Source organism: Streptomyces sp. PA03-5A, from assembly GCF_033792725.1.
In the GTDB taxonomy this organism is placed as follows: domain Bacteria; phylum Actinomycetota; class Actinomycetes; order Streptomycetales; family Streptomycetaceae; genus Actinacidiphila.
On sequence record NZ_JARAVL010000038.1, the window covers coordinates 1 to 96,919 of the forward strand.

72 protein-coding genes, 1 tRNA gene, 1 rRNA gene, 1 other RNA gene and 1 pseudogene are annotated in these 96,919 nt (G+C 73.3%); 31 read left to right on the forward strand and 45 right to left on the reverse strand.

The window, feature by feature from the left end:
- Window positions 1-586 (reverse strand): DUF2510 domain-containing protein (locus tag PV410_RS35300; RefSeq protein ID WP_500330045.1); only part of this gene is annotated, 586 nt, incomplete at its 3' end.
- A gap of 459 nt (window positions 587-1,045) precedes the next feature.
- On the opposite strand from PV410_RS35300, the gene PV410_RS35305 reads away from it, so the two are divergent.
- The gene (locus PV410_RS35305; RefSeq protein WP_500330046.1) at window positions 1,046-1,531 is read left to right on the forward strand and encodes an SsgA family sporulation/cell division regulator; all 486 of its coding nucleotides are present in this window, start codon (window positions 1,046-1,048) and stop codon (window positions 1,529-1,531) included.
- A 30-nt stretch (window positions 1,532-1,561) separates the two neighbouring features.
- Here the strand turns inward: PV410_RS35305 and PV410_RS35310 are convergent, their stop codons facing one another.
- On the reverse strand, window positions 1,562-2,929 hold the full coding sequence (locus PV410_RS35310; RefSeq protein ID WP_500330047.1) for an FAD-binding oxidoreductase: 1,368 nt from the start codon (window positions 2,927-2,929) through the stop codon (window positions 1,562-1,564).
- A gap of 118 nt (window positions 2,930-3,047) precedes the next feature.
- On the opposite strand from PV410_RS35310, the gene PV410_RS35315 reads away from it, so the two are divergent.
- Window positions 3,048-3,437: a hypothetical protein gene (locus PV410_RS35315; protein ID WP_500330048.1), complete on the forward strand. Its 390-nt coding sequence runs from the start codon at window positions 3,048-3,050 to the stop codon at window positions 3,435-3,437.
- Between the two features lie 71 nt (window positions 3,438-3,508).
- On the opposite strand, the gene hppD is transcribed toward PV410_RS35315, so the two are convergent.
- On the reverse strand, window positions 3,509-4,654 hold the full coding sequence (hppD, locus tag PV410_RS35320) for a 4-hydroxyphenylpyruvate dioxygenase (protein ID WP_500330049.1): 1,146 nt from the start codon (window positions 4,652-4,654) through the stop codon (window positions 3,509-3,511).
- A 133-nt stretch (window positions 4,655-4,787) separates the two neighbouring features.
- On the opposite strand from hppD, the gene PV410_RS35325 reads away from it, so the two are divergent.
- The 7 genes from PV410_RS35325 (at window position 4,788) to PV410_RS35355 (ending at window position 11,071) form a co-directional block, all read left to right on the forward strand.
- Window positions 4,788-5,264: an Lrp/AsnC family transcriptional regulator gene (locus tag PV410_RS35325; protein ID WP_499512096.1), complete on the forward strand. Its 477-nt coding sequence runs from the start codon at window positions 4,788-4,790 to the stop codon at window positions 5,262-5,264.
- Window positions 5,265-5,290: 26 nt separating this feature from the next.
- Window positions 5,291-5,938, forward strand: coding sequence for an ABC transporter permease (locus tag PV410_RS35330; protein ID WP_499512097.1), 648 nt, complete (start codon window positions 5,291-5,293; stop codon window positions 5,936-5,938).
- Window positions 5,931-7,172, forward strand: a complete 1,242-nt coding sequence (locus PV410_RS35335) for a betaine/proline/choline family ABC transporter ATP-binding protein (protein ID WP_500330052.1) — start codon at window positions 5,931-5,933, stop codon at window positions 7,170-7,172. The genes PV410_RS35330 and PV410_RS35335 overlap by 8 nt, the downstream gene beginning before the upstream one ends.
- Window positions 7,169-8,080 carry an ABC transporter permease gene (locus tag PV410_RS35340; protein WP_500330053.1) on the forward strand — a complete coding sequence of 304 codons (912 nt, stop codon included), beginning with the start codon at window positions 7,169-7,171 and terminating at the stop codon, window positions 8,078-8,080. The genes PV410_RS35335 and PV410_RS35340 overlap by 4 nt, the downstream gene beginning before the upstream one ends.
- A complete protein-coding gene (locus tag PV410_RS35345) occupies window positions 8,080-9,051 on the forward strand; it encodes a glycine betaine ABC transporter substrate-binding protein (protein ID WP_500330055.1) in 972 nt (323 codons plus the stop codon). The genes PV410_RS35340 and PV410_RS35345 overlap by 1 nt, the downstream gene beginning before the upstream one ends.
- Before the next feature lie 79 nt (window positions 9,052-9,130).
- Complete coding sequence (locus tag PV410_RS35350) at window positions 9,131-9,757, forward strand: ArsR/SmtB family transcription factor (protein ID WP_500330057.1); 627 nt, start codon at window positions 9,131-9,133, stop codon at window positions 9,755-9,757.
- A gap of 24 nt (window positions 9,758-9,781) precedes the next feature.
- Complete coding sequence (locus PV410_RS35355) at window positions 9,782-11,071, forward strand: MFS transporter (protein WP_500330059.1); 1,290 nt, start codon at window positions 9,782-9,784, stop codon at window positions 11,069-11,071.
- A 7-nt stretch (window positions 11,072-11,078) separates the two neighbouring features.
- Here PV410_RS35355 and PV410_RS35360 read toward each other — a convergent pair whose 3' ends face one another.
- The 6 genes from PV410_RS35360 to PV410_RS35385 form a co-directional block, all read right to left on the reverse strand.
- On the reverse strand, window positions 11,079-11,867 hold the full coding sequence (locus PV410_RS35360; protein WP_500330061.1) for a S16 family serine protease: 789 nt from the start codon (window positions 11,865-11,867) through the stop codon (window positions 11,079-11,081).
- A gap of 59 nt (window positions 11,868-11,926) precedes the next feature.
- Entirely contained in the window at window positions 11,927-12,592 is a 666-nt protein-coding gene (locus tag PV410_RS35365) for an IclR family transcriptional regulator (RefSeq protein WP_500330063.1), read from the reverse strand.
- A gap of 328 nt (window positions 12,593-12,920) precedes the next feature.
- A complete protein-coding gene (locus PV410_RS35370; RefSeq protein ID WP_500330064.1) occupies window positions 12,921-14,729 on the reverse strand; it encodes a DEAD/DEAH box helicase in 1,809 nt (602 codons plus the stop codon).
- 533 nt (window positions 14,730-15,262) lie between these two features.
- A complete protein-coding gene (locus PV410_RS35375) occupies window positions 15,263-15,649 on the reverse strand; it encodes a type II toxin-antitoxin system death-on-curing family toxin (RefSeq protein ID WP_500330066.1) in 387 nt (128 codons plus the stop codon).
- Window position 15,650: 1 nt separating this feature from the next.
- Window positions 15,651-15,851: a hypothetical protein gene (locus PV410_RS35380; RefSeq protein ID WP_500330068.1), complete on the reverse strand. Its 201-nt coding sequence runs from the start codon at window positions 15,849-15,851 to the stop codon at window positions 15,651-15,653.
- 31 nt (window positions 15,852-15,882) lie between these two features.
- Window positions 15,883-17,250 carry an MFS transporter gene (locus tag PV410_RS35385; protein ID WP_500330136.1) on the reverse strand — a complete coding sequence of 456 codons (1,368 nt, stop codon included), beginning with the start codon at window positions 17,248-17,250 and terminating at the stop codon, window positions 15,883-15,885.
- Window positions 17,251-17,395: 145 nt separating this feature from the next.
- Here PV410_RS35385 and PV410_RS35390 point away from each other — a divergent pair, with 145 nt between their 5' ends.
- Both PV410_RS35390 and PV410_RS35395 read left to right on the forward strand, forming a co-directional pair.
- The gene (locus PV410_RS35390) at window positions 17,396-18,256 is read left to right on the forward strand and encodes an alpha/beta fold hydrolase (protein WP_500330070.1); all 861 of its coding nucleotides are present in this window, start codon (window positions 17,396-17,398) and stop codon (window positions 18,254-18,256) included.
- A gap of 91 nt (window positions 18,257-18,347) precedes the next feature.
- Window positions 18,348-18,419 (forward strand) — tRNA-Cys (locus PV410_RS35395).
- Window positions 18,420-18,540: 121 nt separating this feature from the next.
- On the opposite strand, the gene PV410_RS35400 is transcribed toward PV410_RS35395, so the two are convergent.
- The 8 genes from PV410_RS35400 to PV410_RS35435 all read right to left on the reverse strand — a co-directional run bounded on the left by PV410_RS35400 (window position 18,541) and on the right by PV410_RS35435 (window position 28,036).
- Window positions 18,541-19,122, reverse strand: a complete 582-nt coding sequence (locus tag PV410_RS35400; protein ID WP_500330072.1) for a dihydrofolate reductase family protein — start codon at window positions 19,120-19,122, stop codon at window positions 18,541-18,543.
- 212 nt (window positions 19,123-19,334) lie between these two features.
- Window positions 19,335-21,671 carry a xanthine dehydrogenase family protein molybdopterin-binding subunit gene (locus PV410_RS35405; RefSeq protein ID WP_500330074.1) on the reverse strand — a complete coding sequence of 779 codons (2,337 nt, stop codon included), beginning with the start codon at window positions 21,669-21,671 and terminating at the stop codon, window positions 19,335-19,337.
- Window positions 21,672-21,732: 61 nt separating this feature from the next.
- A complete protein-coding gene (locus PV410_RS35410; RefSeq protein ID WP_500330076.1) occupies window positions 21,733-23,061 on the reverse strand; it encodes a (2Fe-2S)-binding protein in 1,329 nt (442 codons plus the stop codon).
- On the reverse strand, window positions 23,058-23,951 hold the full coding sequence (locus tag PV410_RS35415; RefSeq protein ID WP_499512111.1) for an FAD binding domain-containing protein: 894 nt from the start codon (window positions 23,949-23,951) through the stop codon (window positions 23,058-23,060). The genes PV410_RS35410 and PV410_RS35415 overlap by 4 nt, the downstream gene beginning before the upstream one ends.
- Window positions 23,952-24,212: 261 nt before the next feature.
- Window positions 24,213-25,844, reverse strand: a complete 1,632-nt coding sequence (locus tag PV410_RS35420) for a beta-N-acetylhexosaminidase (RefSeq protein WP_500330078.1) — start codon at window positions 25,842-25,844, stop codon at window positions 24,213-24,215.
- A gap of 83 nt (window positions 25,845-25,927) precedes the next feature.
- Window positions 25,928-27,091 carry a hypothetical protein gene (locus tag PV410_RS35425; RefSeq protein WP_500330080.1) on the reverse strand — a complete coding sequence of 388 codons (1,164 nt, stop codon included), beginning with the start codon at window positions 27,089-27,091 and terminating at the stop codon, window positions 25,928-25,930.
- Between the two features lie 67 nt (window positions 27,092-27,158).
- On the reverse strand, window positions 27,159-27,446 hold the full coding sequence (locus PV410_RS35430; RefSeq protein WP_499512114.1) for a DUF3039 domain-containing protein: 288 nt from the start codon (window positions 27,444-27,446) through the stop codon (window positions 27,159-27,161).
- 11 nt (window positions 27,447-27,457) lie between these two features.
- The gene (locus PV410_RS35435; protein WP_499512115.1) at window positions 27,458-28,036 is read right to left on the reverse strand and encodes a YqgE/AlgH family protein; all 579 of its coding nucleotides are present in this window, start codon (window positions 28,034-28,036) and stop codon (window positions 27,458-27,460) included.
- A gap of 252 nt (window positions 28,037-28,288) precedes the next feature.
- Here PV410_RS35435 and murA point away from each other — a divergent pair, with 252 nt between their 5' ends.
- The gene (gene murA / locus PV410_RS35440; RefSeq protein ID WP_499512116.1) at window positions 28,289-29,623 is read left to right on the forward strand and encodes a UDP-N-acetylglucosamine 1-carboxyvinyltransferase; all 1,335 of its coding nucleotides are present in this window, start codon (window positions 28,289-28,291) and stop codon (window positions 29,621-29,623) included.
- 88 nt (window positions 29,624-29,711) lie between these two features.
- On the opposite strand, the gene PV410_RS35445 is transcribed toward murA, so the two are convergent.
- The 6 genes from PV410_RS35445 to PV410_RS35470 form a co-directional block, all read right to left on the reverse strand.
- On the reverse strand, window positions 29,712-29,993 hold the full coding sequence (locus tag PV410_RS35445) for an HU family DNA-binding protein (RefSeq protein ID WP_018564081.1): 282 nt from the start codon (window positions 29,991-29,993) through the stop codon (window positions 29,712-29,714).
- A gap of 198 nt (window positions 29,994-30,191) precedes the next feature.
- The gene (locus PV410_RS35450; RefSeq protein WP_500330082.1) at window positions 30,192-31,613 is read right to left on the reverse strand and encodes an NAD-dependent malic enzyme; all 1,422 of its coding nucleotides are present in this window, start codon (window positions 31,611-31,613) and stop codon (window positions 30,192-30,194) included.
- A gap of 354 nt (window positions 31,614-31,967) precedes the next feature.
- Complete coding sequence (locus tag PV410_RS35455) at window positions 31,968-34,241, reverse strand: UvrD-helicase domain-containing protein (protein ID WP_500330083.1); 2,274 nt, start codon at window positions 34,239-34,241, stop codon at window positions 31,968-31,970.
- Window positions 34,242-34,707: 466 nt separating this feature from the next.
- Complete coding sequence (locus tag PV410_RS35460; protein ID WP_500330085.1) at window positions 34,708-35,853, reverse strand: uroporphyrinogen-III synthase; 1,146 nt, start codon at window positions 35,851-35,853, stop codon at window positions 34,708-34,710.
- 153 nt (window positions 35,854-36,006) lie between these two features.
- Window positions 36,007-37,398 carry a nitrate/nitrite transporter gene (locus tag PV410_RS35465; protein WP_500330086.1) on the reverse strand — a complete coding sequence of 464 codons (1,392 nt, stop codon included), beginning with the start codon at window positions 37,396-37,398 and terminating at the stop codon, window positions 36,007-36,009.
- A gap of 103 nt (window positions 37,399-37,501) precedes the next feature.
- Window positions 37,502-38,491 carry a LysR family transcriptional regulator gene (locus tag PV410_RS35470; protein WP_500330088.1) on the reverse strand — a complete coding sequence of 330 codons (990 nt, stop codon included), beginning with the start codon at window positions 38,489-38,491 and terminating at the stop codon, window positions 37,502-37,504.
- Window positions 38,492-38,589: 98 nt separating this feature from the next.
- Between PV410_RS35470 and PV410_RS35475 the strand changes: the two genes are divergently transcribed.
- On the forward strand, window positions 38,590-39,798 hold the full coding sequence (locus PV410_RS35475) for an MFS transporter (RefSeq protein ID WP_500330089.1): 1,209 nt from the start codon (window positions 38,590-38,592) through the stop codon (window positions 39,796-39,798).
- A gap of 166 nt (window positions 39,799-39,964) precedes the next feature.
- On the opposite strand, the gene ssrA is transcribed toward PV410_RS35475, so the two are convergent.
- The 5 genes from ssrA to ftsE all read right to left on the reverse strand — a co-directional run bounded on the left by ssrA (window position 39,965) and on the right by ftsE (window position 43,873).
- Window positions 39,965-40,351: a transfer-messenger RNA gene (gene ssrA / locus PV410_RS35480) on the reverse strand.
- Window positions 40,352-40,452: 101 nt separating this feature from the next.
- On the reverse strand, window positions 40,453-40,935 hold the full coding sequence (smpB, locus tag PV410_RS35485) for an SsrA-binding protein SmpB (protein WP_499512123.1): 483 nt from the start codon (window positions 40,933-40,935) through the stop codon (window positions 40,453-40,455).
- Window positions 40,936-40,990: 55 nt separating this feature from the next.
- A complete protein-coding gene (locus tag PV410_RS35490) occupies window positions 40,991-42,154 on the reverse strand; it encodes a S41 family peptidase (RefSeq protein WP_500330091.1) in 1,164 nt (387 codons plus the stop codon).
- A 67-nt stretch (window positions 42,155-42,221) separates the two neighbouring features.
- Entirely contained in the window at window positions 42,222-43,139 is a 918-nt protein-coding gene (ftsX, locus tag PV410_RS35495) for a permease-like cell division protein FtsX (protein ID WP_499512125.1), read from the reverse strand.
- Window positions 43,140-43,183: 44 nt separating this feature from the next.
- The gene (ftsE, locus tag PV410_RS35500) at window positions 43,184-43,873 is read right to left on the reverse strand and encodes a cell division ATP-binding protein FtsE (RefSeq protein ID WP_018564091.1); all 690 of its coding nucleotides are present in this window, start codon (window positions 43,871-43,873) and stop codon (window positions 43,184-43,186) included.
- A 275-nt stretch (window positions 43,874-44,148) separates the two neighbouring features.
- Between ftsE and PV410_RS35505 the strand changes: the two genes are divergently transcribed.
- On the forward strand, window positions 44,149-44,340 hold the full coding sequence (locus PV410_RS35505; protein ID WP_326575680.1) for a hypothetical protein: 192 nt from the start codon (window positions 44,149-44,151) through the stop codon (window positions 44,338-44,340).
- A gap of 392 nt (window positions 44,341-44,732) precedes the next feature.
- On the opposite strand, the gene prfB is transcribed toward PV410_RS35505, so the two are convergent.
- From prfB to PV410_RS35525, 4 genes and pseudogenes are all read right to left on the reverse strand, one after another.
- Entirely contained in the window at window positions 44,733-45,851 is a 1,119-nt protein-coding gene (gene prfB, locus PV410_RS35510; RefSeq protein ID WP_500330092.1) for a peptide chain release factor 2, read from the reverse strand.
- A gap of 85 nt (window positions 45,852-45,936) precedes the next feature.
- Window positions 45,937-46,764, reverse strand: a complete 828-nt coding sequence (locus PV410_RS35515) for a DUF8189 domain-containing protein (protein ID WP_500330138.1) — start codon at window positions 46,762-46,764, stop codon at window positions 45,937-45,939.
- A gap of 84 nt (window positions 46,765-46,848) precedes the next feature.
- A pseudogene (locus tag PV410_RS35520) lies at window positions 46,849-48,084 on the reverse strand (serine/threonine-protein kinase); the annotation flags it as partial.
- A 288-nt stretch (window positions 48,085-48,372) separates the two neighbouring features.
- Window positions 48,373-50,160, reverse strand: coding sequence for a serine/threonine-protein kinase (locus PV410_RS35525; RefSeq protein ID WP_500330093.1), 1,788 nt, complete (start codon window positions 50,158-50,160; stop codon window positions 48,373-48,375).
- Window positions 50,161-50,527: 367 nt separating this feature from the next.
- Between PV410_RS35525 and PV410_RS35530 the strand changes: the two genes are divergently transcribed.
- From PV410_RS35530 to PV410_RS35550, 5 genes are all read left to right on the forward strand, one after another.
- Window positions 50,528-53,614: an FtsK/SpoIIIE domain-containing protein gene (locus PV410_RS35530; protein WP_500330094.1), complete on the forward strand. Its 3,087-nt coding sequence runs from the start codon at window positions 50,528-50,530 to the stop codon at window positions 53,612-53,614.
- Window positions 53,615-53,833: 219 nt separating this feature from the next.
- Window positions 53,834-55,219: an ABC transporter substrate-binding protein gene (locus PV410_RS35535; protein ID WP_500330095.1), complete on the forward strand. Its 1,386-nt coding sequence runs from the start codon at window positions 53,834-53,836 to the stop codon at window positions 55,217-55,219.
- An 81-nt stretch (window positions 55,220-55,300) separates the two neighbouring features.
- On the forward strand, window positions 55,301-56,578 hold the full coding sequence (locus PV410_RS35540; RefSeq protein WP_500330096.1) for a carbohydrate ABC transporter permease: 1,278 nt from the start codon (window positions 55,301-55,303) through the stop codon (window positions 56,576-56,578).
- A complete protein-coding gene (locus PV410_RS35545) occupies window positions 56,575-57,495 on the forward strand; it encodes a carbohydrate ABC transporter permease (protein ID WP_500330098.1) in 921 nt (306 codons plus the stop codon). Before PV410_RS35540 ends, PV410_RS35545 begins: the two co-directional genes overlap by 4 nt.
- Window positions 57,496-57,617: 122 nt before the next feature.
- Complete coding sequence (locus PV410_RS35550; RefSeq protein ID WP_500330100.1) at window positions 57,618-59,831, forward strand: bifunctional glycosyltransferase/CDP-glycerol:glycerophosphate glycerophosphotransferase; 2,214 nt, start codon at window positions 57,618-57,620, stop codon at window positions 59,829-59,831.
- Window positions 59,832-59,835: 4 nt separating this feature from the next.
- Here PV410_RS35550 and PV410_RS35555 read toward each other — a convergent pair whose 3' ends face one another.
- Complete coding sequence (locus tag PV410_RS35555) at window positions 59,836-61,932, reverse strand: bifunctional glycosyltransferase/CDP-glycerol:glycerophosphate glycerophosphotransferase (protein ID WP_500330102.1); 2,097 nt, start codon at window positions 61,930-61,932, stop codon at window positions 59,836-59,838.
- Window positions 61,933-62,068: 136 nt separating this feature from the next.
- Between PV410_RS35555 and PV410_RS35560 the strand changes: the two genes are divergently transcribed.
- The 3 genes from PV410_RS35560 to PV410_RS35570 all read left to right on the forward strand — a co-directional run bounded on the left by PV410_RS35560 (window position 62,069) and on the right by PV410_RS35570 (window position 69,683).
- The gene (locus PV410_RS35560; RefSeq protein WP_500330104.1) at window positions 62,069-65,752 is read left to right on the forward strand and encodes a bifunctional glycosyltransferase/CDP-glycerol:glycerophosphate glycerophosphotransferase; all 3,684 of its coding nucleotides are present in this window, start codon (window positions 62,069-62,071) and stop codon (window positions 65,750-65,752) included.
- Between the two features lie 24 nt (window positions 65,753-65,776).
- A complete protein-coding gene (locus tag PV410_RS35565) occupies window positions 65,777-68,059 on the forward strand; it encodes a bifunctional glycosyltransferase/CDP-glycerol:glycerophosphate glycerophosphotransferase (protein ID WP_500330106.1) in 2,283 nt (760 codons plus the stop codon).
- A gap of 100 nt (window positions 68,060-68,159) precedes the next feature.
- Window positions 68,160-69,683, forward strand: coding sequence for a hypothetical protein (locus PV410_RS35570; RefSeq protein ID WP_500330108.1), 1,524 nt, complete (start codon window positions 68,160-68,162; stop codon window positions 69,681-69,683).
- Window positions 69,684-69,756: 73 nt separating this feature from the next.
- Here PV410_RS35570 and PV410_RS35575 read toward each other — a convergent pair whose 3' ends face one another.
- Window positions 69,757-74,685: an NAD-glutamate dehydrogenase gene (locus PV410_RS35575; protein ID WP_500330110.1), complete on the reverse strand. Its 4,929-nt coding sequence runs from the start codon at window positions 74,683-74,685 to the stop codon at window positions 69,757-69,759.
- A 327-nt stretch (window positions 74,686-75,012) separates the two neighbouring features.
- Here PV410_RS35575 and PV410_RS35580 point away from each other — a divergent pair, with 327 nt between their 5' ends.
- Entirely contained in the window at window positions 75,013-75,579 is a 567-nt protein-coding gene (locus tag PV410_RS35580) for a DJ-1/PfpI family protein (RefSeq protein ID WP_499512138.1), read from the forward strand.
- Window positions 75,580-75,672: 93 nt separating this feature from the next.
- On the opposite strand, the gene PV410_RS35585 is transcribed toward PV410_RS35580, so the two are convergent.
- Both PV410_RS35585 and PV410_RS35590 read right to left on the reverse strand, forming a co-directional pair.
- Window positions 75,673-76,326, reverse strand: a complete 654-nt coding sequence (locus PV410_RS35585) for an HAD family hydrolase (protein WP_499512139.1) — start codon at window positions 76,324-76,326, stop codon at window positions 75,673-75,675.
- An 81-nt stretch (window positions 76,327-76,407) separates the two neighbouring features.
- Window positions 76,408-76,914 carry a DUF6912 family protein gene (locus PV410_RS35590; protein ID WP_499512140.1) on the reverse strand — a complete coding sequence of 169 codons (507 nt, stop codon included), beginning with the start codon at window positions 76,912-76,914 and terminating at the stop codon, window positions 76,408-76,410.
- Window positions 76,915-77,070: 156 nt separating this feature from the next.
- Here PV410_RS35590 and PV410_RS35595 point away from each other — a divergent pair, with 156 nt between their 5' ends.
- The gene (locus PV410_RS35595; RefSeq protein ID WP_500330113.1) at window positions 77,071-77,484 is read left to right on the forward strand and encodes an Rv3235 family protein; all 414 of its coding nucleotides are present in this window, start codon (window positions 77,071-77,073) and stop codon (window positions 77,482-77,484) included.
- Between the two features lie 65 nt (window positions 77,485-77,549).
- Here the strand turns inward: PV410_RS35595 and secA are convergent, their stop codons facing one another.
- Window positions 77,550-80,342, reverse strand: coding sequence for a preprotein translocase subunit SecA (gene secA / locus PV410_RS35600; RefSeq protein ID WP_500330115.1), 2,793 nt, complete (start codon window positions 80,340-80,342; stop codon window positions 77,550-77,552).
- A gap of 207 nt (window positions 80,343-80,549) precedes the next feature.
- Between secA and PV410_RS35605 the strand changes: the two genes are divergently transcribed.
- Window positions 80,550-81,140, forward strand: a complete 591-nt coding sequence (locus tag PV410_RS35605) for a GNAT family N-acetyltransferase (RefSeq protein ID WP_500330116.1) — start codon at window positions 80,550-80,552, stop codon at window positions 81,138-81,140.
- A 91-nt stretch (window positions 81,141-81,231) separates the two neighbouring features.
- Window positions 81,232-82,395 (forward strand): winged helix-turn-helix domain-containing protein, encoded by a 1,164-nt coding sequence (locus PV410_RS35610; protein WP_500330118.1) that lies wholly within the window; start codon window positions 81,232-81,234, stop codon window positions 82,393-82,395.
- Between the two features lie 10 nt (window positions 82,396-82,405).
- Here the strand turns inward: PV410_RS35610 and PV410_RS35615 are convergent, their stop codons facing one another.
- From PV410_RS35615 to mtnA, 7 genes are all read right to left on the reverse strand, one after another.
- The gene (locus PV410_RS35615) at window positions 82,406-83,158 is read right to left on the reverse strand and encodes a response regulator (protein ID WP_500330119.1); all 753 of its coding nucleotides are present in this window, start codon (window positions 83,156-83,158) and stop codon (window positions 82,406-82,408) included.
- Between the two features lie 172 nt (window positions 83,159-83,330).
- Complete coding sequence (hpf, locus tag PV410_RS35620) at window positions 83,331-84,014, reverse strand: ribosome hibernation-promoting factor, HPF/YfiA family (protein WP_500330120.1); 684 nt, start codon at window positions 84,012-84,014, stop codon at window positions 83,331-83,333.
- 467 nt (window positions 84,015-84,481) lie between these two features.
- Window positions 84,482-85,294 carry a ComF family protein gene (locus PV410_RS35625; RefSeq protein ID WP_500330121.1) on the reverse strand — a complete coding sequence of 271 codons (813 nt, stop codon included), beginning with the start codon at window positions 85,292-85,294 and terminating at the stop codon, window positions 84,482-84,484.
- A 201-nt stretch (window positions 85,295-85,495) separates the two neighbouring features.
- The gene (locus PV410_RS35630) at window positions 85,496-87,322 is read right to left on the reverse strand and encodes an LpqB family beta-propeller domain-containing protein (RefSeq protein ID WP_500330123.1); all 1,827 of its coding nucleotides are present in this window, start codon (window positions 87,320-87,322) and stop codon (window positions 85,496-85,498) included.
- Window positions 87,322-89,268: an MtrAB system histidine kinase MtrB gene (gene mtrB / locus PV410_RS35635; protein ID WP_500330140.1), complete on the reverse strand. Its 1,947-nt coding sequence runs from the start codon at window positions 89,266-89,268 to the stop codon at window positions 87,322-87,324. Before mtrB ends, PV410_RS35630 begins: the two co-directional genes overlap by 1 nt.
- 28 nt (window positions 89,269-89,296) lie before the next feature.
- On the reverse strand, window positions 89,297-89,986 hold the full coding sequence (gene mtrA / locus PV410_RS35640; protein ID WP_078620260.1) for a two-component system response regulator MtrA: 690 nt from the start codon (window positions 89,984-89,986) through the stop codon (window positions 89,297-89,299).
- Window positions 89,983-91,119, reverse strand: coding sequence for an S-methyl-5-thioribose-1-phosphate isomerase (gene mtnA / locus PV410_RS35645; protein WP_500330124.1), 1,137 nt, complete (start codon window positions 91,117-91,119; stop codon window positions 89,983-89,985). Before mtnA ends, mtrA begins: the two co-directional genes overlap by 4 nt.
- Before the next feature lie 143 nt (window positions 91,120-91,262).
- Between mtnA and PV410_RS35650 the strand changes: the two genes are divergently transcribed.
- From PV410_RS35650 to PV410_RS35670, 5 genes are read left to right on the forward strand one after another with little or no spacing between them, the layout of a single operon-like run.
- Entirely contained in the window at window positions 91,263-92,516 is a 1,254-nt protein-coding gene (locus PV410_RS35650) for a proline-rich domain-containing protein (RefSeq protein WP_500330126.1), read from the forward strand.
- Window positions 92,516-93,178, forward strand: coding sequence for a DUF4129 domain-containing protein (locus tag PV410_RS35655; protein ID WP_500330128.1), 663 nt, complete (start codon window positions 92,516-92,518; stop codon window positions 93,176-93,178). The genes PV410_RS35650 and PV410_RS35655 overlap by 1 nt, the downstream gene beginning before the upstream one ends.
- Window positions 93,175-94,401: a DUF4350 domain-containing protein gene (locus tag PV410_RS35660; protein WP_500330130.1), complete on the forward strand. Its 1,227-nt coding sequence runs from the start codon at window positions 93,175-93,177 to the stop codon at window positions 94,399-94,401. Before PV410_RS35655 ends, PV410_RS35660 begins: the two co-directional genes overlap by 4 nt.
- Window positions 94,398-95,366, forward strand: coding sequence for an AAA family ATPase (locus PV410_RS35665; protein ID WP_500330132.1), 969 nt, complete (start codon window positions 94,398-94,400; stop codon window positions 95,364-95,366). Before PV410_RS35660 ends, PV410_RS35665 begins: the two co-directional genes overlap by 4 nt.
- Window positions 95,367-95,384: 18 nt before the next feature.
- Window positions 95,385-96,695 carry a DUF58 domain-containing protein gene (locus PV410_RS35670; protein WP_500330134.1) on the forward strand — a complete coding sequence of 437 codons (1,311 nt, stop codon included), beginning with the start codon at window positions 95,385-95,387 and terminating at the stop codon, window positions 96,693-96,695.
- 137 nt (window positions 96,696-96,832) lie between these two features.
- Here PV410_RS35670 and rrf read toward each other — a convergent pair.
- Window positions 96,833-96,919 (reverse strand): 5S ribosomal RNA (gene rrf, locus PV410_RS35675); the annotation flags it as partial.

Here is a 96,919-nt window from a genome sequence, read left to right on the forward strand (position 1 = left end):
GGGCCGGGGCGGGGGCGGCAGCCGGGGCGGGGGCGGCGGTCCGCAGGGGGGCCGGCGAAGGGGCCTGGACCCGGTCGGGTGCGGCGGGCTGCTCCGCACGCTCGGGGGTGCCCCACGACACGCGGGGCGCGGGGGCCTGACGGGCCGGGTCGGCGACCCACGCCCGCTCCGGGGCGGGATCCGGACGGGGCTCCTGCCGCGGCTGCTCCGCGGGGCGCGACTGCGGCTGCGGCTGCGGCTGTGCCTGCAGCCCGGTGAAGGTGCCGGTGCCGGGTCCGCGTTCGGCCCTCGGCGCCAGCGGGTCCTCGTCCAGGAACATCGGCCCGGACTCCTCCAGCGCGGGGGTCCACGGCGTCGCCGCCGGGGTCTGCGGCACCGGGGGCGCGGGCGGCGGTGCCAGCACGGGGCCGGCCGCTGCCACGGCGGCACCGGACGGCGGCGCGAGGTCCTCCCCGGGCTGCGGGGCGGGGCGGCTCGTACCGGGCACCCAGGAGGACCCGTTCCAGTACCGGATGTAGCCCGGGATGGACGGGTCCGGGTAGTACCCGGGACCGGGCAGACTCCCGCCGCTGCTACCGGAGGTCATCCGAGACAACTCCCCTCACGACCGACACGCTCGGACCAGCCCGCCGTCCCCGGCGTGCAAGGGACGACACTAACGAAGAACGCGGCGGGCGGACGAAAGAAACGATCCTTGGGCGAGGATCGGTATTCCGGGGCAAATCCCGTCGACCGACCCGATACGCTTCCGAACTGACACCGCCTCGGACGGACGGGGACGTGCGCGCCGCGGAGCCGTGGGCGCGGCGGGGGCGGGAACGGGAGGGCCGTCGTACGGCCGGACGCACCCAGGGCGGGGCGGACGGCGACGTTCCGTGTGTACCGCATCCATCTCACGCGTGCCGGGCGTTCGGGAAAAGTCTTCCCGATCGCCCGGACCCGCGTAATGGTGAATGCCGTATGCGCTCTCTCCCGGTGCGGGCCCCGCGCAGCACCCGCCGCGCAGCACCGCCAGGGGCCTTCGCGCCGAGGAAAGGACGACGAGATGCACACCGTGGTCGAACGGGAACTGGAGATGCACCTGGTGCTGTCGCCCGAGCGCAGCATCGCCGTCCCGGCCAAGCTGTCCTACCGGGCGGAGGATCCCTTCGCCGTGCACATCACCTTCCACATCGGCTCCGACTGCCCCGTCAACTGGACCTTCGCCCGGGAGCTGCTGGTCGAGGGGGTGTTCCGGCCGAGCGGGCACGGTGACGTACGGATCTGGCCGACCAAGACGGACGGGCGGAGCGTGATCTGCATGGCCCTCAGCTCGCCGGACGGCACCGCCCTGCTGGAGGCGTCCTCGCACCCGGTGGCGGCGTGGCTGGAGCGCACGCTGCGGGCGGTGCCGCCGGGGACGGAGCTGGACCACCTGGCCATGGACGAGCGGCTGGACGAGCTGCTGGCCCCGGCCGCCGGGGAGGGCGCGCGCGACGAGCGCCGCACGCCCGACCCCTGGCACGGCGCCGACGAGCCGCCGGACGCGTAGGGCGGCGGCCCGCGGGCCGGAGCCGTGGGCTCAGAACACCTTGCCGGGGTTGAGGATGCCGAGCGGGTCGAACACGGCCTTGACGCCGCGCTGCATCTCCACGCCGACCGGGCCGAGTTCGCGGGCCAGCCACTCCTTCTTCAGGACGCCGACGCCGTGCTCCCCGGTGATCGTGCCGCCGAGCTCCAGGCCAAGCGCCATGATCTCGTCGAAGGACTCGCGGGCCCGGCCGGACTCCTCGGGATCGGCGGCGTCGAAGCACACCACGGGGTGGGTGTTGCCGTCCCCGGCGTGCGCGCACACGCCGATCGTCAGGTCGTGCTTGCGGGCGATCGCCGCGACCCCGTCGAGCATCGCGGCGAGCCTGCCGCGCGGCACGCACACGTCGTCGATCATCGTGGCCGTGGAGACCCGCTCCAGTGCGGGCAGTGCCATCCGCCGTGCCTGCAGCAGCATTTCGGACTCCGCCGCGTCCTCGGCGGGCACCACCTGCGTCGCCCCGGCGGCCGTGCACAGCGCCCCCACCGCGGCCAGGTCGGCGGCCGGGTCGGGGGTGTCGAAGGCGGCGAGCAGCAGTGCCTCGGTCGACTCGGGCAGCCCCATGCTGGTCATGTCGTTGACCGCGCGCACGGTCGTGCCGTCCATCAGCTCCAGCAGCGAGGGCACGTGGCCGCCGGTCATGATGTCGCAGACCGCCGCGCAGGCCGCCTCGGCCGAGCCGAACTCCGCCACCAGCGCCAACTGGGCGGGCGGCGCGGGCTTGAGTGCCAGCACGGCCCGCACGACGACGCCGAGGCTGCCCTCGGAGCCGACGAACAGCCGGGTCAGGTCGTAGCCGGCGACGCCCTTGGCGGTGCGCCGGCCGGTGCGCAACAGCCGTCCGTCGGCCAGGACGACCTCCAGGCCGAGCACGTACTCGGCGGTGACCCCGTACTTCACGCAGCACAGGCCGCCGGAGCCGGTGCCGATGTTGCCGCCGATGGTGCACTGCTCCCAGCTGGAGGGGTCCGGCGGGTAGTACAGGCCCCGCTCGGCGACGGCGCGGGAGAGGGCGGCGTTGACGACGCCCGGCTCGACGACGGCGACCCGGTCGACGGGGTCGATCTCCAGGATGCGGTCCATCCTGGTCAGGGAGAGCACGATGCAGCCGTCGGAGGCGTTGGCGGCGCCCGACAGGCCGGTGCGGGCCCCCTGCGGCACGACGGGCACCCGCAGCGCCGTGGCGGTCCGCATGACGTGCTGGACCTGCTCCACGGTGCGCGGCAGGACGACCACCGCGGGCGCCCCGGCCGGGCAGAAGCTGGCCATGTCGTTGGCGTACGAGGCGGTGACGTCGGGATCGGCGAGGATGGCCTCGTCGGGGAGTCCGGCACGCAGCCGGTCGATGAGATCGCCCATGCGTCCAGCTTCGCACCGCGCCGCCGCCCGGGGAAGATCACGTCACCGCGCGGTTCACGGCTTCCTGAGTATCCGTACGGATGGTGGCGCGGGCGGGGGCGCGGCGAGGATGGCCGCCGTGACGGATACGACGGACCCCGGGGGCACGGCGCAGGCGCGGCGACGCCACGGGCGGAGGATCGTGGTGCGCTGCGTGTGGGCGGTCGTGCTGCTCGCCCCGCCGGTGGTGCTGTGGGTCATGGGCGCGGCGGACGCGGCGCAGCACAAGAGCCCCACAGACTGGGTGGGCAACCACCGCGCCAAGGTCGCGCTGGAGAACGCCGCCCTGCTCATCGCGGGCCTGCCGGCCGCCGGGGTGGTGATCGGTGCCCTCGCCGGGGCGCTGCGGCGGCCGCCGCGCACGGGGCTGTGGGCGGCGACGGGGGCGGTGCTGGGGGCGCTGGCGTTGTGGGCGTTCGGCGCGTACGCGTTTCTGACGGCCTTGCGCCACCTCACGATCGTCTTCTGACGGAGACCGGCGCCGGCCGCGCCCTCCCCCGCGGGGGCACGGTCCGGCGCCGGAGTCGGCGGCGGTGGCGATCAGAGGTTGCCGCGGCGCTCCTGCTCGCGCTCGATCGCTTCGAAGAGCGCCTTGAAGTTGCCCTTGCCGAAGCCCATCGAACCGTGCCGCTCGATCATTTCGAAGAAGACGGTCGGGCGATCCTGGACAGGCTTGGTGAAGATCTGCAGCAGGTAGCCGTCTTCGTCCCGGTCTGCCAGGATCTTCAACTCCCGCAGGGTGTCGATCGGGACACGGGTGTCGCCGACCCACTCGCCGAGGGTGTCGTAGTAGGAGTCGGGCGTGTCGAGGAACTCGACACCCGCGGCGCGCATGGCGCGGACCGAGGCGACGATGTCGTTCGTGGCGAGGGCGATGTGCTGGACGCCCGGGCCGCCGTAGAACTCCAGGTACTCGTCGATCTGGGACTTCTTCTTGGCGATCGCGGGCTCGTTGATGGGGAACTTGACCTTCAGCGTGCCGTCCGCGACGACCTTGGACATCAGGGCCGAGTACTCGGTGGCGATGTCGTCACCGACGAACTCCTTCATGTTGGTGAAGCCCATGACGCGGTTGTAGAAGGTCACCCAGTCGTTCATCTTGCCGAGCTCGACGTTGCCGACGCAGTGGTCGATCGCCTGGAAGAACCGCTTGGCCGGCGGCTCCACGATCGGCTCGGCGGCGACGTAGCCGGGCAGGTACGGGCCCTTGTAGGCGCCGCGCTCGACCAGGGTGTGGCGGGTCTGGCCGTAGGTGGCGATGGCGGCCAGCACCACGGTGCCGTACTCGTCGCCGACCTCGTGGGGCTCCTCCAGGCCGGTGGCGCCGTGGGCGAGGGCGTAGTCGTAGGCGGCGCGGACGTCCGGCACCTCCAGGGCCAGGTCCACGACGCCGTCGCCGTGGGCTGCGACGTGCTCCTCCAGGAAGCGGCCGTGGTCGGTGGCGGCCCTGACGACGGAGGTGAAGACGAAGCGGGCGCTGCCGGACTCCAGGACGTAGGACGCGGTCTCGCGGCTGCCGTTCTCCGGTCCGGAGTAGGCCACGCGCTTCATGCCGAACGCGGTCGAGTAGTAGTGGGCGGCCTGCTTGGCGTTGCCCACCGCGAAGACGACCGCGTCCATTCCCTTGACCGGGAACGGGTCCGCGTCGCCGGGGGTGGGGGAAGTGTGATCCAGGGTCTCAGTCATGGCAGCAGCCTCGCCCGGCACCTCAAGGTGCGCAATAGTTTGCAGAACGACTGGGCAACCTGTACAGCGGTCGGCGGAAATCAGGCGGCATTCTGTGCACGGTGACCACCGTCACAGGAGGGACTGGGGTGTCATGGGGATCGACCGGCTGGACGGACGGCTGATCAAGCTGCTCGCCGAGGAACCGCGGATCGGCGTGCTGGAGGCCTCGCGGCGCCTGGGAGTGGCGCGCGGGACCGTGCAGGCACGGCTGGACCGCCTTCAGGCCAATGGGGTGATCCGCGGCTTCGGACCGCAGGTCGACCCGGCCGCGCTGGGCTACCCGGTGACGGCCTTCGCCACGCTGGAGATCAAGCAGGGGCAAGGCCCGGACGTGCGGGCGCATTTGGCCGGCGTCCCGGAGGTCCTGGAGCTGCACACCACGACCGGGCAGGGGGACATGCTGTGCCGGCTGGTGGCCCGCTCGAACGCCGATCTCCAACGTGTGATCGACCGGGTTGTGGGCTTTGATGGCATCGTGCGGGCCTCCACGGCGATCGTCATGGAGAACCCGGTCCCGTTGCGGATCATCCCGCTGGTCGAGCAGGCGGCACAGGACGCGGACACGTAGCCGAGGGACGGCAGGGGTGATGCCCGGTGAGCTTCTGGGAGTACCTCGCCAGCCGTCACGAGCAGCTGCTGATCGACGCGTACCAGCAGGCCAGCCTGGTCTTCCAGTGCATGGTGCTGGCGACCGCGATCGGGGTGGCGATCGGGGTCCTGTCCTACCGGCGCGACTGGGCCGCGGCCCTGGCCGTCACCTCCACCGCGACGATCCTCACCATCCCCTCCCTGGCCCTGATCGGCCTGCTGATCCCCTGGCTGGGGCTCGGCGTCCCCCCGACGGTGACGGCCCTGACGCTGTACGGGCTGCTGCCGGTGGTCCGCAACGCGATCGTGGGGCTGCGCGGGGTCGACCCTGCGCTGGTCGACGCGGCCCGCGGCATCGGGATGTCGCGGACGGCCGCCCTGGCGCGGGTCGAGCTGCCGCTGGCGTGGCCGCCGATCCTGACCGGCATCAGGGTGGCGACGCAGATGCTGATGGGCATCGCGGCGATCGCGGCGTACGCCTCCGGGCCGGGGCTCGGCAACGAGATCTTCCGCGGGATCGCCTCCCTGGGCGGCGCCAACGCCCTCAACCAGGTGCTGGCCGGGACGGTCGGCATCGTCGTCCTGGCGCTGCTCTTCGACGCCTGCTACGTGCTGCTCGGGCGGCTCACCGTCCCCCGGGGGATCCGTGGCTGAGGCGTCGGGCGCGACCATCGAGCTGGAGCAGCTGACCAAGCGGTACCCGGGCAGCGCGGAACCGGCCGTGGACGGCGTGAGCATGGAGATCGGGGCCGGCGAGACGGTGATCTTCGTCGGTCCCTCCGGGTGCGGGAAGTCCACCACCCTGAAGATGATCAACCGGCTGATCGAGCCGACTTCGGGCCGCATCCGCATCGGCGGCGAGGACGTCACCGACATGGACCCGGTGAAGCTGCGCCGCAAGATCGGCTACGCGATCCAGTCCTCCGGGCTGTTCCCGCACATGACGGTGGCCGAGAACATCGGGCTCGTCCCCCGGATGGTGGGCTGGTCCAGGGCGCGGGTCCGGGACCGCGTCGAGGAGATGCTGGACCTGGTCGGGCTGGACCCGAGGGAGTTCCGGGGCCGCTACCCGCGCCAGTTGTCGGGCGGTCAGCAGCAGCGCGTCGGGGTGGCGCGGGCGCTGGCGGCCGATCCCCCGGTGCTGCTGATGGACGAGCCCTTCGGCGCCGTCGACCCGATCACCCGTGACCACCTCCAGGACGAACTGATCAGGCTGCAGCACGAACTGCACAAGACGATCGTCTTCGTCACCCATGACTTCGACGAGGCGATCAAGCTCGGGGACCGCATCGCGGTGCTGCGGGAACGCTCGCACATCGCCCAGTTCGACACCCCCGAGGCGATCCTGACCAATCCGGCCGACGACTTCGTCTCCGGGTTCGTGGGCGCCGGGGCCGCCCTGAAGCGGCTCAACCTGACCCGGGTGCGGGACGTGGGCGTCGCCGACTTCCCGACGGTGCGCCTGGACGACCCCCTCCAGTCGATCTTCGACCGGCTGCGGGAGGTGACCACGACCAACGAACTGCTGCTGCTGGACCGCAGGGGCCGCCCCTACAAGTGGCTGCGGCGCGGCGACCTGATGCGCGCCAAGGGCTCGCTCGCCCGCGCCGGGACGCTGGTGGGCGACACGGTGACCCGGGACGCGACCCTGCGCGACGCCCTGGAGGCGGTGCTCACCGACAGCAGCGGACGGGTCGCGGTGACCGGCCGGCGCGGCGAGTTCACCGGGGTGGTGGACATGGAGACGCTGCTCAACTCCGTGCACCAGCTGCTGGAGGAGGACCGGCTGGCGGCCCTGGAGCACCGTCACGAACTGGAGGAGCTGCGCGCCCCGCAGACCCGGGCCGAGCAGGAGGGCGCCGACCACGAACCGGGGGCGCGGGCATGAGCCCCACCACCGGCGCACCGCCGGGCGGGACGGACGGGACAGGAGGACCCGGCGGGCCGGGCGGGCCCGCGACGGCTCCCGGGGCCGGGCAGGGCCCGGCCGGTCCGGAGGAACCCGCGGGCGGCGAGGGCCCCGGCGACCGGCCCCGCGGGCCCGCGGCCGGACCGCCGGCCCGGCGGCTGACCTGGCGGAGACTGCTGGTCACCCCGGTCGTGCTCGCCCTCGTCCTGCTCGCCACCTACCTGTGGATCACCGGCATCACCCTCGACTCCATCGCCGAGAACGCCCTCGTCGGCGACACCGTCAGGGTGCGGCTGTGGCAGCACGTCAAACTGACCGCGATCTCCACCTTCTGGGTGCTGGTCATCGCCGTCCCGCTCGGCATCGCACTGACCCGGCGGCGGCTGCGCCCCGCCGCGCCGGTGGTCACGGCGATCGCCAACATCGGGCAGGCGACGCCCGCCATCGGGATGCTGGCGCTGCTGGTCATCTGGCTGGGCATCGGGCCGCGCACGGCGCTGATCGGCATGGTGGTCTACGCGGTGCTGCCGGTGCTGTCCAACACCATGGCGGGGCTGCGGGCCATCGACCCCACCCTGATCGAGGCCTCGCGCGGCATCGGGATGTCGGCGGCCGGGACCCTGTCCCGGATCGAACTGCCGCTGGCGGTACCGCTGATCCTGGCCGGCGTGCGCACCGCGCTCGTGCTCAACGTGGGCACCGCCACGCTCGCCACCTTCGTCGGCGGAGGCGGGCTCGGCGACATCATCACCACCGGGATCGTCACCCAGCGCATGCCGGTGCTGGTGCTGGGTTCGGTGCTCACCGTGGTGCTGGCCCTGCTGGTGGACTGGCTGGCGTCGCTGGCCGAGCAGGTGCTGCGGCCGCACGGTCTGGACACGGGCTGATGCGCCGCCGGGCCCTGGCCGCGGGCCTCCTGGTGCTGCTCACCTGCGCCCCGGGCTGCGGGCTCAAGAGCGGCAGCCCGCTCGTCGACGACGTGCGCCCCGGCTCCCTGGGACAGGGGCTCCCGCTCAAGGGCGCCTCGCTGACGGTGACGTCCAAGAGCTTCAGCGAGCAGATCATCCTGGGCTCGATGATCGGCCTGGTCTTCAAGGCGGCCGGCGCCGAGGTGCTGGACCGCACCAACATCCAGGGCTCCATCGGGGCGCGGGAAGCGGTCAAGTCCGGTGCCGCGGACGCCATGTACGAGTACACGGGCACCGCCTGGATCACCTACCTCGGCCACGACGAGCCCATCGCCGACCCCATGGAGCAGTGGCGGGCCGTCCGCGACGCCGACCTGCGCAACGGCATCACCTGGCTGCGGCCGTCCACCCTGGACAACACCTACGCCCTCGCCATCAGCCGGGACAAGAACCGCCCGTACGGGCTGCGGACCCTGTCCGACGTGGCAGCCCTGTCGCGGAGGGACCCCAAGGCCGTCACCCTCTGCGTGGAGAACGAGTTCGCCTCGCGGGACGACGGCCTGCCCGGCATGGAGAAGGCGTACGGCATGGACCTGCCCTCCGCCAACATCCGCAAGATGGACACCGGGATCATCTACACCCAGATCGCCAAGCCCGGTTCCTGCCTGCTCGGCGAGGTCTACACGACCGACGGCCGGATCGCCTCCCTGGACCTGCAGGTCATGGAGGACGACAAACGCTTCTTCCCGAACTACGACGCCGCACCCGTCGTCAACAGCGAGGCCCTTGAGCGCTGGCCGGCCATCCGCTCCCTGCTCGACCCGCTGTCGGAGAAGCTGACCACCGACGTCGGCCGGGAGCTCAACGCGAAGGTGGACGTGGAGGGCGAGGACCCGCACGAGGTCGCCAAGGAGTGGCTTATGAAGGAGGGCTTCATCAGGGCGGGGTGAGCGGGCGGGGTGAGCGCGTCGGGCGAGGCGTGCAAAGAAAGCGTTGCAAAGGAGCCTTTGCAACCTCTACGGTGGGACCGTGCCAGACGACCCCACCGCCGACGCGACCGACCCCGGCGTCATCAGCCTCGACCCGCGCACCCTGCGCGGCCTCGCGCACCCGCTGCGCATCCGGCTGCTCGCCGCGCTGCGCGAGCACGGCCCCGCCACCGCCTCCGGCCTGGCGGCCCGGCTCGGCGAGTCCAGCGGCGCCACCAGCTACCACCTGCGGCAACTGGCGGCGTACGGCTTCGTCGAGGAGGAACCGGACCGCGGCACCGCACGCGAGCGCTGGTGGAGGGCCGCGCACCGCGGCACGCACTTCGACGCCGGGGGCTTCCTCGGCCACGCCGACCCCGAAGTGCGCGCCGCCATCGGGCTGTTCGGGCGCGAGGTCGCCGCGCACCACGCCGCGGAGCTGGAGACCTGGCTCGCCACCGTCGGCGACTGGCCCGCGGAGTGGCGCCGCAGCTTCGACCTCAGCGACTTCGCCCTGCGGCTCACCCCGGCCGGGGCCCGCGCCCTGCGCGACGAACTCCACGCCGTGCTGGAGCGCTACCGCACCTCGGAAGGCGGGCACCGCTCGGACCACGAGGACGCAGGGGACACCGAGGACGCCGTGCCCGTCCGCGTCCACCTGCATACCTTTCCGCGCACCGCGGACTGACCGCACCGACCACGGGGGACACACATGGAGACCGGAACCGGCATATCCGACGGCACCGAGCGGGCCACCGGGCCCGTGCCCGCACCCGATCCTCGGCCGCTGCGGCTGGTCCTGGCCGCCAACGTCGTGTCGATCAGCGGCAATTCGCTCACCGTGCTCGCCGTCCCCTGGTTCGTGCTGCAGACCACCGGCAGCGCCGCCCGCGCGGGCCTGGCGGCCTTCTGCGCGACCCTGCCGGTCGTGGTCTCCGCGCTCGTCGGCGGGCCGGTCATCGACCGCTTCGGACGGCGCAGGTCCTCGGTCCTGTCGGACGCGGTGTGCGCGGTGGCCGTCGTGGCGATACCGCTGCTCCACTTCGCGGGCGTGCTGCGCTTCTGGCAGCTGTGCGCGCTGATGGCCGTCAGCGGGCTCTTCCACGGCCCCGGCGAGACCGCGCGCGAGGTCCTGCTGCCCGTGCTGGCCGAGCGGGCCGGGACGCCACTGGGGCGCGCCGCGGGCTACTTCGACGGCGCCTCACGCGGCGCCCGGATGCTCGGCGCCTCGGCCGGCGGTGTGCTCATCGCCGTCCTGGGCGCGGAGGCGGTGCTGCTGCTGGACGCGGCGACCTTCGCCGTCTCCGCGCTGCTGATCGCCTTCGGCGTCCGCGGGCTGCCGGGCGCCGAACCCGCCAAGGACACGGCACCGGTCTCCCTGCGCACGTACCGGGCCGAACTGCGCGAGGGCTACGCCTTCCTGATCCGCACCCGCCTGCTGCTGGCCATCACCTTGATGGTCATGGTCACCAACGGCCTCGACGCGGGCTGGAGTTCGGTGCTGCTGCCCGTGCACGCCGACCGGGAGCTCGGCGGCTCCGTCCAACTCGGCCTGCTGTCGGGGCTCTTCGGGGCCGGCGCGCTCGCCGGGGCGCTGCTGTACGGCGCGGTGGGCCACCGCCTGCCGCGATGGCCGGTCTACACGGTGTGCTTCCTGCTGTGCGGCGCGCCCCGGTTCCTGGTCGCCGCGTGGGTGCCCGGATGGGGTGCCCTGGCGGTGACCATGGTGGCCGGCGGCATCGCGGCGGGGGCGCTCAACCCGATCCTGGCGACGGTGACCTTCGAGAACATCCCGGACGAGCTGCGCACCCGCGCCCTGGGCACCCTGGGCGCCGGGGTGCTGCTCACCACCCCCGTGGGCGGCCTCGCCGCGGGCTACCTGGTGGACGGCATCGGCCTGGCCGGCGCGCTGCTGCTGACCGGCGGGGCGTACTTCCTCGCGACGCTGTGCCCGCTGGTCTTCCCCTCCTGGCGCCACATGGACGCCCGGCGGGGCACCTGACCTCGCACTAGCAGCTGGGCACCTTGCCGCCGCTGTCGAGGGCGTCCAGGGCGTCGATAGCGCCGTCCAGGGTGGTGACGGGCACCAGACGCAGCCCCTTGGGCAGTTCGGCCCTGGCGTCGGCGCACTCGGCCTTCGGGACGAGGAAAACGGTCGCGCCGTCACGCCGGGCGGCCTGCTCCTTGAGCGGGACGCCGCCGACCGGACCCACCTTGCCGCCGGCGGTGATCGTCCCCGTACCGGCGATCCTGCGGCCGCCGGTGAGGTCGCCGCCGCGGCCGTTGCCCTCGATCTTGTCGATGATGCCCAGGCTGAACATCAGGCCCGCACTGGGCCCGCCGACGTCCGCGAGGTGGAGGGTGACCTTGACGTCCGAGGGGGACAGCCGCAGCTGCCGCAGGGCCGCGGCGGTGGCGTCCTGCTGGGACTCGGTCATCTCCGCCTGGTTGTGCCGCTCGATCTCCTTGACGGTGCCGCCGGTCGGGTAGACCGCGTCGCGCGGCATCACGGCCTGGTCCGTGGCGAACCAGGCCTTGAGGACGTCACCGAAGCGGACGGCCGCGTCCGGGTTCGTCGCCGCGATGGTCGTCATCCGCAGCTGCCCCGAGGTGTCGCGGGTCCCGGTCCCGGAGATCGTGATCACCGGCTTGCCCTGGTCGTCGCCGAGGACGTCGGCCGTCAGCCCCGGCACGACGATCGAGATCGGCAGCGGCGCGAACAGGGCCACCGCCAGCAGCGCGGCCACGAGCGCGGCGCAGACGGCGAGGATCCGGTTCCGGGCGGAGACGAAAGGCATGGGGTGAATGTAGTTCACGGCGGCGGCCCGGCGTGCCGGGGCCCGGGGCGCCGGGGCCGCTAGCGCAAGGCGTCGGCGACCTCCAGCGCCGCCTCGACGACCCGGGGACCCACCCGTTCGGGTATCGCGTCGGCGAGCATCACCACGCCCACGCTGCCCTCGATGCCCGGCACGCCCACCAGCGGGGCCGCCGCACCGCTCGCCCCGGCCTCCAGCTCGCCGTGCGTCAGCACGTACCCGGGGCCCTCGGAACACCGTGAATCAGGCTCGTACGGCTGCACGCTGCGCCCGGCGAGGATCGCCCGGCCCGCGGCGCCGCGGTCGAGGGAGTGCCGGAAACCGGTGCGGTAGGCGACGTGGTAGTCGGTCCAGCTCGGCTCGACGACCGCCACGGCCAGCGCCTCGGTACCGTCGACCAGGGTGAGGTGGGCGGTGGCGCCGATGTCCTCGGCGAGGGAGCGCAGGGCGGGGAGCGCGGCCTCGCGCAGCAGCGGGTGCACCTGGTGCGCCAGCCGCAGCACGCCGAGCCCGACCCGGGCGCGGCCGCCGAGGTCGCGGCGGACCAGGGAGTGCTGCTCCAGCGTGGCCAGGAGGCGGTAGACCACCGTACGGTTGACGCCCAGCTTCACCGCCAGCTCCGTGACGGTCAGTCCGTGATCGGTGTCAGCCAACAGCTTCAGGACCCGCAGGCCCCGATCGAGCGTCTGAGAGGTCTCCGCGGTCACGACGCCCCCTTCTCGTGTGAGTGGCGGCTCATCTCTCACGGCGGGAGCACTGCCGGTCCCGCGGCAGAGCGCGGAGAGGCCACCGGTCTGGCGGTACCGGCTGGCGCCCCGAGGCTGCTCTGCCACGGCGCGTTGCGTGACCGGAACGGTAGCGATGCGTACCGCTCAGCGGAAGACTTCGTCCACAATCCGGTCACGTGACCGGGGTAGCGGGGGCGCACGACGTAAATCTTCCGCGGAATCACCTCTCGCACCGCAAGATTCACAGCATCACTGACGTACCATCAGCACCCGGCGCGGGCACCGCGGATGAGCGGACGGCCGCCGCTCAGCGCATCCGCGTCGCCCACTCCTGGACCTTCTTGATGCGTTCGTTGAGCTGCCCCGCCGTCGCCTCCGCGCTCGGCGGTCCGCCGCACACCCGGCGCAGCTCGTTGTGGATGACACCGTGCGGCTTGCCGCTCTGGTGGTTGTACGCGGCGACCATCGTGTTCAGCCGCTTCCGCAGCTCCAGCAGCTCCTTGTGCGTGACGATCGGCCGCCGCTCGGCGGGCAGTTCCAGCAGGTCCGCCTCACTGTCCGGCTTCTTCCGGCTGTGCGCGATCTGCCGGGCCTGCCGCTTCTGCAGCAGCAACTCCACCTGGTCCGGCTCGAGGAGGCCCGGAATGCCCAGGTAGTCCTGCTCCTCCTCGCTGCCCGGGTGCGCCTGCATGCCGAACTCGGCGCCGTCGTACAGCACCCGGTCGAAGACGGCGTCGGACTCCAGCGCCTCGAAGGGCAGCATGTCCTGCTCGCCGGTGTCCTCGTCCTGCTGCTTCTCCGCCTCCGCCAGCTCCTTCTCGGACTCCGCGTACGGGTCCTCCTCGCCCTCCTTCTTCGGCTTGTCGAGGGCGTGGTCGCGCTCCACCTCCATCTCGCCCGCGAAGCCCAGCAGCATGGGGATGGTCGGCAGGAAGACCGAGGCCGTCTCACCGCGGCGGCGGGACCGCACGAAACGGCCCACCGCCTGTGCGAAGAACAGCGGCGTGGAGATGGTCGTCGCGTAGACCCCGACGGCCAGCCGCGGGACGTCCACGCCCTCCGACACCATGCGGACCGCGACCATCCAGCGGTCCTGGCTCGCGCTGAACTCCTCGATCCGCGAGGACGCCCCGGCGTCGTCGGAGAGCACCAGGGTCGCCTTGTGCCCGGTGATCTCCCGGATCAGCTTGGCGTACGCGCGGGCCGAGTCCTGGTCGGTGGCGATCACCAGCGCGCCGGCGTCCGGGATGGACTTGCGGACCTCCGTCAGCCGCTGGTCGGCGGCGCGCAGCACGTTCGGGATCCACTCACCGGTCGGCGCCAGCGCGGTCCGCCAGGCCTGGCCGATCGCGTCCCTGGTCATCGGCTCGCCGAGCCGTGCGGAGATCTCGTCGCCGGCCTTCGTGCGCCAGCGCATGTTGCCGCTGTAGGAGAGGAAGATCACAGGACGCACGACGTGGTCGGCGAGCGCGTTGCCATAGCCGTAGGTGTAGTCGGCGGAGGACCGGCGGATGCCGTCGTTGCCCTCCTCGTACGTCACGAACGGGATCGGGTTCGTGTCCGACCGGAACGGCGTCCCGGTCAGCGCCAGCCGCCTGGCCGCCGGCTCGAACGCCTCCAGGCACGCCTCGCCCCAGGACCGGCTGTCGCCCGCGTGGTGGATCTCGTCGAGGATCACCAGCGTCTTGCGCTGCTCACAGCGGTTGCGGTGCAGCATCGGGCGCACGCCGACGCCCGCGTAGGTCACCGCGACCCCGTGGTACTCCTTGCCGACCGGCCCCGCGCTGTACTCCGGGTCGAGCTTGATGCCTATCCGGGCCGCCGCCTCCGCCCACTGCTTCTTCAGGTGCTCGGTGGGGGCGACGACGGTGATCTGCTGCACGAGGTGGTTGTGGAGCAGGTACGAGGCCAGGGTGAGCGCGAACGTCGTCTTGCCTGCGCCGGGCGTCGCGACGGCCAGGAAGTCACGCGGCTGCGTCGCCACGTAACGGTCCAGGGCACCTTGCTGCCAGGCGCGCAGCTTGCCGGCCGTGCCCCAGGGGGCGCGGCCGGGGAAGGCGGGCGACAGGTGGTGCGAGTGCGAGCTGCTTGCGCTGTGCGGGGCGGTGGTAGTCACGGTCTCCGGTGACGGGTCGGGTACGACAACCGTCACAGCCTACTGGCGCGCGGCGGGGGGTCGTGGTTGCGGCCCGTTGTCGTGTGCGGCGCCGCGGTGGTTGCGGTTGCGGTTTCTCCCCCGCCCTCCCTCCCGATTGCCCGGCGCGGTCAGTGCGGGCCTGCGCACCGTGTGCCTGGGTCGGGGCCGCGCCGGCGCACTCCCCCAGCCTTCGGCCGGGGGGACCCCCACCTCAGCGCTCGCGGCGCTGGTCCACGTCATTCGGCGCCGGGTTACCCGCTCGTCTCCCCCAGCCTTCGGCCGGGGGGACCCCCATGGGCGCACCCGCCACACCCCCTCCCGCTGTGTGGGCGCATGACGCCCGGTGGAGGGTCAGTAAGGCACCTGCGGCAACCCCGGACCGCTCTTCTGAACCCCGTCCGGCCATTAGTCGCCTAGACGACCGGAGGGGGTGTGGCGGGGTGCCCCGGGCGGGGGATGCCTGCCGCAGGCGCAAACAACCCGCACACAACAACGGGCCGCGAGGGACCGCGTCAGGGGGCGGCCAGGCGGGCCAGGGCGCGCCCGATCGCCGCGGGGGCGGAAAGATCCCCCGCCGCGACCGAGACGACCAGGGCGTACGCCACGTCCTGGTCGGCCGACCGCAGGTCGACCCCGTTCAGGCCCAGGAACACCGCCGCCGCCAGCCACGCCGTCCGCTTGTTCCCGTCGACCAGGGGATGGTTCGCCGCGATCGCGTGCAGCAGCGCACCCGCCCGCTCGTACACGTCCCCGTACGCCTCGACGCCGAACATCCGCGCCCGCGGCCGGTGCACAGCCGACGCGAGCAGCCCGGGCTCGCGCACCGCGGGCGGTTGGCCGCCGCAGGCGAGGCGGGCGAGGCCGGTGACCTCGGCGAGTGTGAGGTGGCGCACGGTCATGTCACTCCCCCAGCCTGCGCAGCAGGTCCGCGTGGGCGGCGGCGTACGCCTCCCCCGCGGCGAGGACGCGCGCGGCCTCGGCCGCCTCGTACGCCCGCACCGCCGTGCGCACGAACTCCGCGACGGGCACGCCGTGCGCGTCGGCGAGGTCGCCCAGGGACTCCCACTCGGCGTCGGTGAAGACGAGGGTCAGCTCTTTCACACCGGGACGGTAACCCCCCGGCGCGCCCGTCTCACCCGGTTTTCGGGCGGAGGCGGGCCGCGACGGCGACGCCCGCGAGGGCGAGGACGGACATGGGGAGGAGGACGGCCGTGAAGGCGCCCGCCGCGCCGCCGAGGGCGGCGAAGACGGTGCCCGCGGCGGCGACCAGGACGACGCTGGAGAGCGCGTCGGAGACCTGGAGGGCGGCGGAGTTGGCGCCGGCCTCGGAGGGGGCCGAGAGCTTGAAGAGGATGACGCTCAGGGACGAGATGACCAGGCCCGCGCCGAGGCCGCCCACGCCCCACGCGGCGGCGGCGCTCCAGGCGGGGGCGGCGTCCAGGAGCGGCAGGGCGGCGCCGGCGATCGCCGCGGCCATGAGGAACATGCCGAGGACGACGAGGCGTTCGCGGTGGGGTTCGAGGCGGGGACGGCCCTGGATCCAGGAGCCGATGCCCCAGGTGACGCCGCCGCCGGCCAGGGAGAGCCCGGCGAGGGTCGGGGACATGTGCCGCTGCGTGACGAGCATGAGCGGGACGAAGCTCTCGGCGCCGAGGAACGTGCCGGACGCCACACCGCGCAGCAGCACCACGGACGGCAGTCCGCGGGCCGCGCGGAAGGTGCCGCGGGGCAGCAGCCGCAGCGCGGCCGGGACGACGAGCGCGGCGCCCGCCACGGCGAAGACCAGCGACAGCGGCCTCAGGTCCTGCCCGGCGTACTGGAGCAGCCCGGCGCCGGCGGAGACGGCGAGCGCGAGGCGCAGCCGGCGGCCGTCGGGGGCCGCGCGGTCGTCCGGGGGCCGCTGGAGGGAGGCGCGGCGCAGCGCGGGCAGGCCGGTGAGGAGCGGGAGCACGACGAGCAGGGGGATGGCGAGGAAGACCCAGCGCCAGCCGAACTGCTCGGTGACCGTGCCGGCCACGAGCGGGCCGACGATGGAGGGCAGCACCCAGGACGCGGCGAAGGCCGCCATCACCGCGGGCCGCAGGCGTTCGGGGTAGGCGAGGCCGACGACGACGTACAGGGCGACGATGACGAGCCCGCCGCCGATGCCCTGCACGGCCCGGCCCAGCACGAACGGCCACATGGACTGGGCGGTGCCGGAGACGACCAGGCCGGCCGCGAAGGCGCCGATGCCGGTGACGAGCGGCGCCAGCGGCCCGGTGCGGTCGCACCACTGGCCGCTGACGACCATCGCGAAGAGCGAGGTGGTGAAGTAGCCGGAGAAGGCGAAGGCGTACAGCGGCAGCCCGTCCAGCTCGCGGGCGGCGATGGGCATGGCGGTGCCGACGGCGGTGGCCTCGAAAGCGATGAGCAGGACGACGGAGACCATCGCGAGGGTCAGCGCGCGGTAGCGGCTGCCCAGGACGGTGTCGGCTCCGGTGTCCGGCCCCGCGAGGGGCATGCCTGCATGGCCGGATACCGGCTCGGTGTCTGCGGTGGTCACCACGACAGGGTAAGGGGTCAACCGGCTCGTTGCCCCTGGCACCCGGGTCGGCCTTTCGGCCTAGGGCCGGGAGAAGCGGGCCCGGGCCGGGAAGGCGTAGGCCATGCCGCACTACACCTCGTACGACGGAACCGAGCTCGCCTACCAGGACCGGGGCGAGGGGCCCGTACTGCTCGCGCTCGCCGGCGGGCCGGGGCGGGACGCCGCCTACCTGGGCGACCTCGGCGGCCTGGACCGGGGCCGGCGCCTGGTGGTCCCGGACAGCCGGGGCACCGGCGCCAGCCCGCCGGCCGGCGACCCGCTCGCCTACTCCTTCCCTCGGCTCGCCCAGGACCTGGAGGCGCTCCGCGCGCACCTGGGCCTGGAGCGCTTCGCGCTGCTCGCGCACGACGCGGCCGCCGCGACCGCGCAGGTGTACGCCGCCGCCTACCCGGAGCGGCTGACGCACCTCGTGCTGGTCACCCCGGGCTCCCGGCTGCAGGGCGAGCTGCCCGACGACGCCCGCGAGATCTTCGAGAGCCGCGTGCGCGAGTCCTGGTGGCCGGAGGCGGTCGCCGCCCTCGCCGAGCTGGAGACCGCCGACGACCTCGACCGGGTCCGTACGCTGCTGCTGCAGGTCGCGCCGATGGCGTACGGCCACTGGGACGAGCCCCAGCGCGTCCACGCCGCCGCCGAGGGCGGCCAGTTGCACCCGGTCCCCCGCGCCGGGTTCTGGCAGGGCGTCGACGAACCGGCCCGGCTCGCCGTCCTGGCCCGGCTGCGCGAGGTGACCTGCCCGGTGCTGGTCCTCACCGGCGACCGTGACGCCATCACCGGGATGCGCGCGGGCGAGGTCGTCGCGGCCTGCTTCCCGCACGCCCGCCTGCGTCCGCTGCACGCCGTCGGGCACTTCCCGTGGGTGGACGAACCCGGGCTGTTCCGCCCGGTGGTGGAGGAGTTCCTCGCGTCGCCCGGCGGTTCGTGAACGGCGTGTGGCAGTCCTGTTGCAGGCCCCCGGGAAGCGTTGACCCCCTCCCGGGGGCCGCGTCTATGGTCGAGTCACGTCGACGACGCAAGGCCGTGTGCCCGAGTGGTTCAGGGGCTCGACTGCAAATCGAGTTACGTGGGTTCGATTCCCGCCACGGCCTCTACTTTTCCGACCAGGCAAAACGATAGGGCGGCGCCTCGATGGAGGCGCCGCCCTATGGCCGTCCGGAGGGGCTGGGGCGGATCGGCGTCGGCTGTCACCGTTCGCGGCGGACTTCTTCGTCAACGGCGCACCCGGTAGCGCAGGTGGAGCACCCGGTTCCCCTGAATCGCCACGTCAGGATCCTCCAACAGGTGCTGCGCGTGGACCGACCCGAAGTAGCGCTTGCCGGACCCGAACACGACGGGTACGACGTCCATGCGCACCTCGTCGATCAGGCCCGCGGCAAGCACCTGGCCACCGACGTCGCCGGCGGCGACCTCGACCGTGCGGTCACCCGCGAGCTCCTGCGCCTTGGCCACGGCTGCCTCGACGCCGTTGACGAAGTGGAACGGGGCCTCGGGGTCCCAGCCCTCGGGCTCCGGCCGGTGCGTCACGACGACCACGTGGTCGATCCCGCCCGGCGGCTTCCCGTCCCAGCCGTCCGTCAGGTCGAAGACGTGGCGGCCGACGATCGTGACTCCGATCTGGTCCCAGTACGGCCGGGTGTAGTCGTAGGACGTCTGCGACACCTTCAGCACGCCGCTCTCGTCCAACGGGACGTCACCGCTGGACAACCAGTCGAACAGCGGTCCGGGCTGGTCATTCTCGTCCGCGACGAAGCCGTCCACCGACACCGAGCTGTACATGACCACCTTGCCCACGGGGCCCTCCTCAGCTTTGGGGTGCCCCAAATTAGCGGGTCGTGAGCTGTCGCTCCTGTAGGAAATCAATCGGCCGCCGGCAGCGGCCAGCCTCTCGCGCGTGGCCGGGGCACGCCTGCACATCGAGTGACGTGGGTTCGAGTCCCGCCACGGCCTCCCCATGAAGGGCCCGGTCCGCATGGACCGGGCCCTCGATCGTGATTGGCGGGGCGTCAGCCCTGGGGGCGGGCCACCGCGTGCTGGGGGCGGATGGGCAGCCGGCTGACCGGACGGCCGGTGGCCGCGCGGACGGCGGAGGCGACGGCGGCCGGGGAGACGACGACGGGGACCGCGCTGGCGGCCTTGGCGCCGAAGGGAGCGAGCACGTCGCGTTCCTCGACGAGCCGGACCACGCGGATCGCGGGCGCGTCGAGCGCCGTGGGCAGCGAATAGCCGGTCAGGCTGGGCCGCTTGATGACGCCGCGCGGCGCGCGGAGGTCCTCCATGAGGGCCATGCCGACGCCCTGGGTGACCCCGGCCTCGATGCGCGCCGACAGCTGCGCGGGGTTGAGGATCCGGCCGACGTCCTGGGCGACGGCCATCTCCACGACCCGGATCGCGCCGAGTTCGATGTCGACGTCGACCACGGCGCGCACGGCGCAGAAGGCGAGGCCCACGAAGGCGTCGCCCTGGCCGGTGTCGTCGAGCCCCTCGGTGGGGTGCGGGCGGCACTGGGCGGTGGCCCACAGCTCCTTGCCGGCCAGCTCCTCCTCGACGGTGGTGGAGAGCACCCCGTCGTACGAGGTGATCTTGCCGTCGGCGATGGAGAGCAGCTCCAGCGACATGCCGAACTTCCCGGCGAGCGGCTGCAGCAGCTGGGTGCGCACCATCTTGGCGGCGCGTTCGACGGCGCCGCCGGAGACCCAGGTGTGACGGCCGCGCGCGGCGGCGCCGGCCGGGGGCTGGTCGGTGTCGGACGGCAGGACGCGGACGTCCTCGACGCCGAGCACCTCCTGCACGATCTGCCGGGCGAGGGTGGCGAAGCCCTGGCCGGTGTCGACGGCGGCGCAGATGACGGTGGCGGCTCCGTCGTGGACGCGCACGGTGGCGGTGGAGACCTCGTCGGTGCCCTCGGCGCCGAGCATGTGGACCATGCCGAGCGCGTAGCCCACGCCGCGGCGCACCGCGCCCGGCTCGCCGGCGCCCTCCAGGCCGCCGGGGAGCAGCCATTCGGACTCGTCGTCGTCCATGGGCAGCGGCGGCAGGTCGGTGTCGCGCACGGCCTTGAGCAGTTCGCCGACGGGCGCCGGGCAGGTGACCGTCTGGCCGGTGGGCAGCAGGTCGCCGGTGGCCATGACGTTGCGCATGCGGATCTCGGCCGGGTCCAGGCCGAGTTTGGCGGCGAGCTTGTCCATCTGGCCCTCGTAGGCCGCGCAGACCTGCATCGCGCCCTCGCCCCGGACGTGGCCCGACGGCGGGTTGTTGGTGCGCACCGCCCAGCCCTCGACGAAGACGTGCGGCACGACGTAGGGGCCGGCGGCAAAGGCGACGGCCGCGGCCAGGGCGTCGGCGGAGGTGTCGGCGTACGCGCCGGCGTCGAGCAGCACCTGGGCCTCGACCTTGACCAGCCGTCCCTCGGCGTCCGCGTGGTGGCGGTAGCGCAGCAGCGTGGGGTGCCGGTGGCTGTGGCTGAGGAAGGACTCCTCGCGGGTGGCCACGAACTTCACCGGGCAGCCGGTCTTCAGCGCCAGCAGCCCGAGCGGGATCTGCACGCCGGAGTCCTCGCGGTCGCCCATCGCACCGGGCACGCCGGTGACGACGACCTTGACGCGGTCCTGCTCCAGGCCGAAGCAGGCGGCGGCCAGGTCGCGGTCGGTGTGCGGGTCGGTGGAGGCGACGTACAGCTCCACGCCGCCGTCGGGGCGGGGCACGGCGAGTCCGGCCTCGGCGCCGACCGGGGCCGGGTCCTGGCGGCCGACCCGGTACAGGCCCTCGACGACGACCTCGCCGACCGCGTCCGGGTCGCCGAACTGCAGCGGGATGTGCCGGATCAGATTGCCGTCGGGGTGCAGGGGGGGCGCCGAGAACGCCCGCTCGGGGTCGATGACGGGCTCCAGGACCTCGTACTCGACCTGGATGGCCGCGGCGGCCAGCCGGGCGGTGTCGGGGTGGTCGGCGGCCACGGCGGCGATGGCCTCGCCGTGGTGCCGGACGGTGTCCTTGGCGAAGACCGGACGGTCGGCGACCCGCCGGCCGTGCATCGCGTCGCCGGGCACGTCCTCGTGGGTCACCACGGCCCGCACTCCGGGCAGTGCGACGGCCTCGGAGGTGTCGATGGACAGGATGCGGGCGTGCGGGTGCGGGGAGCGCAGCACGGCCGCCCACAGCAGGCCCTCGGCCCACAGGTCGGCGGCGTAGGGGTACGTCCCCTGGGCCTTGGCCATCCCGTCGGTGGCGGCCAGGGACGCGCCGATGCCCTGCGGTGTGGACTGCTGCTCGGCGGCGCCGGTCGCGACCGTCGCGGGGGTGCCCACGGCCGGGGTGGCCGTCGCGGCGTCGGGGCCCGTCATCGCGCGTACCTTTCGCTGCCGCGAGGGGGGAGGTGGTGCCGGGTCAGGAGGTGCGGGGTGCTCACGCCGGGCCTCCGGAGGAGGGGCGCGGGTGCGGGACGCGGATGCCGTCGGCCGGGTCGCCCGCGGTGTCGTCCGCGGCGGTCGCCGCGGTCTCCTCGCGCTCGGCCACGACCTGGCGCACGGCCTCCAGGACGCCCTGGTACCCGGAGCAGCGGCAGAGGTTGCCGCTGATGGCCTGCCGGGTCTCCAGCTCGGTCGGGCTGTGGTTGCCCTCGAGCAGGTCGTGCACGGTCATCGCCATGCCGGGGATGCAGAAACCGCACTGCACGGCCCCGCACTCGGCCAGCGCGCGCTGGACGTCCGAGGGCCCGCCGGCGGCGGACAGCCCCTCGACGGTGCGGATGTCGCTGCCCGCGGCGGTCGCGGCGGGCACGAGGCAGGAGGCGACGAGACGGCCGTCGACCTTGACCGAGCACGCGCCGCACTCGCCCTGCTCGCAGCCGTCCTTGGCACCGGCGAGGCCGAGGCGCTCGCGCAGCACGTACAGCAGGGACTCGCCGAGCCAGGCGTCGGTGACCGGCCGGTCGGTGCCGTTGACGTTGAGGACGTAGGAGTCCACCGGGTGCTCGCTGTGCGCGTCGGCGCCGGGCCCGTCGCCGTGCTCCTCGGCCGCCTCCTCCGCCGCCGGGGGCTCTTCGGCGGCGAGGTCCGCGCCGTGGTCCGACGCGGGCTCCTGCGGGTGCGCGGTGTCCTCGCCGGGGGCCGGCTCGGACCGGAACTCCTCGGCCGCGCCGTCCGGCGCGGGGGCGGACACGGGCGGGAAGCCGTACTCACCGGACTCCCCGGAGGCGCCGTCCGGGGTGAGGGGCAGCGTCCACTGGCCGGTGGCGTCCGCGGGGAGCGCCCAGCCGCCGTCCGCTGCGACGCCGGGGCGCGCCGGCGGGGGCGCGTGCGGGGCGGCGGGGGCGGTCCAGGGCCGCGACGGGTCGGGGGTCGGCACGAAGGCGCCCACCGAGTACTCGCCGGAGTCGTCGGCGGTGGCGTCCTCGCGCACGACGGGGATCGCCCACGTGGTGGCCGCGTCCTCACCGGCGGCCGGGCCGCCGGGCCCCTCCGCGGGGGCGACCGTTATCGGCACGCCGGTCGGCTCGGGCGCGTAGCCGTGGCCCGGGGCGGCGAGCGGGTCGGCTCCGGGCTCGGTCATGGACAGCTGCGCCGCGAAGGACACCTGCATGGTCTGGTCGGCGTCGTACTCGCCGTGGGGCAGGGGCTCCCACACCCCGTGCCCAGGGGTGAATCCCCCGCCGTGCGGCAGGGGTGACCCCGCCTGCGGCTGGTCGGTCATGCGCCCGTCCGGTGTCCTGTCGTCGTACACGTCGTCACTCATGCCAGTGCCCTCCCCAGCGCGCGGCGGGCCAGTGCGGCCACCGTACGCCGCAGCTGGACGGCCGCGGGGGGCAGTTCGGGGGCCGTGGTGCCGTCCGGGGCCGGCAGGGGGTCGGGGATGCAGGCGGCGGCGACGTACTCGCCGAAGGCCGTGAGGGCCTCCGGTGCCAGCGTCCGCTCGCCGTCCCAGTCGATCAGCCCGGCTACCCAGCGTTCGGCCTCGAGCGGCCGCAGCGGCACCGGTGCGACAGCTCCCACCGCGCAGCGTACGCCCCGGCGGGCGGGGTCGAGGACGACGGCGACCGACGCGATCGCGCGGCCGGGTCCGGTGCGACCGGTGGCCTTGAGGAACGTCTGCGGCGCGTGCAGCAGCGGGACCCGGACGTATGCCAGGACCTCGCCCGGCCGCAGCGGGTCCATGGCGGTGAGCAGGTGACTGACCGGCAGCTCGCGGTTGCCGTCCGGGCCGGCGACGAGGACGGACGCCTCCAGGGCGGCCAGCACGGGCAGCGAGTCGCCGGTGGGGGCGGCGCCGGCGATGTTGCCGCCGAGCGTGCCCGCGTTGCGGATCTGCGGGGGCCCGGCGGCGCGGGCGGCGGCGGCCAGGGCGGGGATGAGCGCGGCGAAGTCCGGGCGGCCCATGCGGGCGTGGGTGAGGCCGGCGCCGAGCAGCGCCGCGCCGTCCGCGTACTGCCAGCCGCGGATCTCGCTGATCCGCCCGAGCCCGACCAGTCCCGCGGGGCGCAGCAGCCCGGAGTTCACGGCCGCCATGAGGTCGGTGCCTCCGGCGACGGGCACGGCTGTGGGCGTGGCGGCCAAGGCCGCCACGGCCTCGTCGAGCGAGGTCGGCAACGCCACATTGCGCGCTGCCTGCCGTGCGTACGTGCTCACGCAGCTGCCCCTTCCCCGGCTGTCCGCGGTGCGGTAGCCGTACGGTACGTGCTGACAGCCCGGACGTGGCAACTCTGGCACATCTTCCGGGGTGATCAACGCGAGGGTCGCAAAGGAGAACCCGCCTTCCGGATGGCACCCCGTCCGGTTTGCGTCTTTCTCCAGGTTGCGACGGGAATGGCCTCCTTCATGCGCCTTGCCGTGATTGGCCAGACCACCTTGCCATTTCCCGCGCCGACCGGCCCCGGGTTGTGGCAGGCCTCACACGATCGGGGGCGGCCCCTCGATCGGGCGTCCGATGACGCCCGGACGCCGCTGCCACGGCAGCGGACCGCCCGGCGGACGGTATTCGACCCCCAGTGCGTCAAGTCGCCCGTAGTGGGTGGTCATTCGCGCGGCGAAGCCCTCGTGGTCGCGGGCGGCGGGCCGGGGCAGCCGGCTCCAGACCGTCTCGGCGAAGGCGGCGAGCCTCGGGAAGGCCATGTAGTCCACCGCGCGGACCGAATCCATCGTCTCCGTCCAGATGTTGGCCTGCGCGCCGATGACGTGGGCGGCCTCCTCGGCGGTGAGGCCGTCCGGGACGGGCTCAAAGCGGTAGACGTCCTCCAGGGTGCGGACGTGCGCGATCGGCACCGGCTCGTCCTCGCCGTCCGACTGCCGCCAGTCCAGGTAGACCTGGCTCTCCGGGCACATCACGACGTCGTGCCCGGCCCGGGCCGCCGCGATCCCGCCCGCGTAGCCGCGCCAGGAGGAGACGGCGGCGCCCTCGGCCAGTCCGCCCTCCAGGATCTCGTCCCAGCCGATCAGCCGGCGGCCACGCGCGCTCAGCCAGGTGTCGAAGTGCCGGACGAACCAGCTCTGCAACTCGTCCTCGTCGCGCAGCCCCAGCTCCTTGATGCGGGCCTGGACGGTGGCGGAGGCGCGCCACTGGTCCTTGGGGCACTCGTCGCCGCCGATGTGGACGAACTCCGAGGGGAAGACCTCCAGGAGCTCGTCCAGCACATCCTCGTAGAAGCGCACGGTGGCCTCGGTGGGCGCCAGCACGTTCGGGTTGATGCCCCAACTGGCCAGCACCGGCAGGGCGCCGGTGTCGACGACGTCGGTGTTGCCGAGTTCGGGGTAGGCGGCGATGGCGGCCTGCGAGTGGCCGGGGACGTCGATCTCCGGCACGATCGTCACGTGCCGCCCGGCCGCGTACGCCACGATCTCGCGGAGGTCGTCCTGCGTGTAGTAACCGCCGTGCGGGCGTTCGTCCCACAACGGGGACTCCCGCAGCCCCACCTTGGTCCGGCTGCGCCAGGCACCGACCTCGGTCAGGCGCGGGTGGCGGCGGATCTCCACCCGCCAGCCCTGGTCGTCGGTCAGGTGCAGGTGGAGCACGTTCAGCTTGTGCGCGGCCAGCAGGTCGACGTAGCGCAGGACGACGTCCTTGGGCATGAAGTGCCGTGCCACGTCCAGCAGTACGCCGCGCCACGCGAACCGCGGGGCGTCCTCGACCGTGCAGTGCGGCAGGCGCCAGTCGCGCCCCGGCAGCGGCGCACGGCGGAAGGCGTCGGCCCCGAGCAACTGCCGTACGGTCTGGGCGCCCCAGAACACCCCCGCCGCTCCCCCGCCGGCGATGCGGACGCCGTCCGCGGCGGACACCGTCAGGCGGTGGCCCTCCGCGCCGAGGCGCCCGGTCACGTCGGGGTCGAGGCGGAGCGTGATCGTGCCGGGCGTGCCCGCGGGCGGCGGCGGCAGCGGGAGCCCGGTGGCGGCGCCCACCGTGGCGCGCAGCCAGTGCGCGGTCCCTTCCGTGCCGGGGCCGGCGTCCAGGGTGGTGCCGGGGCCCAGGTCGAGGTGACCGCCGTCGGCGTGCCGGTGCGCCTCGACGGGCGCCGGGATGAGGTCCATGGCGCCCATCCTGCCGCGCCCGCGGCAACTGGAATAGACCAATCGCCGATTTCCGGCCCGCTCCGGCCGGACGCGGTGAGCCGTCAGCCGCGGGCCCGGCGGTCCCGGTTCAGCGCGAGGACGGGGATCAGCACGCCGACCACGCACCACAGGAGGTGGCTCACGGTCACCGCTGACCACAGCGCCGTGGAGCTCGCCTGCGCCACGGAGAGGGCCACGACGGTGCCGATGAGGGCGACGACGGCGGTCAACTGGAGGACGACGTGCCGGCTGGGCAGCAGGTCGCGTTGCAGGAAGGTGTCGCCGTACCACCAGCGCACCGCGCGGGCGGCGCCCAGCAGCACCACCACGGCGCCCGCGGCGACGCCCAGGACGGCCGGAAGCGGCCACGGGGTGCCGTCGGCGGCGGCGGCCGCCGCCAGGCCGGTGGCGGCGATCGGCAGCACGGCCAGATGGGCCGCCACGGTCAGGGCCACGGTCCGGGCGCGGGCCCGGTCCCCGTTCAACTCGGCGCGGGCCAAAGCACGTACGGTCTGCAGCCGCCCCAGGCCGGTGCTGCCGGAACGACGGGCCTGCAGCAGCCACAGCGCGCCCGCCAGCGCCGCCAGCACGCCCACCCCACCGGCCAGCACCTCCGGTTCGGCGAACAGCACCAGCGCGGCCACCAGCAGCACGGGCACGAGCCGCGGCCACCGGCGCCGCCCCGCCACGTCCGCGGGCGCGGCACCGAGCTCCAGGGCGCGGGCCACGACGGTGCGGCGTTCGGCCTGGGCGGCGGGGCGGACGGAGAGGTCCAGCGCCCGTGCGAGCGCGACCTGGGCCTCGGCCTCGCGGGGCGCGATCAGGACGGCCCGCCGGGCGGCGGCGAGCGCCTCGGGGCCACGGGAGAGCATCCGGCAGGAGTCGGCGACCAGCACCTGGGCGCGCCATTCGCGGGGGTCGGCGGCGACGACCCGCCTCCCGAGCCCGAGGGCGCCGTGCGCGTCGCCGAGCATCAGCAGGACGAGCCCGGCCAGCAGCGGCGGGTCGGGGTCGCCGCGCTCCGCATGCGCCAGCGCCCAGTCGACGGCCTCCCGGGCCCGGTCGGCCCGTCGCTCGTACGCGAAGACCCTGGCCCGTACGAGGTAGCCGAAGCTGCCGTTGCGGGCGACGAAGGCGTCGTCGACGAGCGAGTGCGCCATCTCGAAGCGCCCCCGCTCGCACAGCCCGAAGACCCGGTCCGCCGTGACGGCGTCGTCCTGCGCCATGTCCCCCCGAACGCGCGAGGTACGGCCGCCGTGCCGCGGCCGTACCTGCCGGGTGCCGTGGCGGCCGCTACTTGCCGCTCTTGTCCTTGTCCTTGTCCCCGCCACCGGTGGGCATGGATTCGAAGATCTCCTTGCACATCGGGCAGACCGGGTACTTCTTGGGGTCCCGGCCGGGCACCCAGACCTTGCCGCAGAGCGCGACCACCGGCGATCCGGAGAGCGCGCTCTCCATGATCTTGTCCTTCTGAACGTAGTGCGCGAAGCGCTCGTGGTCGCCATCGCCGTTCGACACCTGCGGGGTCGGTTCGACGAGGGTGCCGGTGCCCGCCCCGCGCTCGGGCTCGAGAGTGCTCATGGCACGCAAGCCTAATTCAGAGACGGATCGTCCGGATACGTCGCGACCATCGCGAGTTCGCTGCGCTGCCTGCGCAGCACGGAGCGCCACAGCTGCTCGGGGTCCGGGGAGAAGACGTCCCCCGGTTCGGACTCCACCACGTACCAGGCGCCCTCGACGAGCTCGTCCTCCAGCTGTCCGGGCCCCCATCCGGCGTACCCGGCGAAGATGCGCAGGGAGCCCAGCTCGGCCGCGAGGAGCTCCGGCGGCGCCTCCAGGTCGACCAGGCCGATCGCGCCGTACACCCGGCGCCAGCCGAGCGGCTCCCCGTCCTCGCCGTCCCGCGGCTCCCCGGGCACCACGGCCAGGCCCAGCGCGGAGTCCAGCGAGACCGGCCCTCCCTGGAAGACGACCGGGGGCGCGCCCGCCAGACCGGCCCAGGTCTCCAGGACGTCGCCGACCCCGACGGGCGTGGGGCGGTTGAGGACGACGCCGAGGGACCCCTCCTCGTCGTGGTCGAGGAGGAGCACCACCGCCCGGTCGAAGTTCGGGTCCGCGAGCGCGGGCGTCGCGACGAGCAGTCTGCCGGTGAGCGATGACACTTCGGTCATGGTCAACATGATCCCGCATTCCGCCGCCGCGCGGGGTGGCAACGGCCCCCTTTCCGGACCGGGCCCGGCGCACCGGGCGCGCCGCCGGCGACCCTCCGGAGGCGCGCGACCGCACAGGGTGCTGTAGCGAAGCCATTACATGAGTGGGACCTCACAGGCCTCTCCCCGGCGCCGGAAGGCCGATTACCATTTCCCCTTGGTGCCTGCGGGGACCTAGCTTCCTTTCTGCCCGTCTCCAGGAACGCGAGAGCAATGACCGGCCTTAACGACGTACTGCTCGTCCACGGCGGCACCCCCCTCGAGGGGGAGATCCATGTCCGCGGCGCGAAGAACCTCGTGCCCAAGGCGATGGTGGCCGCGCTGCTGGGCAGCGAACCCAGCCGGCTGCGCAACGTGCCCGACATCCGCGACGTGCGCGTGGTGCGGGGTCTGCTCCAGCTGCACGGGGTGACGGTGCAGGCCGGTGAGGAGCCCGGGGAACTGGTGCTCGACCCGTCCAAGGTGGAGAGCGCGAACGTCGCCGACATCGACGCGCACGCGGGCTCCTCGCGGATCCCGATCCTGTTCTGCGGCCCCCTGCTGCACCGCCTCGGCCACGCCTTCATCCCGGGCCTGGGCGGCTGCGACATCGGCGGCCGGCCGATCGACTTCCACTTCGACGTGCTGCGCAAGTTCGGCGCGGTCATCGAGAAGCGCCCCGAGGGCCAGTACCTGGAGGCCCCGCAGCGGCTGCGCGGCTGCAAGATCGAGCTCCCGTACCCGTCGGTCGGCGCGACCGAGCAGGTGCTGCTGACGGCCGTCCTGGCCGAGGGCGTCACCGAGCTGAGCAACGCCGCGATCGAGCCGGAGATCGAGGACCTCATCTGCGTCCTGCAGAAGATGGGCGCCATCATCACGATGGGCACCAACCGCACCATCCACATCACCGGCGTGGACAAGCTCGGCGGCTACAACCACCGCGCCCTCCCGGACCGCCTGGAGGCCGCCTCCTGGGCCTGCGCGGCCCTGGCCACCGAGGGCAACGTCTACGTCCGCGGCGCCAGCCAGCGCGAGATGATGACCTTCCTCAACGTCTTCCGCAAGGTGGGCGGGGCCTTCGAGGTCGACGACCACGGCATCCGCTTCTGGCACCCCGGCGGCCCGCTGAACGCCATCGCCCTGGAGACCGACGTCCACCCCGGATTCCAGACCGACTGGCAGCAGCCCCTGGTCGTGGCCCTCACGCAGGCCTCGGGCCTGTCCATCGTCCACGAGACGGTGTACGAGTCCCGGCTGGGCTTCACCTCGGCGCTCAACCAGATGGGCGCCCACATCCAGCTCTACCGCGAGTGCCTGGGCGGCACCCCCTGCCGCTTCGGCCAGCGCAACTTCCTGCACTCCGCGGTCGTCAGCGGCCCCACCCGGCTGCAGGGCGCCGACCTGGTCATCCCCGACCTGCGAGGCGGCTTCTCGTACCTCATCGCGGCCCTGGCGGCGCAGGGCACCTCCCGGGTGCACGGCATCGACCTGATCAACCGCGGCTACGAGAACTTCATGGGCAAGCTGGAGAAGCTCGGCGCGAAGGTCGAGCTGCCCGCCGCGGACTGACCCGGCGCCCGGCCCACCGTCCGGAACACACGAAGGGCGGCCTCCCCGCGGGGAGGCCGCCCTTTCGGTTGTCGCGGTAGGCGCGGAACTACTTGCCCTTGGCGGCTTCCTTGAGCTTCGAGCCCGCGGAGACCTTCACGCTGTAGCCGGCCGGGATCTGGATCGGGTCACCGGTCTGCGGGTTGCGCGCGGTGCGCGCGGCGCGGTGGCTGCGCTCGAAGGTGAGGAAGCCGGGGATGGTGACCTTCTCGTCGCCCTTGGCGACGATCTCGCCGACGACCTCGGCGAACGCGGCCAGAACGGCGTCGGCGTCCTTGCGGGTCACCTCGGCGCGCTCGGACAGCGCGGCCACCAGCTCACTGCGGTTCATCTAAGTACTCCTTGCATGGAAACCCCCAACGTCGACCGTCGGGGAAGACGCATTGTGAAGACGCTCATCGCGCTTCTGCGGTGCGGCCCTCACCGCCCAGGTACGCATCCTGCCCCTATTTCTGGGGGAAACGCCAATCCGGCACCCGGGAGAGTCACACAAAAAGCGGGACGTGTGCGGCTCGATGACGCTCCGTCGTTACGGCGTCGCGGTGAGGCCCTGCGACTTGGCGGCCTCACGGACGGCGCCGGCGACGGCGCCCGCGACCTTGTCGTTGAAGACGCTCGGGATGATGTAGTTCGGGTTGAGCTCGTCCTCGGTGACGACGTCCGCGAGGGCGGTCGCCGCCGCGAGCATCATCTCGGTGTTCACCGTGCGGCTCTGGGCGTCCAGCAGGCCGCGGAAGACGCCCGGGAAGACCAGCACGTTGTTGATCTGGTTCGGGAAGTCGCTGCGGCCCGTGGCGACCACCGAGGCGGTCTCCCGGGCGACCGCCGGGTCCACCTCGGGGTCGGGGTTGGCCAGGGCGAAGACGATGGCGCCGTCGGCCATGGCCGCGACGTCCTCGCCGTCCAGGACGTTGGGGGCGGAGACGCCGATGAAGACGTCCGCGCCGCGCACGGCCTCCTTCAAGGTCCCGGTGATCTCCTCCGGGTTGGTGTTGTCGGCGATCCAGCGCAGCGCCGTCCCGGGGCCGGCGGCGACCAGGTCCTCCCGGCCGCTGTGCACGACGCCGTGGATGTCCGCCACGACGGCGTGCTTGACGCCCGCCGCGAGCAGCAGCTTGAGGATGGCCGTGCCGGCGGCGCCCGCACCCGACATGACGACCCGTACGTCGCCGACCTGCTTGCCGACCACGCGCAGCGCGTTGGTCAGCGCCGCAAGCACCACGATGGCGGTGCCGTGCTGGTCGTCGTGGAAGACCGGGATGTCCAGGGCCTCGCGCAGCCGGGCCTCGATCTCGAAGCAGCGGGGCGCCGAGATGTCCTCCAGGTTGATGCCGGCGAAGCCGGGGGCGATCGCCTTGACGATCTCCACGATCGCGTCGGTGTCCTGGGTGTCCAGGCAGATCGGCCAGGCGTCGATGCCCGCGAAGCGCTTGAACAGGGCCGCCTTGCCCTCCATGACCGGCAGCGCGGCCTTGGGCCCGATGTTGCCCAGGCCCAGCACGGCCGAGCCATCGGTGACCACCGCGACGCTGTTGCGCTTGATGGTCAGCCGGCGGGCGTCCTCGGGGTTCTTGGCGATCGCCATGCAGACCCGGGCCACACCGGGGGTGTAGACCATGGAGAGGTCGTCACGGTTGCGGATGGGGTGCTTCGACGCCATCTCGATCTTGCCGCCGAGGTGCATCAGGAACGTGCGGTCGGAGACCTTGCCGATCGCGACGCCCTCGATCTGCGCCAGCTTGGCGACGATCTCGTCCGCGTGGGCCGTCGAGGTGGCCGCGATGGTCACGTCGATCCGCAGCTTCTCGTGGCCGGAAGCGGTCACGTCGAGGCCGTGGACGGCACCACCGGAGGCTTCCACGGCCGTGGTGAGCTGGCTGACCGCGGATCCGCTCGCGGGTACCTCCAGCCGCACCGTGATTGAGTACGAGACGCTCGGCGCCGTTGCCATGGCCGCTGTTCCTCCGCTGTCGCTGGTTGTGCGCCCTCGATGCTGCCACCTACTGGTGGGTACGCGTAAACCCGGGGGCCCTACAACAGAATGTCGAGTAGCGAGGGGGGTCAACGGAAGCTTGTGTGCTTAATGTTCCCCCACCCGCCACCGGAACGGCGCACACGGACGGAATGACAATCTCGGATCGTTTGTTAGCCTGGGTGAGGCACCGGCTCGATCCAAGCCCCCGGGCCCAACCATAGGCGCTTCGAGCGCCCACTTGCCGCGAGGCGAGCATGGCGGGTCGGTGTCACAGACGTCCGGCGGGGCGCCCCTCCCAGAGGGGCGCCCCGCCGTCGTCATGCGGACGGTTCAGTCCCGCAGCAGGTCCGGGACGCCGGCGTCGTCCGGCAGGTCGCGGGCGCCGGAGAGCACCGTCAGCCGCTGCGTGGCCCGGGTCAGCGCCACGTACAGCACCCGCAGCCCGGCCGGGGACTCGTCCGCGATCTCCGCGGGCGAGACGACCAGCGTCGCGTCGTACTCCAACCCCTTGGCCTCCAGGCTGCCCAGCGCCACGACGCGCTCGCCCAGCCCCGCCAGCCAGCCCCGGGCCTCCTCACGGCGGCCCATGGCCACGACCACGCCCACCGTGCCCTCGACCTCGCCCAGCAGCCGCTCCGCCTCCGCGCGCACCGCCTCGCCGGGGCCGCCGTCGGCGGTCACCGCGAACCGGGGCACCAGCCCCGTCGAACGCACCGCGCGCGGCGACTCGCTGCCCGGCATGGCCAGCGCCAGCACCTTCGCCGCCAGGTCCGCGATCTCGGCCGGGTTGCGGTAGTTCACGGTGAGGGTGAAACGGCGGCGCGGACGCGTCCCCAGGGCCTCGTCACGGGCCAGGGCCGCCTCGTCCGGGTCGGTCCACGAACTCTGCGCGGGGTCGCCGACCACCGTCCAGGTCGCGGCACGGCCCCGGCGGCCCACCATCCGCCACTGCATCGGGGTGAGGTCCTGCGCCTCGTCGACGATCACGTGCGCGTACTCCGTGCGCTCCGCGTCCAGCCGGTCCTGCCGGCTGCGCCGCCCGGCCGCCATCCGGTCGGCGAAGGTGGTGACCTCCTCCAGACCGGTCAGCTGGTCCAGCGGGTCCGCCTCCCGGGTGCGCACCTTCGGCGGCGGGCCCAGCAAGGCCTCCAGCTCGTCCAGCATCGCGACGTCGTGCACGGACAGGGCCCCGTTGCCCGCGGGGTCCAGCCGGCGCAGCGAGCGCGCCACCCGGCGCACCTCGGGCGGCGTCAGGACCCGCCGGGCCCAGCGCCCCAGCCGCTTCTCGTCGGAGAGCGCCGCCAGCACCCCGCGCGGGGTCAGCACCGGCCACCAGGCGGCCAGGAAGTCCACGAACTCCTGCTCGGTGGAGACGTCCTCGTCGAAACCCTGCCGCTCCTCGGCGGCCAGCTCCGGGTCCTCGAAACGGCGCCCGGCCTTGCGCCACAGCGCGTCCAGCAGCAGACGCCGGGCCCGGGGCCGCAGCAGGTTCACCGGCGCCGTGCCGCTCAGCACGGCGTGCCGGATCCCGGACAGCTCCTCGGCGTCCAGCTCCAGCCGCCGCCCGAACGCCACCACCCGCAGCCGGTCCGGGCACCGGCCCTGCCCGGACCCGTGCTCCAGCACGCCCCGGGCCGCCTTGCGCAGCACCCTCAGCATCCGCAGCGAGCCCTTGATCCGGGCGACCGCCGGATCGTCGTACGTGGTCGCCTCGGCACCGTCCACGAGCGAGCCCACGGCGCGGATCGCGACCTGACCCTCCTCGCCCAGCGAGGGCAGCACGCCCTCGGTGTACGCCACCAGCAGCGGCGTCGGGCTGACCACCAGGATCCCGCCCGCGTACCGGCGCCGGTCCTGGTACAGCAGGTACGCCGCCCGGTGCAGGGCCACGGCCGTCTTCCCCGTGCCGGGCCCGCCGGTCACCTCCGTGACGGAGGCTGCGGGGGCCCTGATCACCACGTCCTGCTCGGCCTGGATGCTGGAGACGATGTCCCGCATCGTGTGGCTGCGCGCCTGGCCCAGCGCGGCCATCAGCGCGCCGTCCCCCACCACCGGCAGCCCCGTCCTCAGCTCCGGGCGCAGCAGGTCGTCCTCGACGCCCAGCACCTTGCGGCCCTTGGAGCGGATGACGCGCCGCCGCACGACCCGGCCGGGCGCGACCGGCGTCGCCCGGTAGAACGGCGCCGCCGCGGGCGCCCGCCAGTCGATCACCAGCGGCGCGTAGTCCGCGTCCAGCACGCCCAGCCGGCCGATGTGCAGGGTCTCGGCGACCTCCGCCGTCCCGTCGGGCCGGACCGCATCATCGGCGGGCTCCACGGAGGTGTACGCACCGTCCGGGCCCTTCTTGCCGTCCTTGCCCAGCAGCAGGTCGATCCGGCCGAAGAGGAAGTCCTCGAACTCCGCGTTCAGCCGGTTCAGGTGCAGCCCCGCCCGGAACACCTGGGCGTCGCGCTCCGCCAGCGCGCCCGGCGTGCCGACCTGGCCGCGCTTGACGGCGTCGTCCATGAGGAACTCCGCCTCGTGGATCTTCTCCTCGAGCCGGTCGTACACCCGGTCCAGATGCGTCTGCTCGACTGCGATCTCCGTGTCCCGGACCGCTGCCACGCAGGACCCCCTTCTTCCACTTCCGTACGTCACGCGCCGCGTGCGCCGCCCCGGCGTACGGGGCAGCCTGTCACCGTACGCCAACCAGGCGTTTCCCGCCCACTCGGCAAGTGCCTCCCGAAGCGTCCGGGGTACCCCGTGTCGCCCCGTGCGGGTGCGTTGTGGTTGCGCTTTGGGGTTTCCCCGCCGCCCGCCCTCCCCCAGCCTTCGGCCGGGGGGGACCCCCATCCGGCGCGGTCAGTGCGGGCCTGCGCTCTGTTGGGTTGGGGTCGGGGCCCGGCGCACTCCCCCAGCCTTCGGCCGGGGGGACCCCCACAGCGCTCGCGGTTTACGTCCACATCGTTCGGCGCCCGGGTCCGCCGCTCGTCTCCCCCAGCCTTCGGCCGGGGGCGGGCGGGCGGGTGGACGCCCGCCGCAGGCGCAGACAACCCGCACCCAAACAACCGGCCGCACCCACGACCCCGGGTCACGCGGAGGCGTACTTGGCGTCCGCCGCCGGATCCAGCGCAAGCCGGTACCCCCGCTTGACCACCGTCTGGATGAGCTTCGGCACCCCCAGCGCCGCCCGCAACCGCGCCATCGCCGTCTCGACGGCGTGCTCGTCGCGCCCCGCCCCCGGCAGCACCCGGAGCAGGTCGGCCCGGGAGACGACCCACCCGGGGCGCCGGGCGAGGGCGCGGAGCAGGGCCATCCCGGCCGGGGGGACGGGGCGCAGCTCGCCGTCGACGACGACCGCGTGGCCGCGGATCTCCAGGCGCCGTCCGGCGACGGGGAGGGGACGCACCCGCCCCGGGAGCTCTGCGGCGAGCAGTTGGACGAGCGGCCCGAGACGGAAGCGTTCGGGCTGGGCGGTGGGCACCTCGTGGGCCTGCAGGGGCAGCGCCGTGACGGGGCCCACGCAGGCCGGGAGGATGTCGTGGCGCAGGGCGTCGAGGAGTTCGCCGCGCAGGCCCCGGCGGTCGGCCCGGTCCAGCAGGGAGGCCGCCGCGGGGGCGCTGGTGAAGGCGACCGCGTCCAGTCCGCGGGCGACGGCCGCGTCGATGAGCCGGTCGACCGGGCCCAGGTCCTCCGGCGGCATCCAGCGGTAGACGGGGACGCCCACGACCTCCGCGCCGGCCGCGCGCAGTGCCTCGCTGAAGCCGGGCACCGGTTCCCCGTGCAGCTGGACGGCGACGCGCCGGCCGTCGACGCCCTCGTCCAGCAGGCGGTCGAGGACCTCCGCCATCGACTCGGACGCCGGCGACCAGGACTCCCTGAGCCCGGCCGCGCGGATCGCGCCGCGCACCTTGGGGCCGCGGGCGAGCAGTTCGACGTGGCGCAGCCGTTCCAGCAGGGGCTCGCCGAGCCCCCAGCCGTCGGCGGCCTCGATCCAGCCGCGGAAGCCGATCGCGGTGGTGGCTACCACCACGTCGGGGCCGCGGTCGAGCAACCCCTTGGTCGCGGCGAGCAGTTCGGTGTCGTCCGGCAGCGGGACGATCCGCAGCGCGGGGGCCCGCATCACGACGGCGCCGCGCCGTTCGAGCAGGGCGCACAGTTCGTCGGCGCGGCGGGCCGCGGTGACGCCGACCGTGAAGCCCGCCAAGGGGAGGACGTCTGGGTGTCGCACTTGCATGGCTCTGCCTCGCTCCGCCGGAGGTACACGTGCAACGGAGGCCGGGACCGTCCCGGGTCCCGGAGTCGTGCGCCCCGTTGCGCGCATGGTTCCAAGCCCCGGTGACGGTCCGGGTTCACCGGCATTTCCCCGTTGTTACGCAGTTCGCCGGGGCTACACCTGCGCGTAGGACAGCCGCGCCTCCGGCTCGGCCCCGGCACCGGGCCCGGCCGCCGGGGCGGGGGCCGGTGCGGGCCTGCGCAGGTATACGGCCCAGGTGACCGCGAAGCAGACCGCGTAGACGGCCAGGAAGGTGACGAAGGCCGGGGTGCCGGTGCCCCGGGTGAGGAAGGACTGCCGGAAGGCCAGGTTGATGCCGAGGCCGCCGAGCGCGCCGACGGCACCGATCAGGCCCATCGCGGCGCCGGACAGCCGGCGTCCGTAGGAGGCCGCGGCTTCGCCGGTCAGGCCCTTGGCGGCGGCCTTGGCGGCGTAGATGCCCGGGATCATCTTGTACGTCGAGCCGTTGCCGAGGCCGGTCAGGATGAACAGGGCGACGAAGGCGCCGGAGAACAGCGCCAGGGACTTCTGCGCCGAGGCGAGGACGATCACGGCGGTGGCGGCGGCCATCGCCAGGAAGTTCCACAGGGTGATCCGCGCGCCGCCGAAGCGGTCCGCGAGCCGTCCGCCGACCGGGCGGACCAGCGAGCCGAGCAGCGGGCCGACGAAGGTGACGGACGCGGCCTGCAGCGGGGTGCGGGCGAACTGGTTCTGCAGGACGAGCCCGAAGGCGAAGCTGTAGCCGATGAACGACCCGAAGGTGCCGATGTAGAGGAAGGACATGATCCAGGTGTGGCCGTCCTTCACCGCCAGGGCGGCCGCGCCGGTGTCGTTCCGCACGGGCGCGAGGTTGTCCATGTACAGGGCCGCGAGCGTGGCGGCGACCACGATGAGCGGGATGTAGACGGCCAGCAGCAGCCGGGGGTGGCCGGCGCCTGCCGTGCCGATGACCAGCAGGCCGACCAGTTGGACGACCGGCACGCCGATGTTGCCGCCGCCCGCGTTGAGGCCGAGGGCCCAGCCCTTCTTCCGGAGCGGGAAGAAGGAGTTGATGTTGGTCATGGAGGAGGCGAAGTTGCCGCCCCCGACCCCGGTCAGCGCGGCGACGGCGAGGAAGGTGCCGTAGGAGGTGCCGGGCTCCATGACGACGGCGGCGGCGATCGTCGGCAGCAGCAGCATGAGCGCGCTGACGACGGTCCAGTTGCGGCCGCCGAAGCGCGCGACGGCGAAGGTGTACGGGACGCGGACCAGGGCGCCGACCGCCGTGGCCATGGCGACCAGGAAGAACTTCCCGGCGGGGTCGATGCCGTACTCCGGGCCCATGAAGAGCACCATGACCGACCAGAGCGTCCAGACGGAGAAGCCGACGTGCTCGGACAGGACGGAGAAGAGCAGGTTCCGGTGGGCGACGCGCCGGCCGCCGTTCTCCCAGGACCCCTCGTCCTCGGGGTCCCACCGTTCGATCCAGCGGCCGCCCTTGCGTGCGGTGGTGCTCGCGGCAGTCATGACGCCTCCAGGCCCTGATGTCGCTCGTCGGGTGATGCCCACGACGGTAGGAACGGCGCGTTTCCTCCCGATGGCCTGAGGTGACCGCCACGCAACCTTGCTCTCACCCGGTGCGCGGGCCCGGTGTGAGCGCCGGGGGCGCCATCACGCGGGCGTCCGGCTCCGGCAGCCAGGCGCCGTCCGGCACGGTGAGCCAGTCGTCCTCCGCGGCGAGCCGGCGCGCGGCGCAGAGCAGGGCGTCCAGTGCGGGGTGGCGCAGTCCGCGCCGCCACACCATGGAGACGGGGGCGAGCGGTACGGGGCCGGTGAGCGGGCGCAGGACGAAGCCGGGCAGGTCGATGAACTCGGTGCTGGCCAGGACGGGCCAGCGGTGCTTGCGCACCAGACGGACGAACTCCTCCGGACCGTCGATGGCGGGGAAGGGCGCGGCGACGGCGATGCCCCGGCCCCGGAACAGGCGCTGGGCCAGGTCCGTCCACTCGGCGGTGTCCGGGTTCCCGGCGGCGGCGTAGAGCGACTCCCCGGCGAGTCGGTCGAGCGGCACCTCGGCGAGCGGGGCCAGCCGGTGGCCGGCGGGGAGCAGCACCGCCATCCGCTCGTAGCGGACCGGCAGGTGCTCCAGCCGGTCCAGCACGGCGGGGGCCAGGCCCGCCGCGCGGCCGAAGGAGACGTCCAGGCGGCCGGCGAGGATCCCGGCGGCGGCGCCGGTGAGCCCGCTGTGGAAGCGCGCGGTGAGCTCGAGTTCGGGCGCGGCGGCGCGGGCGGCGGCCAGCACCCGGTGGCCGGTGCCGACCGGCGCGCCGATGTCGACGAGCAGCGGACGGCCGGTGGGCGCGAAGGCGGCGGCCAGTTCGTCGTGGGCGGCGAGCACGCGCCGGGCGTACGGCAGCAGCCGCTCCCCCTCGGCGGTCAGCCGCACCGAGCGGGTCGTCCGCACGAACAGCTCGGCCCTCAGTTCCCGCTCCAGGCGCCGGACGTCCCGGCTCAGCGCCTGCTGGGCGACGTGGAGGCGGGCGGCGGCCTGGGTGAAGTGCAGCTCCTCCGCGACGGCGGTGAAGGCCCTCAGCAGGCGCGGTTCGATGGCGTGCGGCATCCGCCCATTGAACACGTCCGCGATTGACAACGGGAACGCGTCAATGGGCGCTGATCAGGTGTTGGACCGCACCGGGGGCGCGCCGGGAGGGTGGTCGCATGACCGCGCCCGCCTTCACCGCCCCCTACCGGCGGCTCTTCGCCCTGCCCGGCACCCGGGCCTTCACCACCGGGAACCTCCTGGCCCGGCTCCCGATGGGGATGTTCGGCGTCAGCGCGGTCGTCATGATCGCGGCCGGCAACGGCTCGTACGCGCTGGCCGGGGCGGTCACCGCCACCGGACTCGCCGCGACGGCCGTGGTGGCCCCCTGGACCGCGCGCCTGACCGACCGGCACGGCCAGGCCCGGGTGGCCGTGCCGGCCGCGGGGCTCGCCGCGCTGGGCTCGCTCGCGCTGGTGGTGTGCGTACGGCTGCACGCCCCGGCCTGGACCCTGTTCGCCGCGTACGCCGCCACCGCGACGACGCCGAACACCGGAGGCATGGCGCGGGCGCGCTGGGCGCACCTGTACCGGGACGACGAGCGGGGCCGGCACGTCGCCAACTCCTTCGAGCAAGCCGCGGACGAGGTCTGCTTCATGCTCGGCCCGGTCCTCGCGGCCTTCCTGTGCACCTCGCTGTTCCCCGAGGCCGGCACGCTGACGGGGGCGCTGCTGCTCTTCGGCGGCATCCTGATCTTCGCCGCGCAGCGCGGCACCGAACCGCCGCCGGTGCCGCGGGCCGCCGCCGGACCGGGGGCGGGGGCCGGGCGGGCCGCGGTACCGGCCGTACTGCTGACGTTCCTGGCGACGGGGGCCGTCTTCGGCGCCCTGGAGGTCACCACGATCGCCTTCGCCGACGCCCAGGGGCACCGTGGCGCCGCCGGGGCGGTGCTCGCCCTCCAGGCGGCGGGTTCGTGCGCGGCGGGCCTGCTGTACGGGCTGCGCCGGCCCCGTGGCGGCGCGGAGGGCCGCTTCGCCGCGAGCGTCGCCCTGATGGCCGCTCTCATGCTCGGCCCGCTGCCCGCGGCGGCCCTCGGCGGCCTGTGGCTGCTGGCCCCCGCGCTGCTGCTGGCGGGCATGGCCACCGCGCCCACGATGATCAACGGCATGGCCCTGATCCAGCGCCGGGTGCCGCCGGGCCGCCTCAACGAGGGCATGACGCTGGCCGTCACGGCCCTCCTGGGCGGCATCGCCGCGGGCTCCTTCGCCGCGGGGTCGGTCGCGGAGCACCGGGGTGCGGTCCCCGCGTACGCGATACCGGCGGTCGCCGCGGCCACCGCGGCGCTGGTCGCGGCGGCCTCCCTGCGGACGGCCCGGCGCCGGGCCTGACGTACCGGCCGTCAGCCGCCGGCCGCCGCCGTACGTACCGCCCCGCGCCTGCGCGGCCAGGGCCACAGCCGGGCGCGGCGCCGTGCGGCGAGGCGACGGGCCCCCGGAAACGACGGAAGGCGATGCCTGCCGCGCAGTGCGCGGCAGGCATCGCCTTCCGTTGGGTCAGTGGAGATGGCGGGAATCGAACCCGCGTCCTGTGGTGCAGAATCAGGGCTTCTCCGAGCGCAGTCCGCTGTGCTTTTCTCGGCCCCGGCAGTCACGCGGACAAGCCGCCGACGGGCCCAGCCACTGTTTGGTTTCCCACCGAGCCCCGTGGCCGGACTCAGTGGTTTAGTCCCCTAGCTGATGCCAGGATCCGGGTCGGGAACAGCCCCGGGCTGACACTCCGCGGAGTCTTCGCTAGCTGCTAATTAGGCAGCGAGAGCGAAGGCGGAGGAATCGCGCTTAGAAGTGGCGATTATTGTTTTCGGCATATGGTTTACGAGATCATTGCCGCTTTCTCGGCTCGCTTCCCCTGCTTCGACATCCCCAGTCGAAACCGATCATCCCCATGTTGATTTTTCAAACTGCTCACCGGGCCGTCACGGCCCGGTGGTGCTGACGCCATTGTACGTGACCGACGTACATGGAGGCCAGCGCATTTCCCGGGGGTCAGTCGCCCCGCTGCCGGCGGCGCGCCGCCGAGATGGCCCGGTCGGCCTCGCGGCGGTCCTGCTTCTCGCGCAGGGTCTGCCGCTTGTCGTAGTCCTTCTTGCCCTTGGCCAGCGCGATCTCGACCTTCGCCCGGCCGTCCTTGAAGTACAGGGAGAGCGGCACGATCGTGTGACCGGTCTCCTGGGACTTCTGGAAGAGCTTCTCGATCTCCTCCCGGTGCAGCAGCAGCTTGCGCTTGCGCCGCGCCGAGTGGTTCGTCCACGTCCCCTGGGTGTACTCGGGGATGTGCACGTTGTGCAGCCACGCCTCGCCCCCGTCGAGCTGGCCGAAGCCGTCGACCAGGGAAGCGCGTCCCTGGCGCAGCGACTTCACCTCGGTGCCGGTGAGCACCAGGCCCGCCTCGTAGGTGTCGAGGATGTGGTAGTCGTGCCGCGCCTTCTTGTTCTGCGCGATCAGCTTGCGACCCGTTTCCTTTGCCATAGCGCGGCCATTCTCGCACCTCGGCGGGGCCGGGGGGTACCGGTTTGCGCGCCGGTCAGCGGACCGGCGTGCCCAGACCGTCCAGCACCTGGAGGGCCTCGGACTCGGCGTCCGCGCCACCGGTGACCTTCAGGTCGGGCTCCACCCCGCGGCCGTCCACCCGGCGGCCCGCGGGCAGCCGGTAGTGGCCGACGGTGAGCTCGGCGACCGAGCCGTCCGACAGCCGGCTGGGCATCTGCACCGAGCCCTTTCCGAAGGTGCGGGAGCCCACGACGACGGCACGGCCGCGGTCCTGCAGGGCGCCGGCGAGCAGTTCGGCCGCACTCATCGTGCCGCCGTCCACGAGCACGACGAGCGGGGTGTCGGTGTCGCCGGCGTCGGCCGCGTAGAGCGCCTGCTGCCTGCCGTGGACGTCGTACGTGGCGACCAGGCCGCCGTCCAGGAACGCGGAGGCCACACCGACGGCCTCGGTGACCAGGCCGCCGGAGTTGCCGCGCAGGTCCAGGACTATGCCCTTGTTTCCCGGCCGGCCGGCCAGGGCGCCGCGGACCTGCCCGGCGACACCCTTGGTGAAGGCGTCCACCTTGACGACGCTGACGCCGCCGGGGACGTGCCGGACCCGTACGGACTCCGTGGGCAGCAGGGCGCGCCGCGGGGAGACCACCCAGGAGCGCGCGCCGCGCCGCAGGCCCAGGGCCACGGCGGTGCCGGCCGCGTCGGAACCGCGCAACCGGGCGACGACCTCGGTGACGGGGCGGCCGGTGACCTCCGTGCCGTCGATGCTCATCAGCCGGTCCCCGGCGAGCACCCCGGCCCGGGCGGCGGGGCTGCCGGACTGGACGCGGTCGATGCCGATGCGGCCGTCCTCGGTGCGTCGCACCCACAGGCCGACGCCCACGTACCGGCCGTCCAGGGATTGCTGGAAACCCTCGTACTCCTGGGCCGTGTAGAAGGAGGACCAGCGGTCGCCGCTACGGCTGACCAGGGCCTGCGCGGCCTGCGGGCCGACCTTGCCCTCCGCGATCGCCTCGGCGATCTCGTCGGTGTCGGCGACGGTGCCGGCCGGGATGCGGGAGTGCGGCGGCGTCCGCCGCTCCCCGCCGAGGTCCCCGAAGGAACCCGCCGCGGCACCCGTCGCCAGGACCGCGCCGAAGACCAGCGTCAGCGCCGCGGCACGGCGCAGGCGGCGTGGTCTCCCGGGCGGACGTGGGCTCAGCACGTCGGGCAGTCTAGGCGAGAAGCGGGCGCTGTACGGAAGGTCGGCCGTACAGCGCCCTTGGCGCGGATCAGACCTTGAGGTATTTGCGCAGCGCGATCAGGGCCGCCAGCGCGGGCATCAGCATGCCCACCACCAGCACCAGCGGCAGCACCTGCGCCACCTCGCCCCAGCCGAGGAAGTTGATCAGCGGCACCTTGGTCTGCAGCGAAAGGCCGTGGTCGATCAGGAAGTAGCGGCCCACGAGGAGCATCAGACAGGCCAGGCCACCGCCGACCAGACCGGCGAACGCGGCCTCCATGATGAACGGCATCTGGATGTAGAAGCTGGACGCGCCGACCAGCCGCATGATCCCGGTCTCCCGGCGGCGGCTGAAGGCCGACACGCGCACCGTGTTGACGATCAGCATCATCGCCACCGCGAGCATGAACGCCAGCACCACCAGCGCGGCCAGCGTCATGCCGTTGAGCAGCCCGAACAGGTTGTCCAGCAGGGCCTTCTGGTCCTGCACCTCCTGGACGCCGGGACGGCCCTGGAAGGCGCTCGCCACCACCTGGAACTTCGTCGGGTCCTTGAGCTTGACCCGGAACGACTCCTGCATCTGGTCCGGAGTGAGCGAGTCGGCCAGCGGCGAGTCGGAGAACTGCTCCTTGTAGTGCTTGTAGGCGTCCTCCGCGCTCTCGTGGAAGTACTTGTCCACGAGCGGCAGCGCCTTGAGCTGCTTCTCGATGTCCTGCTTCTGCTCCTCGGTGACCGCGCCCTTGGTGCAGTTGGGGTCGGTCTTGGCGTCGTTCTTGTTGCAGAGGAAGATCGACACCTGGACCTTGTCGTACCAGTAGCCCTTCATCGAGTCGACCTGCTCGCGGGCGAGCCACGAGCCGCCGGCGAGCGCGAGCGAGAGGGCCACGGAGACGATGACCGCGAAGGTCATGGTGAGGTTGCGCCGGAGACCGACGCCGATCTCCGAGAGCACGAACTGGGCGCGCATGTTGTCCTTTCAGAAGGCTGCGGTGTGCAGGGCGGGGCCCAGGCTCAGTGCTGGTAGCCGTAGACGCCGCGGGACTGGTCGCGGACCAGTCGCCCCTTCTCGAGCTCGATGACGCGCTTGCGCATCTGGTCGACGATGTTCTGGTCGTGGGTGGCCATCACCACGGTGGTGCCGGTCCGGTTGATGCGGTCCAGCAGCCGCATGATGCCCACGGAGGTCTGCGGGTCGAGGTTTCCCGTGGGCTCGTCCGCGATCAGCAGCATCGGGCGGTTGACGAACGCCCGGGCGATCGCCACGCGCTGCTGCTCACCACCGGACAGCTCGCCCGGCATGCGGTCCTCCTTGCCGCCGAGGCCGACGAGGTCGAGCACCTCGGGGACCGTCTTGCGGATGGTGCCGCGCGGCTTGCCGATCACCTCGAGGGCGAACGCCACGTTCTCCGCGACCGTCTTGTTGGGCAGCAGGCGGAAGTCCTGGAAGACGGTGCCCAACTGGCGCCGCATCTGCGGCACCTTCCAGTTGGACAGCCGCGCGAGGTCCTTGCCGAGGACGTGCACCATGCCGGTGTCCGTCCGCTCCTCGCGCAGGATCAGCCGCAGGAAGGTCGACTTCCCGGAGCCGGAGGAGCCCACCAGGAAGACGAATTCACCCTTCTCGATTTCCAGCGACACGTCCCGAAGTGCAGGACGGTTCTGCCGGGGGTAGGTCTTGGTGACGTTGTCGAATCGGATCACGGTCGCACTCCGGATACAGGGGATCGGAGGCGACCTTACGCGAATGGCCGCGGCCCGCGCAGTCCGCGGTCCGGGATGACGGGTTTATTCATCGACCACTGGGGGACAAAGCAGGCATTGGCCACATGCGTCACTCTTCGGAGTCGCAGGAATCACGCGGGGCGCGCCGAGCGTCCCGGGAACTGGCACAGTGGTCGGGGGGCTCGGGAACGTACCGCCCCTGTCGCGCGTTGTTCATGGAGCGGCCGCCAGGCCGCCTGGGAGGAGGCCACCGCATGACAGTCGACCGACTGGTGTGCGCCAACTGCGCCGGCCCCGTCAGCGAGGGCCGCTGCGCGGTCTGCCGCGCCCACCGCGCCCGCATGCAGCAGGAGAACCCCTTCGCGGCCATCTCCCCGGCGGCACTGATCGCCCTGCTGGTCGCCCTGCTCGCGGTGGCGTGGGTGGTGCACGAGGCCGCCGTGTAGCACGGCGCACACAGACAGCAAGCACGGGGGCCCGCGGCGCATCGGCGCTGCGGGCCCCCGTGGCGTTTGCGGGCCTCCCGTGGACGCGCAGGGGCCCCCGGGTCCGGGCGCGGGCCTTCCCGGCGCCGCGTGGTGGCCCCAGCCGGTCAGGCGCGGCATCGAGCGGAAACCGGCACCGCCCGGACGAAGAAGGTCGCGCCGGCACCCCGGCCGGCTCGCGTCGCCGTGACCCTGGGTGACCGATCCGCTGCCGCCGACGACGGTGCGGGTGGCACCGTCGGCACCCTGGCGGGCCGTCCGCGCACGCCCCCGTGCGGGCTCGGCTGCCCCGGAACGCGACGACTGCCGCCCGTCGGGCGGCAGTCGTGAAGGTCCGGAACGCTGACGACGCGTCAGACGCCGGCGCCCTGCTCCTGTTGCTTGCGCCAGCGGATGCCCGCCTCGAGGAAGCCGTCGATGTCGCCGTCGAGGACGCCCTGGGGGTTGCCGACCTCGTACTCCGTCCGCAGGTCCTTGACCATCTGGTACGGGTGGAGGACGTAGGAACGCATCTGGTTGCCCCAGGAGTTGCCGCCGTCGCCCTTGAGGGCGTCCATCTTGGCCTGCTCCTCCTGGCGGCGCCGCTCCAGCAGCTTGGCCTGCAGCACGTTCATCGCGCTGGCCTTGTTCTGGATCTGCGAGCGCTCGTTCTGGCAGGAGACCACGATGCCGGTCGGGATGTGGGTGATCCGGACCGCGGAGTCGGTGGTGTTGACGCCCTGGCCGCCGGGGCCGGAGGCGCGGTAGACGTCGATCCGCAGCTCGGTCTCGTCGATCTCGACGTGGTCGCTCTGCTCGACGACGGGCAGCACCTCGACGCCCGCGAAGGACGTCTGGCGGCGGCCCTGGTTGTCGAAGGGCGAGATGCGCACCAGGCGGTGGGTGCCCTGCTCGACGGAGAGGGTGCCGTAGGCGTAGGGCGCCTTCACCACGAAGGTGGTGGACTTGATGCCGGCCTCTTCCGCGAACGAGGTCTCGTAGATCTCGGTCGCGTAGCCGTGCCGCTCGGACCAGCGCAGGTACATCCGCTGCAGCTGCTCGGCGAAGTCGGCGGCGTCGACACCGCCGGCCTCGGCGCGGATGTTGACCAGCGCCTCACGGGCGTCGTACTCGCCGGACAGGAGGGTGCGGACCTCCATCTCGTCCAGCGCCTTGCGCACCGACTCCAGCTCGGTCTCGGCCTCGGCACGGGTGTCCGCGTCGTCCTCGGCCTCGGCGAGCTCGAAGAGCACCCCCAGGTCGTCGATGCGGCCGCGCAGCGCCTCGGCCTTGCGGACCTCGGCCTGCAGGTGCGACAGCTTGCTGGTGATCTTCTGCGCCGCGTCGGGGTCGTCCCACAGCGACGGGGCCGCCGCCTGCTCCTCGAGCACGGCGATGTCGGCCCTCAGCTTGTCGAGGTCCAGAACGGCCTCGATCGAGGCCATGGTCGACGAGAGGGACTTGAGCTCTTCGGATACATCCAGGACTGCCACGTCCCCCAGCGTACCGGCACGCCGCGCATTGCCGCGCCGGTGAGCCGGGGCGGCCCGGCCCACCGGCGCGGAGGTCCCGCGCCGCTCAGACGGGGACGGGGGCCGACGCGTGGGCGAGCGTGCCGTCGGCGCGGCGCAGGTACAGGGTCAGGGTGTCGTCCGCCGTGGTCAGACCGGGGTGGGAGGGGGTGCTGGCGGACAGCGGCACCGGCGTCCACGTGCCGCCGTCGGAGACGGCGGCGGCCAGGGCCCCGTCGTCGGCGGGGGCGAGGACGAAGAGCCGGCCGCCGGAGACGGCGGGTTCGGGGCGGCCCGTGGCGTCCAGGCCCGTGACGATCTCGGAGGGGCGCCAGGCGCCGTTCACGTACGGCAGGCGCAGCACGGCGCCGTCGGCCTTGCGGACGGCGAAGGCGTCCAGGGTGCCGGACGCGGCCGAGACCAGTCCGGGGGCGGCGGTGACCCGGCCCGCGGTGGGGACCAGCGCCCAGGCGTTCCAGCGGCCGTCGACCCAGGAGGAGGTGACGAGGTCACCGCCCGAGCAGCCGACCAGGTCGATCCGGCCGGGCGCGGAGGACGCGGCGGCGGGGGTCGTGGTGAAACGCGCGGGCTGGTCGACCTGGTACCAGTCGCCCCACGCACCGCCGCTGAGGGTGCGGCGGTAGACCTTGTGGTCGGTGCCGAGCGCGAAGACGTCCAGCTGCCCGGCGCGCGAGGAGACGACCGAGGGGTCGTCGGCGACGCTTATCCCGGTGAGCCGGTGCCAGGTGCCGGAGACCAGGTACCAGACGTTCTTGTCGCTGCCCCGGGTGAACACGTACGTCGTACCGGAGACGGAGATCGCGCGGGGGCCGCCGACGGGGTGGACGTCGCGGTCCGGGAAGTGGGGCAGCGCCGTGTAGCCGGACCAGCGCAGCGCGGCGTCCTCGGCGGTGCCCGCCGGGGTGCTGACCGCGCCCTGCGGGGAGGCGGCGGCGCCGGTGGGGGCGGTCGGGGTGGTCGAGGCCTGCCCGGACGGCTTGTCCTCCCGGCTGTTGGAGCCGCCGTCGTCGTCGGAGCCGGAGGCCGCGATCGCCCAGCCGCCGAGCCCGACGACCAGGGCGGCCGCCGCCGCGGCGCCGATCTTGACGCGGCGGCGCTGGAGCGCGTCGGGGACGGCCCGGTGACGGTGCCGGGCGCGCTGGCCGGGCATCGCGGCGGCCCCGCCGCCGGCCAGCTCCTCCGCGGTGGGCAGCTTGATGCTGGTGTGCGTGTCGCGCGTCGAGTCGGGTGCGGAGCCGCGGACCAGGGGCACGGCACCGCGCGGGCGGCCGGCCCGTGCGTCGTACGGCTCGGCGACGGAACCGGGCTCCCGGTCGTACGCATCCTCGCCGTGGTGGTCGCCGGGCGCGTCCACCTCCAGCGGGGGCAGCCCGGCGAGCGCGGGCAGCAGCTCGCGCAGCCGCGTGCCGACCTCGGCCGCGGTCAGCCGGGAGGCGGGGGCCTTGGCGAGGCACTGGGAGAGCAACTGCCACAGCTCGTCGGGCAGGTCGGGCAGCGGCGCGACGGACTCGGTGACGTGCCGGCGCAGCACCGCGCCCGGGTGACCGCCGCCGAACGGGGTGAAGCCGGCGAGCAGTTCGTACAGGACGGTGGCGAGGGCGTAGATGTCGACGGAGGCACGCGGCGGCAGACCTTCGATGATCTCCGGTGCCAGGTAGTCGGGGGTGCCGATGATGCGGGTGGCCCGGGTGCGGCGCGGGGAGTCGACCAGCCGGGCGATGCCGAAGTCGGTGAGCAGCGCCGGAGGCGCCCCGCCCGGTCCGGGCGGGGCGGCGGAGTCCAGCAGGACGTTCTCCGGCTTGACGTCGCGGTGGACGACGCCCGCGGCGTGGGCCGCGGCCAGGCCGTCCGCGACGTCCGCGGTGATGGACACGGCCGCCTCGGGGGTGAGCCTGCGTTCGCGCTCCAGCCGGGAGCGCAGGTCCGTGCCGCGGACGAGTTCCATGACGAGCGCGAGGTCGGAACCGTCGACCACCAGGTCGCGGATGCCGACGATGTGCGGGTGGTGGAGCGCCAGCAGGGCCGTGCGCTCCTGCACGAAGCGGCCGACGAGGTCCTGGTCGGAGGCGAGGTCCTCGCGCAGCAGCTTGATGGCGACCGGGCCTTCGGGGCCCTCGCCCAGCCACACCGTGCCGGCGGAACCCCGCCCCAGCACCTGGTGCGCGGTGTACCGGCTGCCGATCTTCCGTCCCAAGGCTGCTCCGACTCCTCCGACGTGCCGTCGTGTTGGCGACAAAGCTACGCGGATGCGAGCCGGTTGGGGGAACCTGTCAGGGGTGAGTGCGGCTTCTCCGGGAGAAATCACCCTCCAGAAGTCGACAAATCACCAACATCGGCGAGTCGGAGAGGTGACGCCGTACCGCTCGGCGTTGACGGAACCGGGCCCCGCGCACGGGTGGCGCCACGTCATCCGCGGCCCCGGCCCGCTCAGTTGCCCGCTCGGTTGCCGGCGCCCCCGGCCGGGGGGCGCCGCCGCACGCCGCTACTGGTTGCCGCCGGGGACGTCCGGGGCGCTGTTGGCGGTGTCGCCGATGGTGGAGACCCAGTTCCACACCTCGCTGATCCAGCCGGTCACGGTGTCCCACAGGCCCTTGCCCGTGTTCAGCCAGTCCTGCAGGGGGGTGAGGTACCAGGCCAGCATGAAGATCACGATCAGCACGACGATCATCGTGAAGCAGCCCTTGAGGCACCCCAGGCCCGGGATCTTCATCGGGTTGGCGCTGCGGGGGCGCGGCTCGCGGCGGGGGGCCGGCTCGGGCGCGGGCGGGCGCTGCGGCTCGTACCGCTGGTGCTGCGGCTGCTCGTAGCGCGGCGCGGGCTGCTGCGGCCGCGGCGCGTACTGCTGCGGCTGGGGCTGCGACTGCCGGCCGTACTGCTGCGGATGCGGCTGCGGGGCGTAGGCGGGCTGCGAGGGCTGCCGGTACTGAGGGGGCTGCTGCGGCCGCTGCTGGTACGCCTGGGGAGGCTGTTGCGGCTGTTGCGGCTGTTGCGGCTGCTGGGCGGGCTGCCGGCGCGGCCTGCGGCGCAGCGGGTCCTGCTCCGGGTCCAGGTACTGGATCTCGGTCTGCTCGGCGCGCGCACGGGCGCGGTTGAGCTGCGACTCCCACGGATGCGGGCCCTGCGGGACACCGGAGTCCGGCGGCCCGTCCGGCACCGGCGGCATCACGCGGGTGCCGTCGCCGGACGCGGTCGGCGCCGAGCCGCCCGGGATCACCCGGGTCGCGTCGGCGGCGCCCCCCGCCGAGGCGGGCAGGACGCTGGTGGCGGCATTGGGGTCGTACGCGTCGTACGCGCCTGCGGGCGACCGGTTCGGCAGCACCTGGGTGGGGTCGGCGGTGCCCGGCGGGACGAGCGGGGTGTCCGGGACGGTGGCCGGGGCCGGGTCCGGCGCGAGCAGCGCGGCGACGCCGAGCGCCGCCTCGGACTGCGCCGGGGAGGAGTGCACGCCCACGCCCGCCGCGACGACGCGCAGGGCGCGCGCCAGGTTCTCCGCGCTCGGCCGCTCGCCGGGCTCCTTGCGCAGGCAGCGCTCTATCACCGTCCACAGCGGTTCGGGCACGGTGGAGGGACGGCGCGGCTCCTCGCTCAGGTGCTGGTGCAGCACTTCGAGCGCGCTCTCGCCCCGGAACGGCGGACGGCCGGTGACCAGTTCGTACAGGAGGATGCCGGCGCCGTAGATGTCCACCGCGGAGGTCTGCGGACGGCCCTGGGCCGACTCCGGCGCTATGTAGGCGGGCGTGCCGACGAACTCGTGGGTGCGGGTGACGCCGGGCGAGTCCGCCAGCCGCGCGATGCCGAAGTCGGTCAGCATCGGGTGCATCTGCTGGGTGCCGTCGGGGCCTGCGACGGTGGCGAGCAGGACGTTGGCGGGCTTGAGGTCGCGGTGCACCACGCCGTCGGCGTGGCTGGCGGCCAGCGCGTCGGCCACGGCGGCGGTCAGCAGGGCGCCGCCGACCGGCGAGAACGGGCCGTTCTCGCGCAGGTAGCGGTAGAGGTCGGGGCCCTCGACCAGATCCATCACCAGGGCGAGCAGCTCACCCTCCACGACCAGGTCGCGGACCCGGACGATGTGCGGGTGGCGCAGCCTCAGCAGGACCGACCGCTCCCGGAGGAAGCGCATGACGATGTCGGGATCGCCCGCCAGCTCCTCCTTGAGCACCTTGATCGCGACGGTCTCGCCGGTGTCCCGTACCTGCGACCGCCACACGGTGCCCGTGGCTCCGCGCCCGAGCGGCTCCACCAGTTCGTATTTGCTGCCTACCGGCCGCACGTTCGCGCTCCCTGGATCTTGGCCTGGTCCGTGGCCTGTTTCGCCCACTGTAGTGCCGCCACGTGGGAGCGGGGCTGCGTTCCGGTACGGGGCGGGTGTGGGGTTAGGACGCGGAGTACGGTCGTTTGGTTGCCCTTTCCGCCCAATGCTGACCATTCAAGATCGCAAAGGTGGGCACCGGCGGCGAGCTGTCGGCGGCGGGTGGGAGGATGCGTGTCGCGGAACGCGCATCGCCGAGCCGGCTGGGTCAGCCGGGCGAGGGGAGCCCGCCGGTCCGTTCTTGTACGTGTCGACGTCCCGGGCACGGCGGGGTGGGGTCGGGGGCCCGCACCGCGGTGGATCCGGGCAGAAGGGACCGTGGACGGAGATGCAGATCCGGCTGACCGTTCTCGGGCCGCGCGGTGGCCGCGCGGCGCGCTCCTGCGACGTGCTGGTCACCGCGCCCGCGGGCACTCCCCTGAGTGCCGTGGCCGGAGCCCTCGCGTCCGGCTCGGGCGGCTCCGGCCAGCCCGCGCGGGCCGGCAAGTCCACGCCCCCGCTGTACGCGGGCGCCGAGCGCCTGGACCCGGCCACCGCCGTCCTCGGCGTGCCGCCCCTGCTCGACGGCGCCGTCCTGTCGCTGCACTCCCCCGCCGACGGGCACGACGGCGGCCGCCCCACGGCCGCCGCCCGGCTGCACGTCGTCGGCGGGCCCGACGCGGGCGGCGTCCACCTGCTGCAGGGCGGCCGGATCCGGGTCGGCCGGTCCGCGGACGCGGACGTCCCGCTGGACGACCCCGACGTCTCACGGCTGCACTGTGCCATCACGGTGGACGGCGAGGGCCGGGTCACCGTCGCCGACCTCGGCTCCACCAACGGCACCACCCTCGACGGCGCTCCCGTGGGCGAGCGCGCGGTCCCCTTCCCCGCCGGCACGCTGCTGCGGATCGGCGAGTCGACCCTCCGGCTGGAGCCGGCACCCCCGGGCTCGGCCGTCCCCCCGCCGCCCGCCTCCATCCCCGCCGTCCCCGACGCCGAGGGGCACCTCCAGGTGACCCTCCCCCCGACCTCCTGGCCGGACAGCGGCCCCGTGGCGACCTGGCGTCCCGCCCGTCCCGCCGACGGCACCGGGGAGCGCCCCGCCGCCCGGGACGCGGTGCCCGCCGACGGCCCGACGACCACCGGCACCGGCGCCGGGAACGTGGGCGTGGACGCCCTCGCCGCTCCCGCGCCCGGACCGGGTCCGGCACAGGGCGCGCCGGGCACCCCGGCCCGGCGGGACACCCCGCAGCGCGGCCTGTCCGAGCAGACCCGCACGGTCGCGCTGCCCCAGGGCCGCCGCGGCGGCGGGAAGGCCGCGGAGGCCGGCAGCCGGATGGCCGGGGCCATAGGGGGCTGGGCCAGGCGCCTGGCGGCCGGGCGCGGCGCCCCGGGCGCCGACGGCCCCGGGGGCGGCGGGACGACGTACGACCAGGCCGACGCCGCCGCGCTGCGCGAGCGCTGGCCCGATCCCGCGGCCGTCCTGCTCACCGCGCTCGGACCGGGCCCGCGGCTGTGGGAGCGCGCCCTCGGCCATCCCGACCTGCTCACGGTCCGGCTCGGCACCGCCGACCTGACCGCCGAGGACGGCTTCCGGACGCTGCCCGCCGTGCCGTTCACCGTCGACCTGCGCGACCCGCACACCCATGTGCTGGGCCTCGCCGGACCGCGCCCGAGGCTGTCCGGGCTGGCCCGGGCGGTCATCGCCCAGCTGTGCGCCCTGCACCCGCCCGGCGTGCTGGAGGTCGTCCTGGTCAACGCCGACCGCTCCCGTCCCGCCGAAGGGCGGACCGAGGAGTGGGGGTGGCTGAACTGGCTACCGCATCTGCGCCCGGCGCACGGCCAGGACTGCCGGCTGCTCACCGCCACGGACCGGGAGCAGGCGGAGGCCCGCGTCTCCGAGGTGGTCCGGCGCATCGAGGAGGGCCCGCTCGGCACGGGCTGGGCGACCGCCTCCCCGGAGGAGGTGGCCGAGGCCGCGGCACGCCGCGAGGGCCCGTACACCCTGCTGGTGGTGGACGGTGATCCGGGCTCGGCCTATCTGCGCGAGGCCGCGGGCCGCATCGCGGCCGCCGGGCCGTCGGTCGGGGTGCACCTGCTGTGCCTGGCCGAGAGCCCCGAGCGGCTGGCCGCCGGGTGCGGTGCCGTCGCCGTGCTGGAGGGCGACGTCGCGACGACGCTGCGGATGGAGCCGCACGGGCCGGAGCACATGACCATGGAGGCGGTGTCGGCGGCCTGGGCCGAGCGTTTCGCGCGCGCCCTCGCCCCGCTGCGCGAGGGCGACGCCGCCGCTCCCCGCCGTACCCGCTCCGCGCTCCCGCCGACGGCCCGGCTGCTGGACGAGCTGGACCTGGCGCTCGCCACCCCGGCGAAGATCGCGACCCGCTGGGCCGAGCCCGCTCCCTCCGGTGGTGCCGCCGCGGCGGTCCTGGGCGCCGGCCCGGAGGGCCGGGTCCTGGTCGACCTGGTCGCCGAAGGGCCGCACCTGCTGGTCGGCGGCGCCGCGGGCGCCGGCAAGACCGAACTGCTGCGTTCGGTGGCCGCCGCCCTGTCCGCGGGCGAGCGGCCGGACCGGCTGGCCCTGGTCCTCGTCGACGGCGCCGGGTCCGAGCGCGGCGAGGGGCTGCGCACCTGCACCGACCTCCCGCACGTCTCCACCTATCTGTCCGCCTCCGACCCGGTGCGGATGCGCGAGTTCGCGCAGGCCCTCACGGCGGAGCTGAGGCGCCGTGACGAGCTGCTGGACGGGGGCGACTTCGCGCAGTGGCACGAGCGCCGCCGGCTGCCCGCGGTGCCCCGCCAGGTGGAGCCGGGCCACGCCCCGGCCGGTGCCGCCGACCCGCAGGTGCGCGGCGCGGTGCGGGTACGGACCCGTACCACCGAGCCGCTGCCCCGGCTGGTCGTGGTGGTGGACGACTTCGACGTCCTGGTCGCCCCCGCGCTGGGCAGTCCCGGCCGGCCCGCCGCGGGCTCGGTGGTCCGCGCCCTGGAGGGAGTGGCGCGCGACGGCGAGCGTCTCGGCGTCCACCTGGTCGCCGCGACCGGCCGCCCGGAGCGCACCGCGGGCACCGACACCGACGACGCAGCGCGGCTGCGGATCGCGCTGCGCACCGAGGAGCCGGAGTCGGCCGCGCTGCTGGTCGCCGTCGAGGAGCCGGCGACCGTCGACGACGCCCTGCCGGGCCGGGGTTACCTGCGCCGGCCGGACGGAGCGGTCACGGCCTTCCAGGCCGGACGGGTCAGTGGCCGGATCCCGCGTACGGCGACCCTGCGGCCCACGGTGGTCCCGCTGGAATGGGAGCGCATGGGCGATCCGCCGACCCGCCGCCCGGTCCGCGAACTGGGCAACGGCCCCACCGACCTCGCCCTGCTGGCCAGTGCCCTGCAGCGTGCCGCGGAGTCCGCGGCGGCCGATCCGGTGCCGCCGCTGCTCTGAGCCCTCCCGGTCCCCTGCGCCGGCCGCACCGCCGGTCACATGAAGGTCACGATCCAACCGCCGTGCGCTGAGGCGCTATTGCGGCGGTTATCAGACAGGGCGTAGGACTGAACGCGGAACAGCGGATGACGCGGGGACGGGACGCCCGGCGCAGCTGCCACGGCCATGCGGCGGGCTGCCACCGCGGCGCGGGTCCGCGCTGAGGGGATGGGCAGGCAGATGCGGACATCCAGCAGGCGCACGCGACGTACACGCGAAGCGGTCATCGCCGCCGTGGCGACGGCCGCCCTGGCGCTGACGGCCGCCGGGTGCGGCGGAGGCGACGACGACAAGGGCGACCCCGGTGGGGGCCGGAGCAGTTCCGGTGGCAGCGGGAGCGTCTCGCTGCCGGACCTCAAGGGCCAGAAGCTCGAGGTCGCGGCGGTGTGGACCGGGCCGGAGCAGAAGAACTTCCAGAAGGTGCTGGACGAGTTCACCCGGCGCACCGGTGCCGAGGTCGGCTTCGTGCCCACCGGCGACAACGTCTCCACCTTCCTCGGTACGAAGATCGAGGGCGGCCAGCCGCCGGACGTGGCGTTCCTCCCGCAGGTCGGCGTGTTACGGCAGTTCGCGCAGAAGGGCTGGCTGAAGCCGCTCTCCTCCGACGTCCAGGCGCAGCTCGACAAGAACTTCACCACGGGCTGGAAGGACCTGGGCGCGTACGAGGGCAAGCAGTACGGCGTCTACGCCAAGGCCGCCAACAAGTCGCTGGTCTGGTACAACACCGCGGCCTTCGAGAACGCCGGGGTCTCCGAACCTCCGGCCACCTGGGACGACTTCCTCCAGACCGCCGAGACCCTCTTCGAGTCGGGCACTGCCCCGGTATCGGTCGGCGGCGCGGACGGCTGGACCCTCACCGACTGGTTCGAGAACATCTACCTCTCCCAGGCCGGGCCGGAGAAGTACGACCAGCTGGCCGAGCACAAGATCAAGTGGACCGACCCCTCGGTGAAGGACGCGCTCACCACCCTCGCCCAGCTCTTCGGCAAGAAGGACCTGATCGCCGGCGGGCAGAGCGGCGCGCTCAAGACCGACTTCCCGAAGTCCGTGACGCAGACCTTCACCGGCAACCCGCCGAAGGCCGGCATGGTCTACGAGGGCGACTTCGTCGGCGCGTTCATCGGCGACAACACCAAGGCGAAGGTGGGCGAGGACGCCAAGGTCTTCCCCTTCCCCGCGGTGGGCTCCGGCAAGGCACCGGTGGTCAGCGGCGGTGACGTCGGCGTGGCGCTGAAGGACACCAAGGGCGCGCAGGCGCTGCTGACCTTCCTCGCCTCCACCGACGCGGCGAAGGTCTGGGCCTCCTCGGGCGGCTTCGTCTCGCCGAACAAGTCGCTGGACCTGTCGGCGTACCCGGACGAGGTCTCCCGCTCGATCGCCCAGGGGCTGGTCGCGGCGGGCGACGACTTCCGCTTTGACATGTCCGACCAGGCCCCGGCGGCCTTCGGCGGCACCGCGGGCAAGGGCGAGTGGAAGGACCTGCAGGACTTCCTGAGGAACCCCTCCGACGTCGCCGGCGCGCAGGCCAAGCTGGAAGCGGACGCCGCCAAGGCGTACGCCGGCTAGGCGGCCACGATGGCGACGGCGGCCACGGCGAAGGGGCCGGCCGCTCCCGGCGGCGCTCCCTCCGCCCCGGGCAGGAGCGTCATGGGCACCCGGCGCTGGGTGGCGGGACTGTTCCTGCTGCCCGCGCTGGTGCTGCTGGGCGCGCTGGTGGTGTACCCGATCGGGTACACCACCTGGCGCAGCCTGTTCGACAGGGCCGGCTCGGGTTTCGTCGGCCTGCACAACTACGCCTCGGTCTTCAGCGACGACAGCACCCTGACGGCGCTGCGCAACACCGCGGTCTGGGTGGTCGTGGCGCCGGTGCTGGCCACGGCCCTCGGGCTGGTCTTCGCGGTGCTGACCGAACGGGTGAGCTGGGGCACCGCCTTCAAGCTGGTCGTCTTCATGCCGATGGCGATCTCGATGCTGGCGGCCGGGATCATCTTCCGGCTGGTGTACGAGCAGGACCCGGCGCGCGGCGCGGCCAACGCGGTCGTGGTCGGTGTCCACGACACCTTCGCCGAGTCCTCGGCGTACCCCGGGGCCCGTCCGCGGCCGAACGGCCCGCTGGCGGCCTCGGGAGGGGGCTCCTACACCACGCGGGACGCCGCCGGGCAGGGGACGGCGGTCGGGCTGCCGCTGATCGGCGTCCCCGCGGCGAAGCTGCCCGCGGGCACCGCGGACGCCCGGCAGGCCGCCGCGGGCCCCGGGGTGACCGGCACCGTGTGGCTGGACTTCAAGCCGGGCGGCGGCGGCGAGCCCGGGGTGATCGACGCCGGTGAGAAGGCGCTGGAGGGCGTCAAGGTCGAGGCCGTGCGCGACGGACGGGTGGTGGCCTCGGCCACCTCCGGCACGGACGGCACCTTCTCGCTGCCCGCCTCGGCGGCCGGGGCCCAACTGCGGCTGCCGGCGGCGAACTTCGCGGAGCCGTACAACGGTGTCGACTGGCTCGGCCCCACCCTGGTGACGCCCGCCATCATCGGGTCGTACCTGTGGATGTGGGCGGGCTTCGCCATGGTGCTCATCGCGGCGGGCCTGGCGGGGGTGCCGCGGGAGCTGATGGAGGCGGCGCGCATCGACGGCGCCAACGAGTGGCAGGTCTTCCGCAGGATCACCGTGCCGCTGCTGGCGCCGGTGCTGGTCGTGGTCGTCGTGACGCTCATGATCAACGTGATGAAGATCTTCGACCTGGTCTACATCGTCGCGCCCGACACCTCCAAGGACGAGGCCAACGTCCTGGCCCTGCAGCTGTACCTGTCCTCCTTCGGGGCCGGCAACGACCAGGGCGTGGGCAGCGCGATCGGTGTGGTCCTGCTGCTGCTGGTCGTCCCGGTCATGGTCTTCAACATCCGCCGACTGCGCAGGGAGGCCCGACGATGACGACCGTCGCAGGCACAGCGGAACCGGCGGGCCCCGCCGAGGCGCGGGCCACCACGACCGCCGCCCGGCAGTCCTTCGCCTCGCGGGTGGCGGCCCGTACCGGCGGCGGGGTGCTGCGGGTGTTCCTGGTGCTGGTGGCCCTGTTCTGGCTGATGCCGACCGTGGGGCTGCTGATCTCCTCCTTCCGGGGGCCGGTGGACATCGCCGACTCCGGCTGGTGGAAGGTGTTCACCACGCCCTCACAGCTGACCGTCACCAACTACCGGGAACTGCTCGGCAACGACGCCGTGACCTCCTCGCTGGTCAACACCGCCCTGATCACGGTGCCGGCCACGTTGCTGGTGGTGGTGATCGGGGCGCTGGCGGGCTACGCCTTCGCCTGGATGGAGTTCCCGGGCCGGGACTGGCTGTTCCTCGTGGTGGTGGGGCTGCTGGTGGTGCCGGTGCAGATCGCGCTCATCCCGGTGGCGAAGCTGTTCGGGGAGATCGGGATCTTCGGCGACATCATCGGCGTGGTGCTCTTCCACGTCGGCTTCGGCCTGCCGTTCGCCGTCTTCCTGCTGCGCAACTTCTTCGCGGAGATCCCGCGGGAGCTGCTGGAGGCGGCCCGGCTGGACGGCGCGGGCGAGCTGCGGCTGTTCGCCACCGTGATCATGCCCCTGGGCGGCCCGGCGATCGCCTCGCTCGGCATCTTCCAGTTCCTGTGGGTGTGGAACGACATGCTGGTGGCACTGATCTTCTCCAACAGCGGCTCGCAGCCCATCACGGTCGCGCTGCAGCAGCAGGTCCGGCAGTTCGGCAACAACATCGACGTCCTGGCACCGGGGGCCTTCGTGTCGATGGTGGTCCCGCTCGTCGTCTTCTTCGCCTTCCAGCGCCAGTTCGTCTCCGGCGTCATGGCGGGCGCCGTGAAGTAGCCCCGCAACCCTCCGCAGGCCAGAGGGGCAACACTCCGTCGTCGGACGGGTCGCCGTACGCGGCGTACGCCCGGGATATAACGGGCATACGCCGCGTAAGCCGACATTACGGATGTGCTGCCTTGCCCCGGTTCAGCGTCATCGTGCCCGCCCACAAGGTGCAGGCCTACCTGCACGAGTGCCTGGAGTCCGTGCTCGGGCAGAGCTTCTCGGACTTCGAGGTGATCGCCGTCGACGACCGCTCCCCGGACGCCAGCGGTGCCATCCTCGACGCCTTCGCGGCCCGCGACCGCAGGGTGACCGTCCTGCACCTGAAGGAGAACGTGGGCCTCGGCCCGGCCCGCAACGCCGGGATGGCCCGCGCCACCGGGGACTACCTGCTCTTCCTCGACAGCGACGACACCCTCGCGCCCGGCTCCCTGCAGGCCGTCGCCGACCGCCTGAAGGAGACCGCCGAGCCGGACGTGCTGGTCTACGACTACGCCCGCACCTACTGGGACGGCCGCGTCGTGCGCAACCAGCGCGCCCCCCTGCTCGCCCAGGACGCACGCCCCGCCGGGCCCCTCGACGACCGGCCCGAGCTGCTGCGGCTGCTGCCGGTCGCCTGGAACAAGGCGTACCGGCGGGAGTTCGTCCAGCGCCGCGACCTCGTCTTCCCGCCCGGCTGGTACGAGGACGTCCCCTGGACCTACCCCCTGCTGCTGTCCGCCCGCAGCATCGCGGTGCTCGACCGGGTCTGCGTGCTCTACCGGCAGCGCCGCCGGGGCAGCATCCTGCGCACCACCAGCAGCCGGCACTTCGACGTCTTCGACCAGTACGACCGGGTCTTCGCCTTCCTCGACCGCAACCCCGCCCTCGACAGCTGGCGAGCCGCCCTCTTCAGCCGGATGACCGACCACCTGCTGGCGGTCTACAACACCCCCGGCCGGCTGCCCCGCTCGGCCCGGGGCGTCTACTTCCAGCGCTGCAGCGTCCACTTCCGCCGCTACCGCCCGCAGGAGCCCGGCTCCCGTCCGCGCGGCGTCCCCGGCGGCACCCGGCGGCTGCTCGTGCGGCTCGGCGCGCGGCAGGTCTTCGACGCCGTGCGCACCGCCAACGCGCTGCGCAGGAGGCTGCGGCGGCTGGTGAAGGACACCGCCCGGGCGGCCCGGGAGGCGGGCCTGCGGCTGCACTACCGGATCCAGCGGCAGCGCCGACTCGACCCGGACCTCGCCGTCTTCGCGGCCTGCCGCTACGCCGGCTACGGCGGCGACCCCGCCGCCCTGGAGGCCGCCGTGCGCGACCTGGCCCCGCACCTGCGCACCGCGTGGATCACGACCCCGGCGTACGCGGCCACCCTGCCGCGCGGCGTACGCCGGCTCCAGCCCGGCTCGCCCGCGTACTGGACGGCGCTGGCGCGCGCCACCTACCTGGTCAACGACGTCAACTTCCCGCATGCCTACCGCAAGCGGCGCGGCCAGGTGAACCTCCACACCCACCAGGGCACCCCGCTCGGCCGCACGGGCCTGGACGTCCAGGGGCACCCGGCCGCCTCGGCGGGCCGGGACTTCGCCCGGATGCTGGCCCACACCGACCGCTGGGACTTCTGCCTGTCCGCCAACCCGCACTCGACGGTGGTCTGGGAGCGCGCCTACCCCGCCGGCTACACCACCTTGGAGCACGGGCGGCCCGGCAACGACGTCCTGCTGCGCGCCGACGCCGACGACGTGCGGCGGATCCGGGCCCGGCTGGGCATCCCGCCGGAGTCCACCGCAATCTTGTACGCGCCCGCGCACCGCGACTACCGGCGCGGCTTCCACCCGCCCGTCGACCTGGTCCGGCTGGCCCGTGAACTCGGCCCCGGCCACGTGGTCCTGTACCGGGCACCGGACGGCCACGGCGGCTCGGGCACGCTCCCCGAGGGGCTGCCGGACACCGTGCTGGACGTCTCCGCCCACCCGTCGGTCCAGGAGCTGTGCCTGGCGGCGGACGCCCTGGTGACCGACTACTCCCCCCTGATGTTCGACTACGCCGGCCTCGACCGCCCGATCGTGGTCCACGCCGAGGACTGGACGGCCTACCGGGCCGCCCGCGGCACGTACTTCGACATCACCGCCGACGCCCCCGGGCCGGTCGCCCGGAGCGAGGACGAACTCCTGTCCATCCTCACCACGGACACCTGGCGCGGCCCCCGTTCGGCCCAGGCGCGGGCCGCGTTCCGGGCCCACTTCTGCCCGTGGGACGACGGCCACGCCGCCGAGCGGGTCGTGCGGCGGGTCTTCCTCGGCGAGGACGGCGGCCAGCCCGCCGCCCTCCCCCCGGAGCGCCGCACCCCCGCCCCGGCGGCCCGCCCCTGACGGCTCACGGCGGCGGCGCGGGGGTGCGCTCGTCCGGCTTGAGGACGGGCAGCAGCTCCGGTTCGCCGAGCAGCACCCGCCGTACGGCGCGTTCGGCGGCCCGGCCGTCGTCCCAGGGGCAGAAGCGGGCCCGGAAGGCCGCCCGCAGCTCGGCCGCCTCCGGCGAGGCCCAGGCGCCGGAGCGGAAGGCGGTGGCGATCGCGGCCTCGTCGCGGGCGACCACGCCCGGGGTGTCGCCGGGGCGCCCGGAGACCAGGTCGAAGTAGACCCCGCGGGCGGCCCGGTAGACCTCCCAGTCGGCGGCGTGGACCACGATCGGGCGGTCGAGGCCCGCGTAGTCGAACATCAGCGACGAGTAGTCGGTGAGCAGCGCGTCGGAGGCCAGGCACAGCTCCTCCAGCGGTGTGTGCGCGGAGACGTCCAGCGCCCCCTCCGGCAGCGCCGCCGGGCCGGCCCCGGGGTAGAAGTAGTGCGCGCGGACCAGTACCAGGTACTCCCGCCCCAGCGCCCGGCACAGCCGGGCGAGGTCCAACTGCGGGACGAACTCCCGCTGGTAGTCGCGGTGCGTGGGGGCGTACAGGATCGCCCTGACCCCGTCCGGGATGCCCAGCCGGGCCCGGATCTGCCGCACGTCGTCGGCGCCCGCCGTGAAGTAGGCGTCGTTGCGGGGGTAGCCGGTCGGCAGCGTCAGATAGTTGCCGGGGTAGACCCGCTCCCAGACCTCGCTGGAGTGGGGGTTGGCGGACAGGGAGTAGTCCCACTGGTCGGCGTGGTCCAGCAGGCGGCGGAAGCTCATGCCCTTGGCCACCGCCGGGTGGGCGCGCAGGTCCATGCCCATGTGCTTGAGCGGGGTGCCGTGGTGGGTCTGCAGGTAGACCTGGCCGGGGCGCTTGACGACCTCCCCGGTGAAGTTGGCGTTGTTCACCAGGAAGCGGGCGCGGGCCAGCAGCTCCCAGTAGCGGCGGGAGTTCGCCTCCACCCGGTCGACGCCCTCGGGGACCGCGTCCTGCGCACCGCGCCGGACCACCCAGACCCCGTGCAGGTGCGGGGCGAGCTCGCGGGCCTTGCGGTAGATCGCGGCGGGGCTGCACAGCACCCCCCGGTTCCAGTACGCCGCGTACACCACCAGGTCGTCGTCGAGCGGGCGGCGGCGTTCCAGGGCGTACCAGCGGCGGTACACCTCGCGGGCGACGGCGTTGCGGTGCGTGCGCAGCCGCCGGGCGGCCCGGGTGCCCAGCTCCGCGGCGCGATGGGCGGCGAAGGTGCCCGGCAGCCCGGCGCGGCGGAAGAAGGCGGCGCGGTCCTGCGCGCGCAGCCGCCCGGGGTCGTCCAGGACGGCCGTGAGCCGCCGGTCCCGCTCGGCGCGCAGCACCGGCAGGTCGTGCCGGGCCAGCAGCGTGTCGTACCGGTCGGCCAGGACGAGGTGCTGCGGGCCCGGCGTGCTGGAGAAGCTGCCGCGGCGGCGCTCGCGCCACGTGACGCAGACCCGGTCCAGGCAGGCGATGCGCGGGGCGGCGAGCAGCATCTCGTACGCCACCGGGACGTCCTCGTACGGACCGGCGCCGAAGGCGAACCCGGCCCAGTAGTCGCGCCGCACCACCCGGTTCCAGGCCGCGGGGAACACGGTCAGGCACTGCGGGCGCTCGGTGGCCCGGAAGACGGCGTGCCCGGCGAGCGCGGCCGCCTGCAGGAAGTCGCCGTCCCCGCTCTCCGTGCGGTGCTCCCACACGTCGAGCCGGTCATGGTCGAAGAGCAGCACCTCCGGGTCTCCGGTGGCGCGCAGCCTCGCGTCGAGGGCGGTCAGGGCGCCGGGCGCGAGGAGGTCGTCGGAGTCGAGGAAGAGCAGGTAGTCGCCGCTGGCCCGGGCCGCCCCCGCGTTCCGGGCCGGACCGGGCCCTGCGTTGCGGGGCCTCCGCAGCGGGAGCACCCTGGGGTCGGCGGCGGCGACCTCGTCGACGACGGCGGCCGACCCGTCGGGCGAGCAGTCGTCGACCGCGATCAGCTCCAGGTCCGCGTACCGCTGCCCGAGCACCGACTCCAGGCACGCACGGACGTAACCCTGGGTCTTCCATACCGGGACGATCACACTGAACCGAGGCATAGCGCCGAGCGTAGGCAGGAGCGGCCCCCGGCGCCCGGTGGATCACCCGAAAGGCGCAGGCGAGGTGACCGAGGACGCGATCACGAGTTGAACCCCTCGCCCCCTGTCGCCCTCGTCCGGAAAGGGCCACGTCACCATGGTGTCGCGCACGCCCCGCCTCACGGTCGTCGTTCCGGTCCACAACGTCGAGAGCTGGCTGCAGGAATGCCTGCGGTCGGTCGCCGCACAGACCTTCGACGCCCTCGACGTGGTCATGGTGGACGACGGCTCCACCGACTCCGGCCCGGAGATCGCCCAGGGCTTCGCCAACCGCGACCCGCGCTTCCGCCTGGTCCGGCAGGACAACGGCGGACTGGGCCACGCCCGCAACACCGGCACCCGCCACGCCGACCCGCGCACCGAGTACCTGTGCTTCCTCGACAGCGACGACATCCTGCCGCCGCACGCCTACGAGCGGCTGGTGGGCCTGCTGGACGGGTCGGGCTCGGACTTCGCGACCGGCAACGTGTGGCGGCTGACCGCCGACGGCCGCAGCCAGGCCTGGCAGCACCGGGACATGACCCGCACCGTCACCGGCACCCACATCACCCGGGACCTGAGCCTGCTCTCCGACCGGGTCGCCTGGAACAAGGTCTTCCGCCGCTCCTTCTGGGAGCGCCACCGCCTGGCCTTCCCCGAGGGCGTGCTCTACGAGGACACCCCGCTCACCATCCCCGCGCACTTCCTCGCCGACGCCGTCGACGTGACGCACGAGCACGTCTACTACTGGCGGATCCGCGAGGGCTCCATCACCCGGCGCCGCACCGACGTCAAGGGCGTGCGCGACCGGATCGCCGCCGTCGACCACGTCAGCCGCTTCCTCGGCGACCCGGCCCGCACGCGCTGGACCTCCTTCAAACGGGCCTACGACCGCTCGGTCCTCACCGACGACCTGCTGTACTTCATCGACGCCCTGCCGATGGCCGGCCCCGAGTACCGGCGGGTCTTCATGGACCGCTGCCGCGACTGGCTCACCCGGGTCGACCCCGCCCTCTTCCTCGAGCTGCCCGCCGGGCTGCGCATCAAGTGGCACCTGATCGTCAAGGACCGCCTCGACGACCTGCTGACGGTGCTCGACCACGAGCAGCGCAACTCCGCCGGCTTCGGCGTCACCGGCCCGCCGCTGCGCAAGCGGGCGGTGCTGCGCGGCGCCGACGGCGGCCGGATCGCCCTGCCGGCCTCGGCAGCCCGGCTGCGGCGCGCGGACTTCCCCGTCCGGGCGCGGGTGCGCGAGGTGGTGCGGGAGAACGGCCGGCTCGTCCTGCGCGGCTACGCCTACCTGCGCAACATCGACGCCGACCGCAAGGGCGCCGCGCACATCACCGCGGTCGCCGTCCACGGCCACGGCCGCCGGGCCAAGGTGGTGCTGCTGCCGGTCAGGATCCGGCAGGAGCCCGCCGCGACCCTCAACTCGCGCCAGGAGGAACACTGCTACGACTGGTCGGGCTTCGAGATCACCATCGACCCGGCGCGGCTGACCACCGGCCGCCGCCAGGGCGAACCACGGGCCGGCCGCTGGCGGCTCGGGGTGGTCGTCGCGGCGAAGGGGGTCATCCGCAAGGCGGCCCTGCGGGCCGCGGACGCGGGCTCGGGGGCGTCCCCGCCGTCGTACGCGGCCGGCGGCGGCATGCGGCTCGTGCCGTACTACCGGCAGGGGCGGCTGCAGCTGTCGGTGGAGCCGGAGGTACGGCGGCTGACCGGCCACCGGGCGACCGGCGACGGCACCGCGGTGGAACTGGACTTCACGGGCGCGCCACAGGCGACGGCGGTACGGCTGACGCACTCCGCGACGCCCACCGTGCTGGAGTACCCGCTGGAGCCCGCGGTCCCCGGGGGGACGGACGACGGCGTCCGCCGGGCCCGCGTGCCCCTCGCCGACCTGGCGGCCGCCCGGCCCGCGCTGGACGCCGGGCCCAAGGAGATCCGCGCGGAGGACACCGACAGCTGGGACGTCGCGCTGCTGAACCCCGGGCACGCCGACCCCGTCCACCTCGACGGCGCGCTGCCCGCCGGGCACTACGACCTCGGCACCGACCCCCGGCTCGGCGGGACGCCGCGGCGGCTGCTGGTCGAGGCGAAGGCGTCGGGGAAGCTGGTGCTGCGCGACCGCACCCCGCAGCCGGTGGCCGACGCCATCGGCTGGACCGCCGAGGGCGCCCTCGTCGTGGCCGGCCGCCTCGCGCCCGGCTCCGCCCCCGGCCCGGCCGAACTGGTGCTCCGCCACGGCACGCACCGCGTCGAGCACGCCGTCCCGGTCCAGGCCGACGGCGTACCGGGACGCCGCCCGGGCTTCCCGCCACCGTCCAGCGCGATCCCGCCGCTGCCGTCCGTGCCGCAGGACGCCGCAGGGCCGGGCCCGTACGAGGGGCGCCGTTTCACCGCCACCGTGCGCCCCGGCACGCTGGAGTCCCTCGCCGGCACCGTCCCGCTGCCCGCCGGCCGCTGGTACCTGCACCTGCGCGACGGCGCCGGCACGGAAGCGCCGGTGCGGGTCGCGCCCGGGGTGTTCGAGGCGCTGCCGATGGCGGCGGAGGCGGGCGGCAAGTCCTTCTCCGTCGACCGGCGCTTCCACGACCGGCTGTTCCTCGACGCCCGGCCCACCGTGCCGGAGCCGCAGCGCGGCCCGTACCGGCAGCGGGTGCTGCGCGAGAGCCACCATCCGCGCACCCGCGGGCTGCCGCGCCGCGAGTCGGTGCTGTACAGCGCCTTCGACGGGCGGGCGTACGGGGACTCGCCGCGCGCCGTCCACGAGGAGCTGCTGCGCCGCCGTGCCGCGGACGGCCTGGAGCACCTGTGGGTGGTCAGGGACGGTCAGGCCCCGCCGCCGGCGACCGCGCGGCCGGTCGTGCTGCACAGCGCCGCCTGGTACGAGGCGCTCGCCCGCAGCCGCTACGTCGTCACCAACACCCACCTGCCGCAGTGGTTCGTGCGCCGCCCGGACCAGACCGTGCTGCAGACCTGGCACGGAACCCCCCTCAAGCGGACCGGCCGGGACCTCGCCGGCACCCTGTGCGCGGACCTGGTGCACCTGCCCCGCCCGCCGCGCGACCCGGGCGCCCAGTGGAACCTGCTGCTGTCGCCGAACGCGTACAGCACCCCGCTGCTGCGGGCCGCACTCGGCTACGACGGCCCGGTCGCCGAGACGGGACTGCCCCGCACGGACGTGCTCTTCGCCGACGACCGCGCCAAGGTGGCCGCCGCGCTGCGCGACCGGCTGCGGGTCCCCAGGGACCGCACCGTCGTGCTGTACGCGCCGACGCGCCGCGACGACCTGGCGTACGACGCCGAGCACTACCGCATGTCGCCCCACCTGGACCTGGCGGAGGCCGAACGCGCCCTGGGCGCCGACCACGTGCTGCTCTTCCGCTCCCACCCCCTGGTCGCCGACCGGGTCCGCACCCCGCGCTCCGGGTTCGTGCGCGACGTGTCCTGCCACCCGGACGTGGCGGAGCTGCTGCTGGTCGCCGACGTCCTGGTCACCGACTACGCCTCCCCCGCGGCCGACTTCGCCAACACCGGCCGTCCGATGCTCTTCCTCGTCCCCGACCTGGAGCACTTCCGCGACACCCTGCGCGGCTTCTACCCCGACTTCGAGGCCCAGGCCCCGGGCCCGCTGCTGCAGTCCACCGCCGACCTGGCGGGCGCGCTGCGCGACCTCGGCACCGTGGCACGGCACAGCGCCGACGCGTACGCGCACTTCCGCGCGACCTTCTGCCACCTCGACGACGGCGGTGCGGCGGCCCGCGCCGTCGACCGGCTGCTCGAACCCGACCGTCACTGACCCCTGAGGGAACCCAAGATCCACATGCCCCGCTTCTCCGTCATCGTCCCGGTCCACAAGGTGCAGGGCTACCTGCGCGCCTGCCTCGACTCGGTGCTGTCGCAGTCACTGCCCGACCTCGAGGTGATCGCGGTCGACGACCGCTCGCCGGACCACTGCGGCCGCATCCTCGACGAGTACGCGGCCCGCGACTGCCGGGTGATCGCGCTGCACCACGAGGAGAACCTGGGGGTGGGGCGGGCCCGCAACACCGGTGCCGAGCGGGCCACCGGCGACTACCTGCTCTTCCTCGACGGCGACGACACCCTCGCCCCCGGCTCGCTGGAGGCGGTCGCCGAGCGGCTGAAGCAGGACGGCGACCCGGACATCCTCTACTTCGACCACGTGCGCACCTACTGGTGGGAGGCGGCCGAGAAGAGCGTCTTCGGCGACCTGCTCGCCTCGGCCGGCACCGACGTCTTCCGGATCACCGAACGCCCCGAGTTCCTGCGGCTGTTCGCGATGACCTCCAACCGGGTCTACCGCCGCGCCTTCTACCGGGGGCACGGTTTCTCCTTCAGCGACGGCATCTACGAGGACGCCCTCGTCTCGTACGTGACGATGCTCAGCGCCGAACGCATCTCCTGCCTGGCCCGGGCGGTGCTGGAGTACCGGCAGCGGCGCAGCGGCGCCAGCACCCGCAGCCCGGGCCGCAACCACTTCGTCATCCTCGACCAGTACACCCGGCTCTTCGACTTCCTCGACGCGCCCGGCCGCGAACACCTCGCGCCGCTGCGGCCGATGCTGTTCGAGCGGGCCGTCAGCCACTTCCTGTTCTGCCTCGGCAACCCGGACCGGATCCCGCCGCGGCTGCGCGGCGTGTTCTTCCGGCTCGCGGCCCGCTGGTACGCCCGCCACCTGCCGGAGGGGTTCGTGCCGCCCGCGGACAAGGCCACCGCCTACCGGCGGCTGGCCCGCGGCAGCTGGCTGCTGGCCCGGCTGGGCGACGTACCGCGCGAGGCCCGCAAGGAGCTGACGCGGCGCAGGCGGCGGCTGCGCCGGCAGGTCGCGCAGCGGGCCAAGGCCGCCCTGTACGCCTACCACCTGCGGCGGCCGCTCGACCCCAACCTCGCGGTGTACTCGGCGTACTGGGACCGCGGGGTGTTCTGCAACCCGGCCGCGATCTACCACAAGGCACGGGAGATCGCCCCGGGCGTCCACGGGGTGTGGCTGGTCCGCAAGTCCGACGTCCCCCGGGTGCCCAAGGGCGTGGACTACGTCGTGCCGCGCACCCGGCGCTACTGGCGTCTGATGGCCCGGGCCACGTACCTGATCAGCAACGTCAACTTCCCCAACGACGTCCGCAAGCGGCCCGGCAGCGTCCACCTGCAGACCCACCACGGCACCCCGCTGAAGAAGATGGGGATCGACCAGCAGCGCTACCCCGCCTCCGCCAAGGGCATGAGCTTCCGCCGGCTGCTGGAGCGGGTGGACCGCTGGGACTACAGCGTGTCCTCCAACCCGCACTCCAGCGAGATCTGGGAGCGCGTGTACCCCTCCTCCTGGCAGCACCTGGAGACCGGCTACCCGCGCAACGACGTCTTCCTGACCGCCGGCGCCGCCGAGGTCTCCCACGCCCGCGCGGCCCTGGGCATCGCCCCCGGCCGCACCGCGGTCCTGTACGCGCCGACGACCCGCGACTACCAGCGCAACTTCGTGCCGCGCCTGGACGTGGAACGGGTGTGCCGGGCGCTCGGCGAGGGCTTCGTCCTGCTCACCCGCATCCACTACTTCCACGGCGAGGACGCCCGCCTGAAGGCGCTGCACGAGGAAGGGCTGCTGGTCGACGTCTCCCGGCACCCGTCGGTCGAACAGCTGTGCCTGGCCGCCGACGCCCTGGTCACCGACTACTCGTCGATCATGTTCGACTACGCGCTCCTCGACCGGCCCATCGTCGTCCACGCCGACGACTGGCCGGTCTACCGGGCCAGCCGCGGCGTCTACTTCGACCTGCTGTCCGGAGCCCCCGGCGAGACCCCCGGCGCCGTCTCCACCAGCGACGACGAACTGATCGCGGTCTTCCGCGACGGCGCCTGGAACAGCCCGGAGGCGGCCGGACTGCGGGAGGCGTTCCGCCGCCGCTTCTGCGCCTTCGACGACGGCCGGGCCGCCGAGCGGGTCGTGCGGCGGGTCTTCCTCGGCGAGAGCGAGCCGCTGCCCGTCGTGCCCCTGGAGGCCCGCACCCCCGCGCCCGCTCCCGCGCTCCTGGCCGGCGCCCCGCCGCAGGGACCACGCTCCGGTCCGCAGGAGGCCGCCGCACGGCCGTGACGACGCCCCGTACGGGCCCCGCCGGGATGCAGCCGCGTCCGTCACGATCAAGCATCGAGGGGAACGAGGTGACGAGCGGACGACGGCCGGGAGGGCTGCGGTGACCGGCGTGCTGACCCAGCGGGACTGGCGGATCCACGCGTACGAGCTGCGGGACGTGCGCAGGCCCTCCCCGTACCTGATCCTCGGCACCCTCTTCTGGGCGGTGGTGGCCTACCGCACCTGGCAGTCGCCGGTCGCCTCCGACTTCGGGCAGCACGCCGCCGCGATCGAGCGGATCGCCACGGACTGGCGGCACCCGGCCAACCCGCTGCTCGACGTGCCGGGCACCGGCAGCCCCTACTTCACCCCGTACACCGTGGTGCTGGGGCTGCTGTCGCACCTGACGGGCGTACCGGGCTGGCAGCTGCTCAAGGGGTGCGGCCCGGTCAACCTGGCGCTGGTCGTCACCGGCATCGGCGCCTTCACCCGCGTGCTCAGCAACCGGCGCTGGGCGCCGGTGCTGGCGCTCGCCGCGTTCGTCCTGCTGTGGGGGCCGCAGCACAAGGAGTGGAGCGGCTTCCTCGGTCTGCAGTCGATGATCCGGGGACTGACCTACCCCAGTGCCTTCGCCGTCGGCGTGACGTTCTGGGTGTGGGCGCTGACCGCGCGGGCGGCCCGCCGCGGCGTGGCCGGGACGTGGCTGCACGCCTGGCTCGGACTGCTCATCGGGACCGTGCTGCTCGTGCACCCCTTCACGGCGATGGGCACCCTCATCGGCGTGGTCGCCATCGTCATCGGCATGCAGCGCATGCCGGTCGCCGCCGGGGTCCTCGGCCGGTGGGCGCTGACCGCGGCGGTCGCCTTCGCCGTCGCCGCCTGGTGGCCGTACTTCAGCCTCTCCGCGCTGCTCGGCGACCCCACCGTGGACGACGTCCACCGGCGGCTGTACGCGGACCTGTGGCAGTGGTACGGGCTGGCCCTGGCCGGGCTGCCGGCGCTGCTGTGCCGGCTGCGGCTGAACCGCTTCGACCCGCTGGTGCTGATGTTCGCCGCGGACTGCGCCGTCGCCGCCTACGGCTGGCTCAGCGGCTCCTACTCCTTCGGGCGGATCTTCGGGCTGCTGCTGGTACCGCTGCAGTTCGCGCTGGCGGTGGAGCTCGCGCAGGCCCCGCCGTGGACCGCGCTGCGCACCGTGCTGGCCCCGCTGGCGGCGGTGGCGGCCTGCGCGGGACTGCTGGCGCAGGCGGGCGCGGTCGTACCGGCGCGCTACGTGCCGCCCGCGCTGCACCTGCAGCGGCTGGGCAGCTGGCCCGGCTACCTGTGGGCGCAGGCGCACGTCGCCGTCGGCGACGTCCTCCTGACCGACGGGTACAACCCCAAGCACGTCATGCCCGCCTACGGCGCGTTCCTGGTGTCACCGGCCTGGCCCGACCCGTCGACGACGGCGGCAGACCGCGAGCGACGCGAGGCCGACGTACGCGCCTACCTGGCCCCCGCGACGCCCATGGAGCAGCGCCTTGCCATCGCCCGCCGCTACCACGTGAAGTGGGTGATGACCGAGGCGGACGACCCGCCCCCGCCGGGCGGCGTCCAGGTCGCCCAGGGCCCCCGCACCGGCGAACGGCTGTACCGGGTCGGCTGAGCCCGTCCACGCGGCAGGGGCCGGGGAGCGTGTGCTCCCCGGCCCCTGCCGTCGTACGTGCGCCGTCCAGGCGTCAGCGGCGGGCCCGCAGCAGCGAGCGGATCGTCCGCATCGCCACCGACAGGTTCGCCAGGTCGAAGCTCTCCGAGCCCTGGATCTCGTCGAGCGTCGTCCTCGCCCGCCCGATCAGCGCGCTGTTGGACTCCTCCCACGCCTGGTAGCGCTGCTCCGGGGTGGAGGAGCCGTTGCCGGCGGACAGCACGTCCTGGGTGAGGGCCGCGTGCGCCGCGAAGAGGTCCTCGCGGATCGACGCACGGGCCATGGAGTGCCAGCGGTCGGCGCGCGGCAGCTCGATGATCCGGTCGAGCAGCTGTGTGATCTGCAGCCGGTCGGCGAGGTCGTAGTAGACCTCGGCGACCGCCAGCGGGTCCTTGCCGGTCCGGTCGGCGACGTCGACGATGTCGAGCGCCGGGAAGGCAGAGGAGAGCCCGGCGACCCGCGTCGCCAGCTCCTCCGGCACGCCCGCGCCGGTCAGCTCGTCGTGGATCGACTCGTACCACTCCAGGTCGGCGCCGCGCAGCAGCTTCGGCAGCACCGCCCACACCGTGGCGACACCTTCGCGGAAGAAGTCGATCGTCTCCGCGATGGCCAGCGGCTGCGGCCGGTTGTTCAGCAGCCAGCGGGTGCCCCGCTCGACCAGCCGCCGCGAGTGCAGCCGGATCCGGGTCTGGACGTCGGCCGCGACGACCGTGTCCAGCGCCTCCACCTCGTCCCAGATGCCGCCCAGGCCGAAGATGGCACGGGCCGCGGTGTGCGCCCGCACGATCTCCTCGGTGGTGGCCCCGGTCTCCTCCTTGAAGCGGTGCAGGAAGGTGGTGCCGCCGGTGTTGACGGTGTCGTTGACCAGCACCGTCGTCACGATCTCGCGCCGCAGCGCGTGCCCGTCGATCTGCGCCTGGAACCGCTCGTGCAGCGCCTTGGGGAAGTACGCGTCGAGCAGCCGCCGCAGGTAGGGGTCGTCGGGCAGGCCGGTGCCGAGCAGCTCCTCCGCCACGGTGATCTTCGTGTAGGCGAGCAGGACGGCCAGCTCCGGCTGGGTCAGGCCGTGGCCGGCGTTCAGCCGCTCCCGGATCTGCCGGTCGGAGGGCAGGAACTCCAGGGCCCGGTCCAGCTTGCCGTCACGGACCAGCCTGCGCAGGTAGCGCTGGTGGGCGTGGAGCAGGCTGGCGGACTGGGCCATGCCGTTGGCCAGCGCCACGTTCTGCGCGTAGTTGTTGCGCAGCACCAGGGCGCCGACCTCGTCGGTCATCTGCGCCAGCAGCGAGTTGCGCTGCTTGACCGTCAGGTCGCCGTCGGCGACGACCGCGTTGACCAGGATCTTGATGTTGACCTCGTGGTCGGAGGCGTCCACGCCGGCGCTGTTGTCGATGGCGTCGGTGTTGACCCGCCCGCCGGTCTGGGCGAACTCGATCCGGCCGAGCTGGGTCAGGCCCAGGTTGCCACCCTCGCCGACGACCTTGACGCGCAGCTCGCCGCCGTCCACGCGGATCGCGTCGTTGGCCTTGTCGCCGACGTCCAGGTGGGACTCGGTGGCGGCCTTCACGTAGGTGCCGATGCCGCCGTTCCACAGCAGGTCCACCGGGGCCTTGAGGATCGCCTTCATCAGGTCCGCCGGCGTCATCTTCGCCACCGGCTGCTCAATGCCGAGCGCCTTGCGGATCTGCGGGGTGAGCGCGATCGCCTTGGCGCTGCGCGGGAAGACACCGCCGCCGTGCGAGATCAGCTTGGTGTCGTAGTCCGCCCACGAGGAACGCGGCAGCTCGAACATCCGGCGGCGCTCGGCGTACGAGGTCGCCGCGTCCGGCACGGGGTCGATGAAGATGTGCCGGTGGTCGAAGGCGGCCACCAGCCGGATGTGCTCGCTGAGCAGCATGCCGTTGCCGAAGACGTCACCGGACATGTCGCCGACGCCGACGACGGTGAAGTCCTCGCTCTGGGTGTCGTGGCCCGTCTCACGGAAGTGCCGCTTGACCGACTCCCAGGCGCCGCGGGCGGTGATGCCCATCTTCTTGTGGTCGTAGCCGACCGAGCCGCCGGAGGCGAAGGCGTCGCCGAGCCAGAAGCCGTACGAGGTGGCGACCTCGTTGGCGATGTCCGAGAACGACGCGGTGCCCTTGTCGGCCGCGACCACCAGGTAGGTGTCGTCGCCGTCGTGGCGGACCACGTCGGCCGGCGGCACGACCTGCCCGCCGACCAGGTTGTCGGTGACGTCGAGCAGACCGGAGATGAAGGTCTTGTAGGAGGTGATGCCCTCCGCCAGCCACGCCTCGCGGTCGGCGGCCGGGTCCGGCAGCTGCTTGGCGACGAAGCCGCCCTTGGCGCCGACCGGCACGATGACGGTGTTCTTCACCATCTGCGCCTTGACCAGGCCGAGGACCTCGGTGCGGAAGTCCTCGCGCCGGTCGGACCAGCGCAGGCCACCGCGGGCGACCTTGCCGAAGCGCAGGTGCACGCCCTCCACGCGCGGGGAGTACACCCAGATCTCGTACGCCGGGCGCGGCGCGGGCAGGTCCGGGATCGCCTGCGGGTCGAACTTCATCGACACGTAGGCGTGCGGCTTGCCGCCGTCGGCGCGCTGGAAGTAGTTGGTGCGCAGCGTGGCCTTGATGAGCGTGAGGAAGGAGCGCAGGATGCGGTCCTCGTCCAGGCTGGCGACCTGCTCCAGGGCGGCGTCCACCTCCTCCAGCAGCGCGTCGGTCAGCTCGCTGCCGGCCCGCTGGTGGTCCGGGGAGAGCCGGGCCTGGAAGAGGTTGACCAGCAGCCGGGTGGTGTGGACGTTGTTGCGGAGGGTGTCCTCCATGTAGTCCTGCGAGAAGGCCGTGCCGGCCTGCCGCAGATACTTGGCGTACGCCCGCAGCACCATCGCCTGGCGCCAGGTCAGCCCGGCGCGCAGCACCAGGGAGTTGAAGCCGTCGTTCTCGGCCTGCCCGGTCCACGTCGCGGTGAAGGCGTCCTGGAAGCGCTCACGGGCGTCGTCGCCGAGGTCGCCCAGCGACGGGTCGATGCGCAGCCCGAAGTCGTAGATCCAGGCGCGGGTGCCGTCGGCGCGGCGCATCTCGTACGGGCGCTCGTCGATGACCTCGACGCCCAGGCGCTGCAGCACGGGCAGCACCGCGGACAGCGAGACGGGGGCGCCGGTGCGGTAGATCTTGAAGCGGCGCTCGTCGGGGGCGGCGCCGACCGGCTCGTACAGGCTGAGGCAGAAGTCCTCGCCGTTGAGCCGCTCCAGGTGCTGCAGGTCCGCGACGGCCGCGCGGGGCGTGAAGTCGGCACGGTAGCCGTCGGGGAAGGCGTGCGCGTAGCGGCGGGTCAGCTCGGCCGCTCGCTCCTCGCCGCACTCGGAGGTCAGCGCCTCGGCGAAGCCGTCGGCCCAGGAGCGGGCAGCGTCGGCGAGCCGGTTCTCGATCCGCTCGACGTCGCGGTCGGTCAGCTGCGGCAGCGTGGTGCCGGCCGCGACGCGGACCACGAAGTGCAGCCGGGAGAGCACCGACTCGGTGTTCCAGGCGGTGAAGTCCGCGGTGACCCCGTTCAGCTCCTCCTTGAGGATGTCGGTCAGCCGCAGCCGCACGCCCGTGGTGTAGCGGTCCCGGGGCAGGTAGACCAGCGCCGAGAAGTAGCGGCCGTACTCGTCCTGGCGCAGGAACAGCCGCAGCCGGCGGCGTTCCTGCAGGTACAGCACGCTGGTGACGATCTCGCGCAGCTCGTCCGGGCCGGTCTGGAAGAGCTCGTCGCGCGGGTAGGTCTCCAGGATCTGCAGCAGGTCGCGGCCGTCGTGGCTGTCAGGGGAGAAACCGGCGCCGTCCAGCACCTCCTGGACCTTGCGGCGGATGACCGGCACCCGGCGCACCGACTCGGTGTAGGCCGCCGAGGAGAACAGGCCGAGGAAGCGGCGCTCGCCGACGACGTTGCCGTCGGCGTCGAACTTCTTCACCCCGATGTAGTCGAGGTAGGACGGGCGGTGCACGGTGGAGCGGCTGTTGGCCTTGGTGAGGATCAGCAGCTTGTGCTCGCGGGCCTTCTTACGGGCGTCCGCGGGCAGCCGGTTGAAGGACGGCGAGACCGCCTGGCCGCTCTCGGACTCCTCCACGCGGTGCTGCGGGTCGGAGCGCAGGATGCCCAGGCCGGTGCCGGGGACGGCGGTGAGCACGTCCTCCTCGCCCTCCGGGGTGGTCTCCGTGGTCAGCGCGTACTCGCGGTAGCCGAGGAAGGTGAAGTGGTCCTCGGACAGCCAGCGCAGCAGCTCCCAGGCCTCGCCGACCTCCTGCTCGGGCAGCGCTGGCGGGGTCGCGGCCAGCTCGTCGGCGATGCGCAGCGCGGCGTCGCGCATCTTCTGCCAGTCCTCGACGGTCTCGCGGACGTCGGACAGGACGCGGCGCAGGTCCGTGGTGATCTGCTTCAGGTCCTCGCGGTCGGTCTCGCGGTCGATCTCCACGTGGATCCAGGACTCGGTCAGCACGTCGTGCGGCACACCGGCGCCGTCGCCGGGCGCGGCGTCCAGCACCTCCAGCAGCTTCCCGGTCACGTCACGGCGCACCAGCATCTGCGGGTGGACGACGACGTGGATCGCGCGGTCCTGCCGGGACAGCTCGTTGGTGACGGAGTCGACCAGGAACGGCATGTCGTCGGTGACCACCTCGACGACCGTGTGGCTGCACGTCCAGCCGTTCTCCTCCACCGAGGGGGTGTGCACGCGGACGTTGGCCGTCCCCTGCGGGCGCAGCTCGGCGAGACGGTGGTGGGACACGGCGGCGCCGAAGATGTCCACCGGGTCGCGGTCGAGCAGGTCCTCCGGGGCGCTGTGCAGGTAGTAGCGCTGGAGGAAGGCTTCCAGCGCCTCCTTCTCGAGGCCCTGGCCAGGTTGTCCCCCCGCCGGGCTGTTCTCAGCTACCCGGGCCGCCCGTGCGAGCAGCTCGGCCTTTGCTTCGTCCAGCTTGGTCTGCATGTCCTCATGCTCCTGTCGCGCGCCATTGCGTGACGTAGGTGATGGTGATCGGTGGATCAGCGCTGATCACGCTGTAAGGCTATCGCTACGTCCGGGGGGGCTGTCAGGGGCTCTTTGTGTACAAAACCACGAACCAATCTTTGACGAACTGGACAGTCCGGCCGGGCGGGTGCAGGTTGAGGAGGGGAACGTCGCGGAGATGTATCGAGACGTTCACACGACGGCGCGCCGGACGGCAGCACGAGACCACGGGGCGGGACGGCAGCACGCAGCGGACGGACAGCAGAGCAGACGGACAGCAGACGGCGAGAGGCGGGACACCCAGCCATGGCCACCAAGATCCTGATCGTGACCGGCGACGCGGCGGAATCGCTGGAAGTCATGTACCCGTACCAACGGCTCCTCGAGGAGGGGTACGAGGTGCACATCGCGGCCCCCAGCCGCAAGAAGCTCAGGTTCGTCGTCCACGACTTCGAGGAGGGCTTCGACACCTACACCGAGAAGCCCGGGTACACCTGGCCGGCCGACCTGTCCTTCGCGGACGTCGACCCCGGCGCGTACGCGGCCGTGGTCGTCCCCGGCGGACGCGCCCCGGAGTACCTGCGCAACGACCCGGAGCTGCGCAAGGTCCTCAAGGCCTTCTTCGACGCCGACAAGCCCGTCGCGCAGATCTGCCACGGCCCCCTGCTGACGGCCGCCGTCGGCGCCCTCAGCGGGCGCCGCGTCACCGCCTACCCGGCGCTGGAGATGGACATGGAGGCGGCCGGGGCGAGCTTCCAGGACTCCGAGGCCGTCGTCGACGGCGTCGTGGTCTCCTCGCGCGCCTGGCCGGACCACCCGGCGTGGATGCGCGAGTTCCTCACGGTGCTGCGCTCCAAGGCGCCGGTGACCTGACGGACGGCCGCCCGGGTCCCCGGCGGGGACCCGGGCGCGCGGCCGGGGCTGGGCTGGGCTGGGCTGGGGCTCAGTGAAGGCGCCGGCTCAGGCTCAGGCGACGAGCGCCTCGGCGGTCTCCACCGCCTGCTCCAGGCTGTCCACGACGGGCACCCCCGCGGTCTCCAGGCTGGCCCGGCTGTGCGAGCCGCCCGTGTAGAGCACCGCCATGGCCCCGACGTGCTTGGCGGCGACCGCGTCGTCGACGGCGTCGCCGATCACCACGATGCGGTCCGCCGCTATGCCCTCCATCGCGGCGACGTGCCGCGCCATTTGCTCGGACTTGCCGCTGTGGCTGCCCTCGGTACGGCCGTCCACCCGGAGGAAGTGGTGCTCGATGCCGTGCGTGCGCAGGATCGGTATCAGCTGATCGTGGGGCGCCAGGGAGCACAGCGACTGCGTCAGCCCCTCGTAGCGGCGCCGCGCCAGGATCTCCGCCGCCCCCTCGGCGAGGCCGCACGTACCGGCGAGGGTCCAGTAGTGGCGATGGAAGATGTCGTCCATCACCTCCCACTCCTCGTCTGTGGGCAGCCGGCCCATGAGCCGTTCGTAGAACAGGGGGACCGGCACGCAGTACAGCTCGCGGTAACGCTCCAGCGTGATCCGCGGCAGCCCGATCTCGGCGAAGGAGGCGTTGGTCGCCTCGATCACCGCGTCGATGTCATGGAGCAGCGTGCCGTTCCAGTCCCACACGAGATGCGCGTTCACACCCGAAACCGTACCCAGACCCCATGTCCTCAAGGCAAGTGCCCAGGTCAAATCCACTCGCGGCGTATTCGTACGGTCACCTCACGCAATGAGCGAGGGGATCTCCTGGGTGGCGTACCAGAGCAGCTCGTGGTCCTCGGCGCCGTCGACGGTGAAGCGGGCGTCGTCGTCGCCCGCGTCGGCCGCGCCGAGGGCGTCGGCGGCCGCCGTGACGTCCTGCTCGGCCTCGTCGGCGTCGGCGTGGACGGCGGCAGCCCTGGCCATCGGCACGGGCGCGGCCAGGCGCACCGCGCCCAGCGCGGAGGGGTCCAGGCCGCGGTCGGGGTCGAAGGAGACGGCGCCGTCGGCGACGTCCACCGCGACCACGACGCGCCGCCTGGGCGCGTCCGGGGTGGCCGCCAGCTGCCGCAGGGAGGCCTGGGCGGCGCGGGTGAGCGCGGCGTACTCCAGTTCCTCGATGTCGTCGGAGACGTACCACTCGCGCAGGCTCGGGGTGACGGCGAAGGCGTCCAGCGGGGCAGGGCCCAGCTCACCCGCCTTGTGCGCCTCGGCCAGGCCTGGGAGGGTCGTGGGGATGTAGACGCGCATGGCGTCAGCATACGGGCGCACCACCCCTGATAGGTGAATCCCGCACCGCCCCCCGGACATCGCGGGCCCCGCTTCCCGCAGCGGCGCCCGGCCCCGTAGAACCCGGTTACCAGTCGGTAGACCACGGGGGTCCACACCATGCCTGTCTTCACACCCATGCCCGCGTCCACGTCCGCACCCACACGGCACGTCACCGCCCTGCCACCGCACGTCTGGTTCGCCGGACGGCTGCTGGAGGTCCTCACCGGACGGCGGCCCATCACCAGCCTCGCCGGACGGATGGAGCCCGAGGCCTACGACCGGCTCTGGGACCTCGTGGGCGCCCGCGCCGACTGGCGCTACGTCTCCCGGGGCCACCTGCCGCGGCTGCTGGGGCCGCCGCGCGTCTGCCCCGTCCCGGACGGGACGGCCGTCGAGGCCAGCGCCGTCGTCCTGCTCACCCCGCACGTCGTGCGGGCCCTCGCCTTCCGCCTGGAGCGCGCCGGCCGCGAGGGCCCGGCACGCGCCGGAGGCGGCACCGGCACCGTCACGGGCACCGGATGGCGCTGCGCCGCCGTCGAGGCGCAGTGACCCGCGCCGGGGCAAAGGCCCGGGGCCGGACCCCCGCAGGAATCCGGCCCCGGAACGCGCGGAGGCTACTTCTTGCGGCGCCGGCCGCCCTTGGCCGCGCGGCGGCGCTCCGCCCGCGTCATGCCGTCCGACTCCGGGCCCGCGTCGCTCTCGAAGTCGCCCTCGACGACACCGCCCTCGCCGTCCACCGTGGGAGCGGAGAAGTGCAGCCGGTCGGCCCGCTTCGGGGCCTCCAGGCCCTTGGCCCGGATCTCCGGACGGGCGTCCTGCTTGACCAGCGTCGGAGCCGCGTCCTGCGGGGCACCGGCCTCCACCGGCACCTCCTCGACCTGCTGCTCGACCTGGACCTCCAGGTTGAACAGGTAGCCGACGGACTCCTCCTTGATGCCGTCCATCATGGCCTTGAACATGTCGTAGCCCTCGCGCTGGTACTCCACCAGCGGGTCGCGCTGCGCCATCGCCCGCAGGCCGATGCCCTCCTGCAGGTAGTCCATCTCGTACAGGTGCTCGCGCCACTTGCGGTCCAGCACCGACAGCACCACGCGCCGCTCCAGCTCGCGCATGATCTCCGAGCCGAGCTGCTGCTCACGCGCGTCGTACTGCTCGTGGATGTCGTCCTTGGCCATCTCCGCGATGAAGTCCGCGGTGATGCCCGCCCGGTCGCCCGCCGCGTCCTCCAGGTCCTCCACCGTCACCGTGACCGGGTAGAGCTGCTTGAAGGCGCCCCACAGCCGGTCCAGGTCCCAGTCCTCGGCGAAGCCCTCGGCCGTCTCGATCGCGATGTAGTCGTCGATCGTGTCGTCCATGAAGTGACGCACCTGCTCGTGCAGGTCCTCGCCCTCCAGGACGCGGCGGCGCTCGCCGTAGATGACCTCGCGCTGCCGGTTGAGCACCTCGTCGTACTTCAGGACGTTCTTGCGGATCTCGAAGTTCTGCTGCTCGACCTGCGACTGGGCGGAGGCGATGGCGCGGGTCACCATCTTGTTCTCGATCGGCACGTCGTCGGGCACGTTGGCCATCGCCATCACGCGCTCCACCATCTGCGCCTTGAACAGGCGCATCAGGTCGTCACCGAGGGAGAGGTAGAAGCGGGACTCGCCCGGGTCGCCCTGACGGCCGGAGCGGCCGCGCAGCTGGTTGTCGATGCGCCGCGACTCGTGGCGCTCGGTGCCCAGCACGTACAGGCCGCCGAGCTCCTTGACCTCCTCGAACTCGGTCCTGACCGCCGCCTCGGCACGCTCCAGCGCCTCCGGCAGGGCCGCCGCCCACTCCTCGACGTGCTCCACCGGGTCCAGGCCGCGCTGCCGCAGCTCCGCCTCGGCCAGGTCGTCCGGGTTGCCGCCGAGCTTGATGTCGGTACCACGGCCGGCCATGTTGGTGGCCACCGTGACGGCGCCCTTGCGGCCGGCCTGCGCGACGATCGACGCCTCACGCTCGTGCTGCTTGGCGTTGAGCACCTCGTGCGGCACACCGCGCTTGTTCAGCTGCTGCGACAGGTACTCGGACTTCTCGACCGAGGTGGTGCCGACCAGGACCGGCTGGCCCTTCTCGTGCTTCTCGACGATGTCGTCGACGACCGCCGCGAACTTCGCCTCCTCGGTGCGGTAGATCAGGTCCGCCCGGTCCTTGCGCTGCAGGTTGCGGTTGGTCGGGATCGGGACCACGCCGAGCTTGTAGATCTGGTGGAACTCCGCGGCCTCGGTCATCGCCGTACCGGTCATGCCCGAGAGCTTGGAGTACAGGCGGAAGAAGTTCTGGAGGGTGATCGTGGCGAGCGTCTGGTTCTCGTCCTTGATGTCCACCCCCTCCTTCGCCTCGATCGCCTGGTGCATGCCCTCGTTGTAGCGGCGGCCGGCCAGGATGCGGCCGGTGTGCTCGTCGACGATCATGACCTCGCCGTCCATGACGACGTAGTCCTTGTCCTTCTTGTAGAGCTCCTTGGCCTTGATGGCGTTGTTCAGGTAGCCCACCAGCGGGGTGTTCACCGACTCGTAGAGGTTGTCGATGCCCAGCCAGTCCTCGACCTTGGACACACCGGACTCGTGGATGGCGACGGTGCGCTTCTTCTCGTCGAAGTCGTAGTCACCGGTCTCCGCCTTGCCCATGGCGCCGGCCTCGCCCGGCTTCAGGCGGGTCACCAGCCTGGCGAAGTCCGAGTACCACTTCGTGGCCTGGTCCGCGGGGCCGGAGATGATCAGCGGCGTACGGGCCTCGTCGATCAGGATCGAGTCCACCTCGTCCACGATCGCGAAGTTGTGACCGCGCTGGACCAGTTCCTCCTGCGACCATGCCATGTTGTCGCGCAGGTAGTCGAAGCCGAACTCGTTGTTGGTGCCGTAGGTGATGTCACAGGCGTACTGCTCGCGGCGCTGCGCCGGGGTCATGTTCGCGAGGATGCAACCCACCTGCAGGCCCAGGAAGCGGTGCACCCGGCCCATCCACTCCGAGTCGCGCTCGGCGAGGTAGTCGTTGGTGGTGATCAGGTGCACGCCCTTGCCGGACAGCGCGTTCAGGTAGGCGGGCAGCGTGCCGACCAGGGTCTTGCCCTCGCCGGTGCGCATCTCGGCGACGTGGCCGAAGTGCAGCGCCGCACCACCCATGAGCTGGACGTCGTAGTGCCGCTGACCCAGGACGCGCTTGGCGGCCTCGCGGACGGTGGCGAACGCCTCGGGGAGCAGGTCGTCCAGGCTCTCGCCGTCGGCGTAGCGCTCCCTGTACTCGTCCGTGAGGGCCCTCAGCTCGGCGTCCGTCAGATTGACGAAGTCCTCTTCAATGGAATTGACCTGGTCCGCGATGCGGTGCAGCTTGCGCAGGATCTTGCCTTCGCCTGCACGCAGGATCTTGTTGAGGACGGACACGTAGGCTGGCTCCTTGCCGGTCGGGCCTGGCACGGTTTCGCGCGCTGGCACAGCAGGTCACACCCCGCTGCAACGGCCATCGTAAGCGAGGACACCAGCGGGCCGGGAGGTCCGTCACCAAGCCGGGCGGTTCTCCCCGCCGACCGCCGTCCCGATCCGGTCTTTTCCGGTCGAGACCGCACCCCTGCCTCGGGGATACTCCGACGCATGGAGCCGATAACCCTCACCACCGACCGCCTCGTCCTGCGCCCCTTCGGACCGGACGACGCCGAGGCCGTCCGCGTCGCCTGCCAGGACCCGGAGATCCCGCGCTGGACCCCGGTGCCGTCCCCGTACACCCAGGAGCACGCGCAGGAGTTCGTCACCCGGACCTGCCCCGACGGCTGGCGCGACGACACCGTCTACAACTTCGCCGTCACCACGCGCGACGAGGGACGCCTGGTGGGAGCCATGGGGCTGGTGCGGCTGGCCCAGCTCAACAGCGCGGAACGGCAGGCCGAACTCGGCTACTGGACCGCCAAGGAACAGCGCGGCCGCGGCCTCACCGCCGAAGCCGCCCGCGCCGTAGCCCGCTGGGCCTTCGAGGAGCTCGGCGTGGAGCGCCTGGAGTGGTACGCCGAGGCGGGCAACGCCGGCTCCCGCGCGGTCGCCCTCAAGACGGGCTTCCGGATGGAGGGCACCATGCGCGCCAAGATCGTCCACCAGGGCACCCGGCGGGACGCGTGGATCGGCTCCCTGCTCCCCTCCGACCTCGGCCTGAGCGGCGGGGCCGCCTACCTCCCGCACCAGGGCGGGTGACCGCGGCGGCGGGCCCGGCCGCGGGCCCCCGGGACGGGCCCCGCGGCCAGGCCCGGACCGGATTGTCAGTGGCGCCTCCTAGGGTGGGCCCATGACGACGCCCGTGGCCCTCTCCGCCGACGACGCCCGCCGGACCGCCCTGCGCGCCCAGGGCTTCCTCGGCGCCCCCGACCGCCGCGGCGGCGTCCGCGGCGTCCTGCGGCGGCTGGGCGCGGTGCAGCTCGACACCATCTCCGTGCTCGCCCGCTCCCACGAGCTCATCCCGTACGCCCGCCTCGGCGCCGTCGGCCGCACCGCGGTCGAGGCCGCGTACTGGACCGAGAACCACGCCTTCGAGTACTGGTCGCACGCCGCCTGCATCCTCCCCGTCGAGGAATGGCCGCACTTCGCCTTCCGCCGCCGCGCCCGGCGGGCCCGCGGCCACCGCTGGCACGTGCTGCAGGACGCCGACCGCTCCACCGCCGCCGTCCTGGACCGGCTCAAGGCCGACGGCCCGCTGACCTCGACCGAACTCGGCGGCGCCAAGAACGGCGGCCCCTGGTGGGACTGGTCGGAGACGAAGATCGCGGTGGAGTGGCTGCTCGACTCCGGCGAGGTCGTCTGCACCCAGCGGCGCGGCTGGAAACGCGTCTACGACCTCGCCGAGCGGGCGGTTCCCGACGCCCTCCTCCACGACGACATCGACGACGCCGAATGCCTGCGCCGCCTGGTCGCCCAGGCCGGCGCCGCGCTGGGCATCGCCACCCGGGCCGACCTCGCCGACTACCACCGGCTCAAGGCCGAACAGGTCGACTCGGTCATCACCGACACCGGGCTCGTCCCCGTCCAGGTCGAAGGCTGGGGCGGCAAGCCCGCCTGGGCCGACCCCACCGCCCTCGCCGAAGCCTCCCGCGGCGGCCGGCACCGCACGACCCTGCTCTCCCCCTTCGACTCCCTGATCTGGGACCGGCCCCGCACCGAGCGCATCTTCGGCTTCAGCCACCGCCTGGAGGCGTACGTCCCCAAGCCCCAGCGCATACACGGCTACTTCGCGATGCCGCTGCTGGCCGGCGGCCGGCTGGTCGGCCGCGCCGACCCGGCCCGCGAGGGAAGCACCCTGATCGCCCGTCAGGTCTCGCTGGAGTCCGCACGCGCCGTCGAGCCCATGGCGCAGGCACTGCGCGAGGCCGCCACATGGGTCGGCTGCGACAGCGTCCGCGTCGAACGGCTCGACGACCCCAAGCTCGCCGCGGCCCTGGCCGAAGCCCTCTCCTGACCGGGCGGACTCAGCGGATCTCGAGGATCTTCTCCCGCATCGCGTACACCACCGCTTCCATCCGCGAGTGCAACTGCAGCTTCTCCAGGATGTTCCGCACGTGGTTCTTCACCGTGTTCTCGCTGATGAAGAGCTCCTTGGCGATGTCCCGGTTGTTCATGCCGGTGGCGACCAGCTTCAGCACCTCCAGCTCACGGTCCGTCAGCCGGGGGGCGGGCACGAGCCGGCGCTCGTCCGTGCGCTGGATCATCGACTTGAACTCGGTGAGCAGCTTCGACGCCATCGACGGACTGATCTGCGACTGCCCGTCCGCCACCGCGCGGATCGCGGTGGCCACCTCGTCGGTGGAGATCTCCTTGAGGAGGTAACCGGTCGCCCCGGCCTTGATGGCCTCGTAGAGGTCCGCCTCCTCGTCGCTCATCGTCAGCATGATGATCTTCGCGCTGGGAGCCACCTCCTTGATGGAGGTGCACGCCTCGATACCCCCCCGCCTCGGCATCCGCACGTCCATCAGCACGATGTCCGGCAGCAGGTCGGCGGCCTTCTCCATCGCCTCCGCGCCGTCCCCCGCCTCGCCGACGACCTGGATGTCCTCCTCCTGCGCGAGCACGATCTCCAGCCCCCGGCGGAACAAGGCGTGGTCGTCCACCACGAGCACCCTGATCGGCTCCTTGCGCGGCGCACCGGCGACGCCCGCCTCCCCCGCGGCGCCCGGACCGGGCTCCGCGCCAACGGCCGGCGCGGGCTCGAAGCTGTCCGCCATCGGTTCCTCCCCCTCGGGCCGGCGCCCGTGGTAGTCGCACTGTCCGTGCCAGGCCAACCGGGCGCTGCGGCCCGTGCATTGGCTGTCCGGCCATGATTCCATGCCCGAGCACGGCAGCGCCCCCAGGCGATGGTCGTTTTCCCGCCCGGGAGCGCCGCCCCTGACCCCTAGTTCACCGGCTGAGCGCTCCGCCCGCGCCGGCCGGCGCATCCTCGACGGAAGGGTCCGCCTTGAGGTGGATGACGCCGTAGTCGTAGCCGTGCCGCCGGTAGACGACACTCGGTTGTTCCGTGTCGGAGTCGATGAACAGGTAGAAGTCGTGCCCGATCAGTTCCATCTCGTAGAGGGCCTGGTCGAGCGTCATCGGTGCTGCCGCGTGCGTCTTCTCGCGAACCACCAGGGGTCCTTCACCCTGGACCTCGAGACAGCCGCCGATCTTGGTGGTGGGCACGCCTGTGGACGTCTCCCCGCCGGTCGGCGTGCCGTTGAACTCGGTCATGGCCAGTCCGGCCGTCGCCTCCGCCACGCTCATGGGTGTACGGCTGCCGCCGCGGTGCACCCGGCGCTTGTCGGCCGCCTTGCGCAGCCGCGCCTCAAGCTTGTTCGCCGCGACGTCGAGCGCCGCGTAGGGATCGGTCGCGGCGGCCTCGGCCCGGATCACCGGGCCACGGGTGCGCAGCGTGATCTCCACCCGGTCGGAACGGTCTGCCTGCCGGGGGTTCGGTTCCTTGGACACCTCGACCTCGAGGCTCATCACCTTGCCGTCGAGCTTCTGGATCTTCTCCAGCTTCTCGTTCACGTGCTTCCGGAACCGGTCGGGCACCTCGGTCTTGCGGCCCTTGACGACGATGTCCACGCAGAACTCCGTTCCCGGATCGCCTCGGTCTCACGGGACGATCCCTTGCGCTGAGGCCGGCGGGCACCAGGTCCCGCCCGGCGTCGACGTTCGTTGCCGCTCCGCGCGCTCGGAGGCTCCCGGGCTGCGAAGCCGCGACTCTCACCTCCTCCTCCCCCGCGAGACAGATATTCACCCACCGAACTATGGGTGAACCACATCCCGCGGTCCGTGAAACGGCGGCCCACAGCGGGCGCCGCCGCCCCTCACCACCGAACATAGACCCGCGGACCCGGGGTCGGCACCCCCAGAAGCGCTATACCTCCCTTCGGGTGAAATGCCCCTTGTGCGACCTGCGAGATCCGCTCTGACCTTCGGATCCCGCTTCCCGTTCGGCCGCCTGTTCGGCCGTCCGGCCGGCCGTCTGCCCGGCCCGTGGCAGGGGTCCCGCCCACCCCGGCCTTCCGCGTCGGGGCCGCCCGGGGCACCTAACCTTCCCCGCCTCCCGGAGCGCCCGACGCGCCCGGATCACCCGCAGCGCCCGCAGCGCCCGCCGGGTGGCGTAGCGGCGCCGGGCCGCCGACCACGGCCGCGGCCAGGACCCGGCCCCCGGCGTCCTCGACCGCCTGGGCCGCAGAGGCGAGCGAGGCGCCCGTGGTCATCAGGTCGTCCACGAGCACCACTGGCACGGTCCCCAGGAGGCGGCCGGCACCGCGCACGGCCGTCAGGGCGCCGGAGAGGTTCGCGGGCCGGTCGCGGGCGCCGAGGCCCGACTGGTCGGCCACCGCACGCCGCTGCCGCAGCACCGCGGCCACCCGGACGGACAGCCCGTCGCGCCGCAGGTCCGCGGCGGCGGCGAGGGCGAGGCGGCGGGTCGCGTCATGGCCGCGGACCGCGACGGCCCGGCGGGAGGAGGGGACGGGGACGAGGAGGAGCGGGGGGAGTGCGGGGGTGAGGGCGAGGGCGCCTTCCGGGTGCCGCGTCTCAGGGGCCCCTCCCCCACCCCCTCCCCGCACCGCGGCGTAGACCGCACCTGCCAGGGCCTCGCCCAGCGGGCGGGCCAGCCCCAGCGCGCCGCGCTCCTTGTGCGCCAGCAGCACCGCGCGCGGCTGGTCGGCGTAGACGGTCGCCGCCCACACGGCGGGCAGCCCATCGGGCGGCGCGTCCGGCCAGACCTGCCGGGCGCCTGGCTCGTGCAGCGCTGCGCCGCACTCGTCGCACAGCACGGTCCGCGGCGCCCCGCACCCCGCGCACTCGGCCGGCAGCAGCAGCCCCGAGATCTCCCGCCACCATGACCGCATCCCACGGGCCCCCCACAGGCTCCGCCGTCCCCCGCGCCCCTGCCGCCCCCGTGCTGCCCGTGCTCCCCGCATGAGTCAACGATCCCGGGAAAGGGCGATGTCCACCAGGTCCGTCCCCAGCCTGTGGATAACTTCCGCCGCCGCACGATCACCGCGCGATCACCACTCGACGCAGACGCCCGAGGAGGGCGCCCCGGCCGGTCAGCCCGGGTAGACGGGCGAGCTGGCCTTGGGCGCGACTTCCTTCCAGTTGGAGTCGGGCTGTAGCCGGAAGACCCCGCCGTCGAGCTCCGCGAGCAGCGGCTTGTCCTGGCGCTCCGAGGCCGCGACCGACGTCACGCCGCTGATGCCCGGCAGGCTCGGCGTGGACGCGCCCGAGCCGTCCGCGTCCACGTACTGGATCTGCGGCACTCCCCCGGCCTCGCGTCCCACGACGACCACCCGGCTGACCCCGGCCCAGGACGCCGCCTTGACGTCTTCGAGCTGCGGCGCGACGCTGCGCAGCTCCGCCACCGTGATCCGCGGGTCGTCGGCGGTCCCGGTGCGCTCGATCCGTCCGAGCCGCAGTGTGGTGTGGCCGCCGTCACGGACCAGCAGGGCGATGCGCACGCCGTCGGCCGCGACCCGTAGCGATTCGATGCGCCCGTCGCCGAGTTCCGGCACGGCGACGGGCACGGGGGTGCCGGCGCCGTCGCGCAGCATCAGCAGTTGCGGCTGCTTCGGGTTGCGGTCGGCGATCCAGAGGTCGCCGTAGCCGTCCCAGCTGGGCGTGGTGAGGCGGTTCTTCGGGTCGGTGGCCTGGCTGCGCAGGACGACGGGGCCGAGCTGGGCGTCGGCGCTCAGCCCGGTCACGTAGAGGCTCGCCCCGTCCTCGCTGAGGGCGGCGGCGTACTGCTCGTCGCGCCGCACGGCGGCGGAGCCCATCTTGAACGGGCCGGTGCCGAGGGGGCCCGCCACTGCGGTGGGCTGGGTGTCCGCGCCGCTGAGGCTGACGAGGTGGTGGTCCGCGTCGATGAAGTACTGCTCCCGGCTTTCCCCCACGAGCTTGCCCGGGGCGTACGCTCCGGCGTCGTCGCGCCGGAGCGAGCACAGGCTGCGGCCGTCCGGGCCCTGGAGTTCGACCGAGGGCACGGGTGTGGAGGACATGCCCTGGACGGTCTCGATCAGCTGGGCGGCCATCCGTTCGCACCGGGCACCGTCGCCACCGGGGGACCGGTTGAGCGTCACCGTCACGCGCTGGGAGTCCTCGATCTCGACCTTGGTGGCCCGGATGCCCGTGGGGAACGCCGAGACGACGACCGGTTCCAGCCAGTCGGTGGGTCCGGCGAGCAGGGCGTTGACGGTGGTGCTGAGCGCGTTGATGCGCTTGCGCAGGTAGATCGGGTCGGCGACGAGGGCGTTCCGGCCGGCGGCGGCCTCCTCGGGGCCCGGCCCGGGGGAGGCGAAGTAGAAGGTGTCGACGGAGCGGTAGAAGCGCTGGAAGTCGGCCTCGCTGAGCACCAGGCCGTCACCGACGCCGGCGATGCGCCATTCGCCCTTCTCCTTGGTCAGGCGTATGCCGGTGCTGAAGGAGCCGTCCTCGGCGCGGTAGGCGTGCCGTCCGTCGACGGTGGCGACCCTGTCGCCGGTGAGGGTGATCTGGGTGCTGCCGCCGTCCTTGCCGTCGGCTATCGCGCCGGGTTCCTGCACCTGGGAGGGTCCGCCGGCGAGGATGGTGATCCCGGACTCGGGTTTCCAGCGCTTGGCCTGGTCCTTGGTCATGTAGAGCTTGGCGGTGGCGTAGTCGGCCTCGTCGCTCGTGGTGGCTTCGAGGAAGCCGTTGACGATGTCGCGGGGGTTCTCGCCGCCTTGCGGTTTGACGCCGAAGACCCGGACCTGGGCGTCGGTGTCGGTGTGCCTCTCGCCGCCGCCGACCTTGTGCACCTCACCGCTGCTGGGCATGGAGGCGCAGCCCGTGAGCAGCACCAGTCCGCACAGGAGCACCCCCGCAGCGGCCGGCCTCGGAAGGCCGCCCCCCTTCGCACGCATCAGTCCTCGTCCTCCCGCGCCTGGTCTGCTGTCGTCGTGGGGTGGGTGACCGTCCCGCTGCCCGCGCGGTGCCCGACGACCCGTGCGCCGTTGCCGGGCAGGGCCGCGGGGTCGGCGGCCGGGGGACGTGGTGGGCTGAGCGGCATCGAGGGGATGGCGGGCGCGGCGAAGCGCGGTGCCGGGAAGCCGTGGTGCGCGGAGGCCGGGGACGCGGCGGCGTCCAGCGCGGTGGCACCTGCGGGCATGCCGCGGTGGGAGAGCGCGGAGGCGAGGTCGCGGTTGCGGCGGGAGTCCTCGGGTTCGAGGGCGATCGGTGATCCGCGCAGGCTGTCGGCGCCGGTACGGGGCAGGGTCAGCCGGAACTGGGAGCCGCCGCCGGGCTCGCCCCAGGCCTGGAGCCAGCCGCCGTGCAGGCGGGCGTCCTCCAAGGCGATGGACAGGCCGAGGCCGGTGCCGCCGGTGGTGCGGGCGCGGGCGGGGTCGGCGCGCCAGAAGCGGTTGAAGACGCGGGTGGCCTCGCCGGGCTTGAGGCCGACGCCGTAATCGCGCACGGCGACGGCGACGGCGCCTCCGGCGGAGGCCATGCGGACGTGGACGTCCTGGCCCTCGCCGTGTTCGACGGCGTTGACGACGAGGTTGCGCAGGACGCGTTCGACGCGGCGGGCGTCGGCCTCGACGGTGACGGGCTGCTCGTCCCCGAGGACGACGATGCGGCTGCCCTTGCGCTCGGCGAGCGGTTCGGCGCCGTCCACGACGCGCCGCACGACGTCGCGCAGGTCGACGGGTTCGGCCTCCAGGGCGGCGGCGCCGGCGTCGAAGCGGCTGATCTCCAGGAGGTCGGAGAGCATCGACTCGAAGCGGTCGAGCTGGTTCTGCAGCAGCTCGGCGGAGCGCGCGGTGGCGGGGTCGAAGTCCTCGCGTGCCTCGTGGATGACGTCGGCGGCCATGCGGACGGTGGTCAGCGGGGTGCGCAGCTCGTGGGAGACGTCCGAGACGAAGCGGCGCTGCATCCGGGACAGGTCTTCCAACTGCTGGATCTTGACCTGGAGGGTCTGCGCCATCTTGTTGAAGGATTCTCCCAGGCGGGCGATGTCGTCCTCGCCGGTGACCTTCATGCGTTCCTGGAGGTGTCCGGCGGCGAGCCGCTCGGAGATCCGGGCGGCCATGCGGACGGGCGTCACGACCTGCCGGACGACGAGCCAGGCGATGGCGCCGAGCAGCACGACGACGAAGATCCCGGCGGTGGCCAGGGTGCCCTTGACCAGGCCGAGGGTCTTCTCCTCCTGGTCGAAGGGGAAGAGGTAGTACAGCTGGAAGGGGTTGCCGTTGGGGTCGCTGAGGCGCTGGCCGACGATGAGGGCGGGCTCGCCGTCGGGCTCGCTGTCGCTCTTCATCGAGATGTAGCGCTCGAAGACGTCGGACCGCTCGTCGAGGGCCTGACGCAGGTCCGCGGGCACGCTCTCCTCGGGCCAGACGCCGCCGGAGCCGCGGGGTGCGTGGGTGCCGGGGCTGTCCGCCTTGGCGCTGTAGGTGTCCGAGCTGAGGGCGACGACGGAGTAGACGCCCTGGCCGCTGCTGGCGAGTCCGTCGACGAGGTCGTTGAGCCAGGTCGCGGTGTCGGGGCTGTGCTGGCTGTCGGTTCCGGCGCCGCCGGTGTCGGGGGCGCTGCGGGCCGTCTCCTTGGCGACGGCGAAGCCGCCGACGGCCTGGCTCTGGGCGGTCTGCCGCTTGGCGTCGAGCAGTCCGTTCTTGACCTGCCCGATGACGACGATGCCGAGGAGCAGGACGACGCCGAGGGACATCAGCAGGGTGGTGGCGACCACGCGCAGCTGGATGTTGCGGCGCCAGAGCCGGGCGGCGGGCTGGAGGGGCCGCCGGGCCCAGCGCACGAACGAGCGGAGCACCGGCAGCAGACCCGTCAGGGGGTCCGCGTGCCGGCTCTCCATCCGCTCACGCTCGTACGCGGTGGCCACGTCAGCCCGGTCCGGCCTTGTAGCCGACGCCGCGGACGGTCACCACGATCTCGGGGCGCTCGGGGTCCCGCTCGACCTTGGAGCGCAGCCGCTGGACGTGCACGTTGACCAGGCGGGTGTCGGCGGCGTGCCGGTAGCCCCAGACCTGCTCGAGTAGCACTTCGCGGGTGAAGACCTGCCAGGGCTTGCGGGCGAGCGCGACCAGCAGGTCGAACTCGAGGGGGGTCAGCGCGATGGGCTGGCCGTCCCGCTTGACCGAGTGGCCGGCCACGTCGATGACCAGGTCACCGATGGTGAGCTGCTCCGGCGTGGGCTCTTCGGCCCTGCGCAGCCGGGCCCGCACGCGGGCGACGAGCTCCTTGGGCTTGAACGGCTTGATGACGTAGTCGTCGGCCCCGGACTCCAGGCCCACGACGACGTCGACCGTGTCGCTCTTCGCGGTGAGCATGACGATGGGGACCCCGGACTCGGCCCGGATCTGGCGGCATACGTCGATGCCGTCCCGTCCGGGGAGCATGAGGTCGAGGAGGACCAGATCAGGCTTGGTCTCACGGAATGCGGCGAGGGCCTTGTCACCGTCGGCCACGAACGACGGCTCAAAACCTTCTCCGCGCAGCACGATGCCAAGCATCTCTGCCAGTGCGGTGTCGTCGTCGACGACCAGGACGCGTCCCTTCATAGCGACCATCATCCCATTACCTGATCGTGACCTGGAGCACGAGACGGGCACAAAGCTGCCAGGGCATCGGGTGTGACCGGCGAAACCACGCCGTTTTCGGTGACTATTGCCGTTATCAGACCTGCGGGTGTGATGTCGAACGCAGGGTTGTACGCCTGGGTGCCGAGGGGTGCCACCGGGTTTCCGGCCGATTCGGTCACCTCGTGCCCGGGGCGCTGCTCGATCTCGATGGACGGGCCGTCGGCGGTGCCCTGGTCGACGGTGGTGGTGGGGGCGACGACGATGAAGGGCACGTTGTGGTACCGGGCGAGCACGGCGAGTGGGTAGCTGCCGACCTTGTTGGCGACGGAGCCGTCCGCGGCGATGCGGTCGGCGCCGATGAGGACGGCGTGCACGTTGCCGGCGGCGAAGAGTGAGCCTGCGGCGTTGTCGGTGAGCAGGGTGTACGCCATGCCGGAGCGGGCGGCCTCGTAGGCGGTGAGGCGGGCGCCCTGGAGCAGGGGGCGGGTCTCGTCGACCCACAGGCGGCGCAGCTGGCCCTGGCGGTGGGCGGCGAGTGCGACGGCGAACGCGGTGCCCTCGCCGCCGGAGACGAGGGCGCCGGTGTTGCAGTGGGTGAGGATTTGGTAGCCGCCGCCGGGGAGGAGCTCGGCGAGCAGCTGGAGGCCGTGGCGGGCCATGGCGGCGCTGGCCTCCTTGTCCTCGGCGTGCAGGCTGCGGGCCTCGGCCAGGGCCGCCGCGGCGGCGCGTTCGGGGTCGCCCCCGGCGGTGCCGGTGAGGGCGGCCCGGTAGGCGGCCAGGGCCCGCCGGACGCCGTAGGCCAGGTTGACGGCGGTGGGCCGGGCGTGGGCGAGGGATTCGGCGGCCTCGTCCACGTCGTAGCCGCGGACGGCGGCGAGGGCGATGCCGTACGCGCCGGCTATGCCGAGCAGCGGGGCGCCGCGCACGGCGAGGCCGCGGATGGCCTCGACAAGGGCGGGGACGTCGGTGCAGACCAGCTCCACTTCCTCGGCGGGCAGCCGGGTCTGGTCGAGGAGGACGACGACGGGGCCCTCCGGCGGCTCCTCCCAGCGCAGCGCCGGGAGGGGCTCGTCAGGGTTGCCCTTGGAATCATTGGCCAGAGTTACCACGTACTGATCACCCATCTGCTCAGTCTGCCGTGAACGGCAGCACGTTTTGAACGGTTGCGGCACTCCGCATCCGCAGGTACAAGCCCGCTTCGCCCATGGCACGATGGCCACCGTCCCGCCGTTGGACGAGTAGGTAGCGCAGTAGCGAAGGAGCGACGATGAACGACTCTCCGGGCTGGGCCTCGCCCGGATCCTCCCCCTCCGGCGAACCGGGCCGCACCGACGGCCCCGGTGCGCCGCAGGACGCTGCGCCGCAGAACTGGTCCGAGCAGCAGCCGCCCGCGGGCCAGTGGAAGACCGCAGGCGGCTGGGGCGCCCCGCCTCCGCCCAGCGGCCCGGTGTGGGGCAGCCCCGCGCCCTCCGGCTGGCAGCAGCCGCACTGGGGTGCCCCGCCGTCCCCCAAGCCCGGTGTCATCCCGCTGCGTCCGCTGGGCGTCGGCGAGATCCTCGACGGCGCGGTTTCCACGATGCGCGCGCACTGGCGCACCGTGCTCACCATCTCCTTCGCGGTCTCGCTGCTGACCCAGGGCGCCATGCTGCTGCTCCAGGGGTTCATGCTCGACGACAGCGAGACGCTCAACTCCCTGGAAGGCCGTACCGACCCCTCGTTCAGCGACGTCATGAACGCCGTCGGCGGCACGCTGGCCGCCGGGGGGCTCGCCCTGGTCATCACCCTCCTCGGAACGGTGATCGCCACGGCGATGCTCACCATGGTCGTCAGCCGGGCCGTCCTCGGCCGCGAGGTGACCCTGGCCGAGGCGTGGTCCGATGCCCGCCGCCAGCTGCCGCGCCTGTTCGGGCTGACGCTGCTGCTCACCCTGATCGGCGCCGGGATCATGGCCGTCGGCATCGTCCCCGGGATCCTCGTCGCGGCCGGCGGCGCCACGGGCGCTGGTGTCGGCCTGGCCCTCCTCGGCGGCGTGGTCGCCCTCGGCGTGATCGTCTGGCTGATGATCCGCTTCAGCCTCTCCTCACCCGCTCTCATGCTGGAGAAGCAGGGTGTCCTGAAGTCCATGGCCCGGTCGGCCAAGCTGGTCCGCGGGTCGTGGTGGCGCATTCTGGGCATCCAGTTGCTCACCATGATCCTCGTCTACATCGTCTCGTCGATCATCCAGATTCCCTTCGTGCTGGCGGGCATCTTCACCGGAAGCGACGGCCTGTCGTCCTTCGCGTCGGGCGACCAGGCGAACCTCGGCTGGACGTACCTGATCGTCATCGGGATCGGCGCCGTCATCGGATCCACCATCACCTTCCCCATCAACGCCGGCGTTACCGCCCTGCTCTACATGGATCAGCGGATCCGTCGCGAGGCCCTCGACATCGAACTGGCCCGCGCCGCGGGTGTCCCCGGCTATGCCGACGCCCTCGGCGGGAGCGGCGCACCCGGCAACAGCTCAGCCACCGGGGGCTGATGCCGGTGTCGGGGGAGGACGTACCGGTCACCATTCCCCGCGGCCCCGCCCGAGAGGCCGCCGAGGACGAGCTGTCCAAGGGCATCTACCACCGCGACGACCCGAGCCTGTTCGAACGCGCCCTGAACTGGCTCTGGGAGAAGGTCTCCCACCTGATGGAAGCCGCCTCCGGGGTCACCCCCGGAGGCACCGTCGGCGTGGTGGCGATCATCGTCGTGGTCGTGCTGCTGGTCGTCGCCCTGCGCCTGCGGCTCGGCAGGCTGCGCGCGCAACCCACCACCGGCACCGGGCTGTTCGCCGACGCCCCCCGGACCGCAGCCGAGCACCGGGCCGCCGCCGAGGAACACGCGCACCACGGCCGGTGGAGCGAGGCCGTCCAGGAACGGATGCGCGCGATCGTGCGCTCCCTGGAGGAACGGGCCCTGCTCGACCCGCGCCCCGGCCGGACCGCGGACGAGGCGGCCGCCGAGGCGGGCCGTCCCCTCCCCGGCCACGCCGCCCGCCTCGCGGACGCCGCCCGCACCTTCGACGACGTCACCTACGGGGACCGCCCGGGCACCCCTGTCGCCTACGCGGCCCTGCGCGTACTCGATATCGAAATACAGAGCACCAAGCCCCGGTTGGCCGACAGCGGCGCGGCCGCCGGAGGTTCCCGCCCGTGACCGACACCCTGTCTCCGCCACAGGCAGCCACCCCGGCCACCACGTCGGCCTCCCCGACCGCGGGCCAGCTGTGGACGCGCTCGCGCACCCTGCTCGTGGCGTTCCTCGTCCTGATCGTCTTCGGCATCCTGTACGCCGCCGCGCGCTCCGGTGAGAACCATGACGCACTCGACCCCCGTTCTCCCGACCCGTCCGGCAGCCGGGCCGTCGCTCAACTCCTCCACGACCAAGGTGTGACCACCACGGTCGTCACCACCACCGACGAGGCCCTGGCCGCCGCCGGACCTGACACCACCGTCCTCGTCACCGTGCCCGACCTGTTGACGAAGCGTCAGCAGGACGTGGTACATGGCGCGATGGAGCGCGCGGGCGGCCGTGTCGTCCTCCTCTCCCCCAGCGAGCCCTCCATCGGACGGCTCGCCCCGGGCGTCCGCTACACGGGGCCCGTCCCCGTCCACGTCCTCGAGCCCGGGTGCGACCTGGCCGCCGCCCGCACCGCCGGCTCCGCCGAAATGGGCGGCAGCGGGTATGCGACGTCCTCGCGGGGCGCCGACCACTGCTACCCCGATGCCCGGGGCGACTTCACCCTGCTGCGGCTGCCCGCGGCCAACGGCGGCGACACCGTCGTCCTCGGCACCCACACCCTCCTGCAGAACGAGAACCTCGCCGAGCAGGGCAACGCCTCGCTCGCCATGCAGATCCTCGGCGCCCACCCGAAGCTCGTCTGGTACCTCCCCTCGCTCACCGACGCCTCCGCCTTCGGCGGCGGACAGCAAAGCTTCCTCGACCTCATCCCCGACGGCTGGAACTGGGCAGTCCTGCAGTTGTTCATCGCCGCCGCCTTCGCGGCCCTCTGGCGCGCCCACCGCCTCGGGCCCGTCGTCGCCGAGCGGCTGCCCGCCACCGTCCGCGCGGCGGAGGCCACCGAGGGACGTGCCCGCCTCTACCGCCACGGCCGTGCCCGTGGCCGGGCCGCGGAGGTGCTGCGCACCGCCGCACGCGACCGGCTGGCCCCGCTGGTCGGCATCCCTCCGTCCCAGGCCCACGACCCGGCCGCCCTGGCCACCGCGGTGGCCGCCCGGCTCGACGACCCCTCCGTCGACCCGCACAGCCTGCTCCACGGTCCGCCTCCCCCCGATGACGCGGCCCTGCTGCGTCTCGCCGACGACCTCGACGCACTGGAACGCCGCGTCCTTCTCAACGAGAGGAAAGCAACCCCGTGAGCGCCGCCCCGACCGCCGACAGCGCCCGTGCCTCCCTGGAGGCCCTGCGCACCGAAATCGCCAAGGCCGTCGTCGGCCAGGACCCGGCCGTCACCGGCCTGGTCGTGGCCCTGCTCTGCCGGGGTCACGTCCTCCTGGAAGGCGTGCCCGGAGTCGCCAAGACCCTCCTCGTGCGCGCCCTGGCTGCTTCCCTCCAACTGGAGACCAAGCGGGTCCAGTTCACCCCCGACCTGATGCCCGGCGACATCACCGGCTCCCTCGTCTACGACGCCCGCACAGCCGAGTTCTCCTTCCAGGCAGGCCCTGTCTTCACCAACCTGCTGCTCGCCGACGAGATCAACCGCACCCCGCCCAAGACCCAGGCATCCCTCCTGGAGGCCATGGAGGAGCGCCAGGTCTCCGTCGACGGCATCCCCAGGCCGCTACCCGAACCGTTCCTCGTCGCCGCGACGCAGAACCCCGTCGAGTACGAGGGCACCTACCCGCTCCCCGAGGCCCAGCTGGACCGCTTCCTCTTGAAGTTGATCCTCCCGCTGCCGTCCCGCGAGACCGAGATCGACGTGCTCACCCGCCACGCCGACGGCTTCAACCCCCGGGACCTGGACTCCGCCGGTTTGCGGCCGGTCGCCGGCCCCGCCGACCTCGACGCCGCCCGGGACGCCGTCGCCAAGACGTCGGTCTCCGCCGACATCACGGCCTACATCGTCGATATCTGCCGAGCCACCCGTGAATCCCCCTCTCTGACGCTCGGTGTCTCCCCCCGGGGAGCCACCGCCCTGCTCGCCACCGCCCGCGCCTGGGCCTGGCTCACCGGCCGCGACTACGTCATCCCCGACGACGTCAAGGCCCTCGCCCTCCCCACGCTCCGGCACCGCATCCAGCTGCGGCCCGAAGCCGAGATGGAAGGCACCACACCCGACTCGGTCATCACCTCGGTCCTCGCCCGCGTCCCCGTACCGCGCTGAGACGGGCGACGACCGACCATGGCACTCACCGGACGCACCGCCCTGCTGGCCGCCCTCGGCGCCCTCGCCGTCGGTCTGCTGCTCCCCGGCTGGAGCGGCATCCTGCTCGTCGAAGGCATCCTTCTGTTCGGAATTCTGTGCGACCTTGCGCTCGCCGCGCCAGTACGAAAGCTCCATTTCACCCGATCCGGTGACACATCAGTTCGACTCGGCGAAACGGCGGAGGTCGTGCTCACCGTGACCAACCCCAGCCGGCGCCCGCTGCGCGCCGATCTCCGCGACGCCTGGCCGCCCAGCAGCTGGTACCCGGGTACCGAGGTGGCCGCGTCGCGTCACCGGCTGATCATCCCGTCAGCCGAACGCCGCCGCGTCACCACCACCCTGCACCCCACCCGCCGCGGCGACCGGCACCCCGAACGCGTCACCGTCCGCTCCTACGGACCCCTCGGCCTGGCCGCCCGGCAGGGTTCCCACCGTGTCCCCTGGACGGTCCGGGTCCTCCCGCCCTTCCACAGCCGCAAACACCTGCCGTCGCGCCTGGCCCGCCTCCGAGAGCTCGACGGACGCACCTCCGTGCTCATCCGGGGCCAGGGCACCGAGTTCGACTCGCTCCGCGAGTACATCCCAGGCGACGACACCCGCTCCATCGACTGGCGGGCCACCGCACGCCGGGCCACCGTCGCCGTCCGCACCTGGCGCCCCGAACGCGACCGCCACATCCTCATCGTCCTCGACACCGGCCGCACAGCCGCCGGCCGCGTCGGCGACGCCCCTCGGCTCGACGCCGCCATGGACGCCGCCCTGCTGCTCGCCGTCCTCGCGGGCCGTGCCGGCGACCGCGTCGACCTGCTGGCCTACGACCGCCGCGTACGTGCCTCCGTCCAGGGCCGTGCCGCCCGGGACATGCTCCCCGCCCTGGTCAACGCCATGGCACCGCTCGAGGCAGAACTCGTCGAATCCGACGCCCGCGGTCTGGTCGCCACGGTCCTCCAACGAGCCACACAGCGCTCGCTCGTCGTGTTCCTCACCGGACTCGACGCCGCCCCGATGGAAGAGGGCCTGCTGCCCGTCCTTCCCCAGCTCACCCACCGCCACGAGGTCCTCATCGCCTCCGTGGCGGACCCCCGCATCGAAGAGATGGCGCAGGGCCGTCACAGCGTCGACGCCGTGTACGCGGCTGCGGCCGCCGAACAGGCACGAGCTGAACGCCGCCGCGTCGCCCAGCGCCTTTCCCGGCACAACATCACCGTCGTCGACGCCCCGCCCTCCGACATCGCACCGGCGCTGGCGGACGCCTACCTCGCCCTCAAGGCCGCCGGCCGACTGTAGGAGACGAAGACGAAGGGCTCTGTAGGCAGGAGGGAACAGCTGCCCCCTCCTGCCTACGGCCGGCTCTGCGTATTGCGGGACAACGCAGAAAAGCCCCAGCCCCCGAGTCGAAACTCAGGGGCTGGGGCTCAAAATTTGTTCGGCGGCGTCCTACTCTCCCACAGGGTCCCCCCTGCAGTACCATCGGCGCTGAAAGGCTTAGCTTCCGGGTTCGGAATGTAACC

Bases quoted from the DNA above. Each gene is read 5' to 3' on its own strand.
- murA (WP_499512116.1), top strand. From the start codon at position 28,289: ATGACCGGCCTTAACGACGTACTGCTCGTCCACGGCGGCACCCCCCTC.
- PV410_RS35465 (WP_500330086.1), bottom strand. From the start codon at position 37,398: ATGACTGCCGCGAGCACCACCGCACGCAAGGGCGGCCGCTGGATCGAA.
- PV410_RS35445 (WP_018564081.1), bottom strand. From the start codon at position 29,993: ATGAACCGCAGTGAGCTGGTGGCCGCGCTGTCCGAGCGCGCCGAGGTG.
- PV410_RS35605 (WP_500330116.1), top strand. From the start codon at position 80,550: ATGGAGCCGATAACCCTCACCACCGACCGCCTCGTCCTGCGCCCCTTC.
- PV410_RS35410 (WP_500330076.1), bottom strand. From the start codon at position 23,061: ATGAGTGACGACGTGTACGACGACAGGACACCGGACGGGCGCATGACC.
- smpB (WP_499512123.1), bottom strand. From the start codon at position 40,935: ATGGCAAAGGAAACGGGTCGCAAGCTGATCGCGCAGAACAAGAAGGCG.
- PV410_RS35650 (WP_500330126.1), top strand. From the start codon at position 91,263: ATGAACGACTCTCCGGGCTGGGCCTCGCCCGGATCCTCCCCCTCCGGC.
- PV410_RS35540 (WP_500330096.1), top strand. From the start codon at position 55,301: ATGGGCACCCGGCGCTGGGTGGCGGGACTGTTCCTGCTGCCCGCGCTG.
- PV410_RS35420 (WP_500330078.1), bottom strand. From the start codon at position 25,844: ATGGACCTCATCCCGGCGCCCGTCGAGGCGCACCGGCACGCCGACGGC.
- PV410_RS35305 (WP_500330046.1), top strand. From the start codon at position 1,046: ATGCACACCGTGGTCGAACGGGAACTGGAGATGCACCTGGTGCTGTCG.
- PV410_RS35580 (WP_499512138.1), top strand. From the start codon at position 75,013: ATGGCCACCAAGATCCTGATCGTGACCGGCGACGCGGCGGAATCGCTG.
- PV410_RS35505 (WP_326575680.1), top strand. From the start codon at position 44,149: ATGACAGTCGACCGACTGGTGTGCGCCAACTGCGCCGGCCCCGTCAGC.
- PV410_RS35655 (WP_500330128.1), top strand. From the start codon at position 92,516: ATGCCGGTGTCGGGGGAGGACGTACCGGTCACCATTCCCCGCGGCCCC.
- PV410_RS35450 (WP_500330082.1), bottom strand. From the start codon at position 31,613: ATGGCAACGGCGCCGAGCGTCTCGTACTCAATCACGGTGCGGCTGGAG.
- PV410_RS35340 (WP_500330053.1), top strand. From the start codon at position 7,169: ATGAGCCCCACCACCGGCGCACCGCCGGGCGGGACGGACGGGACAGGA.
- PV410_RS35435 (WP_499512115.1), bottom strand. From the start codon at position 28,036: ATGACCGAAGTGTCATCGCTCACCGGCAGACTGCTCGTCGCGACGCCC.
- ftsX (WP_499512125.1), bottom strand. From the start codon at position 43,139: ATGCGCGCCCAGTTCGTGCTCTCGGAGATCGGCGTCGGTCTCCGGCGC.
- mtnA (WP_500330124.1), bottom strand. From the start codon at position 91,119: ATGGGTGATCAGTACGTGGTAACTCTGGCCAATGATTCCAAGGGCAAC.
- PV410_RS35545 (WP_500330098.1), top strand. From the start codon at position 56,575: ATGACGACCGTCGCAGGCACAGCGGAACCGGCGGGCCCCGCCGAGGCG.
- PV410_RS35310 (WP_500330047.1), bottom strand. From the start codon at position 2,929: ATGGGCGATCTCATCGACCGGCTGCGTGCCGGACTCCCCGACGAGGCC.
- PV410_RS35530 (WP_500330094.1), top strand. From the start codon at position 50,528: ATGCAGATCCGGCTGACCGTTCTCGGGCCGCGCGGTGGCCGCGCGGCG.
- PV410_RS35560 (WP_500330104.1), top strand. From the start codon at position 62,069: ATGGTGTCGCGCACGCCCCGCCTCACGGTCGTCGTTCCGGTCCACAAC.
- PV410_RS35360 (WP_500330061.1), bottom strand. From the start codon at position 11,867: ATGCCTTTCGTCTCCGCCCGGAACCGGATCCTCGCCGTCTGCGCCGCG.
- PV410_RS35355 (WP_500330059.1), top strand. From the start codon at position 9,782: ATGGAGACCGGAACCGGCATATCCGACGGCACCGAGCGGGCCACCGGG.
- PV410_RS35430 (WP_499512114.1), bottom strand. From the start codon at position 27,446: ATGAGCACTCTCGAGCCCGAGCGCGGGGCGGGCACCGGCACCCTCGTC.
- PV410_RS35375 (WP_500330066.1), bottom strand. From the start codon at position 15,649: ATGACCGTGCGCCACCTCACACTCGCCGAGGTCACCGGCCTCGCCCGC.
- mtrA (WP_078620260.1), bottom strand. From the start codon at position 89,986: ATGATGGTCGCTATGAAGGGACGCGTCCTGGTCGTCGACGACGACACC.
- PV410_RS35325 (WP_499512096.1), top strand. From the start codon at position 4,788: ATGGGGATCGACCGGCTGGACGGACGGCTGATCAAGCTGCTCGCCGAG.
- PV410_RS35555 (WP_500330102.1), bottom strand. From the start codon at position 61,932: ATGCCTCGGTTCAGTGTGATCGTCCCGGTATGGAAGACCCAGGGTTAC.
- PV410_RS35460 (WP_500330085.1), bottom strand. From the start codon at position 35,853: ATGCAAGTGCGACACCCAGACGTCCTCCCCTTGGCGGGCTTCACGGTC.
- PV410_RS35595 (WP_500330113.1), top strand. From the start codon at position 77,071: ATGCCCGCGTCCACGTCCGCACCCACACGGCACGTCACCGCCCTGCCA.
- PV410_RS35405 (WP_500330074.1), bottom strand. From the start codon at position 21,671: ATGACGGGCCCCGACGCCGCGACGGCCACCCCGGCCGTGGGCACCCCC.
- PV410_RS35615 (WP_500330119.1), bottom strand. From the start codon at position 83,158: ATGGCGGACAGCTTCGAGCCCGCGCCGGCCGTTGGCGCGGAGCCCGGT.
- PV410_RS35390 (WP_500330070.1), top strand. From the start codon at position 17,396: ATGCCGCACTACACCTCGTACGACGGAACCGAGCTCGCCTACCAGGAC.
- mtrB (WP_500330140.1), bottom strand. From the start codon at position 89,268: ATGGAGAGCCGGCACGCGGACCCCCTGACGGGTCTGCTGCCGGTGCTC.
- PV410_RS35470 (WP_500330088.1), bottom strand. From the start codon at position 38,491: ATGCCGCACGCCATCGAACCGCGCCTGCTGAGGGCCTTCACCGCCGTC.
- PV410_RS35385 (WP_500330136.1), bottom strand. From the start codon at position 17,250: ATGCCCCTCGCGGGGCCGGACACCGGAGCCGACACCGTCCTGGGCAGC.
- PV410_RS35565 (WP_500330106.1), top strand. From the start codon at position 65,777: ATGCCCCGCTTCTCCGTCATCGTCCCGGTCCACAAGGTGCAGGGCTAC.
- PV410_RS35630 (WP_500330123.1), bottom strand. From the start codon at position 87,322: ATGCGTGCGAAGGGGGGCGGCCTTCCGAGGCCGGCCGCTGCGGGGGTG.
- PV410_RS35475 (WP_500330089.1), top strand. From the start codon at position 38,590: ATGACCGCGCCCGCCTTCACCGCCCCCTACCGGCGGCTCTTCGCCCTG.
- PV410_RS35610 (WP_500330118.1), top strand. From the start codon at position 81,232: ATGACGACGCCCGTGGCCCTCTCCGCCGACGACGCCCGCCGGACCGCC.
- PV410_RS35425 (WP_500330080.1), bottom strand. From the start codon at position 27,091: ATGGCGCAGGACGACGCCGTCACGGCGGACCGGGTCTTCGGGCTGTGC.
- PV410_RS35345 (WP_500330055.1), top strand. From the start codon at position 8,080: ATGCGCCGCCGGGCCCTGGCCGCGGGCCTCCTGGTGCTGCTCACCTGC.
- PV410_RS35670 (WP_500330134.1), top strand. From the start codon at position 95,385: ATGGCACTCACCGGACGCACCGCCCTGCTGGCCGCCCTCGGCGCCCTC.
- PV410_RS35535 (WP_500330095.1), top strand. From the start codon at position 53,834: ATGCGGACATCCAGCAGGCGCACGCGACGTACACGCGAAGCGGTCATC.
- PV410_RS35575 (WP_500330110.1), bottom strand. From the start codon at position 74,685: ATGCAGACCAAGCTGGACGAAGCAAAGGCCGAGCTGCTCGCACGGGCG.
- PV410_RS35590 (WP_499512140.1), bottom strand. From the start codon at position 76,914: ATGCGCGTCTACATCCCCACGACCCTCCCAGGCCTGGCCGAGGCGCAC.
- PV410_RS35625 (WP_500330121.1), bottom strand. From the start codon at position 85,294: ATGCGGTCATGGTGGCGGGAGATCTCGGGGCTGCTGCTGCCGGCCGAG.
- hppD (WP_500330049.1), bottom strand. From the start codon at position 4,654: ATGACTGAGACCCTGGATCACACTTCCCCCACCCCCGGCGACGCGGAC.